Here is a 114,847-nt window from a genome sequence, read left to right as displayed (position 1 = left end):
AACATGACTACAGGGTTCTGTATGATAACAAAGGTAGACTGACTCTAACTGAAGACATGCAGAAGAATGCCGGGACAAAACTAGCCAAGGTTGAAGATAAAAAAACAATTCGTGGTGGAAAAATTCAACTTATCCTACACGACGGACAGAATATAGTCACTGAAGATCAAGGTATAAAATCAGGTGATGTACTAGTTCTCAAGATACCAGAAAAACAGATACTTCATACTCTTAAATTCCAGGTGGGAAACAAGGCGTTTCTCACCGGAGGATCCCATGTGGGAAAAGTTGTAACTGTAAAGAAGATTGAAATAAAGGAATCCTCACACGCCAACATGATCCATTTTGAGGAAGGTTTTGCGACAATTACTGACTATGTATTCATAATAGGAACACCAAAGTTCACATTTGAATTCAACGAGGTGGCACAATAATGGCAGATAAAAATCAGATGGAAGAGATATCTATAGAGAAAGTGGTCCTTAACATTGGAGCAGGATCGGCTGGGGATCGCCTGGTAAAGGCACAGAAAGTTCTGGAAATGCTAACAAACCACAAACCTGTACTCACGACATCTAAAAAGACCGTTCGAGATTTTAATATAAGAAAGGGACTCACTATAGGTACCAAGGTAACCCTTCGAGGGGAAGATGCGGAGGACTTCCTCAAAAGAGCATTCTTTGCCAGAGACTACAAGATCCAGAATTATTCCTTCGACAAGCAGGGTAATGCATACATGGGCATCCCTGATTATACGGATTTCAAGGGAATGAAGTACGATCCTGATATCGGAATATTCGGTATGGATGTGGCTATAGTTTTCAAAAGGAAGGGCGGCTACAGGCTCTCCAGAAGAAAGATTGCAACAAAGAGACTTCCGGACAAAATCAGGGTGAAAAAAGAGGAATCTATGGAGTACCTGAAAGACAAATTCGGGGTAACTATACTTTAAGGTGAAAAAATGGCTCAAATTAAATTACAACCTAAAAAGAATTTCGGCAGGAAGAATGGGTGCCTAAGATGCGGCAGAAAGAGAGGCATGATAAGAAGATATGGGCTAAGACTGTGCAGACAGTGCTTCAGGGAGACAGCTCCGGAACTTGGATTCCGGAAATACAGTTGAGGTGAAACTATGAGACATGATCCATTGAATGATATAATAAACAGCATAAAGAGTGCTTCCAGAACAGGAAACAGAACAATTGAAGCAGAACCGGCGGCAAGGCTCATAGGAAGGGTGCTTAAGGTAATGCAGGATTACAACTATCTCAAGGGCTTTGAGGTAGTAGACGAAAGCAAAGGTGGGAAATTCAAGATAGTATTGAGTGATACTATTAACAACTGCGGAGTGATAAAGCCCAGATTTCCAGTGAAGAATTCTCTTCTTGGAAAATATGAGGCAAGGTATCTTCCGGCACAGGATTTCGGAATACTCATACTTACGACCACAAAGGGTGTCATGAGTCACATAGAGGCCAGAAAACAGGGTCTCGGGGGAAGACTCCTGGCATTTGTATATTAGGTGATGAAAATGATAAAATGGGAAGAAGTCTCTTCATTTGAGGTCCCGAAGGAAGTAAAACTTTCAATCGAGGACAACGTAGTACACGTTTCAGGTAAGCTTGGACAGGTTTCAAGAATACTTAGAGACAACTATGTAAGAGTAAGGCTGGAGACGGGAAAAATAAAAGTAGAATCAAGCAAGAAAAACAGGAGATCGCATGGCATATCCGGGACATGGGAGTCAGAGTTAAAGAACATGTTTCAGGGTGTAACAAAGGGGTTTGAATACGAGATGAAAATAGATTACACACATTTTCCAACCAGGGTTTCAGTAAGGGGCAATACAGTTCTAATTGAAAACTTTCTTGGGGAGAGATCACCAAGACAGGCAAGAATCATAGGAAACACCAAGGTCTCTGTAAAGGGGGACAGAGTGTTCCTCAACGGAATAGATAAAAGAGAACTTGGAGAAACCGCCTCCAATATAGAAAGGGCCACAAAAATTAAAGGGTTCGATCTTAGGGTGTTCCAGGATGGAATTTATCTTCTCACGGGAGGGAGCCAGATATGACCGACAGAAAACCATCACTTTCAAAGGAGGAAAAGAGACTCCTGAAGATTAAAAATGAACAGGGAAGAAAGAGACCTGCATTTAGGAGACAGGAGTGGTTCAGGTACAAGAAATTTGATGAAGTATGGAGAAAACCGAGAGGTATGCATTCCAAACTAAGGGAACATCTTTCATGGAGGCCTCCAAACGTAGATGCAGGTTACAGGTCACCTAAACTGGTTAGAGGACTTCATCCATCCGGTTTCAGGGAGGTCATGGTATATAATCTTGCAGACCTTGAGAAGCTGGATGTTACAAAAGAGGCCGGAAGGATATCATCAGGAGTAGGGTCCAGGAAGAGGTCCATGATTTTGGAGAAAGCCGATGAAATTGGTTTAAAAATACTAAACAGGGGTGAAAACTAAATGAAGATGAAAACGGCTAAAAGAGTGGCCGCAGATCATTTCAAATCAGGCATATCACGTGTCTGGATTGATACAAACAGCATAGAGGATATACTTGATGCCGCTTCAAGATCTGATATCAGGACTCTTATTGACAGGAAAGTCATACAGCTCAAACAGAAGAAGGGAAATTCAAATAGCAGACTTAAGAAGAGGATCCAGCAGCTGGGAAAAGAAAGAAGGCGTGGGGAAGGATCAATTAGAGGAACCAAGTACGCCAGATTTCCAAGAAAAGACAGATGGGTGAAGACTATCAGGGCTCTCAGGGATGAATTGAGAAAGCTGAAAGTTGAAAAGAACCTGGATTCAAAAACCTACAGAAAGTTCTATAGAGAGATAAAAGGTGGCTCTATAAAGTCTAGAGCACAACTAAGGTCCCATGTAAACTCTAAAATGGAAAAGGTGGGTAACCAATGAAAAGACCAAGCGTAATGAAGAGAAAGAGACTTGGAGTGACAAACTACAAGAAGAGATTGGGTCTTCTCAAATCAGGACAGCACAGGCTTGTTATAAGGGTTTCAAGGAAAGGCATAATTGCACAGCTGGTGGATTACAACCCTTCAGGAGACAAAATAGTTCTGACTGTCACGGAAAAGACCCTTACCAAGTTGGGAATAAACTTGGAGGGAAACAACACGCAGGTTGCTTACCTTGTGGGGTACAATCTGGGTTTAAAGGCAAAAAAACACAAAATACACCAGGCAATCCTGGACACAGGAAGATTCAACATCATTAAGGGAGGAAGGATCGCCTCTGTGCTGAAAGGCGTTACAGATTCCGGGCTTAAAGTACCTCATGAAAAATCGGTATTTCCTAGCAAGGACAGGCTTGCCGGTAAGCACCTTAAAAACAAGGTTGACATTAAGGCAACAATTCCATTAATGGAGGAGAAAATATGAGCGATGAAACGTGGATCCCCAAGACTCAACTGGGAAAACTGGTTGCTTCTGGTGAGATTAAAACAATGTCAGAGGCATTGAGAACGAAACTTCCCCTGAAAGAGTACCAGATAGTCGATTACCTTCTGCCTAACATTGCAGATGAAGTTGTGGATGTTGAAAGAGCACAGAGGATGACAGACTCAGGAAGAAGGATGAACTATTCGGTTACAGCAGTTGTGGGAAACAGCGATGGTTTTATAGGACTTGGCAGAGGAAAGGCAAAAGAGGCCGCTCCGGCAATAAGAAAAGCAATCAACAACGCAAAGATAAATCTCATAGAGATAAGGAGAGGTTGTGGATCATGGGAATGTGGCTGCGGGAGAGCACATTCACTTCCATTCGAAGTCATAGGAAAATCAGGATCAGTGGAAGTAACTCTGAAACCGTCTCCACAGGGAGTAGGAAAAGCAGTAGGCGATGTGGCAAAAATTATATTGAGAATGGCTGGAATAGATGACGCGTGGGGATTTGCCAAGGGACATACAAAGACAACGGTCAACTATGCACTTGCAAGTTTTGATGCAATGAGAAACACATCAAAGATGAAGATAAACTCTGCAATTCAGTTGAGTACGCCAATTTATGTAGGGAGTGTTGGAAATGTTAGCGATAATCAGGATTAGAGGATCTACAGGGATAAGGCCCAAGGCCCAAAAAACTACAGAACTTCTGAGGCTGCACAAAATAAACCATCTTGTTCTCATGCCGGAAGACCCTGTGGTAAAGGGTATGCTTCAGAAGGCAAAGGATTACCTGACATGGGGCGAGATAGACCAGGAGACCCTTACAGTATTACTGGAAAACAGGACTCTTTTTAAAGGGAGAAAGAAAATAGATGAAAAGTCCCTCAAGGAACAGACGGGTTTCACAACATATAAAGCGCTTGCCAAATCTCTTATTGAGGGCAAGGTGAAATACAAAGATATCAAAGACGTGGTACCTGTTCTGAGGTTGAATCCGCCAAGAAAAGGATACGAAGCAATTCGAAAGCCTTATCAGATGGGGGGTTCTGCTGGATATCGGGGCAAAGAGATTAACGAGCTCATAAAAAGAATGATAAAACCGGGAGTTGACCTGAATGGTGAGAACTAGAACAAAAAAACAGAGAGGAGGACATTATGGGCGAGGAATGAAATCCGGCAGAGGAAAAGGTAAAAGAGGAGGTTCTGGAAATGCAGGACTTCACAAGCATCATTGGGTCAGGACCCTAATTAATGATCCCCTCCATTTTGGAGGAAAAGGATTTACCAGTCACCACCCTGTCAAGGTCGAGGTCCCCATCACACTGTCCGAACTGTCAAACATCCTGCCAAATCTGGAAAAACATGGATTTGCAAAAAAAGAGGGAAAAATTTACAGCATAGATCTTGTGTCTGCAGGTTATGATAAATTACTTGGTAGTGGTGAATTTAGAGAGAAATCTTTAATAAAGATAAATAAGGCAACAGAAAAGTCCATAAATAAGCTTTCCGCTCAGGGGTCAACGGTAGAAGTTAATGGTGGAAATAAAGAGGAATAAAAGAGCAGCAATTCCCATTGTTGCTGTATTTGCCCTGGTGGTACTGGGGTTCTGGTATTTCGGGCATCTGGGGATTATTAAACTTTTAATAGCTTCAGCCATAACAGCGCCCCTGTTTCTTATTGGTTACCTGATAATGAGTTATGCAGGTCCAAAGTCAAGCAAATTATATGGACTTGAGAATTTCACAGCTAAACTTCCTGCTGTCAAGAAGGCAAAAGGCCATGTCGAATTCAAGTGGAAGATAATCTGGACAGCATCAGTTGTTATCCTTTATTTCATTCTCACAAATATCTACATCTACGGCCTTAACACAACTCAGACAGTTGATGTGTTTGCTTCATTCAGGGCAATATTTGCAGGTGCATCAGGGTCTCTTATGGACCTGGGAATAGGGCCAATAGTTACTGCAAGTATAGTTATGCAGCTTTTTGCAGGAGCTAAGATATTTAATATAGATCTCACAAACTCAGAAGATAAAGCAATATACCAGGGAGTGCAAAAACTTCTCGTTATAGTTATGATATTCGTGGAGGCCATACCACAGGCATTCGGGTACCTTGTACCGGACGCTGGACTGGTGGCAAGCATAAATTCTGTGATCCCCGGTTATGGGCAGTTTCTTTCAGAAACCATAATTATTCTTCAGTTGTTCTTCGGTTCATATCTTGTTTTCCTCATGGATGAGGTTGTATCAAAATACGGCATTGGTTCCGGTATCTCCCTGTTTATAGCAGCAGGTGTATCTCAGCAGTTGGTCACCGGAACGTTCAGTTGGCTCCCATCTACGGCCGGTTCAGCTCTTTCACTTCTTAACCCCCCAGCAGGCGCGCTTCCAAAAATGTTTTTCATACTGGGGCATGCAACCTCCGGGTACCTTCTTAGCACTGGATACCTTCAGATACTTTTCCAGCAACCAAACCCAATAATAGCTCTTATAGGGACACTTTTAATATTCTTCATAGTAGCATATTTCCAGAGTAGCAAGATCGAACTACCCATATCGCATGAACGGGTGCGGGGGGCCAGGGGGCGTTATCCGCTTCAACTGTTATACGCTTCAAATATACCAGTTATACTTGCTACGGCTCTTCTGGCAAATGTATCAATGTGGACATTATTGTTTTGGAGTAGTCCTGTTCTGAGTCATGTTCCAATACTCGGGCACGATCCCTTTTTAGGGTCTTATCCTACTGCGGCCCAGATATCTACCTTAGGTATATCCAGCACCACGCCAACCGGAGGTTTGGCATTTTATCTGTTCACGCCTAGCGGTTTGTCGGACTGGCTATTCCCGCTCTTTCAGCCCAGCGTTTACCAGAATATTCTTCTGGGGCATTCTTCATTGGAGGAACTTATCCACATAATTGTTTTCGTGGGCTTCATGGCTATAGCCAGTGTTATGTTTGCTAAATTCTGGATTGAAACAACAAATATGGGCCCATCCGCTGTTGCAAAGCAGATACGGTCAAGCGGTATGCAAATTCCAGGCTTCAGGAGAGACCCCAAGGTTATGGAACGTGTACTTAAAAAATACATTCCTGCAATAACTGTGTTTAGCGGACTTGCGGTGGGGCTTCTAGCAGCTGGAGCAGATCTTATAGGTACAGTAGGGGATACCAGTGGTACAGGTCTCCTCTTAGCCGTAGGTATAGTGATCCAGTTCTATGAGGCCATGGGAAGGGAACAGCTGATGGAGATGCATCCAGTCATTAGGCAGTTCTTTGTTGGTGGATAAATGAGAGTTGTAATATCTGGTGTGGCCGGGGTTGGAAAATCCACGGTCCTTGAAATTGTAAAAAAAAGTTCCAACTATGACATTATCAATTTTGGAACATTGATGTATGAAATGGCTAGAGACATTAAACTGGTCAGCAACAGAGACGAACTGAGAAAACTGAATATTGACACGCAGATTAATCTTCAGAAAAAGGCATCTTCAGCCATAGGACGTATGGATGACGTTATCATAGATACACATATGTCAATAAAGTCACCACGGGGATACCTTCCAGGACTTCCAGAATGGGTTCTCAGGGAACTGAAGGTCTCCTCCTATTTCGTTCTGGAAGCTGATCCTGAAACCATAAAGAAAAGAAGAGAACTTGATGGGACTCGAGTTAGAGATGAGGATAAGGTTAATGAAATAAGAGAGCATCAGGAGATAAACAGATATTATGCGGCTGCATATTCTGTATATACAGGGGCAACTGTAAACTACATCTCCAATGTGGAAGGTAAACCGGAAATGGCAGCCGAGAAAATAGTAGGGAGGTTGATGTTCGTTGGTTGAAAACAGGACAGATAGTCAAAAACAGCAGGCAGACCAGATGAAGAAGATGATGGGCTACCAGATGCTTCCAATGCTTATGAGTTTTGTTCTGCTCATAATTATTGCTAACCCTTCGCTAAGAGGTGTTATAGGTGGGGCTCTGAACGACGTATTTATGCCCCTTTTCGGTTTCAATTATGCTTATCCCCTAATCAGCATAGTAATTAGTGGAGTTATTATCGGTCTTATAACATCCATTCCAAGATACTTTTTTACTGACTGGATCAGGATGGGAAAAGCCCAGTTGAGGATGAGGGCTTTCCAGAAGGTCATGAGGGAAGCATACAGGAGTGGTCAGAAAGATAAGATTCAGAAGATGAGTAAAATGCAGTCAAGCATGATGATGGAGCAGAATATGGTTCAGATGAATCAGATGAAGCCTCTCATGGTTCTCAGTATATTCACATTTCTTATTGTTATATGGCTCTTCTATTTCATAAGCGCCCTTCCATATCAGATGATATCAGTTCCATGGGCACTTAATGTTAACATTGCAACCTCACATCTCTGGGTTTTCCCCGCATGGATTGAAGTTGAATTTATTGCAAGTCTTGTGATCGGATACTTTGTCAGTATGATAATAAAGTTCTTTGATTTTTCATACAGGCTTAAGAGGTTCCAGTCTGAGAATCCCGGACAGATAGAATACAATGCGGGTAACAATTAGCGGCCCCATTGGGAGTGGAAAATCTACGGTGGGCAAGCAGCTTGCAGCTCGCCTTTCCTATAAATTTATTTCAGGCGGTGTTTTTTTCAGGTCTCTTGCTAAGGATCATGGAATGAGCATTGAAGAATTTAACGTATATGCTGAATCCAGACCGGAGATCGATGAAAAACAGGATAAAATGATTTTAGACTTTCTCAGAGATAATGATAACATAGTCCTGGAATCCAGACTTGCGGGATGGTTATGTGTTAGAAACGGTCTGGAAGCATTCAAAATTTTCCTTAACGCATCCTTCAATACCAGGGTGCAGAGGGTAAGTTATAGGGATCAGAACCAGAAGACCAGTGACATGGTGAAAGTAAGGGAAGAATCTGAATATCTAAGATACATGAAATTTTATGGAATAGATTATAGCCTAACAGGTATTTACGATCTTGTAATTGACACCGATACTCTTTCGGTGGAAGATGTGGTGAATAAAATTTATGAATCGATCAAAGGAAAAGACCTCTGCTGACTTTCTGGAAGGCTTTATAGTAATAGATAAACCCAAGGGACCCACAAGCCACCAGATTGATTACTGGGTCAGGTCAATTCTGGGAATAGAGAAGGTTGCCCATATTGGTACACTGGACCCTTCTGCCACGGGAGTTCTTGTAATGGCGCTGGGCAGAGCGGTGAAACTTGTGGAGATCGCACATGAAATGCCAAAGGAATACGTAGGTGTTATGTTTATTCACGAGGATGTAGGCGAGGAAAAAGTAAGAAAGGTTATGGAGGAATTCACAGGTGAGATATACCAGATACCTCCAGTAAGATCAGCAGTTTCAAGAAATCTTCGTACAAGATGGATATACAGCCTGGAAATCATTGAGAAAAAGGGGAGAGATATACTTTTCAGAGTTAGATCGGAGTCTGGAACATATGTTAGGACTCTCTGTACAGATATGGGATACGTACTGGGCACCGGGGGACAGTTAATGGATCTACGCAGGACTGCAAGCGGAATTTTTAGTGAGAAAGATGCTGTAACACTTCAGGATCTCAGTGATGCAATGAAGCTTGCGGAAGAGGGAGAAAACAGTGCACTGAGGAAAATAGTATTTCCAATGGATTATCTCTTCAGGGATTATGGGAAGATAGTGGTCAAAGCATCAGCAATCCAGAACATAGCTCATGGTTCGGATCTTTTCCCAGGCGGTATAAAAGCAATTATCGGAACTCCACTGAGGGGAGACAGGGTTGTTGCAATTTCTGATACAAATGAGATACTTGCCAGTGGAAAAATGCTTGTATCATACTCACAGATCACAGATACAAAGGTTGTTGACTTTGACAGGGTTATGCTTGATCCAAATCCGAAAAAAGTAAATTTCATTTCAGGTTCTGTGGAAAAACCTGCCAGGTTGACAGGGAAAGTAACCAAACCGGAACAGAGAAAGAACAGGGTTGATAGATCAGATGACAGTAAATTCAGGGAAGACAACAAGAAAGTGGTACGGAGAGATAAGGAACGGAAAAGAGATATGGGTCTACAGAGACCTCAGAACAAATTTCATAGAGATTTTCGACGCCCTGAGAAGGGGAGAGATTCCAGAAAGGGAAATGATAAGGGAGAAAAGCGAGCCTTCCCTGCACGATCTCCTTATGGAGTACGGAAAAAAAAGAATAAAAGATGAATTTACCGAAGACAGGCTTCTGATAAAATTTTATTCTCTCTATGAGGAAATCACGGAGATTATCAATCTGTATCTGGAGAAGATCGATTCCTTCGGAATTCTCACCGGAGTGGAATACAACCAGGATGATCCATGCCTTTATTTCCGATCCATGGCGGCAGTTTCAGATGCAGATCCATCCATATCAATGGTTGTAAAATCAGCTTCTATCGGCCTATCTATGTGTTCATTCAGGACAGACCTTTTTCAGTTTACAAGTGAAATGGCTGTAAGAATAATGCCAAACACAGTAGATCTCATAGGGGGATCTCTGGCCCTGGAGCTGCTCTGGAGATCAGGCGGTTTGAGAAATATGGTAAAGTTCCCGGCCAGTACCTTCCAGGTGCTGGGATCAGAGAAGGCATTTTTTAAGCATATGAGGACTGGTACGCCTTCGCCAAAGCATGGTTTTCTCTTCAAATATCCTGGGATATCATCTCTCCCCCCCTCAAAAAGAGGAAAAATAGCAAGGACTGTTGCCAATAAGCTTGCCATAGCAGTAAGGGCAGACTTCTACGGCACTAGAATAGATACTGAAACCATGAAGAATCTTATAACTAAAAGGATACATGAAGCAAAATCAAAGTGATCAGAAGCTTTCCAGCTCCTGCTGCCCGTAATACTTTCCACCCTCAACTGGAATAGGGTATTCGCCTGTCAGGCATGAAATGCAGAGTGATCTCTTTTCCATGGTTATGCTTTTAACAAGCCCATCAATGGATGTATACCCTATACTGTCCGCCCCAATCTCATCCCCTATCTCCTGTATTGTCTTACCAGTGGCAATGAACTGGTCTTTTGTCTTCATGTCAACACCGAAGTAGCATGGGGCTATTATCCTTGGGGATCCTACTCTCACATGTACTTCTCTGGCCCCTGCTTTCCTGAGGATTGCAATAATATGCTTCATGGTATTCCCCCTGACAATACTGTCGTCAACAAGAACAACTCTCTTTCCCTCTATTTCGGATTTTATGGGGTTAAGTTTAAGTTTCAGGGCAGAAAGTCTGGATTTCTGATTTGGCATGATGAATGTTCTCTCAGAGAACCTGTTCTTAATCAGACCTTCGCTGTATTTTATTCCGGATTCCAAGGAATACCCCAATGCCTGTGATCTGCCTGAATCAGGAACCGGTATTACAACATCCGCAAGGGCCGGGTACTCTTTTGCCAGGGTTCTGCCCAACCTTATTCTGGTCTGGAAGACATCCACATTATCTATAACGCTGTCAGGCCTTGCAAAGTATACATACTCAAACATGCAGTGGGTTGTATGTGCTGCCGGTATGGTAAATATGCTTTTAGGTCCATCAGGAGTAAGTTCAACCAGTTCCCCAGGTTTTACATCTCTTATCATTTCACCATTGAGTATGTCCATTACACAGCTTTCAGAAGCCACTATGTAGCCTTCGTCAGCATAGCCGATAACCAAAGGTCTAAAACCCATTGGATCACGGAGAGCAAAAAGTCTTTTACCCACCATTATGGAACAGGAATAGGCTCCTCTAAGTCTGTTTACAGAATTCCTGAAACCATTTATGATTCCATGCTTGTTAATCTCTGTGGAGATCTCCATGAGCATAACTTCGGTATCAGAACTGCTTAGAAATGGAACACCTTTGAGTTTCAGCTGTTCCCTCAACTGGTTTGCGTTGGTAATCTCACCGTTGTGGGAAATCGCAATATAACCATATGAATTTGAAACAAGGAAAGGACCGATATTTTCCAATCCTTTAGACCCGGATGTGGAATAGCGTGTATGCCCTATGCCAACCTGTCCATTAAGTATAGATCCTGTCTCCATATCTCTGTCAGTAAAAACCTCATGTACAAGTCCCATTCCTTTTTTAACGCTAATTACGTCGTCATGAAATGTTGCAATTCCTGCACTCTCCTGTCCTCTGTGCTGTAGCGTACGAAGGGATGTTACTAGATAAGGGTACGCAGTGGTCTTACCTATAAAACCGACAACAGCACAGTGATCATTTGGCTTTAGCCCATCTATAGGATCTGAGTTTTGGGGCGGGATATCCACAGTGAGAGCACCTCTTCTCCCTAACATGGTATGAATGATGGCCGCATCTTCTGCACCTTATGTGTACCTTTTTGCTTCCCATTTTTCCCATTACTGATGTTCCGTTGCTCATTGACTGTCACCTCGAGATGGAGAAATAAATATCACATTATCCCCTCTGACCAGAATTCTGTCATAATTTCCCTTGTTTTCCCCATGTATGGTCTCCCCCGCGTTTTTAATCACAAGGTTCATGTATATGTCGTAACCCTCAAGGATGCCTGAGTAGGCTCTGTTTCCCTTAACGTCTACAAGGACATTATGGTCTACGGACCCTCGCAGCACATCCATGGGTCTGGCAATATTTGACTGTTGTTTTGGCATTTAAATTCAGGCGATGCATTGTAAAAATCTATTTAACATTATCTTCCAACCAATTGCATGCCTCAAAGCTGTAATCTTTATCTGATATATCATTTTCTCCAATGTATCCCATACACTGGGTAGAATAACAATAAGGTGATATAAATAAAGATATTCCTTGAAACCGTCAAAGTTTCTCAAACTGTTTCATAATGTCATCTTCCTTTGACTTTTCCTTCATGAATGCACCTACCATCATTACTATGAAACCTATTATTCCCAGGACTATACCGATTACTTCCAATGAAGCCAGATACTCCTGGGATTGAAGTATGTATTCATAACTGACATGGGGTGCCAATTTCCCGAAGAATATCAGCGTATAGTTTCCAGATCCCACTTTGTAAGTTCTATCGGTGAAAATGGATAGTGTGGGGCTAATTGCATAGTTGGATATGTTCCCAGGTCCAGCCAGAGGCATATCGGAGGTCCTTATCAGCGAAATATTGGCAGAAGTATTTGTTACAAGAAGAAAAGTTGTGCCATTGAACTGCAAATTCTTTGTAACAAATACATCAGAATCAACATGCTGGAAGCTGTCTCCAGTGATGAGTTTTCCACTTAATAAAGCAGATCCAGATACAACCAGCACTATGCCGATTATGAGGATTACAAGGCCAGTGTAAAAAACTTTCCTTCGCACATTATGTTAATCCGAATTAGTCTTAATAGAGTTTCCCAACTTTTACAGAACATGGCGATTCAAATCATACCAATGCATTCTGCGGTTAAAACTTATATTGATCCTGGCAATATAGATTTTACTTTGCCGAAGTTATTATGCATGAAAATAATATGGATTGCACATAACCGGTCAATGTCAAGCAAAAGGTGAAAATAGTGAAAATGCCAAAGGAAATTAAAGCTTACTGTCCAAGTTGCAAGAAACACACATTGCACGAAGTGGAGAGAGTCCGAAAGAAAAAGGCAAGTGAGTTCAAGGCAGGACAGAGGAGATTCAGAAGAGCAACATCAGGATACGGAGGTTTCCCCAGACCTAAGTATGAAGGAAGAGAGAAACCTACAAAGAGAGTACCTCTAAGGCTTAGATGTCTGCAATGCAAGAAGGCAACAACACCTAAAGGAATAAGGGCAAAGAAATTCGAACTGGTGGAGGTGCAGTAAAATGGCTGAACAGAAGTTTGTAAAATTGAAAAGCATAGGGAGTAAATTCATAAAATTGAAATGCAAGGACTGCGGAAATGAGCAGATAACTTATTCCAAAATATCCAGTGTTGTGGTATGCAATATATGTGGTTCAACCATGGCCAGGCCAACTGGAGGAACCTTGGAAACAACTTCTGAGGTCACGGGAGTTCTCTAATGCGGAAGAATTTACCGGAAGTCGGCGACCTTGTAGTGGTCACCATAAAAGAAGTAAGGAACTTTGGCGCAAATGTAAAACTGGACGAGTATCCTGGAAAAGAAGGATTCATCCATATAGCTGAGGTTGCAACTGGCTGGGTCAAACACATCAAGGATTATCTCAGAGAGGGGCAGAGGACTGTATGCAAAGTTCTCAATGTTGACACAACAAGGGGATACGTGGACCTTTCCCTTAAAAGAGCAAATGAACATCAGAGGAGAGAAAAGATATCTGAGTGGAAGAACGAACAGAAATCCCAGAAGCTTTTTGAAATAGTGGCAAAGGCACTTAAGAAAACTCCGGATGAATGTTACAGTGCTTTCGGAATGGACCTTGAAAACAGATTTCTCAACCTTTACAATGCATTCGAGGACGCGGCAGCTTCAGAAGAGTGGCTTCCTGATGTTAATGAAGAATGGAAAACAGTGTTCCAGAGAGTCGCCAAGGAAAACATTGTTGTTCCATATGTAAAGATAGGGGGATTTATAGAGGCATACTCCCTTGCAGCTAACGGTGTGGAACTGATCAAGGATTCCATGGAAGCCGGAGAGAAACAGGGTGCTAAAATACAGTATGCAGGGGCACCCAGATACAGAGTAACGGTAACAGATAAAGATTATAAGGCGGCAGAAGATTCTTTGAAAAGGGCTGTTCAGGCAGTAATAGACAATTCGAAAAAGAACGGCGTGGTTGCAGAATTCATAAGGAAGCAATAAAGGATGAATTCACTAATAAGAAAATGCCGGAATTGCAATACATATACACTTGAAGAACACTGTACAATTTGCGGCATGGAGTCAGTACCGGCAATACCGCCAAAGTATTCGCCAGTGGACAGATTTCAGAAATACAGGATAAAGGATCTCAGGGGTGAGATGAATGGAAAAGATAGTAGTTAATCAATATAAAAGGCCCAGACTTAATAATCCGGTGCTTATAGGAGGGCTTCCCGGGATAGGCAATGTTGGAAAGATAGCTGCAGAGTACCTTATAGAAAAAATGAAAATGGAAAAACTTGTAGACATATTCTCGCAGTATTTTCCGCCTCAGGTTTTCATAGGAGAGGATGGCGTTGTACATCTGGTCAGAAACTCAATCTATTACAAGAAAATACCAAAGGGTAAAAACGATCTTCTGGTTCTTGTGGGGGATTTTCAGGGTTCTACACAGGAAGGTCAGTATGAACTTTCCTATAAGATTCTGGAGTTTGCTCAAAAGCTCAACGTATCGGCATTATATACTCTGGGTGGTTATAGCACAGGGAAGATAGTCGAAACCCCCAGAGTTCTCGGTGCAGTTACTGGTGTTGAATTTGTGAACCTTCTTGAATACTATGGAGTGGTATTTCCTAAGGGGGAACCTGGTGGAGGAATAGTGGGTTCAGCTGGAGTGATACTGGGAATGGCAATGGAACTTTTCAACATACGAGGTGCGTGCCTGATGGGTGAGACGTCAGGATACTTTGCGGATCCAAAAGGGGCAAAGGAACTTGTCAAAGTTTTGTCTTTACTGCTTGATGTCAATGTCGACATAAAAGAACTGGAGGAGAGAAGCAAGCAGATTGAACAGATAACAGAAAAAATGCAGGAAGATGTACAGGGAAAGAACCAACCGAAAGACGATCTTGGGTATTTTGGATAATCCATTAATTTTAGATCAGCATTTTTCAGGGCAGTTAGATTTGCTTGCATAAAATCATATTTTACTGGATATGTGAAATGAAAAGGTTTTGCCGTAATGTTCTCATTTCCTGGATCAGGGTTATGGTGTTGAGAACTACCTGTAATCCCTAACTGCAAACAATAAGACCAATGGTAAAAAATATTAGGGTCAAGCCACTGAAAGCTCCATGGTCCGAAACAGGGACACCCAGGACAGATTTAAGGAAATATCTATTTCTGAATTTTTTGAAAAGAATAAACACATTCTTGGTTTCGATTCTCCCCAGAAATCAATGTTCATGGTGGTGAAGGAAGCTCTGGATAATTCCCTTGATGCATGCGAAGAGAACAGCATACTGCCTGATATTTCTGTCTCAATCAGGAAGGACCATACTGATCAGTATACTGTTACAGTTGAGGATAACGGCCCAGGGATAAACAGGCAGGAGATACCCAAAGTCTTCGGGCAGCTCCTCTATGGGTCAAGATTTCACAGACTCAGGCAGACAAGGGGGCAGCAGGGTATCGGTATAACTGCAGCAATACTTTATGGGCAGATAACAACGGGAAAAGTCTCCAATGTAAAATCAAAAATTGCAGGGGATGAGGTAGCATTCGAGTTCCGCCTGGGAATAAATGTTAAAGATAATACTGCCAATATAGTGGAGGAGAAGCCCGTTATATGGAACAGGGTCAGCGGGACTTCAGTCTCCATACCTCTAAGAGGCAAATACCAGGTTGGAAGGCAGTCCATTTTTGAATACCTGAAGGAGACGGCAGTTTCAAACCCAAATATGCAGCTTCTTTTCACAGACCCGGATAACAGGAAATACATATTCAACAGGGCACTTGAGGTACCGTCCAAGCCTTCAGTACCAGTAAAACCATACCCACTTGGTCTTGAGATGGGAGAGGTGCAGTCTATGGCAAAGGAATCCCATGAAAAATCAATGTGGTCTTTTCTGACATCTGATTTCAACAGGATCAGCAGAAACCTTGCATCAGAAATCCTCAAACTTGCGGGAATTGAAGAAAACAAAGACCCCAGGCAGATCACTCTCCATGAGATATCAGCACTGAGGGAAGCGTTCACAAAAGTAAAAATGATGCCTCCCCCCACTGACTGCCTATCCCCACTTGGCGAGGAATTCATAATAAAGGGGCTGAAAAATGTATACGAGGATCACCACCCTTCATTCTACTGCAGGCCTGTCATAAGGAAGGCATCTGTTTATAACGGGAACCCTTTTGCGGTTGAAGCCGGTCTGGTTTATGGTGGGGACATCAGAGGTGATGATCAGGTGAGAATAGTAAGGTACGCAAACAAAGTCCCGCTTCTTTACCAGCCTGGAGCCTGTGCAATCACAAGGGCAATATCTGAAACAGACTGGAGGTCTTATGGGCTTGAACAGAGGCAGGGCACCGGAATACCATTTGGGCCGGCCATCATTTTTGTCCATGTTTATGGCGTCAGATTACCATATACATCCGAATCAAAAGAGGCAATTGCAAACGTTGAGGCAATAATGGAGGAGATAAAGCTTGCAATGAAGATCATGGGTAGATCTCTTAAATCTTTCATGAATAAGAAGGACAAAAGACAAAAAATCAATGAGAAATTCAGGCTTGTTCAGAGCCTGATTCCGGAAATAGCAAGGAAGGCTGCGTCCATTGTCAATGAGGACCAGCCTGCTGTGGGCCCAATCATTTCAAAAATTGCAAATGTTGTTTTTATAAAGGAGAATACCGTCCAGAGGGATGATTCTATGGAAATAGAAGTGGAAATAATAAATTATTCAGGGGAGGAGAGAAGCTTCACCCTTTACGCATCACCCCCAACTGGAGATGTGCCGGAAGAAGGCATTTCATGGAATATTGACAATCTTTTGCCATCTGAATCGAGGAAGGTATCGTTCACAATGAAGGGCAAATTTATAGATTATGCAGGAACTGATTACTATTTCAAGGGGATAGATCCAGTATATGTGCAGGGAGGGGAACTTCTCCCATCTGACTGGAATGTTAAATCTGTTAAGATAGAGGAGGGTGAAACGCAGGATGAACAATGATGAAGAATCTATTGAAAAACTGAGAAAGATGGTACTGGAGATGTATACTGCACTGAAAATGGGAGAGGTACCGGAGATATCACTTCCCTCCAGGAATAAGGACAACATTGTCCTTGATCCAAAATACTCCATCTGGAGATATGGAGAAAATATCACTACGAGAAGCGCCAGATCAATTGACGGGGCTGAATATATTCTTAAGGTTCTTTCTGTGGTGGAGTTCATAATGGAGATGATTGGAGAAAACAAGTCTTCAACTCTTAGAGAAATGTATTACATATCGGAGGGCTGGGGAAATGGCAAGTTCCATACACAGGATGAATCCAACCTCTTGGCTGAAGACCTTGAAATTGTAAGTAAGCTTCTGAGAGAGGATTTCCACCTCAGGCCAGAGGAAAATGGTGCCAGTATTATCGGAAACATAACAGTGGAGGAGAAAAGCAGGAAAGGCGATTTCAAAACAATTAACTGCAAGGATGACGTGGGGGATGGAGGGTACCCAATACCATATAATGTGGAAAAGGAAAAACTCAGGCTTAAATCCGCAGACGCTGACTTTATACTTGCAATAGAAACAGGTGGAATGTTTGACAGGCTTGTTGAAAACGGTTTTGATGAGAGGATGAGATCGGTACTGGTACATCTCAAGGGACAGCCCGCAAGGAGCACCAGGAGAATTCTAAAGAGAATGAATGAGGAACTTGGCCTTCCCGTGTATGTTTTCACAGACGGTGATCCATGGTCTTTCAGGATTTTTGGTTCAATTGCCTATGGTGCAATAAAGACAGCCCATATATCACACCATCTTGCAGTCCCCACAGCTGGATTCATCGGTGTGACTGCCTCAGATATACTAAATTATGATCTGCCCACTGATAAACTTACAGATAAGGATGTAGATGCACTCAAAGCAGAACTTAATGATCCAAGATTCAATTCAGAGACATGGAAGGAGGAGATCGAGACAATGCTTCAGATAAACAAAAAAGCTGAACAGCAGGCACTTGCAAAATACGGACTGAACTATGTTACTGACACCTATCTGCCTGAAAAATTATCGGAAGGAGGTGCTATTTAAATGGCACATGTAAAAGTTTCAATTGTACAGATGGGATCCACTGGTTCAAAGGAGGATAATCTGAAAAAAAGCCTGGATATACTTGAAAGCCTGAAAAATGAAAAGACAGATCTTGTTGTTTTTCCTGAATACCAGATGTACATTCCAGACTACAGTAATCCCAGGGGGATTGTGAAAGAGTCCGAGAATATCTCCGGAAATTTTGTATCAGCAATAGCTTCTTCTGCAAAAAAAAACAGAATAAGGGTTCTGATGAACATGGCAGAGAGCAATGGAAATAATGTAAAGCCATACAATACATCCGTATTTATTGATGACATGGGATTTGTGGCAGGCATTTACAGGAAGACTCACCTTTTTGATGCTTATTCGTCTAAAGAATCCAATGTTTATGATTTTGGCCTCAACGGCTATTTGGCATTTACCTCTGAAAATTTTACTCTTGGTACACTGATATGCTACGACCTCCGTTTCCCGGAACCTGCCAGAATGCTGCGCCTTCTTGGTTCAGACATTCTCTCATACCAGGCGGGATGGTTCAAGGGTGAAAGGAAGCTTGATCACTGGAAAACACTGATCAGGGCAAGGGCCATTGAAAATGGTTCCTTCGTCATAGCATCTTCAAACTGTAATGAACAGTTCATTGGGCACTCCATGGCAGTTAGCCCATGGGGAGATGTAATTGCAGAAGCAGAAGAGGAAGAGACAGTGCTTAACGTTGATCTGGATATGGGCATTGTAAAGGAATATGCAGAAAGTGTTCCACTGTTAAAAGAAAGAAGGAGAGACCTGTATACCATTGAAGGTCTTTAGATTCTCAGATCCCTTCCAGTACTTTTCTCATTTCACTATAGTCCTTCAGTCTGTACCTCGCCAGTGTTTGTCCCTCGCCAATCTTTATGAGCAGGGCATCCTGGTTGTAAAAGAATGAATCCTCATCTGTCACGTCGTCACCAGCAATTACTGCATTCCTTCCTGATCTCAATCTTCTTATGGCCTCCCCTTTGTTGCATCCTGGAATCCTTATCTCCGAGATCATCTTTCCTTCCCTGAAATCCATCCCGTTAGATTCTGCAAGATCCTTCACCATTGCAGAAACCTCCCCGATTTTTCCCTGATCCTCCAACTTCCAGAAGTTGAAACCGATTACACCTTTTTTGTTCTCGTATACTAATCCCCTGAAATCATGGAATATTAATGGAAGTTTTTCGAAAATGGAATCGCAGATTTCCACATAATGTTCATAACCTTGAATTGCAACCGGTTCCCCACCTTTTTTCCTGGTAATTGCCCCATGCAGCGCCACAAAATTCAGGTCAATGGGTATAAATTTCCTTATGGTATCGTAAGACCTCCCTGTAACAATGTAGAGATCATATCTGCTGTCAACAGATTTTAATATTCTTACAAGACTCTCATCCGCAAAACAGGCATCAGGATCACTTGTTATAGGTATTAAGGTACCGTCATAATCAAGAAAAATCATAGGTTTAGGTTTTATTCCCTTTATTTTTTCTATTATGCTATCAATTGATTTCAAGTGCGAAACTTCCATTCTTAATCTTCTCCGATGTGCCATCTATCTTGTAAATCCACCACCTTATATCCCTGACATGTACACTGTTTTTCATTGCTGTAAGGCGCTGCCTGATCTCCTCAAGAGGCATCTTTATGCAGCGGTCTATTGCATCTGCCATAGCATCCAGATCGTTGGGATTCACTATTACTGCCTGTGGGAGATTGTATATTGCACCTGCGAACAGGGACAGTATGAGCATTCCATGTTCTGTAGCAGCCACAAATTCCTTGCTCACAAGGTTTAGGCCGTCAATGAGCGGGGTTATGAGGGCTATATCTGCAATCCTGTAATAGGAAAGCAGGGTTGGACCAGATATTTTCCTGTACATATAAACTATGGGAGTCCACTCAAGGTCTCCATACTGACCGTTAACTCTTCCTATAGTCATTTCAAGATCTCTCTTCATGGCCATATATTCAGAAACTGAAGTTCTACTGGGAGTCACAACCATGACATACACAAATTTTCCATGGTAATGTGGATACCGTCTCATTAGATTCTCTATGGCAAGAACACGGTTGGTGAGTCCCTTTGTATAATCAAGTCTGTCAATGGAAAATATGATCTTCTTATCCTTAAACGACTCTTTAAGCCTTTGGTTGGTTTCGGCACTGGAGAAATACTCGTAATCTATTCCAAGTGAATAGGCAAACAACTTGTTTTCCAGATTATATTCTCCAAATAGAAGTTTCTCGCAAGAATTTCTGAAATTTCTGGAATACTGGTCATTATGAAATGTGATCATATTGGACTGTACCATGCTTTCCAGTATGTCCCTTGCTCTTGGTAGTATAGCGTAGAATTCGCTTGCAACCCATGGTATGTGCCATGAGAAAATGGTAAAGTTCTTTATGCCTTTTGTTCTTAAAATGCCCGGCACAAGAGTAAGCTGGTAATCGTGCACCCAAATTTTGATGTCTTTATTGATATATTTAGCGATCTTGTCTGCAAATTTCTCGTTTACAGCCTTATAATATTTATATCCTATGTTATTGATTTTGATCCTATCCCTAAAATAGTGAAATAAAGGCCACAAAGTTCCATTGGAAAACTCATCATAAAATCCGTTTTTCTCTCTCTGGTTAATTAGGACTCTCACTATTTTATAACCTTCATAATCCTCCTCCTGGTATTCATGATCCAGGTTACCATCTCCCCAGCAGACCCATACTCCACCCTCTTTCTTCATCATGTTTCTAAGGCCGGTTGCTACTCCGCCAACGTTCTCCTTAACCACGTGTTTCCCCCTCACGTTATCATGTGTGATGGGGCACCGGCTGGTTACAAGTAAATAAGACATAAATAGAAAATTTGTTTTGATATATAAAGTGTGGTAGAAAGAATTTTACACTATGAAGTAAGATAAGGCAAATAAATTAGAATCAGGGATTTGTCGATCATTTGCGGTCTTATCTTTATTTGCGTGTTTATTATTTTTACAGACAGGCCACATGATCACCTATGAAAACACTAGCACTAAGGTTTTCTATTAACTTTCTGATTCAACAAATCTAACAGAATTCTTCAATAAAAACTGAAAATTATAAGGATATTATCCTGTCTCTCCTTGGATCTTCTTGTCTCGGAATATCTATACTCTTCCCTCATGATCCCTTTCTTCTCTTCTAAGATGATCTTTGCATGTCTTCTTTGCATGTCTTTTCTCTTTCTTATTCATCTTCTTCTCTGGCTTGGTCTCTTTCTCTTTGATATCTGCATTTCCTACCATGTTAATCTCTGCAGGTAAAATCATGTTTATAGATACAAGAGATCTCTTCTCTCCATGTTTTCCTGGATCTGCTGTTATGATCATGCTGTCCTGTGCAGTGATCTTTACATTGATTTCCTTCATGGATCCTGTAGGCACTATTATTCTATTCTCTCTCAACTGTTAGATTTAATTCATTCCATATGGCATGATCCCTTCAAGTTTTTTGATAACCCTTCCATGAAGATCCAGATGGTTCTTGCATCTGGCAACCTGTCAGGATAATTTAGGTAATTCATGAAAGATATGCCCTCTATCATCATGGTTTCAGCCTTTTCATCCACCATGTTGTATTCACTCTGTAGATATAGTAACTTGATCATTGTCGTAATAGGGATGTTGGATGCACCTACTCTTTCTGTATGGATATAATACATGTTATTCAAAATCTTAGAGAAGAGAGATGAGTCTATTGAATCCTTAACAAAAAAAACAGAAAAATGGTTTATCTTCATGATTGATCATTTCTCCACAATTGAAACATGAAGCAAGCTGATCATACAGTTACGTGAATATCCCATGAATAAATGTTTCTATTAGAACATGTAAACAAGGCTGTAAATTAAAGATCATGTGCAAATGAGTTATTAGAAATCCTCATAAGAGGAATATGCGTTTTCTTATACGCATAAGAACTAAGCTGATTACTCTTAATGAAACATTTAACTTATTACCATTATTACCCCTTGAATGACAACAGTGAAACTTATGGCAGTAACCAGATCTTCCCAAAGGGGTTCATCTCTCAGGATAACGCTTCCTAAGGAGGTGGCTGAGTATCTGAACATTGACGAAGGAGATCATGTTGGATTTTATATGAAAAACAATGAGATAGTGGTGAGGAAGATTGAATAGGTAACGATTAGAAGAAAGAGAAAGTAAGAAACTCCATGTGTTACCTGTAGCAACTTGTAGAAACGTTTAAGAATATTTTCTAACCATCAATCTGAATCTTCGTTAATTTACCATTATTAATTCGTTTTAAATCAGCTGTTTTAAATGTTTTATTTACAAAGGGGGACTTATAGATAATGGTGGCATATACCATAATTACTTCAAAGAAGCAGATTGTTAAGAAACCTGTCAAAGGTCAAATCTATGTTTACAAGAGAACTCAATATTACAATAAGACGCTTAAGAACACCAAGCAACACTATAGATAATTGGGAAAGATGATCAACGTTGAAACTAAGAGGATAAGAAGCATTCTGCCAACAAGGATTCTGATCTATGGCCCATTTATTCCGCTGCTGAAGATATCAGGGATCTAAGATCTAATGGACATACTGGAATCATATCTGACGGAGGATGAGATCAATCGGGTTATGAACCTTGCCGTGTCAAAGATAGTTTCACCGTTGCCTCAGATCAGTATTCAGACATGGTAGGGTAATACATACTTGTCCACCATAATGCCTGTAAATATCATATCACAGAGGAACAGTGAACTCATGGACAGGATGGGATCTTCCCATCTGCATAGAGATTCACCCTTGATATGATCAAGAAAGTGAATCCTGGATCTATATTGCTGTATGGTATCGCAAGCATACCCCCATATTCTCTTGCACCAATATTCAAGTATGGACATGCCAAAGATCATTTTGATCTTTTTCAGGCCAATTTCTCACTAATCATGGAAAAGATCAGGAATGCACCTCTCTATTATGAACTGCATTCCGAAAGCATTACCCATGTTGTTACATTGAAACCAACACTAAATTATTTTTCCTTGATCGTGGAGGGGATAAAGATTGTCCTAGATGGGGGTTTCTTATTTCTCTTTAATTTTTTGCCTGATATCAATACAATAGGTCTTGAACCTTCTATAGGATTTTTGCATGAAATAGCACCTTCAAAAACACCTTTAGTCTATGATTTACAAGAACTATTCAGATATGTTATAGACTATTCTGTTATACAGATACTGGAATATGGTCTAAAGAAATCAGATTTCATAACAACTGAGAATTATCATATAAGATTAAGACCAGAGACAGCAAAGAGATTAATCGAAACAATCAAAGAGAATTTCAATCAGAGATATCTATACAAAGGTAAAAAGCATACATTGGAAAATATCATGTTTGAAAATATAACGGAATTCTCTAAATTTATATCTGATAATTCAAAGAAACTTGAATTTACAATACCAGAGATAATGATAAAAAGAAATGATGATATAGAGACAAGAGAAAGGATATTATCAATTGATCCAGAGGAAAGAAAGAAACTGAAAATCAATAAATCAACATTATGGTATCAACAAAAGAAGATTAAAGAAGGTAAACAGATTAAAGTATATGAGAAGACAAGGGTGAAGATATAAATAGAAAAGAATGAAGAAATATTTTATGATAAATTAAAAGACATTTTTATCTTGTTTTTAATATCTTTTATCCTTTTATCCTTTTAACCTTTTAAACACTGAAAATTATCATATAAGATTAAGACCAGAGACAGCAAATAGATTAATTGAAACAATCAAAGAGAATTTCAATCAGAGATATCAATACAAAGGTAAAAAGCATACATTAGAAAATATAATGTTTGAAAATATCAGGGAATTCTCTAAATTTATATCTGATAATTCAAAGAAACTTGAATTTACAATACCAGAGATAAAGATAAAAAGGAATGATTACATAGAGACAAGAGAAAAGATATTATCAAATGATCCAGATGAAAGAAGGAAACTGAAAATAAACAAATCAACATTATGGTATCAGCAAAGAAAGATTAAAGAAGGGAAAAATAATTAAGGTTTATGGGGAAAGGGAAGATAAAAAGGGGTTAGTTGGCATGATACAAAACTATAAGAACTTATACTTACATAAATGTACTACAAAAATTGCGGTATGGCAACGCTATACAAATAGCCAATTCTTTCTGGGTGATGATTACATGGTTGGTGGATTTTTTATATTTTGAATGAGAAGTAATAATATGGTTATACCAAAAAAGTTAGAAGAAATAAGAAAATATCTGATTGAGTCAAATATGGAACTGTCTAATTCTTTTGCAGATGGTAGAGTAAACTCTAGAATAAACGAAGACGAGGTCATTAGATTAATTAGGGGTAACTTCTCAATAAATGTGCCTAAATCTAGAGCTTGGTATGATTTCTCTTTTGAAGAAACAGGCATATTTTATCCAGTAAATATCAAAATTACAGAAACAACTAGTGCTGATAATTTAAATTGTAAATTAGGTATCTATTATGCACTAACTGGGAAAATACCAGATTTCCCGAACGAAATAGACTGGCTAGATTATTTTGAGAAATTGAAAACAAATCTATCCGAAAATTCTAAAGATTATTATTTTCTTGTTATAAACAGATCTAATACAACAGATATTTTTATCAATTCACTAAAATCTCTAACAACGTTACAACCGAATGGTAACAACCTACCATTCCAATGTAAATGGGGCATAAATAGAATTATTAAGGTCAGGGATTATGAAGATGCAAAAAAATTCATCCTAAAGAATTTTGGTGAATCAATAAGATTAAGAGCTGAAATATTCTTCATATTTAAGAGGTTATTTAATGAATATTTACGATAAAATAAAAAATCTAGGACAAGTTTTTACTCCTGAATCAATAGTTAGCCAGATGTTAGGACTTAAGAAGAATAATGGAAATACATTAGAGCCTTCTTGCGGTAATGGTGCTTTTTTAAAACATTTGAATAATGCAGTGGGTATAGAAATTGATCCAATTTACAAAGGTAAAAACATATTAAATATTGATTTTTTTGATTATAGTATTGAAGAAAAATTTGATACTATTATAGGTAATCCTCCTTACGTCAAATTTCAAGATATACCAGAGGAAACTAAATTAAAATTAGAAAAATATAAATCTCTGTTTGATAAAAGGTCAAACCTATATTTGTTCTTCATTTACAAAAGTATTCTACACTTGAAACCACATGGAGAATTAATATTCATAACCCCGAGAGACTTTTTGAAGGCAACATCAAGTATTAATTTGAATACTTTTATTTATAATAATGGGACAATCACAGATTTGATAGATTTAGGTGATAATAAAATCTTTGGAGACTATACTCCTAATTGCATTATCTGGCGTTTTGAAAAAGATAATTTTACAAGAAGAACAAACACATATAAAGAATTCACATTGTCTAATGGACAATTACTATTTACAGATAACCAGTATCCTGTAAAATTTAGTGACATATTTTTTGTTAAAGTTGGAGCGGTTAGTGGAGCAGATAAAATCTTTTCAAATGATGAATATGGAAATGCAGATTTTGTATGCTCATTTACCGCAAAAACAGGAAAGACCAAGAAAATGATATTTAACAAGAAAATTGATTATCTAAACAAGTTCAAAGAAACCTTAATGAAAAGAAGAATAAAGAAATTCGATGAAAATAATTGGTGGGAGTGGGGAAGATTACATTATCAAAGTCAAGAAAAAAGAATATATGTTAATTGTAAAACTCGCAACAAAGAGCCATTTTTTTTACACCCTAGCAATTATTATGATGGTTCTGTATTAGCTATCTTCCCAAAGAATCAGGAATTAGATTTGAAAACACTTTGTGATAAACTTAATAAAGTAAATTGGTTCGAATTGGGATTTGTCTGTGATGGAAGATTTATTTTTAGTCAGAGAAGTTTAGAGAATTGCATGTTACCAGAAGATTTCGCTATATATAAAGTTAAAACTAAACAAAGAAATCTAGAATACTAAGGCTTAATCATTAAGCTCTTGTAAAATCTTAATCTTTAACATTGGCTAGTGTTTCTGTTTTAATTTCTAAATTAAATCTTATAGCGCTACTAACTATCTCTATAAAATGGTTTAGAATTCACCCTATATTCTTTACCTTCTTTCTTAAGAACCTGAGAAATCACGAATTATGGTCAAAAAAAGAAATGCATTCCATATGTTTAATCAAAACAAAAGAAGATATTTCGCCTATCAGAATGGAATATTCCGGTCAAGCTAAAAATATAGGAATAAACTATTTAACATCTGATAAAGAAATCTGGTATACTATTCAGGATGTTATTGCTTCTAAAATATTAACTGGCAAAAGTCCAGAAATTATTAAAGCTATAACATTCCATCCTGATTCTATTCAAGCCGAATTAAAAGATGTTAATATATATGATATAACAATAAATAAGGATGAAAATTTTATCCGTAAAGTAATAGAAGAAAGAATTAAAATAAAAAAAGAAAAACCAGAAAATTGGGATCAACTACAACTAATCTTAAAAATAATAGCTAATGCCACATCTTATGGTATTTATATTGAAGAAAATCAAGAGACTATTGAAACAAAGATGGATATTAAAGTCTATTCAACTGAACAATTTACTTACCACACAGATAATATAGAGAGAATAGGTGAATATTTCAATCCAATAATGGCTACTTTGATTACCTCTTCTGCAAGATTAATATTAGCTATTGCAGAATATATAACCGAATCTAATGGCTATATTGCATATTGTGATACAGATTCTGTATTCGTAAAACCTGAAATAGTTAAACAACTTCAAGAATTTTTTAAAACATTGAATCCTTATTCTATTGAGACAGAAATGTTTAAAATAGAAGAAGATGATGAGAAAAAACCACTTGATAATGTATTATTCTATGGAATTTCAGCTAAAAGATATTGCTTATATGATAATTTTAATAATATAAGAAAATATTCATCTCATGGTTTAGGACATTTAAAGGATATAGACAGTAAAGAAGTATGGAAATCTATTCTCACAAACAACTATAACTATTTCAATAATAAAATTGCAGTATCCCAGATAACAGCATCAAAACCTTCTATTCTTAAAAGATTTAAGAAAATGAATGAAAATAAAGAACTAAATAAAAAAATAAAACCGTATAACTTCATACTTGCTGGAAATAAAGTTGAAAATGTTATTCCATGTTTACCTTACTCAAAGAATATTTATGGTATTCAATATAATGAATTCATAGACTATAGATCAGGTAAATCTTCAAACAATCTTGATAAACCTACAATAGCATATTGGAAATCTCTTGATAATGTATTAACTCAATATGTGAAACATAATGATAACAAATTCGATTATATTGAAGGAATAGCACAAAGAAAACATATTTATGTCAACAAAATAAGATACATTGGTAAGGAATCTAATAATTTAGATGAAACAGAAATATTCGGAATTGATGATAATTCGTATATTGAATATGTTAACGATAAAGAATTCACTAAATGGATATTAACATTAAAACCTAAGGATGTTAAGAGTATAGGAATACAACAAAGAGAATTAATTAGAATTAAAAACAAAGTAAAAAATAATGAAAGACTGAATCCTAACACTAAAGTTGTAAAACAGTTATACGAACTGTATAAAAAATACACTGATCAATAACATGAGATTATACCAGTAAAAGTTTAAAAAACATTTACCATGAATTTTAAAAATCAATAGTGAAGAGATCTAAATGAAATTCCTTCTAAATTTTCTTAATTTTAAGGTAATAACATCATCTTGTAATCTGATTATCTCATCATCTTGTAATCTCATCATCATATCACAAGAACATAAGATAATGTTATGTTTTTATCATTTCAGTGTTTTATCATTTTATCCATTTTATCCATAGACCTATTTGTCTTTTTATCCTTTTATCATTTTAAGTGATAAACGTAGTTAGGATCCATTCATGTTATTAGATAGACATAGTTTAGGATCCGTTTACGGTTTTAGATAGACAACTCATTTTTATTCACCACTCGTTTAAAAAAAGAAATTACACTCGTTAATAAGAGTTAACGTATTTTTACCCAAGAGGTAATTCTTTTATTAATTTACACCTGGTAATATGATATGAATAGGTCATCGATGGTCATGGAAAATCAGAGAGTGTTATGTTAGGGATATCTTATAATACATTACACGAGGGTTTTGTTAAAAAGATTAATGAAAATTATTTTGAAAACAAAATTATAACCAGTTAAAGTTTTTTTATATTGTTAAATCTAAATAATTATCGTAAAGGTTAGACATGGGTTGTATTATCCAATAAATTTTATATTAAAAAGTAAATTCAGACATTTTTTTGTTGTTATATATATCCCCTAATACCAAATGGGGCTGACCGGGTTTGAACCGGTGACCTCCCGGTTATCAGCCGGGTGCTCAAACCATGCTAAGCTACAGCCCCTTTTCAATAATGGATTTCCATAAATTAATGCGCTTATAATAAACGTTTCGCACTAAACGTGCTTTTTAGACAGAATTTCATTAATCATGCATAGTTCATTTCAGAAAGATCATTGCATACCGCACATATTTTATTTGATGTGGGAGACCCACAAATGAAGCACTTTCCAAGTTCCTCGTGTTTAACGGAATCAGATAAGATTGGTTTCAGTTCGTCGTGAAACTTTACAAGTGCATGTCTTGTTCCAGGAGTTTCCTCCTCCAGATCAGCAATAATCTGTCTGAACCTGTTTCTCTGTGCCCTTCCATAAAAAGGACACCATCCCGAATCAAACTTTATTCCATTTAGAACAGCATAAAGCATAACCTCATTTTCTGGGATTTTTCTCAAAGGGAGGATTCTTGGCACAAGTGTCTCCCTGACAAAATCATGGGGGGCCATTCTTGCAAGCCTTTTTATATCGCCCTTCACAACATTCATAAGAATTGACTGTGCATAGTCGTCCAGGTTTATCCCTAAAGCCACGTAATCAGAAAAATTTAATCTTGATATTTTGTTCATGAGATTTCTTCTCATGGGGCCACAGTGTGAGCAGGGTATTGTATTTCTAATATCCTCCCTGACGATCTCATCAAGCCTTTTTCCATAATTATCTGAAAAGGATATTACATGGTGTTCCAGTCCCAGATCATTGCAAAGTTCTCGTGCCCTTGCAAGTCCCGAATCCCTGTATCCTGATATCCCTTCATCTACGGTGAAAGGAAACAGTTTTATTTTTGCGTCTTTTCCAAATATCTTATTGAGGAGGTAAAGTGTCACTGAACTGTCTTTTCCTCCTGAAATTGCAACGGATATAACTATGGGTCTGCCGGTACGTTTCAATTGTTCTCTTATCTCTTTCTTTACCCGTTTTTCAACAAACTGGTTAAAGTGAATTTTGCAGAGGTTGGATCCCGTATACCTCACCTCATACACCGCCTTTTCATTGCACTTTGAACATTGCATGTATTTATTACCCTGTGTTTATTGAGTATTTTGATTACATATTAAAACAAGACTGTAATAAGCTTTAATTTAAGGGCAAGTGAAATACATGGAAATTAAATGGGAATCTGGAGACATAAAAGAAAAGGGATATGAGATATTGCTTATGGGGGTGTTCCAAAATGAAACTTCCAAAGTTAAGGCAAAAATTCTCAAATCATATAGCTTCAGCAAATACTCAGAAAAACTCAAATTTACATCAGAGATGAAACAGACAGCATTCATCAACGGGGAAAAAGAGAAACCCAACCTTTATTTAATAGGTCTGGGTGATAAGATAAAATTCAATGATGAGATGATGAGAATAAGATTCTCACATGCCATCTCGAAGATAAAGAAGATGCGGATGTCATCAATACTCATCATTCCACCGGAAAAATCAGATGCTGAACATGAGGCATACGAACTCAGCTACCTGGCACTAATGACAAATTACGAATTTAACAGGTACAGGTCCAGGAAAGACCAGAGTATAGAGAAAGTTGGAATATTCAGTTCTTCAGATGTTTCCAAAAGCATTGAACTTGGTACAATTATAGGGGAGGCCTCCAATTTAACCAAGGATCTTGGGAATCTTCCATCATCCATAGGAACTCCAACTCACTTCGAGAAGGTAGCAAGTGGGTTCAGTGGGGTGGACCTGAAAGTTTTCGGCAGGGATGATTTCATAAAACTTGGAATGGGTGGTATAGAGGCGGTATCAAGATCAGCAAGGGAACCTGCTAAAATGCTTGTAATGGAGTATAAAGGATCGGCCCAGAAACCTGTTCTCATTGTGGGAAAAGGGATAACATTCGACAGTGGAGGAATATCCATAAAATCATCTGAGGGATTGGAAGAGATGAAATTCGACAAATGTGGGGCATCTGCTGTCCTCGGGGCCATGTATGCAATATCGCGGGCCGGGTTGAAGGTTCACGTGGTTGGAATAACCCCACTTACTGAGAATCTGCCTGGAGGAAACGCTTACAAACCCGGAGATATTCTCACCCATTACAACGGAGTGACTTCGGAGATAATTTCCACAGACGCAGAAGGAAGACTGGTTCTGGCAGATGCTCTCTCCTATGGGGTGAGGAATTACGATCCTTCTGCTGTCATAGATCTTGCAACACTAACGGGAGCATGTGTTGTAGCTCTGGGAAATAACATCGGCGGGATAATGACGAATAATCTTGATCTCCAGCAAAAAATACTTGATTCTTCCAAGACAACGTGGGAAAAATTATGGCCTCTACCACTCGATGACGACTTCCAGGAACAGATAAAAAGCGATGTTGCTGATATAAAGAATACAGGAGGAAGGGCTGGCGGAGCCGAGACTGCTGGTGCATTCCTGAGCAACTTTGTTGACTCAAAGCCATGGGTTCATTTGGACATCGCGGGGACGGCATGGACACAGGCAAAGACAGTGAGGAAAGGTTACATTTCACATGGTGCCACAGGATACGGAACAAGGCTTTTGTTCGAATTCCTCAGATCAAGTGAAAAATAGCATCACTCAATCAGTGAATAAGTAAATTTCTTTCCCTCTTTTATATACTTTGTAATGGCGATTCCGAGATCACTGGACATCTTGATTCTTATAATCCCCTTTGAAGAGCTTCTTGCCTGAAGAATAAGTATATTGTCAGCATATATTCTAACATTCACATTTCTCTTCTTTACGTCCATATAAATAATTTTATTTTTGATCTCTGGAATCACCTCTATTTTTCCATCCTCTTCCTCTGAAAAAACCTCCGGTTCAACATCCAGTTTGATCCCCATCTTCTTCTCAAGTTCAGAAATATTAACGCCCTTCTTACCTATCAGTCTTGGGATATACTTTTCATCAACCCGAATCAGTGCACGGTTTTCATCTTTCAGGGAAACTTTAACATTGGATGTTCCAAGATAATCCCTGATGGTTTCTGTTATTCTGTCAAGAGCCATTGCCTCTATTGGCTTCTTTTCTTGTTTCTTTGAAACCGGCACAACAACTATCTGGTCACCAAAGGTATATATCTCGTATACTGGAACCGAGGTGTAGAAATCCTTCACAACTATTACGGGCCTTGATAGATCCTCCTGTGTCATGCCACTGGGGACTTTGACAACATACTCAGTTATAAGAACCTTTGAAATATTCCCCTTATCTATAAACACAATTGTGTCAATTATCTGGGGAATGAGGCCAAGTTCAACCCTGCCTATGAATCTCTGGAGTGCATCAATAGGTCTGGTTGCATGCACCACTCCAACCATTCCAACCCCTGCAAGCCTGAGATCAGAATATATCCTGAAGTCTGAAGTAACCCTCATCTCATCGAAAACAGTGTAATCTTCCCTGACAAGAAGCAGTATGTCTCCTGTTTTCTCCATGGACCCTTCCAGTTCTGTATACTGGGTTATGTCCTTCTTAACCTGCAGATCCCGTGGTTTTTCCATGGTCTTGACTATCTTCATCTGATCGCTGAGATGTTCAGCAAGCGCCTGAACAAACGTACTTTTCCCTGCCCCTGGAGCACCTGCAATGATTATGCCATTCGCCTGTGTTTCCAGTCTGTTTATAAGTTCAGCGCTAGGTTTATAATATTCAAGATTAAGCTTCACAATAGGCCTGACTGCAGTAATCTCTATATCATCTGAAAATGGAGGTCTTGTGATAACTATCCTAATATCCCTTAGCTGTATTACTGTTGCACCATAGGAATCCATCTCTATGAATGACTTTTCATCCAGTTTTCCTCTCTTTACAATGTCATTTGCAATGTTTTCCACCATGATATTTGACAGTTCTTCAGCATGCCTTTCAATCCTGACGTCACCTGGAACTCCTTTCTTCATGAATGGCCTCTGCCCAGCCTTAAGATGAACGGAGGTAGTGGTTTCATCAAAAAACTCTTCAATACTGCGCATTACTTTTTTTGGGTGTTCCAGGAATTCTACAGTTACACCCTTTATGATTGCAAGGTCTTTCTGTATGTTATCACCGGTTACAAGGGTGGCTCCAAGTTCTGCAGCGGTTGATCTTATAATTTCATCAATCTCTCCTGATTTAGCCTTATCTATCTGCCAGTCGCTTGGCCTTCTGCCATAAACTTCCAGATATATGGTATTGGCATCTGCCATCTCTCTGAGATTTTTCAGTTCCTGAAGAGCAGCGAAGCCAATGGACCTTCCCTGGTTTGCCTGATGCTCTATTTCCGCCAGCATGGCCTCTGCCAGTATAACCTTAGAACCCTCTTTCTTCTTTATGAAATTGTTAAATCTGCCATCCACAATGACGGAAGTATCCGGAACGTAATCCACGAAAAGTAAATACCCTTGATTATATAATCGCTTTGTATTGGAGATGAAATATGGAAAACGACAGCCAAAAAACTGTGGATGGCCATGTTCACCAGACAATGATAGATGCCATCATTGAATCTGTCAGAAACACGCTTTCCGACCTCCCTTCAAACAACAGCGCCCTTTCCTATTCCGGTGGACTGGACTCTACAATAATCATGGCGCTTTCTGATTTCAAGCTTCATCCTTACACCACAGGTTTTTCTGACTCAAAGGATATTTCAGCTTCAAGAAAAATATCCAAGACTTTGGGATTCAAGGCGAAAGAGATCATACTTGATTATATAGATATAAATTCACTTTTCAATGAAATATTGGAAATCGATCCTGCAATCCAGTCTGGAGATCTGGGATACGAGGCAGTTCTCCTATCTGTACTGAAGCACGCCACTGAGAAATACGTTGTAACCGGGCAGGGTGCAGACGAGTTCTTTTACGGTTATCAGAAATATGAACGGGAACCGGATCTGACAAACGCAGAGGATATCGAGAAACTCATTAATATTACATGCCCAAGGGAGAAAAAAATGGCTGATTCCCTTGGAAAAATAACGGTATTACCCTATATGAAGCAGGATGTGACTGATATTGCCAGTTTAATTCCCCGGCACCAGCATATTAACGGAGAAGAAAGAAAGCTTATACTCAGATCAGTGGCAAGAAGGATAGGCCTACCGGATGAAGTTGTAAACTTGAGGAAAACCGCTGCCCAGTATGGATCAGGAATGCAGAAGATTGTAAAGAAAAAGTTTCGCCGTTAATCTGTACTCATCCCCTTAATACTGATTGCACATACATTATATACTCGTTTAAAATTTACCATTGGATTTAACTAGAATATAGTGATAGAATGACTTTTATAGGGATAATAGGCGGCAGTGGCTTGTATAACTTGCTGTCCAATCAAAAATCAGTAGAAATTGAAACACCTTTTGGAAAACCATCAGGAAAGATTGAAATTGGAAAGATCAACGGTGTGGAGGTGGCCTTCATACCAAGGCATGGCAAAAACCATACAATACCACCACACAGGGTAAATTACAGAGCAAACATATGGGCCCTTAACAGCATAGGTGTCAAGAGAGTTATTGCAATTAACGCAGTGGGATCTCTTAAAGAGGAAATGAAACCTGGTGATATTGTTATCCCGGACCAGTTCATAGACTACACAAGAAGAAGGGAACTGACCTTTTACGACGGTCCGGAAGTCTACCATATTTCCATGGCAGACCCATTCTGTCCACATATGACAAAGATTTTTACCGAACAGGCCAGGAAAGAAGGCATTGCCTGCCATGGTTCCGGTACATATGCAGTTGTGGAAGGGCCCAGGTTCTCAACAAGGTCTGAATCAAAAATGTTCAGGCAGTTTTCAGATATCATAGGCATGACACTTGTTCCGGAGATTAATCTGGCGGACGAGATGTCAATGTGTTATTCCGTTATAGCTTCAGTTACGGACTACGACGTATGGGCAGATAAACCTGTAGATGCGTTTGAGGTAATGGAGACAATGAAGCATAACGAAGTCAAGGTCACCAAACTATTGACAGATTCTCTCCCAAAAATAAACGGCGAGAGAATCTGCAACTGTTCTAGACGATTAGAAAATGCAAAAGCGTGAGGAAAAATGAAAGTAAAATTTTTAGGCGGAGCAGAAGAAGTAGGCAGATTGGGAATAAAGATGGAGTTCAAGACGGAGAAAATCCTTGTGGATTACGGTGTAATACCTGAGAAGCCTCCGCAATATCCACTCCCACCAGAGAAAGTCAGCAGCATATTTGTGACACATTCACATCTGGATCATATAGGGGCTCTTCCCGTATATTACGAGAAGGACAAACCAGATCTGTATGCCACGGCAATGACGGCAAACAGCATGAAGCCACTGTTGAACGATTCAATAAAGATAATGGGACTGGAGGGATATCCGGCAAGGTTTAACAGAGATGATGTAGATTCTCTCTATGGATCATTTATTAACTCCACATACGGCGAAAGTTTCAACGTAGGAGAACTTACAGTTACTCCTTATTCAGCAGGGCACATACCCGGTTCCACAATGTGGAGATTCGAAAACGGAAAATCAGTAATGGTCACAGGAGATTTGTACACAAGGGACACTAAACTTCTCACAGGTGCAAAGCCCATGAAGACAGACATTCTCATCATGGAGAGCACCTACGCAGGTAAGTTCCATGAGGACAGGGAACAGGTCAAGGCAAGACTGAAGAATCACATAAAGGAGGTCATAGACAACCATGGGAAGGTTATCCTCCCATCCTTTGCAGTTGGAAGAACACAGGAACTGATGATGACACTTTCCGACATGGACCTGAATATATTTGTGGATGGAATGGGAAATGGTATCACGGGAATTTACCTGAATACCCCAGGTTTCCTCAAATCAATAAAGGATTTCAGGAAATCTGTGGGCAGGGTAAGGCAGGTTCGCGGCAACGGAATGAGGCAGAGAATCGTGGACGAGGCAGATGTGATCATAACAACTTCAGGAATGCTGGACGGCGGGCCGGTACTGTTTTACATACAGCAGCTCATGAACGACCCGAAGAGTGCAATATTCCTTACAGGTTACCAGGTAGAGGGCACAAACGGAAGGTCACTGATGGAAAACGGCACAATAAACATTGCAGGAGCAACTGTTAAACCTGAAATGAAACTTGAGTTCTTTGATATGTCTGCACACGCAGGACATGATGATCTCATCGAGTTTGTAAAGGCGGTTGATCCAGAGAAAATAATCTTGTGCCATGGTGACGAGAGGGAAAAACTGGCAAAAGACCTTACAGAATACGACGTAACTCTGCCATTCAACGGAAAAGAGTTTGAAGTGAACTGAGTTCATAACCTGTAAAAATTACATATATTACATATATATCTTTCCGTTAACCAAATGTGGCAGAACTCCTCACATTGAAGAATGTGCGCATGGAATATAACATGGGCAAGACAAACCTGGTGGCCATAGACGATGTCACATTCTCTGTTGAGAGGGATGAATTTGTCTCCATCATAGGTCCATCAGGCTGCGGGAAATCAACAATTCTAAAGATGATTCTGGGGCTGATTGAACCATCATCAGGTTCCATTATGGTCAATGGAGAACCTATAAGCAGCAACAGGTCAAGATTGTCAGTGGTATTCCAGAATCCTGCACTGTTCCCATGGCTTGACGTTCTCCAGAATGTTGAGACAGTTATTGAGCCAATTGAAAGGGACAAGAAAGTAAGGAAAGAAATTGCATTAAAATTCATAAAAATGGTGGGAATAGACGGGTTTGAAAAGGCTTATCCAAGGGAACTTTCCGGAGGAATGAAGCAGAGGGTGTCAATTGCCAGGGCCCTTGCAACATCTCCGGATATCATGCTTCTGGACGAACCTTTTGTGGGACTGGACGTATTTGCTGCGCAGGCAATAAGGGAGGAACTTCTGGACCTCTGGGAATCACCCGATCTTCCGCCGCATACAGTACTCATGGTAACCCACAATGTGGACGAGGCCGTTCAGATGAGCGACCGCATAATAGTTTTGAGCAGGCGTCCAAGTAAAGTTATAGAGGCTAAGAGGATAGATCTTCCCAGGCCAAGGAACACCAGAAGCGAAGAGTTCTACAAAACTGTGGATGAAGTTCTCACAATAATGTCATCATAATATGGAAATTTATCATTTAAGGCCAAGAAGCGAGAGGGCGTTGAGGAAATACTGAACAGCGAAACCTGCCACAAGCACGCCAAAGATTCTCGTTATAACCTTCATAACCTTATCCCCAAAAAGTCTGTCAATCCTGCCTGAAAAAAAGAAGAAAATATATACGATAAGAAAGAGAAGCACTATTGAAACCATGGTCATTATTTTTGTTGCAATGCTACCCTCCATGAGGATTATAACAAGGGATATTGCTCCTGGTCCGGCCAGGAGAGGGGTTGCAAGAGGCACTATGCCAACATCTGATACTGGAGACCTTCCTCCAGAAGAGGGAGGCTTGTCTCCCTGCCTCACCATTTCGATACCCATTATAAGAAGTATAAGGCCCCCGGCAATTTCAAGGGCAGGAATTGAAATACCGAAAAAAAGTAAGATAAAATTGCCAACAAGTGCAAAAAATATCAGTATTATACCTCCATAAAGAACTGCGTCTGCAGTTATGGCTTTTTTTGCCTTTGCGTCCATTCCAGATGTAAGGGACATGAAAAGAACCAGGCTGCTGAAAGGGTCAATAACTACGAATAGAGGAATAAATACCTTCAGGAAATCAACAGCTAACGACAAACATGTAGATTATAACATCCACTTATATTTAATCAACGCCAACTGAAAATTATGAAAGAATTTTAAGCGTAATTCCTTAACTCAATACATGAAGGTCATGATAATGGGAATCGATGGTTACATCGGCTGGCCTCTTGCGCTTCGTCTTTTGAGAGAAGGCCATGAAGTCACAGGCATAGATAATTTTTATACTAGGCGGCGTGTGAGGGAAGTCCATTCTGAATCAGCACTTCCCATAAGTTCAATGGAGAAAAGAATTGCCGAGGTAGGTAAAAGAGGTCTTGGAGATATAAAATTCTTCAGAGGTGATGTGAGCAATTCAGAAAAGATGCATGAAGCAATAAAATCAACTGAACCAGATGCTGTGGTGCATCTGGCTGAGCAGAGATCAGCGCCCTATTCTATGATGGGACTGAGACAGGCCAAAGAGACCATGGTAAAGAATATTGTTAGCACAATAAATCTTATCTATGAGGTAAAGGACCAGGTTCCAGACTGCCATATACTTAAACTGGGGACGATGGGAGAATACGGCACTCCAAACATAGACATACCTGAGGGATTTTTTGATATCGAATACAGAGGAAGAAAGGATCGCCTTCCTTTCCCGAAAAATGCAGGATCATGGTATCATTGGACAAAGGTTCATGATACAAACAACCTTATGTTTGCAAACCGTGTGTGGGAACTCTCAGTAACCGATGTAATGCAGGGTGTTGTTTACGGAACAAGGACAGAAGATATAATATATCCTGCGCTTTTTACAAGATTTGATACAGATGAGGTCTGGGGGACTGCACTTAATAGATTCTGTGCGCAGGCCGTGGCAGGCATTCCAATAACACCCTATGGGAAGGGGAACCAGGCAAGAGGATTTCTTTCACTGGAAGACAGCGTTTCCTGTCTTGCACTGGGTATAAGAAAACCGCCTGAAAGGGGGGAATACAGGGTTTATAATCAGTTTGATGAATATTACACCGTAAATTACCTTGCAGAAACTGTTCAGCAGGTATATCATCAGGAGACCGGAAAGAATGCAGAGATAAAACATATTGAAAACCCCCGTGTAGAATTGGAGGATCATTATTACCATCCTGAGAACCAGAAACTTAAGGATTTGGGATACAGGAGAAAGAGGGAACTCAGGCAGGAGGTATCAATTATTCTCAAAGACCTTGAAAAATACAGAGACAGGATATTGAAACACAGGGAATCAATAATTCCAAAGACATTATGGAAAGCATAAGGCTGGTTCAGAGGCGTGATCTGGCATAATCAAGGGACCTTTTCAGCACTTCAATATAACTCTCCGACACTCCTACACTTATCCATTTTGATTTGTCAATAATGTATCCATGAGTTGGAACCCCCTCCTCTATACTTTTATTTATGGCAGGCGTCAGTTCTATATTTGTACCTGTTCTTTCGATATTTTTCATTACGCTGTCGGTAAGGTAGTAAAAGGCACAAAGTGCCAGATTGGAAGGTGGGTTATGGGATTTTTCCACCACTGACACTATCTCCATGTGATCCCCTGAAACAAAGTATTCTGCCGTTCCATAGCGATCTGGATCATCCACATGCATGAGGCAAAGGTGGTTTGACTGGGGATCAGACAATACTTTTTGCACAAAAAAATTAAGGAATTCCATGTCCAGTATCAGGCCGTCTCCTGCGTTTAGAAGAAATGAATCTCCCTCAAGAATTTGAGATGATCTGGAAACTGCATCGCCAAAACCTGCCTTTTTTTCCTGATACACATATTTAATGTTTCTAAATTCAGAGGAGAGATAGTTCTGGGTCACAGAATCTCCAGGATCAAGGACAACAATAAAATCGTCTATGCCAGATTTCATGAGGTGTGTTATTATGCAGTCAATTATGGGTCTCAGTACAATCCCCCCATCTCGGAAATCGTATACTGGAAGCATCTCTTTCCTGAATTTTCCGTCAAGGCCGGATCTCTTTCCCAGACCGGCTGCAGTGATCACACATCTGGGCACACACCATGATATCCTGGTTGTTTATTATTTTCCCCTCATTTTGTGATCCTGCGAAATCAATATATGCATTCCGTCAGATTACTGGACATGGCCAAATTATCTCCTGACTTTTTTACCATGGATGATTTTGATCTGGAAGAGAAAACCGTATATCTGCGACTGGACATAAATTCCCCAATAAACCCAATAACAGGGGAGATTATCGGGATCTCAAGATTTCTGTCCCACACAGAGACAATAAGCACGTTGAGACATTCCAAGGTTGTCCTGGTAGGCCATCAGAGCAGGCCGGGAAAGGATGATTTTACAACTCTCGAGCATCATTCCAGACAGCTCCAGAGGATAATAGGAAGGAAGATAACCTTCGTAGATGAATTATACAGCTCTTCAGCAAGAGGTGCCATATCATCAATGGCGGAAGGCGAGATCATAATGCTGGAAAACTCACGTTTCTACTCTGAAGAGACCGATATTCCCGGAGATGACATAGAGAGAATGGAACAGTCAAATTTTGTGAAAAGACTTGAACCGCTGTTCGACTATTTTGTTATTGATGCATTCCCAGCAATCCACAGGTCGCAGACAAGCCTTGTCGGGTTCCACCGTCTAAAGCCGAACATTGCAGGGAAACTTGTAGAAAAGGAGGTTATTATGCTTGATCGTTTTCGCTTTGGCAAAGAAAATCCAAAGTTTGCCATTCTTGCCGGGTCCAAGATTGACGACTCAATTAAAGTTTCCAGAAGTTTCCTGGATCTTGACACAGTTACAGGTATAATTACCGGTGGGGTTGTGGGGAATATTTTCCTCTGGGCTTCAGGTAAAGACATAGGGAAGAAGAACAGGGATTTCATTATGAAAAACAACAAGAATCATGAAAGCCTCCTTGAGATATGTAGGAATATACTCAGGGATCATCCTGGGAAGATCATAATGCCCATGGACGCAGTTTTAAGTCCTTCGGGGAAAAGAGTGTCAATGGATGATAAGATCCCTGATGATGAAACAATTGCTGACATAGGTCTGGAGACCATTGCAAAGTATTCAGAAATCATAGAATCGGCAGGTGCCATTTTCATGAATGGACCAATGGGGATATATGAGATTCCAGAATATTCAGTGGGAACCAGGGAGGTCATAACTGCACTGGCATCGTCAGATGCTCTGAAAATTGCAGGAGGAGGCCATACCCTTAGTGCTCTGGAACATCTGGGTCTTATGAAGAGGATGGATCACGCCTCCACAGGAGGGGGCGCTCTCATAAGCTATTTATCCGGTGAACCCATGCCAGTATTGGAAGCTCTCAGGGAGAGTAAAAGAATTTTCAAGGGTAAAGTAAATGGAAAATGAATCAAGAGTCAACGTAACAGAGGAATTGAATTATCTCAGATCACTGATTGAATCCATAGACGGACAGGTCAACACACTTGTTAGAGGGCTGGAAGAGCTCAGGAAGGCTCATCTGGCACTTACAGACTCCAATATTGCAGCATCAAAGGAAACAAGGGTTGCAATAGGGGCAGGCATTTTCATGGAAGCCACGCTTAAACTGGGCGGTAAGCTTCTTGTCCCGATAGGATCGGATATTTTTATACACGAGGATCCGGCTGCAGTAAGGACAAGGCTTGAAGGGAATATGAAAGAAGTTGAAACATCAATCTCCGGACTGAACAGCCAGAGGGATGAAATCTCAAGGCGTTATGATACAATATTGGCTGCAGCCCAGAGCCAGATGGGAGCAAAGAAGGATGTTCGAAGGAATCAAGAATAAATTCATCAAACTTTTCAAAAGTTCAACATCCGGCACAGAAATAATCCGTAGGGACGAGGTGGAAAACACCATTAGAAATATACTTCTGGAAGCTGACGTGGACTACGACACAGCACAGATCATAACAGAGAGGCTTGACAGGAGGATTATTAAATCCGGAAGGAAGATTGAAATGGATCTTGTGAAGGAATATCTCAAAGAGACTATCACAGAGATTCTAAATGAAATCCCACCGGCCTTAGATATACTCAACGCTCCGAAAAAGCCATATGTAATCCTTTTTCTGGGAATTAACGGAACAGGGAAAACAACCACCATTTCAAAGATTGCCAGCTATCTCAGGAAGAATGGGAAAAGAGTGGTACTGGCGGCAGCTGACACCTTCAGAGCGGGTGCTATAGAACAGATATCTGCATTGGGTTCAGATATCGGCGTGAACGTAATTAAGCATACAGCAGGCAGTGATCCATCTTCAGTGGCCTTCGATGCTATTGAGCATGCAAAGGCAAGAGATATAGACTATGTGCTTGTTGACAGCGCAGGACGGATGCAGACAAACAAGAATCTTATTGATGAGATGAGAAAGATAAAGCGGGTGGCAAAACCCGATCTTACTGTCATGGTTCTGGATTCAATGATCGGGCAGGATGCCTATAACCAGGCAGAGGTATTCATGAATGAGATAAAGTTTGATGCTGTTATTCTCACCAAACTTGATACAGATGCAAGAGGGGGGGCAGTACTGACCATAGTGCACCAGCTGAAAAAACCTGTACTTTTCCTGGGCACAGGGCAGGGTTTCGACGATCTCATAAAATTTGACCCAAAGTGGTATATAGGTAAAATAATCCCATGATTATTTCTGTTCATGCTTCTCTGCATCAGGTTCCTGTGAGGTGCCAATCCGGTTCACTATTTCCATGTTCAAGGGTTTTACTTCCAGTTTGATTCCCACTCTTGTATTGAGAAGGTCAAGGTTTCTTTTTATCTGCGAGAGGAATCTATTATATTCCTCAAAAGCGGCTTTCATACTGGACTCTGAGTCTTTCTCCGATTCCATACCAGCCTGCTTTAGTGACTTAAATCTATAGAACATGTATACCCATCCTCCCACAGCGACTACGGAAATTGCAATGGCAATATAACTCAACAGCATTTGCGATCATACTGCAAAGCTTCTTTCTTAATTCATTTTTTCCTTTTTCTCCCGATCACCTTTTCGTATGGGAAGAAAACTGCTGTGAAAATTCCAGCCAATGAAAGCACCAGATAGTCATATGCAAACCTGGGAACTTCGTTGTAATCAGGCCATTCCCCAAAGATTCTCATTATGTTGAGTTTGATGAGGCCAAACCACGGTATCTGGCCGAATGCAATCCCCTCAACCTGGGAGGGCTTTATAGGGGGAAAACCAAAAAACAGCGGATCCTGATCAGCAGCCCTGTAGGCATCCAGACTTGGCACAAAAATTCCAAAATGTGCAAGATTATAATCACCCATTGTTATGAATCCGCTCTCATCCCTTATATTGCTCAGATAAACCACAAGATTGCGGGAACTGTATCCAACCCTGTCTATTAGAATGTAATTTTTGGTTATATTTATCCAGGGCTGTCCCACATAGCCATCCACCAGAGGATATCCATTTTTCCATTGAAGATAGAATATAGCTCTGTGTATTATTGTGAGTCCGTTTGGAGCATGATACAGTATCACATCTCCATATTCTCCATAGCTTTTTGGAAGATTTTCTGTCCTCCCTACAACGTAGGTTATAACATTCTTCTCAGGGTCCTGAACCTTTTTAACGAATACTATATCACCAGTATTTATTACACCTGGAGTCCAGGTAGACCCATGTTCCATGCTTTCAGATTCCACAACCGAAAAAGGTGGCCAGGTTCCAGCATAAATCGTGAGAATAAGTATTAAAAGAACAAAAGCAACTATGGCGTACAGATACCATGGCTTTCCCTTAGTTTTTAACGACACTTTCCCCCCAATGAAATCATTAAAAAAGTAATTTTCCATGAATTCATTGAAAATATGGAAAAATGAAGGTACGTAAGAAGAGGTTGAGTGAACGAGGAAATAGTTTAATTCAGATAAATTTTATAAATTGAGGTCAACACAACATATTTTTATCCATAACATATCTACACAACTGTGGAACTTCATGAAAAGATTGCCGGAGAGATAACCATATCCGAAAACCCAGGTGAAACAATAAGAAAATGGAGGGAAGAGTTTAACGTATCTCAGCTTGATCTGTCCAAATATCTGGGAATTTCCCCATCAGTGATAAGTGATTATGAATCAGGAAGGAGAAAATCTCCAGGTGTGACATCAATAAGGAAGATAGTATATGCACTAATTGAGATCGACAGGCACAGAGGAGGCCTTATCTTGAGGAGGTACAACAGCGGTGTCCCTTCCGATGCTCTTCTTGATCTGGGTGATTATAATCACGATGTTTCGCTGGAGAGGGTAATAAGGCTTATAAAGGGTACAAACTGTTCTGTGGTTGGCCTCAACAGGTACATTCGTGGATATACTATTGTGGATGGAATAAAGGGTATACTTTCCTTCTCTTATTCGGAATATAACAAACTCTATGGATGGTCAAGCCAGAGAGTTATATTTTTTACTGAAGTAAAGATGGGCAGGAGTCCCATGATAGCCATCAGGGTGCATCCACTTAAGCCTGCTGCAGTAGTATATATAAAACCTGACAGGATAGACGAACTGGCCATCAAGCTTGCTGAGATTGAAGACATACCTCTTATAAGCACTGAGATGGAAGTGAAGGATATCTCAAAGGCAATGGCAACATTGAGATGATGATGAAAATTTTCCATCTTATTATACTTTACCAGTTAAGGTAAATAATTTATAGGTTGTATTATTTATCAATAGATAATCATGGTACATTACAAATGGGTGGCGCTCTCCAATACAACAATTGGGGTTCTTATGGCAGCAATAAACGGAACCATAATCTTGATCTCTCTACCGGCAATTTTGGGTAAGGGGGGAATCGACCTGAATCCATTTGCTCCAGGTACCTTTCTTTACCTGATCTGGATGATAATGGGTTACAATATAATCACTGCAGTAATACTGCTGACAATCGGAAGGCTGTCAGATATCTACGGCAGAACAAGGCTCTTTAATCTCGGTTTTGTAATATTCACCGCAGGGTCCATACTGCTTTTTTTAACCCCGGGGAAGGGTACAACCGGTGCACTTGAACTAATAATATTCAGACTGATTCAGGGCCTTGGCGGGGCTTTTCTCTTCGCAAACAGCACTGCTATCCTCACAGATGCATTTCCTTTAAGCGAGAGGGGAAAAGCCCTGGGATTGAACCAGGTTGCGGCACTGGGTGGGTCGTTCATAGGTCTTATTCTGGGTGGAGTTCTGGCAGTTATAAACTGGAGGTTTGTTTTCCTTGTAAGCGTTCCAATCGGAATTCTGGGCACTGTATGGTCATTGACAAAGTTGAAGGACAACTCTGTGAGAGACAGAACTCAGCGTATTGACTATGTTGGAAATATAGTGTTCGGAGGGGGCATAACCATCTTTCTCCTTGCTCTTACATACGCTCTTCTCCCATATGGGAAAGATGTTATGGGATGGTCCAACCCATGGGTAATCGCTGGACTTTTTGCAGGTGCAGCTCTCCTGATAATATTTCCCTTCGTGGAAATGAGGGTAAAACAGCCTATGTTCAGGCTATCTCTCTTTAAAATAAGGGCATTTGCCTTTGGAAACCTTGCATCACTCCTTTCATCCCTTGGACGTGGCGGGGTTATGTTCATGCTGATTATTCTTCTCCAGGGGGTGTGGCTACCGCTGCACGGTTATTCCTTTGCTTCCACGCCATTCTGGGCCGGAATATACATGATCCCAATGACTCTCGGATTCCTTACCATGGGCCCATTGGGTGGTGCCCTTTCTGACAGATATGGAGCCAGGGGGATAGCAACAATTGGGATGTTTATAGTAGCAGGGGCCTTTATAATACTAACATTCTTTTCTTACACCTTCTCGTATCTTCCTTTTGGCCTTACCCTTTACATGCTTGGGTTCGGAAGTGGAATGTTTGCTGCACCCAACACCGCAGCAATTATGAACTCAGTGTCGGCCGAGAACAGAGGAGTTTCATCTGGAATGGTGGCAACAATGAGGAATGTTGCACAAACTGCAAGTATGGGAATATTTTTTACAATTGTAATACTGGCACTTTCAACCAATCTTCCCCATTATTTCAATATAGCACTGACAGCAGCAGGTGCTCCGCAGCTGAAATCAGCGCTTGATTCTCTCCCTCCCACCCAGGCTATATTTGCAGCTTTTCTTGGGTATAACCCCATGACAACAATCCTCTCATCCATCCATGCTTCAGCACCAAACCTTTATTCATCATTGAGCAGTTCATCTATAAGCATAATGACAGCAAAGACATGGTTTCCAGGGGCTCTTGGACCTGCCATCATGCATGCTCTCAGGGATTCCTTCTATATCGGAGGTACACTCTCGGCAGTAGCTGCGATTCTTTCAATACTGAGGGGGAAGAAATACGCGCACCCCGGAAATGAAATCTCGCAGGATAACAATCATGGGTCTCATTCAAAGGGTTCCAGCAATGAAAAGGTTTCAGTAGAAAGCAAAAGGGCAGGACCTATAGGATCAAAGGTGAAATGATATGGCTGAAAACAAAAATACGGATTCAATAGAGGTCTGGCGGACATTTCTTGAGACATGGAAGGTGTGGAAAAAAGGAGTTGACAGAAACCTTCAGACCATGGGGCTTGGGAGTACAGAATATTCCATCCTGCGTCATCTTTTTGAAGACGGTAAGATGCCAATGGTCCAGATGGCAAATCTCATAATGGTAACCCCCGGATGGATCACCGGACTCATAGATACAATGGAGAAAAACGGACTTGTCAAGAGGGTAAGAAATACAGAAGACAGAAGAATTATCGATCTGGTCATAACGGAAGCAGGAATCCATCTGTTCAAAAAAGCAAAGTCCCACCACACTGAATATATTGCCATGAGTCTTGAAAAAATGAACGCTGAATCCCTTTCAAGACTGAAGGTCCTTTTGGATGATCTCAAGGACAGCATAGTTGAAACATGTTCCATAAAGGCAGATGAATAGGACATAATTAATGGATCATCTCCAGTTTTTAAAGTGGTTCAATAGTAAGAATTATTAATTTTATGGGTCATGTAAATGCGGTTGCAAAGGTCCCATGCATGTTCAAATGGCAAGGACAGTCCAGAAGCTTTTCGCTTCCTTGATCTGTATGGCAGATTTATGAAATTTACACTTCCGGCTTTCCCAGTGTGCCTTATGGAAAAGTCAACCTCACAGTAGGCACTTGTAAACGTCTCATCCATGACATGACCCCCCATGGACTTTAACCAATCTGCTGAAAGAACTATAAACGAAGATGTGTTTGCAGCGCTGAATATCCATCTGTATACAGCCCTGTGCAGAATATCCATTGGCTCTGCTATGTAAATATCGCCAAATTTGCCGGAAAGTTTCTCTTCTATTCCATATGCCCATTTTTCAAGGCGGTTAATATTGATTTTCCCCGAAAGGAAATTTCTCTTACCTATTCTTATATATCTGGATCTTAAGGGGGAGGGATTGGGTATCAGTATCCGGTTTTCTTCATTGTGGGCCAGTTTAACTGCCCTCATCAGGTCACGGCTTTTGCCATATACATGAGTGTTTGGGCTGGAAATAGCAATCCATTCTGGGTCATATTTAAGGGCGCGTTTTATGCTTTCGTTAATGCACAGTGAGTAATCCGGTATTCTAATACAAGTTCCTGAGTAAATTTTCCTGAATTCGCTGAAAAGATCTTTCTTAGTATCTGTTCCCATCATCTCTGCTGGGTTATTGCCAGCAATCACTGCTATTATGTCATCCTTTCCATCTACCTCTGAAATTACCGGATCTTGTCTCTTCCTTTTTCGCATCCACTCTACCATCTCGGTTTGCGAGGAAAAACCGGAAAAAAACTCGTTGACTGCTTCAAAAGACTGCTGGTAAAAAATGGAATCTATTCTCTTAATGAAGTAAGACATCATCTTTAATTCACCATTCAAGGTCTGTTGTGTATGTTGAACATACCTGTCAAACCCATGTCGGACATTTATATCAACCTATAATAATAAAAAGTTATTATGCTATTTAAGGGCAATGAATAATTCATTCATACCATGACGAAATACGGAAATAATCCTAATATTGTTAATAGTATAAAGCGAAAGTGCTTAGATTATGGTGACGCACAATCCTTAAGTTTAATATGGCAATCCTCCCCATAAATAAAAAAAGTGACTGAATATGGCAAAAATTCTTGTTATGCTTATAACTGGCAAGGAAAATATTAACAGTGAAATGGTGTCATTTAACTTCGCTATAAATGCTGTAAAAAACGCCAGGTCAACTGTTGAATTTATGTTTCTGGGAAGAGGAGTACAAGCGGCAAATAAAAAACAGAAAAGTTCCCCGCAGTTCATGGATCAGATAGAAGGTTTAAAAAAACTATCAATTCCCGTGAAAATATGTGAGGTAAGTATGGCTGGTGAGGGCCTCACTAAAGATGACATATTTCCAGGAATAGAAATGGTTTACGGTGGAGTGGAAGCCGATGCAAGGATTCAGGATGGTTATTCAGTCATAACCTTCTAGGTATATAATGTATCCAATAACAGATGTTCAGATCATTCTTTCAGTTATTTCCGGGATATTGGTAGGGTTCTCACTTGGGCTAATAGGTGGAGGCGGCTCCATACTTGCAATACCATTGCTCATCTATTTTGTAGGATTTGATCATCCACATATTGTAATCGGAACAACTGCCCTTGCAGTTGGTATAAACGCATATCTGAATCTTATTCCTCATACATTGAAAAAACATGTTAACTATAAGGTAGGGATTGAGTTCACAATACCCGGTATAGCAGGCGTGCTTGCAGGATCTGAACTTGGTCTCCTAACTCCCGGAAACGATCTTCTCTTCTTTTTCAGTTTCCTGATGATTGGCATTGCTATTTACATGCTTAAGAGAAAATGTGTGGACATGTCACAGGTTGAGAGGAAAATTGTCAACTCCTCCAGATCACTGGCCATACTTATTCTGACAGGTCTTATTGTGGGGTTCGCCTCTGGGTATTTTGGGATAGGTGGCGGTTTCCTCATAGTTCCCGGACTTCTCTTCGGAGGCGGTCTTAACATACTTCAGGCGGTAGGCACATCTCTGATGGCAGTTGGCACATTTGGGGTTATAACGGCGGCCAGGTATGCAATAAGCGGAGATCTGGATATCATCATCTCTGCACTTTTTATAATCGGAGGGATATTTGGCGGATGGTTTGGTGCAAGATTTGCAGGTAGGGTACCAAAGAGAAGGCTTACACAGATATTTGCAATGGTAGTTATTGTTGTGGCATTTTACATAATGTACCAGAACTATACTGTTGTCCTTCATTTGTGATATTTTTATAATTTTTAACATAAGAGATGGAATGTTTCAAATCTTTAAATCAACAGTTTTCCTCATAAGAAGCATTGTCGATTAAGGCGTTTTTCCTGCGCTTCAATGCGTTCAAAATATGAATCAACTTTAATTGCCATGGATCACAGAATCCCCATATCCAAATATTAAAGTATTATTGGTGGAAGCATAACTCACTTCTGATGGGATAAAGGCATGTGAAATTTAGAATTCCAATAATATCTATATGAACCAAATTTTTACCCTAATAAGGTTCCAGTAAACATATACGCCGAGGGAGAGATTCGAACTCCCGATCCACAAGGGAACCAGATCTCAAGTCTGGCGCCGTACCGCTGGGCCACCTCGGCAAATTTAAGTAATTATCTCCTCAGTCTGCCGTTTGATCTTATGGATGGCCTGCTTTTATCACTTCCAGACCTGTTTGTACGGAGACCTCTGCCTTTGTAACCCGCAGATGTCAATCCTCTATAAACTCTCCCTTTATTCTGGGGTTCGGCTACCCATGATACTTTAGAATCTTTGTAGACTTCCGGTGCAGTCCTGTCCAGGAGAATGACCTCATAATACTTGTAAAGTCCATCCTCTCCAACATAGTACGAATTGAAAACTTCCATATTGGGGAATTTGCCAGCGGTTCTTTCCTCAGCAATCCTCTGAATGCTTTTCTTCGGGGTGATCTTGGTATACGCCATCCTTCTGGGCCTTCTTCCACCCATTATTTTGGGGCGATGGCTTCCCCCTCTCCTAACTCTTGCCCTGACGATAACGAATCCTTTTTTGCTCTTGAATCCAAGGGATCTTGCTCTGTCGATTCGCGTAGGGTGTTCAACTCTCTCAAAAGAGGGTCCGTTTCTCCACTCTATCATTCTTTCCTTGTGCAATTTGTATATCTCTGATCTTTTGAGACTTTTCCAGGAATCCCTTACAACACTGTAAGTACTTTGAACTTCACTCATTATTATCGCCTTTTGCTTGTAACAGAATAGGAGAAGTTATGAAGAATATAAATATGTTCTCATAGACTTTTCCAGACTGCCAAAAGCTATTACGGCATGAATTAAGAACATTCTGATATTCTTTGGAAACAGATGAAAAATTAGTTAAATATTCAGGCCTTTCCTATCTGTGAAAGGATCACCCTTCAGGAAAAGATATGTTTTGGTTTATAGCAATTCAATGGAGGATATTATTCAACAACTTGAGAGGGATCTTTTCGCTGTATTCCATGCAAAAAAGAAGTATATTGGGGGGCAGTATGCAATATTTCTTACTGACCAGTTCAAGAAGAAACGCTTTATAGAATATGTGAACTCCTATGGCCATGGAGCTGTAACCCTGATAACCAGCGGCACAATACTGAAGTGCAAAAAATTTATGGCTTCGCATTCAGAAGTAAGTGAAGAACAAAACCATTAGAGCCTTTTTCTTTTTAGTACTCCCAGTTCAGGTTCAGTGAGCGAAAGTTTTTCTGATATATACCTGCCGAAATCCGGTGAATGCCTGTCCATTATATTGTAGAACCACAGGTATTCCATTGCATATCGTGCACTCATATGGGTCAGCCTGCCCATCTTAAGTGAAAGGCTCTTTCTTGCATTCCTCCTCTCTCTAAGTTTTGACATCTGCATTATAAATGATGGGAATTCATACTTCACATAATGCCGGTTCTTATCCTTGATCTTGAATGATACTCCGGCAGCTATCTCTTCAGCATAGCCCTTGAATGCATAATGCTGTTTTTTCATAACTCTACCAATGAATATATCGGCGCATGAGATAAGATCAAAAGATTCCATAAGGTCAGTTTCGTTGACACATTCGGCAGGGAGGTTTTTGTCCATCCACATCAAGTAGTCTTCGGTCTGAAAATCCTTGCCGTAGAGATGGCCAAGCACCTTCAGGTAATCTCCTGACCTGAAGGTGTCCTGCATAACGTTGTATATGGAAATCTGGCTGTCTCTAAGGGATAGGCCGGAGGAACTGGAACCATTGCGAAGTGATTCCAAATCATTCAGGATAGATCTTATGTCCGTGCCGTTCTTCTCAATAATTTCATTTACTGATCTCTGGTCAACATTCACATTCTCTGCCTGCAGGATCTCATATATCTTCCTGTTCAGCCTCACTTTAAATGACTTGTAGTCTGTGTCATTTCTTCTTTTATACGGAATAAATTCTATTGCCAGAGAACTGTCCAGGATACCTTTTCCGGCCCCTTTTCGTCTGAACTCGTAGTAGTTATTCATTGTGATAATTATGGGGTTGCTGGTTCTCTGAATGACCTTAAGGAGCTCTGAGATCCCTCCGGTATCCCCACCAGTTTCACTGCTTCTGCCCTCGAATATGCTGTCTGCTTCATCTATGAGAATTATTTTCTTCTGTCCGGGGATTCCAAAATCTGATGAAATATCCTGGTAAAGGGCCGCCATAAGTGCAATAGATTTCATGCTCTCCCTGTTCCTCTGGTCCGATGCATTCATCTCTACAAAAGGATATCCAAGATCATGTGCAATTGCAAGCGCAGCACTTGTTTTTCCAACTCCAGGTGGGCCATAGAGCACAAGTGCTTTTTTCACAGGAACTCCTTCTTTCCACTGGTCAAGCCACTGCGAGATCTTCTCCAGTGATGATGTGGATATTATCAGTTCGCTTAAGCTTCTTGGTCTGTATCTATCAGCCCAGCTCATGAATCAAGACACCTTTAGTCCGGAGGATACCACGCGATCAGTGGTCAGGAGGCTCAATGTGTCCTGATCATCCACCGCCAGAAGCATTCCCTGGCTCTCAAGTCCCATGAATTTGGCTTTTTTAAGGTTTGCTAAAACTATGAGGATTTTTCCCACCATCTCATCAGGCTTGTATGAGGGGTAGATGCTGGATATTATCTGCCTTTTCTCGTCTCCCAGATCAACAACTATCCTCAGAAGAGATCTGGATTTCTCCACCTTTTCGCACTCCAACACCTTGCCAGTTTTAATACTGATCTTTCTGAAATCTTCAATATCTATGAGTTCTTCATTTTCTTCCATTGACCTTCCCCATACAGTTAGAGACTTATTTGATAAATTCTTTCCCCAATGTTTCCCTTGCAATAATGACTTTCATGATTTCTCTTGACCCTTCGGCCAGTTGGAATGACCTGATTCCTCTCAAAGCCCACTCCTCAGGGCAATCTTTGGAGTAACCAAATGCCCCCTGCCATTGCAATGCGTCATTTATGGTATCGAAAGCCCATGTGGTTGAGATGAGTTTTGCTATTGCCACCTCCTTGCTTACCTGGAATCTTGATATTCTGTGAAATCTCTGTTCCTGATCGTATGTCCAGAGGGCCTTGTAACCCATCATTCTTGCAGCTTCCATTCTTGCCACATTATCTGCAAGCTGGAACTGGAGTCCCTGAAACTTGGCAAGTTCTGATCCAAACGCTTTTCTCGTCTTAAGGTAATTAGACCCATTTTCCAATGCCTTCATAGCGCTTCCTGCACTTATTACCGCAATAAGGGCCCTTGCAAATTCAAAGCCTTCATGGATGATTTTGAATCCTCCATTTTCCTTGCCAATTATATACTTTTCTCCAAGATTTACGTCGTGGAATTTGAATGCACCCCAGGAAGAACCCTCCCTACCCATTTCATGGAGGTCTGTCAGGTCAAATTTATCCTCCTCATAAGGTAGATAAAAAAGGGTTACGCCTTTTGTCCCTTTCTGCATGTCGGTTTTAACAACTGTAACGTATCCTCCCGTTCTCTCCTTTATGTCTCTAACAAGGCTTATGTACGACTTCTCGCCATTTAGGGTGTAAGCATCACCATTTCTGACGGCCCTGGAGGTCATTGAACCTATGTCAGATCCAAAGTTTGGCTCCGTTGAGGCAATCCCCACTATTGCTTCTCCCTTTACAACCTTGGGAAGAAGATCTTTTTTCAGATCTTCAGAACCATATTTTGAAATCAGGTAAGACCACGCATTGTCCACAAGAAATAGTACGGGTATGGAAGCAGTGGGATCGGCCCGTGCGATCTCTTCGGCCACAATTCCAGTGGTAACCGCATCGGCATTCATTCCCCCGTACTCTTCAGAAATGTTCATTCCCAGGAAATTCATCTTGGCCAGTCCCTGGAATACCTCTGCGGGGATTCTTCTTTCACTCATCATTTTTGGGATATTCTTTGCGATTACCATCTTTGCAAACTCTCTTGCCGTCTCCCTGAGTATCTCCTGATCTTCTGAGAAATTGAAATCAAGCATTTATATCCGCTAAGTATCTGAAAGAAATATATCTTATTATGCCGGAAAATTTTTATTCTTGAAAATCAGGCTAAAATTGAGGCTTTTATGGTGCTGAAGTCTATCTTAGCCTTTGATGGGTCCTTGCTGAGAAGGGTTACCCTGCTGTCTCTTCTCTCCGAGGTGAAATCATATCCCAGATTTTTGGCCAATTCTCTAGAAAATTCCACTATGTAGTCGTGTGATGGCATATTGTCGGTGGTAAGTCTAGTTATGGACTGGCCTACATGGACATAACCTTTGGATTCAATGAAATCCGGATCAGCAGTCCTGTCCATTATTGTGTATTCCTCAACAAATGGCATATTAACATCTTTCACAAGTGTATGTCTTATGACTTTCCTGGTGTCAAGCGAAGGAAGAAGTTCAAGGGTTTTGTTAAAATTCTCCCAGGCATTCCCTATGACTGGATTTAAAAGATCATTGAAAATTTCTTTTGTTGGGCCGGCTGTGGTAACATAAAGCTGGGTAGGAAGAGGATCAAGCCGTTCAAGCACCATTGGAAGCGTCCCGTTGGTAACAACAAATGTTGATATTCCTTTTCTGTGGCACAGATCGATGAATTCGCCAAGTCTTGAATATATGGTTGGTTCCCCAGTAAGTGAAATGGCAATGTGCCTGGGATTGTCCGCCTCCTCCCATTTCTCCTTTGTTACATTTGGATTTCCCTTAAAACCTGAAATTAATTTCTTATGGGCTTTAATGCTCTCCTCAAGAATAAACTCCGGATCGTCCTCATCAGAGATATGCATACTGTCGAAACCCTGGAATCTCCAGCAAAATGAACAACCTTCTGTGCATGAATTTAACGCGGGTGTCATCTGGATGCACTGGTGTGAATTTATGCCATAAAATGTGCCTTTATAACAACCTTCATGCCCTGTCAATTCGCTCTTTGTATAGTGGCAAACTTTTACTGCTGAATGTTTTCCCACAAGACCATAGTGTTGTTTTTTGTAAATTTCGGCGTACTTGTTATTCACAACTCACCATATTCACTCATTATATAACAATTATGAGTGTTTTCTCTCTCAAATCTTTTGTTGCAGTTAATCCGGAATCACTTATTATCTGGATTGTCAATCCATAATCATTCACTTATGCCATTGTCGAGACTCATTTTTTCAAGTGTATATCTTTACGTGTCCAAGCTGTTAGAAAATCTCTTGGGACTCTTCCTTACCAGGGATTTGCTGCAATTTCTATGTTAAATAATGTTATGAAATCCCCTAACCATGTTAAAAAATCCCTTTAAAAGAGTTCATTTTACTATGGGGATTTTTAAATATTCTCTATATTGGCATGAAATCAATGTATGCCATTCATTCAACGGATCTCAGCCGAAACATGAATATTAAATGACATTTCTTTCCTAATATGGGATAGTGTTATGCTATAAATTAGGATGCAAAGATTTCATTGAACATGACCATTAAAAAAATTTGATATTTGGAAATCATTAAAGCAATCTGAGATGGTTTGGGGGATTAATCTTCCCCGCTGTCTCCGCCTGGTGATGGAGGAGCCCCACCTGATCCCTTTCCACCTTTTGTGGCAATAACGTCGTCGATTCTCAGGATCATTACCGCAGCTTCTGTTGCAGCTTCAATGGCCTGTTTTCCAACCCTGATTGGCTCTATGACACCTATCTTCTCCATGTCATCGACATCGCCCGTATACACATTGACTCCGTATGTCTTGTGTCCTTTTGCGTGTTCACTTCTTATTTTTATGAGTATGTCAATTGCATCAAGACCTGCGTTTTCTGAAAGGGCGCGTGGTATCTCCTCCAGGGCATTTGCAAATTTTTCTATGGCAAGTTGCTGTCTTCCGCCTATCTTGGAGGCGTATTCCCTGATCTTCATTGATATCTCTGCTGCAGAAGAACCTCCACCTGTAACATATCCGCCATCTTCAACGGCTGCCGCTACGACATGCAGTGAGTCTGTTATGGACCTGTCAATCTCATCAACAACGTGATCTGTTCCACCTCTTACAAGGATACTCACAGCCTTTGGATTCTTGCATCCAGTTACGAAGGTCATGTAATCATCACCGATTTTAACCTGTTCAACCTGTGCTGCTTTCCCAAGATCCTGTGCAGTTATTTCATCGATGGAAGAAGCGATTACCGCTCCAGTTGCTTTTGATAGTTTTTCAATGTCGCTCTTTTTAACTCTTCTGACTGCATATATGCCTTCCTTAGCCAGATAGTGCTGTGCCAGATCGTCTATTCCTTTCTGTGTTATGAGTACATTTGCACCTGTCTCTTTTATCTTCTTGACCATACCCCTGAGCACACTCTCTTCCTGTGAAAGGAATCTCTCTATCATTGCAGGGTCGTCAATTCTTATGTTCGTGTCGAATTCTGGTTTCTTGATCTCAAGTGCTGCATTGAGAAGAGCTATTTTAGCATCTTTTACAAAGTCGCTCATGCCGGGGTGAACTTTCTCCTTGTCCACTATGATTCCAGATATTAACTGGGTCTCATCAATATCTCCACCCTGTTTCTTCACTATCTGAATGTCGTCAAAGTCAACATGGTATTTTCCTTCAACTTCTTCAGCAACTGCCTTAATGGCTTCATAGGAGATATTGGCAAGTTTCTCTTTGCTTGATGAGGCGCTCTTGCTGCTGAGGGATGTCTCTGCCATTTTCATCAGCAGTTCCTTATCGGTATGCTTTACTGGTTTTGATATGTCATCAAGAATCTTCTTAGCCTGTTTCGCAGCCATTCTGTATCCTTCGGATATAACTGTGGGGTGAACATTCTGACTCAGAAGGCTTTCGGCTTCCTGAAGCAATCCGCCGGCTATGATTACTGCTGTGGTTGTTCCGTCTCCCACAAATGAGTCCTGTGTCTTTGAAACTTCCACCATCATCTTTGCTGCGGGATGTTCAACATCCATCTCCTTGAGAATAGTCACTCCATCATTTGTAATGACAATATCTCCAAGTGAATCCACCAGCATCTTGTCCATTCCCCTGGGGCCTAGACTTGATCTGACCGCCTGGGCAATACCTTTGGCCGCGTCTATGTTGTTTTTCATTGCGTCTTTTCCAGTTTCTCTTCTGGTACCTTCTTTTAATATGAAAATTGGTTGTCCGCCTATCATTTTACCACAGGCATGTAAAAATAAACTTCTATATAACCATTTCTAATTCATTAATCGGTTTAACAAATCCCATTGATAACTGCCATAGATTGGATGGTTTCATAAGGACTCTGCCGGTTTACCATCATTTCATTGCTTCTACTTCCTTCTTTCCCCTGGTTTATATGTCTGTTTAACACTGCATAATCCATTGAAATTTTTAAGAATTCTAAAAAATAAAGTATTTCCGCTAAAAACTGACCATGGCTTACTGGCAATTAATTGTGAGCATTTATAGAAAAGAAGGCTGTGTTGATGAACTTTTTAATCGTATATGTTATTACTGATGCATGTTGGAGATAGATACATATCAGCAAGATGGGAAAGTTTTCCAGTTTGTAAAGGTTCCAATGCAGAAAGCTCCATTGCTACTTCTGAAAGGAGATAGGGGGTACGTCATGTGTGGTTACTTAAATCTTGAAGCCGCGGAAAAACTTGGAGACATTGCAGTAAGAGTCACAGGGGTAAACACGCTGGAAGACCTTTTGGGGAAAGAGATCGCCGGAGTTACAACCAGAGCCAGGGAAGCGGGGATAAATACCGGTGACAGAGTAAAAGATATACTGGAAAAACTGGCATAATAGGTGGAAAATACGCGTGAGGATATTTTGCATAGAAGTGAAGCTGCAGTGGGCATAGTTTACTGTAAAGGCGAAATCTTACTCATTAAAAGAATGGAAAGGGAAGACGATCCATGGACAGGCCAAATAGCACTTCCAGGGGGGTTCTCTAGGCCAGGTGAAATGCCACAGGAAACGGTAATCAGGGAAGTTATGGAAGAAGTTAACATGGGATTCAGTAAGGAATCAATTTTTGCACAACTGGAACCAAAATCACCAAACAGGGCAAGTTGGGTAAAAGTATATCCTTTTATTTTAAAGGCGGAATCCCTGACAGGCTACTCACCTGGTCCAGAGGTATCGGAGGTGAGAAAGGTGAGGCTTGATGTCAGAGTTCCTTCACATACAGAATCTGGGTATGAATCTTTCATTTTTCAGGACTGGATTGTATGGGGTCTGACATATCGCATACTTGTTGATTTTATTGCTTTCGAAAATAAGCCAGTCTGATTTTTCACTTCAATCGAATAATTGGCCAAATGGAAGGATCAAAATATCCTTATCCCTTCATAATCGTAATTTACCCTGATAACCAGATCAGAAAAAGACATCATCTCTTTCTGAAGGTTTTCTATCTCTCCCTTTTTCGCAATCATGAGTATAAAGCCCTGTGATCCTCCCCCCATGAGTTTGGCCCCTTGTGCTCCAGACGATAACCCCTTCTCTATAATCCCGTCAATTGTTTTATTGGAAACATTTTCTCCAAAATTTTTCTTTATCTCCCACCCATAATTAATAAGTTCAATGAATCTGTCTGAATTTCCCATGGAGGCACACAACTTCATTTCATCTGCTATTTTCCTCATTTCTTTTAAATTGATCAGCGTTCTCTCATCACCCTGAGAAGATCTGGCAACCTGTTCCTTTAGTACATTTGAACTTTCTCTGGTCTTGCCGGTATACAGAAGAAGTGTCCTTTTCTCAATATCTTCTATGAACTCTGAATACTGATTCAGTGAAGTCACATCTATTATGTCCCTATTAAAGGACATATGCTTGAATCCACCTAGGGATATTGCGTATGGGTCCTGCTTCCCAAGAATTACGCCAAAGTAGTCTCTTTCAAGTCTGAAGGCTTCATCAGCTAATTCTCTCCATGTTCTCTTTTCATGTTTTATGTAATGGATAAGATTGAGTAGGGATGTAATCAGCGCGCTGGAAGATCCCAGCCCGGAACCGGGTGGTACGTCTCCATTAAGCACCACCCTTCCCTTGATTATTCCATTCATTTCAAAGAGACCGAGTATCTTATTTAAAAGGTCTTTGCTTCCCGGGCTCTCGTTTAGCACAAAGCTTCTTAGAAAATCTCTGGAAGAGATCTCCAGTCCATACTGATCCGGTACATATTTAGCCATGACCCCACGATCGATTGTTGTATTTACAACTGATCCTCCATATTTCTCAGGAAATGGGCTTATATCTGTGCCACCACCACCAAAGCTTATACGGAGAGGACTGTAAGAAACTGCTTTCTCCACCATGTTCAACCTATTTTATATACTATAATTTTGAGGCTAATATAACTTATGCCGTTGTCTCCTGCCCCGCATAATTTACGATTAACATTTTAAACCCTTTTATTTTTTAATAAAGACGGACATAAACAGAAATAATAATAGATAAATAGAAACTTACAATGACCCATAATGGTTAATTTAAAAAATGAAAGTTACTGGCATACAGTAAGTCTGGGAAATAATCCGCCAGAAGAACTCAACGTTATAGTGGAGACCCCAAGGGGAAGCAGAAACAAGTATGAGATCTCAAAAGAGTTCTGCGGGGTTGTACTGGATCGTGTTCTGCATTCATCAGTTGTCTATCCTGTGGATTATGGGGCAGTCCCCAGAACACTGTACGATGATGGTGATCCTCTGGATGCGTTGGTCCTGGTTACACAACCAACCTTACCTGGCATAGTTCTCAGCGCAAGACCCATTGGACTCATGAAGATGGTTGACGGGGGAGAAACTGACAATAAAATTCTTATGGTTGCTACAAAAGATCCATACTACCGTGATATAAAGACATACAAGGATCTTCCTGCCCACCTTCTGGACGAAATACTAAACTTCTTCCAGACATACAAGATACTTGAAAAGAAGAAGACAGAAGTCACTGGTTGGGAAGGTAAGGAAGCTGCCATTAAGGATATTGAAAGATCCGTTAAGGCGTACGATGAAAAATTCAAGTAAATGAGAATATGGATGACATATCTATTCCTGTGGGCAAGGGAAAAATAACTGTCACTAGGAGTGTTGTAAAATTACTGGTTACAGGGAAGTATCTCACAATAAGGACTGTGGTATCACAATCCCCCTGCACGGATGGAATGTGCCAGAGGATTATAGAAACGGAAATAGGCATAGAAAGTCCCGGAGATTATCCTGATATGAGAATTTTTGCTGGAGACGGAATTTTTATGGCAATAGACCAGAACGTGTTCTCCTCCGTGGATAAGGGAAGGGAAGAGGTTGTAATTAGAAGGTCCATTTCTGGAAAGCTTATTGCCCAGGGCCTGGAATTTACATCCTGATCTAATATTTTTAATAACTTAGTAAATTTACCCTACACGGAAAAACAGAAGATTGGAGAACGTTTTCTATTTTCAAACCATGTGATATGGGGGGTGAGCATTGCATCCTCAATCAGATCCATAGGGTTCGGCGCAACATGGCCTTTTATGGCTATTTTCTTTAATGTTGATCTTGGAATTCCCATATACGAAGTGGGGATAATTTTCACCTTGCTGTCCGTTGTCTCAATTGTTGTGAGCCTTATTGGAGGTGGTCTTGCGGACAGGATAGGCAGAAAAAACACCTTGTTGATTGGCAGTCTGCTTGGCTTCACGCTATATCTTTCTTTGTCATTGATGCTCATCCTGAAGGTTCCAATAATATTCGTAATAGTTGTGTTCATAGTTTCCGCAACCTCCGGTGCACTTATATTTCCTGCAGCTTCAGCCCTTGTTGCAGATTACACTGATGTTAATCAGAGGATGAAAGGCTATGTAATATACCGTATACTTTCAAATCTAGGTTGGGCCATAGGTCCCCTTATAGGATCTTTTCTATTCAACAGTGGTCTGGATATAATATTCCTGTATGTATCATTATCCAGCCTTGTTCAGTTCATTGTGGTTATATTAACAGTAAAAGATCAGAAAAACAAAAACATCACAAAAAAATCGGGAGAACGGTTCAGCCTTCTTGTACTGGACAAATATCTCATAGTGTTCGGACTTGCTACATTCCTGGTTACAATGGTTGCTTCCCAGTTCAGTGTGACCTTTCCAATTTATGCAAACATAAAGGCAGGAATACCCACTGCGGACCTTGGCTACATATATGCCGTGAATGGAACAGTCGTCGTGGTTGGGCAGTATCCCATGATTATGGTTCTGAAAAGGTTTCCCGACATATTCATAATGATACTTGGTGCTATTTTTTACTCAGTGGGATATTTTATCGTAAGTTTTTCACACAATCTGGTGGGGCTGATGTTTGATATGCTCATTATAACCATGGGTGAAAACCTGACCTCTCCAATGATCAACACAGTGGTGTCAAAGATAGCCGCAGAGGGAAAAATGGCCAGATATATGGGGTTCATAGGCATGATAAATTCCACGGGGAGAGCACTTGGCCCATCTATTGGATCAACATTTCTTTACATCTTTGCATATAACGGACTGAAAGTCTGGTCTGCAGTTGACCTTTTCGGTCTTGGTTCAATTGTTATTTTCATGGTATTCAGCGGCATGATCTTCAGAAACTCCAATCTGAAGGAGAGGGGCATTATAAACAAAAAAATTTAGGAAAGTAACCAGATCTTCCCATTTTTATTTACCCTGCACAAATAAGCTGAAAAAGAAAAAATTATGCTTCATAAAAAATCTCATGAAGTCTTCACTGGCTTTCTACACTATGAGATTCTTCAGGAATCTTTTCAATAAGTTCAGATATGCGGTTCTTCAGATCCACAAATGTAGATCTCTGTCCTGTAAGTTCGTGGGCGATATCGCTGAAATAGTTCATGTAACTGTTAATTTGCGACAGAATGTCTTCTGGGTCATCCGGCATCCATCTTCTCCTGAAGCCAACCATGGTTTTTCTGTGGAATTCCATCTCCTTTTTTCCACTTTCAGAAATAAAGTAAGGTCCATCAGTGTTTTTACGAATCAGCCCCTGTTTTTCCATGCTTGCGAGCATTGGATACATAGACCCGGGGATGGGTTTCCATCTCCCTCAGTTGTCTTTGCCATTGCCGCCATTATCTCTGATTTTTTTTAGGGCTGTCACTTATGAGGTCCAGAACAATAGGTCTCAATCCACAAAACCTCATGGATCTTCCACCCATGTGGTCTTCTCCATATCTGTTATGGTGTTCATACCGCGAAGAAAGAAAAAATGAGCCCAACAAGGTACAGTATTCCTATAAAGGAATTGGCTCCAAGAAATGATGCTCTTATTGTGGATGGATTATCCGGGTCGATTATGTAATGCTGGTATACTATGAGGAAAAAAATGGGTACAAGAATTATGTCATAAATTATATTTTTTATATAGAATGCGGCCACTAGAAAACAGATGAATGTAAACGCATGTGTTATGGACGAAATGATCAGTCCCCGTGACGTTCCATATCTGGTCATTACTGTCTTCAGGCCGTTCTTAAGATCGTACATCCTGTCAGGTATCACATAAATCATGTCAAAACCTGCGATCCAGCTGGAGGAACCAAGAAATATAAGGTACAGTAATGGAGAGGATGGAAAAGATGGTGTAATTGCCAGATAGCCGGCAAGCACCCCAACACCTATTGTTCCCCCCATGTAGAAATGCCTCAATGATGTGAGTTTCTTAAGAAATGGGTCTGTTATAAATAGGAATATGACTATGGGCGAAAGTGCAAAAACAAAAAGGTTCAGCAGGTAAGAAGAGAATTCGAATATGAAACCGAAAACAATGGTCAGAGCAATGGCCATACTTACATTCTTTTCATCCTTTACCAGAAGCCAGTCCTTCTTTCTGGGGTTGGAAATATCGTATTTCCTTCCCACAATCCTGTTGATGGACATCCCGGTTGCTCTTGCAGATGTTGTGGCCAGCAATATAAGTATTAGCTTAACAGGATAGAGGTGTCCCATGGATGCAATAACTGCACCTGTGAACACGAAGGGGAGATCGAATACTGTGTGCTCCAGTTTTATGTAATCAACAAACTCCCTCAGATTCATCTGATGTTTTCCCTCTTTCTGGAGACTTCCCTGATAATTTCATCTTTCATTTCAAGTACGTCCGGCCATGGTCTCATAAATCCCTCATGTTTATCTTTCCTGGTGGCGTCTATTCCCATTTTTGAACCATAATTCATTATGGAAGATGGATGATCAAGGCTGTCAGTTACGGTCCCCGGAACAATAACAACGTCCCTTGATGGATCAATACGGGTGCTCATTGCCCAGATTACCTGTTTTCTGTCATGGACATTTACATCTGGATCAACAACAAGGACTATCTTTGAAAACATGAGCTGCCCCATTCCCCAGATTGCGAACATCACCTTCTTTGCATGTCCTGGATAGCGTTTCTTGATGGACACAACAACCATGTTATGGAAAACGGCCTCCTCCATTGTGTTCATGTCCACAATCTCAGGAATCTGTATTTTTATAAGGGGAAGAAACATCCTTTCAACAGCCTTTCCCATTATTACATCTTCATGCCATAACTTTCCCACAATGGTGGTGGGATAAACCGGATTACGTTTCTCAATTATTCTCTTTATGTGGAAAACCGGGAATTCCGATTCAAGTGAATAATATCCAGTGTGGTCACCGAAGGGGCCTTCCACCCGGGTCTCGGAGGGATCAACATACCCTTCAAGTACTATTTCCGCATTTTTTGGGTAAACAAGGTCAACAGTCTCCCCCCTTACCAGTTCCATCCTTTTTTTTGATATTATCCCCCTGAAAGAAAACTCATCAATCCCGTTGGGCAACGGGGCAACAGCGGAGAACATGGTGAGAGGATCGCTTCCCAGTACAACTGCTACATCCATCATTTTCGACTTTTCGGCATAATTCTGTTCATACTCGGAACCTCCCTTATGAATATGCCAGTGCATCCCGGTGGTTTCACTGTCAAACACCTGCATTCTGTACATCCCCATGTTTCTCTGGCCTGTGACAGGGTCTTTGGTGATCACTAGAGGAAGTGTTATGAAATTTCCACCATCCTGAGGCCATGTTTTGCATATGGGATAGCGTCCCAGATCGACTCTATCCAAGGTTCTGTGGGATGAACCCATCGAGGAAGAGATCTTGGGCTTCACCCCCCCAAGTTCCTTCATCATCTCAAGACCTCGAGAGATCATGGAATCTGTGTCGTCCGGAACACGTATGAGATTCTGAAGGCTGTTTCCTATCTCTTCCGGTTTCCCTCCAAGAATAAGTTCCATTCTTTCCGCAGTGGAAAAAAGATTTCCAACTGCAGGTATTTCTGAATTTTTAACGGAATTGAAAAGTATAGCATCTGATTTCCCCACTCTTTCCTCTTCACTGAGAATATATGTGAGTTCAAGGTCCGGGTCTACAACCTGGTCCATTTCCTTCAGTTCTCCAATTTTCCTCAAATAGTCAATGTATTCTCTGAGATCTTCAAATATCATGTCCCTGTATCTTAGGTTTAAATATCAGTTTTTCCAATAGGAAGGTTTAAAGGATCAATCTTCCACTTATGGGGGAAATTGGTGGAATAGTTGCCACATGATTTGCCATCATGCGGCATATATTTACCGGTCATTTTCCAGCTTTATGGCGGATCTTGCAGCGGAAAGCCTCGCTATTGGTATTCTCAGAGGTGACGCTGATACGTAATCAAGCCCTATCCTATTGCAGAATTCCACAGTCTGGGGATCTCCACCCTGTTCGCCACATATTCCCACTTCCAGTGTTTTCTTTGTAGCTTTTCCCTTCTTAACCGCCATTTTCATCAGTTCTCCCACTCCCTCCTCGTCCACAGTGGTAAATGGATCATATGGGAGTATGCCTTCGCCTATATATGCTGCCATGAATTTTCCCTCAGCATCATCCCTGCTGTAACCGAAGGTCATCTGTGTCAGGTCATTTGTTCCAAAGGAAAAGAAATCAGCCTCTTTTGCTATTTTGTCAGCGGTAAGGCATGCCCTGGGGATCTCAATCATGGTTCCAAATTTATACGGAACTTTTTCTTTGCCTGACACCTCTTTTGCAACCTTTTCCAGCCTCTCCCTTATAATTCTCAGTTCATTGTCAACTCCAACCAGTGGAATCATGATTTCAGGATATATTGTCTTCCCCTCCTCTGTCACCCTTTTTGCCGCCGTTATTATTGCTCTGACCTGCATTTCATATATCTCCGGATAGATCAGTCCAAGCCTGCAACCTCTGAATCCAAGCATGGGGTTGAACTCCTCAAGATTCTTTATTGTCTGGAAAATCCGGTTCAGATCCGTGAGTCTGGCTATTGAAGAATCAATCTCGAAATTGTCACTGCTTTTTGTCAGTTTCAGCTTAAGGCTAAACATCTCATTCATTATCTCTTCCTTGTTTGGCAGGAATTCATGAAGCGGTGGATCAAGCAACCTGATTATGACCGGGTATCCCTCCATGGTCCTGAAAAATTCCACAAAGTCATGAATTTGCATTGGAAGCAGCAGATCAAGATACTTGAGTCGCTCAGGCAGTGAGTTGCTCATGATCATTGACCGCATAATTGTAATTCGGTCACCTCCCAGGAACATTCTCTCGGTTCGTGCAAGCCCTATGCCTTCAGCGCCGTTTTCTCTTGCGATTATTGCCTCCTCTGGCGTGTTGGCGTTTGCTCTTACCCCCAGTTTCCTGATTTTGTCTGCCCATTCAAGGAGTGTCAAAGCCTCCTCCGTGATCTTTGAGACCTCCAGATCAACGGATCCCATGTAGAACTCACCTGAAGTCCCATCTACTGTTACTATATCTCCTTCCCGAAGGGTAATATTCCCAACTGTGAGAGATTCCTCCTTAAGGTTTACATTAAGGGTTTCAGCACCAACTACTGCCGGCTTTCCCATTGCTCTTGCAACTACTGCAGCGTGTGAGGTCATACCTCCCTTCTGCGTAAGGAAGCCTTCAGAAACAGACATTCCACGCACATCGTCAGCTGTGGTCTCTGGTCTCACGAGAATGCATTTTTTCTTCTCCTTTGCAAATTCAACCGCCTTCTCAGATGTAAAAACTATCATTCCAACTGCAGCACCAGGTGAAGCAGCAAGTCCCTTTCCAAGCTTGACCTCCTTTCCATTTCTCTTGATCTGGGGATGGAGAAGTGTGTCAAGTATTCTTGGAGTTATCCTCATCAGGGCCTCTTCCCTTGTAATTAATCCTTCAATAGCCATATCAGTGGCAATTTTTATGGAAGCCTTCGCGGATCTTTTTCCGGTACGTGTCTGAAGAAAGTAAAAAATACCCTTCTCCACAGTAAATTCTATGTCCTGCATATCCTTGTAATGTTTTTCAAGTGTGGATGCAGATCTGATCAGTTCATCGTAAGCGGAAGGGATTTCATTTCTAAGGTCCTCAATTTCCTTTGGAGTCCTTATACCTGCAACCACATCCTCTCCCTGAGCATTTGTAAGGTACTCTGCGAAAATCCCTTTCTTTCCAGTGTTGGGGTCTCTAGTGAAAGCAACTCCAGTAGCTGAGTCATTCCCCATGTTTCCAAAAACCATTGATACAATACTGACAGCAGTGCCAAGATTATCCTGTATCCCATTGAGTTCTCTGTAAACCTTTGCCCTTTCAGAATTCCAGGACCTGAAAACAGCCTCCACTGATATTCTCAGCTGATCCAATGGTTCCAAGGGAAAAACTTTTCCATTTTTTATATACAATTCCTTGAATTTCTCAATTATCACTCTCAGGTCTGAAGCGTCCAGATCAACATCATCTTTCTTATTTCTCTCTACCTTGACACTTCTAATTATGTCTTCAAAATAACTCTTATCAATGCCAAAAACAACATCACCGAACATCTGAATGAGCCTTCTGTATGAATCCAGTGCGAATCTTTCGTTCCCGGTTGCCTTTATAAGGGAGACCAATGTGCTGTCGTTCAGTCCCACATTCAGTATTGTGTCCATCATTCCAGGCATACTGATGGGTGCACCTGATCTTACTGACACAAGGAGAGGATTTTCGCCTCCATATTTCTTTCCCGTCCTCTTCTCAATTTCATGAAGTTTTTCCAGGGTTTGATCCCACATTCCTTCAGGAAAATCGCCACTATTTAGAAAATCTATGCATGCCTCGGTGGTTATTGTAAAACCTGGGGGGACATTCAGCCCTATATTGCTCATCTCGGCAAGTCCGGAACCCTTGCCTCCAAGCAAACCGGTCATTTCAGCATTTCCTTCGTTAAAAAGATACACATATTTTTTTTGCCTATTCACAATCTCTTATCTTTTTTAATAAATAGTTTTTTGTGAATTTTTTTCCTTACCTATCCAATGAATCTAACCCATGGAACTTTTTCCCCATTGAAAGGGAAAAGAATTAAGTTTTAGCAGGAAATACACACAAAGTATTAATATGCGAAGATTATATGCCGAAACCAGTTTTGGGAATATTTCATATTTATACCGGGAAGGCAGTTATCCCCTGGTATTTCTTCATGGGCTTGGAGGATCAGGAAACAATTTCATGAAGCTTGAACCTCTTTTAAATCCTCATTTTGAACTGTTCATGGTGGATATGCTTGGTCATGGGAAATCCGAGAAGAACATGCCGGATTATACCGTCAAAACCCAGTGTATGATGCTGTCAGAATTTCTTTCCAAGACAGGAATAGGAGAGAGAAAATTCGGTTTGATTGGAAATTCATATGGGGGTTGGGTATCACTAAGATACTCAATTTCATACGGGAATCCCGAATTTCTTATATTGATAGACTCAGCCGGAATCAATCCAACAGTGGGTGAATCAGGAAAAGAGAACATGGAGAATTTTATTGAAAAACTGATGGCGGTGAATCATAAAAACGACAGGAATGTGATGACCAAGATAACAGATCAGAATTCCACCGGAAAAGAGAAAATCAGGATTGAGGAACTTGCTTCAATAAGATCGCACACTGCGGTCATATGGGGGGAACATGATGTTATAATACCTAAAAAATATGGAATTATGATCAATGATCAAATACCGGGAAGCAAATTCTTTACCATAAAAGATGGGGGACACACCCCACACTCCTCAAATCCGGCTGAGGTTTCTTACATAATCGATGAATTCATATTCATTAACTACTGATTTTTTTCTCTTTTACTCTGACTTGAACATATTCTCCATTTCTCTCAAAACAAGTAATGTCATATCCTGCTTTGTCAGATTGCCAGGTGAGATCACCTTATCTCTCTCTATGAATGTATAGTTGTTTTTGCCTGTACCAAAATTCTCACGATTCTTCATCAGTTTATTATGCACTATCATGTCAGGATCTGCCTGCAGGTACTTCTTCTTAATCTCATGGGGGTCAGTCTTAGCCGAAAGGCTGAAGGATAGCATTTTTCCCTTATAGGCTTTCCTTATGCTGGAAATGATCTTTTCATCAGGAAGTAACTCTATTACATGTTTAACTCCGCTTTGTAACTTCTCACGGTTTTCACTGCTTAGGATAGAGAAATCAGATAATGCCGCCGGCACTATGACCAGATCATACTCACACTTTCTGAGAGCTTTTAGGGTCTCATCAAGATACTCCTGATTTGTTTCAGCCGGATGAAAATCCACATAAGGTGGAATCAAGTTAGCTGAATTCCCAACATAGGTTATAACCTGTGCCCCCAGCCGAAAAGCATTCCTGCAGAACCAGTAACCGGAAAAGCCGGTACTTCCATTTACAATATCTCTCACGGAATCCAGGCGGACTCGGGAATAACCCGACATAATGAGAATTTTCTTTCCACGTAATTCATTACCAAAAAAGGATCTGGCAACATAATCTATTATCTGGTCGTTAACGGAGAGCTTGGCTTTGTCACTATCCATTTCAGGTGGGACTATTAAAGTACCGCTCCTTTCAAGTGTTTCAATATTCTTTCTATTCATTGGTGTTTCCATCATTGCCTTATGCATTGCTGGTGCTATAACTACCGGGTTTCCATTGCCTAGCGCAAAAGAGAATGAAAGTGATACCGGGTCATCGGAGATACCATTTGCCATTTTACCTATGAGATCATAGGAAGCAGGTGAAACAAGGAATGAAATGTTCTCAGGTTCAAGCTGAAACAGTGAAATATGTTCTATTTCTCCGGAAATCTCAGTCACAACAGGATTCTCGGAAGCCCACTGCATTACTTTGGGGTCAATCATATTTACGGAGTTCGGTGTCATTATCACTTTGACATCTGCACCCTCCCTCCTGAGATCTCTTATAAGATCAGGGATGCGATAAATAGAAATGCTGGCACCCGTACCAACCACCACTGTTTTTCCATTCAACATATTTTCGAATCGCCACGGATCGGGGATTTCAATCATTGCTGCCCCTCCCTGTATAAATTCCAGGAACCCGTAGCCTGGGCACAGATCATTCCATTCCCATCCAGTACATCGATATTGGAGAAACCGATGTGTCTGCCTATTTTTAATGCTATGGATCTGAAAAGTACAGGACCTTTCGAAATTGGCCTAAGGAAATTAGTGGACATGTTGATTGTAACTTCATTAACAACATCCTGGCCTGAAAACATTACAAGCCCTCCCGCTGCATCACAGATAGCCATAACTGCCCCTCCATTCATGATGCCTCCAGATCTCATAATATGGGGAGTTAACTCCACAAGTAGTTCCAGTTTCCCTTCTTCCACTGATTTTACCTTTATGCTGAAACCTTTGAGGAAACCATCCATGCTTATGACTCTATCAAGGGTAATTTTATCTATCTCCATGGGTTGAAAGTGTTTTTCAAGATTAAAGCATTCCCATTGGCTGCGACTTCCTGCAGATGTATTTACCTGTGTAAATTAATTTTTTTTACTACATATCTGATTAATATATTTCGTTAATATTGAAATATTGCCCGCTTTCAAACCTTTTAAATTCCATTGAGAAGAAAAATACAATAAGAAAAATGATTTAAGCAATTACGGCATTATTAGCTATGGAAGCTAATTCGGACCAATTGAACAGGATCCATGAAATGCTGAAGGTACTTGGTCTTTCCTCCTATGAGGCACAGGGTTTTGCAGCATTGGTATACCATGGGGTGGCGAATGCAGATACTGTTGCTGATACGGCTAAAATTCCAAGAACATCTGCCTACAAAGTAATGGAATCACTGGTCGAAAAAGGCTTTGCAAAAGAAACCGAGGGGAGGCCAAGGATGTTCAAACCGGAAAGCATGGGCAAGATCAAGGCAGAATATGAACAGAAGCTTGACGATCTGTTCAAGAGCCTTAGAGAACTGCAGGATATGCTACCATCCAAGGGTGAACCGCAGCTTGTTTACACTATTTACGGTACTCAGAAGGTCATAGGAAAACTCTCGGAAATGTTCAATCTCACTGAAAACGAAATCTTCATATGCACTCCAAAGGTGAGGGAAATAAGAACAGAACTCAGGAAGAATATCGAGAATGCCACAAAAAGAGGGGTGAAGGTAGTTTTTGTTACCCCCCCCAATAAACGGGTTCCTTCCAACACAACAGTATACAGGAAGGAAGGGCTCATTGCAACGGATGTTGTAAGTGACCAGACAAGGGCTCTACTCGCTGGACCTGAACTAGATGCTTGTGGATACACGGACAATCCTGCACTCGCTCTTCACGTGTATCAGTTCATAAACATGATGATAAACGGTGGAATCTAAGGGGTCCTGATAATGGTAAAAAGAGTTACAGATCAAATACTTCTTGGAGGGCATGTCTCCACCTCTGGTGGTATATATAAGTCTCCCGAACGAGCAAAGGTTTTCTCATTCAGGACATACCAGATATTTTCAAAGAACCAGATGCAGTGGAAGGCGAAAGATCTCGATGATGGGGATGTTGACAAATTCAGAGAATCCAACATTCAAAACAGTATGGGGAAAATCATGGTACATGCGTCCTATCTCCTGAATATGTGCACATCAAAGCCAGACCTCAAGGATAAAGTTATCCAGGCATTTTCCATTGAAATTTCCAGAACTGACAAACTTGGCATTGACTATCTAACTTTCCATCCAGGATCTGCATCGGGCATCACAGAAAAAGAAGCCATTGCAAATCTCATAGACAATTTGAATCAAGTTATCGGACCAGATCAGAAATGCACAATTCTCATGGAGGTATCAGCAGGGCAGGGAAGCACCATAGGAAGTAAATTTGAGGATTTGGCTAAGGTAATGGATGATATTACAGCCAAAAATAAGGTTGCAATATGCATGGATACATGCCATACCTGGGCCGCTGGATACGACATTAAAACACCCGAAGGTTATGCTGAGACTATGGATATTTTCAAATCGACACTGGGACTTGAAAAACTTAAAGGATTTCATCTCAACGACTCAAAAAAAGGTAGAGGTAGCAGAGTGGACAGGCATGAGCAGATAGGTCTGGGAACTCTTGGACTGGATGGGATATCCAATTTTGTAAACGACAGGCGATTTCGGGAAGTCCCAATGATCCTTGAAACTCCAAAGGGCGAAGAAGGTTACGGGCAGGATATAGAAAATATTTCAAAAATTATCCGGATTGATGAATAAGTGGACATTAGGAGTTTTAGGCCCATAATATACAGCAACCACATAGAGGAGGCTGTAGCGCCCCCTTTCGATACAATCTCAAAGGATCAGAAGGAGAGTCTGCTGCGGTCATCTTACAACATTACCCATGTGACAACACTCAGTAGAGGCAACTTCGGTGATGCATCAAAAATAATGCGTAAGTGGATGGATGATGGAATACTGAAAAAACTGGATAAGGACTGCATAATTATACTTGAGCAGGAGTTTTATTCCATGAGGGAGAAAATGGTAAGAATAGGGGTGATCTCTCTTGTATCAATTGAGGAAGGGTGGGAACAGATAAGGCCGCATGAAAATACTTTTAGATGGGCGGTTGAGGAGAGAAAGGAACTAATGAAGGAATGCGGGTGCCAGCTTGAACCCATCTTTCTTGCAGTTGCAAGCAACAGTTTTAATAATCTCCTCAGACGTATGATTCAGGATAGTAAGCCTGACCTTGAATTTGAAGAACCATCGGGTGTAATAAATAGATCATTTTTCATATACGATATAGATAAAATTAAAAAGATTCAGTCAGTTATAAAAAACGATGACGCTGTCGTTGCAGATGGCCATCACAGATTTCAGGCTGTTAAGGAGCTGTTGCAGGAAGATAAGCCAGAAGGTAAGGAGAAATGGTCTTCGTTATTTGCCTACACCACTTCAATATATGACCGGGGATTAATGATCTCAGGAATTCACAGGATTGTTTCCACTAAATTCAATTTTAATGATGTTATGGAAAAAATCGGCAGATACTTCACTGTTACAGTTAAAAAAAGCTATGCTGACGAAAATCATATGGCGATTTATAAGGATAAATTTTACATACTGGATCCAAAGGATTCAGTCAACACACATCTTGGAATTGCCTTTGATGATGTCAACGAATCTAATCCCAGAATTATAAATGATCTCATATTCAGGGAAATGCTTGGCATGAGCAATAAGACAATTGAGGAAAATGTATCATTCACTCAGGATGAATTCTTCGCCATCAACGCCGTGGACAACCATCATGCGGAATTTGCAATCATAATGCCAGCATGGAGCAAGGATACGTTTATAAACCTTACAAGACGCGGTCATATGCTCCCTCAGAAATCAACTTATTTCTACCCAAAAATTCCATCGGGAATTGCCATTTACTGCAAATAGGAAAATATATAAAATTAAAAAAATGGACTACTGCTAGGAATTAGTCAACTAACATCTTTACAAACAATTGACTAATAAAGTATTATCTGCGAGGGCTGTAAACTGTAATTGAATATTGTTAACTCTCGGCAAAGTAAGATTGAACCATGCAGTCTTTTATTGGAGGTGAAGCGGAGATTTAAAAAACGGAAATTCTTTACATATTTAGCAAGATGAAAGAGGAGGGGAATGAATATAAGGGCTATTCAAAGGAAGCATGGAGTGATTAGGGAAGCCGTTGTAAAATAGACCTATACCCGGAAACCATGAGAGCAGAGGGGAAGACGGAAAAGATATGGGGAAGACCTTTTCTTAAAAGGACGCGGGATCTAATTATACTATGGACGCTTTGCTCTCTTCAATTTCAAAAGGGGAGTTCCTGAGAAATTTTTTTAAACCATTGTTTGAGGTAGTCCTTTTGGTCATGGAAACTCAATCTCAAGACTCAGAGGGGCATGGTCTGATCCCTTTATGTCTTTAAGTATTGTGGAGGTCTTGGTGTTTTTTCTCAGGATCTCGGAAACTATGAAATAATCAATCCTCCAGCCTATGTTTTTCTCCCTTGCATTGAATCTGTAAGTCCACCATGAATAGTTGCCAGGTTCTCGGTTGAACATCCTGAAAGTATCTATAAAACCGGAATCAAGAAAACGAGTCATCCAGTTTCTCTCCTGGTTGGTGAAACCAGCATTATTTCTATTTTCGTCAGGTCTGGCTATATCTATATCCTCGTGGGCAACATTGAAATCGCCAGCGATGATCAGAGGCTTTGTCTTCTGGAGTTCCAGACAATAACTGCCGAATTCCCTGTCAAACTCCAATTTATAATCCAAACGTACAAGATCTCTCTGTGAGTTTGGAAAATATACATTAATGAGCCAGAATTTTTCAGTTTCAACGGAAAGTACCCTTCCCTCTTCATCAAACTGCATGCTTCCAATGCCAGTTTTTACTGAAAGAGGTTTCTCTTTTGTCAGGATCATGGTTCCGCTATATCCCCTCTTTTTAGCGGGATTTACAAATGCGCTGTATCCAAGCGAGGTTATTTCCAAAGGTACAGTCTTTTCATCAGATTTTATCTCTTGTAGACAAATAAAATCCGGATCCAGTTCTTCTATATCTCTCAATGCTCCATTTTTTACCGCCGATCGGATTCCATTCACATTCCAGGAAAGCAATTTAATCCTCATTTAAACTCAATACAGCAGTTCATCAATTGTACAATAAAACATTTTGCAATGGTAAGATCATTCTCGTCGACCTGTTAATTTCAATAAGATTCACTCATTCAATAGCCTTTAAACTTCTCTATCTTAATATTTAGATTATCTTTTCTGTCAAGAGAGTTTATGAGTCCACCAACCGAATCAACGAATAAAGGAAGCCCTGCAATCATTATGGTGTTGCCTGGAACAGTATTTGTCTTTGCATCTATGAATTCCTTAATCTAGTATATTGCATCAGTAATTCCAGGGCACTCTGGGTAAATTATCAACTTTAGCATTCTTGATTTTCAGCAAATCGAAAGGCATCTTTTTGAAATCATCACTGAACAGCCTAAAGTCTTTTCATCTGCAATAATGAATAAGCATGATTCTGGTATCTCTCCTTTCGAATAATGATTTCAAAAGTATACTTCGGAAGGGGGAGATTCCCATATCCCCAGCCAGAAGAAGACAATCTTTTTCTCCTTCAAGAAAAAACTTCCATTGGGACCGAATATCCAGAATTCCTGACCATCTGCCGGTGCATCCATGTTTTCCTTGAATCTGGAGTTTCTCCCTTTAATTGTTGTTGTAATGGTCAAATCTTCTTCATTTGGTGAAGATGACAGAGAGAACTGTCTCAGGGAGGACATTGGATCCAGTTTTTCATCCATTAACCTTAAAACAACAAACTGGTCTTATCTATATTTGAAATTTGCCCGCTTCTTAAAATAGAATGATTTAACAGACTCATTTTCTATTTCGAGTTTTGCGAATTCTATCACATAATTATCTGGCATTGCAGTGAGTTAATATAGATTTTTGCAATGAAACTTAACTTCAGGCGGAACATTGGGTTTAAAGTTTTAAATAAGCCCAACCGTCTTTTTGCAATTTTATTATTTCTCCAACTCCGGCATCAACTATCTTAATTCCATCTATCAGGTCAGTGCTTTTTAGATCTCTCGCTTTCATTGAATTGTAACATACTGCAAATCCTATATCTCTTGTCATCAGATCAAGAACCAGGTTACTGTATTCTCCATTGGACAGTGCAATATCTATAGCTTCCTGGTGCAATACTACTTCAATCTCCTCTAAGGGCAAATCCTCACGAAGGTTTTTTATTGATTTTAGGGCCGACTTTGCATTTTCCATTTCTGAAACTTGTACAACGGCAGGCATAAAAACACATGATCCACCTGTTTATATAATTTTAACTTTAGAGCGAGAAGTCCCCTGCGTTATCTGGGGGAGGATGTCACTATACATGGAAGTGCATATATAGTTCTATAAAGCTTTTTTTCCATCCCTACAAACTCATTTTTACAAATCGGCTTACTAGGGGAGAGGAGAAATTTAAATTGTATGCAAAAGTGCGAGGGGAGGGATTTGAACCCACGAACTCCTGCGAGACAGGATCTTAAGTCCTGCACTGTTGGCCAAGCTTAGTTACCCTCGCATTGTGGTGGTTTATAACTCGGGCATATATTAAAAGTGCTTAATTTCAGAAATTGAAGAGTGTTTCAGAAGGTTAATTATTATCTTCACATAACTTTTGTTAAATGAGATTGGGATGTTCCTGGATAATAAAGATTAAATGTCATATATAAAAATATTATTACAAAGTTTAATACAATGACAGTATTTAGTGAATAATGGTAATGCCAAATAACTATCCGGATCAGGGGGAACTTGTTGAATTTGAAATTGAGGAAGAACCAAAGTGGATAACCGTAAAACTAAAGGATGGTTCAGTAATTCAAATTAAGATGGAAATCGTTGCTATAATGAGAAACGGTAACGATATGAACTCAGGACTTCCAATTTATATGGTCCAGGCTACCAATATCATCAGGCTCACAAAAGTACCAAAAGATCTTATGTCCAAAAAGAAAATAGAGGACCAGAAAGGCCAGACTATGTACAGATAAGGATACATTTTTTATTTTCTTCAGATTAGAAATCAATTTTAACAACTTTACGTTAACATCATGTGGATCAACGAGACTGGGATATCATCAAAATTCTGAAACATAATTCAAGGCTATCCAATTCTGAAATCGGGAGACTGCTCAATATATCAGAAGGCACTGTTCGCAAAAGGATTTCTAAGCTTGTCAAGGATAAGGTTATCAAGGAATTCACAATAGATCTTGGTATAAGCGACGTTGAGGGTATTGTTCTTGTAAGGATAGATCCAAGAAAGACCTCTATTATTCAGACATCCCTCAAAAAGAACTTTCAGGATATATACGAATTTTCAGGAAGGGCTGATCTGGCAGTTAGAATTTCCTGTAATTCCCTTGATGTTCTAAACTCACAGGTGGACTCAATCAGGGAGATTGATGGCGTTAAGGGGACCGATACACTGATAAGACTCAAATAATGCTTTAAAGGAATATGGGATAAAATAATGTTCCGGCAAACATAAGAAAATCTGCCGATATAATTATATATGATCTAAAAATGCGATGATAAGTGATCAACATGGCAGAAGAAAACATAATCTTTGTCGGCAAAAAACCAACTATGAACTACGTTCTTGCTGTAGTTACCCAGTTTAACAACAATATAGAAAAGATTGTAATAAAAGCGAGGGGAAAATCAATCAGCAAAGCTGTGGACATAGCCGAGATTACAAAGCACAAATTTATCAAAGACGCAAAATACAAGGACATCAAGCTGGAAACAGAAATTCTCCATGGAGAAAACGGGGATTCTAATGTATCCTCAATTGAAATAACAATGACCAGATAAATTATTTTTCCATTTTTCCATCAGATGTATTTAGTAGCATTGGGAATGGAACAATGATTCTTCCATCTCATTAAATGGGCTTCCATATCAACGTTTTTAAAATTTTTAGATTTAATTTTCACATTCTTCAGAAACAGAATGAGTTACTATCCTTTTTACTGATTATTAATAAGATTAATCACAGGAATATTATCATAGCAAGGTATTTGGATCATGGCACTAAGAGTTAAATTGGTTCAAAAGATATACGAAGAATACTGATCCGCATGAAATCATTCTTAGAATGGGAAATGAGCCTTTCTGAAAAAATTGAAGACGTAAATAGACGACTGCAGGTATCCATCTATACAGAAGAAGAGGCGCTTTTCAGTATGGCCAAATATACGTTGGAAGCGGGGGGAAAAAGGTTCCGTCCCCTTCTTATAATAATTGCATATAGCATTGCCTCCGGAAAGGATTATAAAGATATTCTGGACCTTGCAGCTGGCTATGAACTGATTCATACAGCAAGCCTTATTCATGATGATATTATTGACAAGTCAGAACTGAGACGGGGTAGAGAAACACTTCATGTAAAGGAAGGGGTGGACAACGCCATAGTTGTTGGTGATTACCTTTTTGCCAAAGCATATGAGCTCGGTTCAAGATACGGTGCCGCGGTATCTAAAATTATGGCTGATGCTTCAAGCCGGCTTGCGGAGGGGCAGATTCTCGAAGCGAAGAACCTTGGAAATCTGGAACTTACAGAAGAGACCTACCTGAAAATAATTAGCAAAAAAACTGCTTTCTTCTTTGCCGCTTGTGCGGAAGGAGCAGCCGTTGCAGCCAACTGTAATGCACTTCTGAGAAAAAGTCTTACGGATTTTGCATTTAATCTTGGTATGGCATTCCAGGTTACAGATGATATTCTGGATATTGTAGGAAGCGAGGAAAAGATGGGTAAGCCGGTTCTGGTGGATATAAAACACAGCGCGATTACTCTTCCAATCATATATGCGCTTAGAAATTCAGATGAAAAGAATAGAATAGCCCTGGAAGAGAGCCTTCAAGGCAAGGACCACGGAGACGATTTCGATCTTAAAAGCTATTTTCTTAAGACAGGTTCAATTGATTACTCATTTAAAATGGCAAGGAGCTACATAGAGAGGGCTATGGAGGCTCTGAAGAAGACGGGGACCTCACCAGACATTAATCTTCTTATGGAGTTAGCCCTCATAGTCATTGAGAGGATAGAGGAACTGGCTTGAAACTAAAAAATTTTGAAAAGGTAAGATGATAAAAATATGGCAAGAATAATACTTTACACAGGAAAAGGTGGGGTAGGGAAGACAAGCATAGCTGCAGCCACTGCAGTCGGGCTTGCAAATTCTGGGATACCAACGCTCATAATATCCACAGATCCTGCTCACAGCCTCGGCGATGCTCTGAATGTGGAAATTGGCCCTAGGGTCAAAACAATATTCAAAAATCTTGATGCACAGGAGGTAAGTGTGGTGGAGGCAATAAGTTCCCACTGGGGAGAGTTAAAGGTCTACCTGGCTGCTCTTTTCCAGTCTCAAGGGCTTGATCCGGTCTCAGCTGAAGAAATCGCAACACTTCCAGGGTTTGATGAGGCATCCCATCTTCTATATCTCAATGATCATCTCAAGTCCAACAAGTACGATGTTATAATAATGGATAGTGCCCCAACAGGTGAAGCGTTGAAACTTCTATCATTCCCGGAGGCTATGTCATGGTATATGGAGAAGGTATTTCCCATTGGAAGAACAACAGCAAAAATAGTGAGACCATTCGTGAAGCCCATTATAGGTATGCCTATCCCGGATGATACAGTATTTGCAAGTATGGACAGCCTTTATAAAAACCTTAGAAAAGTAAGGGAGGTAATGACAGACGACAGCATTACATCCATCAGGCTTGTATGCAACCCGGACAGGATGTCCTTCAACGAGACGAAAAGGGCCTATACATACCTCCTTCTATACGGCTATCCGGTTGACGCCCTCATAGTGAACAAGATATTTACGGAGGATGTTGGCAATTTCTTTTTTAAATGGAAAGAAAACCAGAAAGAAATAATAAAGGAAATTGACCAATCATTTCCGGAAATTAAGGTTATGAAAGTCTATCTTTCTAATGAGGAGCCCATTGGAAAAGAATATCTTGGAAGCTTATCTGAAAAAATATACGGAGGTTCTAATCCAATGGATGTATTCTTCAGGGGAAAACCAATAGATTATTACAGAAAGGCAGATCGTTACTATGTTAAAGTTAAGCTTCCATTCGCTAAAAAAGAGTTCATAAATCTTTACAACAGGGGCGGTGAACTGGTCATAGAAGTTGAAAACTGGAGAAGAGTGTTTTATCTTCCGCAATCGCTGTCAGATAAGACACCCGGCAACGCAGAGTTTATTAATGGGTATCTAAATATTGAACTGGTGTAAATGGATCAGGAGAAGAAATCTAAAAACAATGAAAAAAATGACGATAACAAGGCCACTTTCGAACTTAAGATAAGTATACCAATGGCAGGATTCAGTCAATTCATGGATTCTCTATCTCATCTGCAAACCGCAGGCAATGAGATAATTTCAGCTGGGAAGTCACTGATAGGCAAAAAGGAAAAATCTGAGGAAAAGACAGTTCGAAAAATAGAGATCAAATAGATACAGAACATTTTAAAGAAAAGATCACACTTTTTAATATTACTAAAGACAATCTGCACATATTTTATATTATTCTGCCATCTCTAACAGATAAATTATGGATATTCAAAAGGAGATTAAAACTGTTTTCAAAGAACTTGGACTGGAGGAAACGAATCACGGATCATTTTCAGGAAAGTGGCATTCTGAAGGGAAGCGAGATATTTACACATCATACAGTCCAATCGATGGAACCCAACTGGGAAAAGTGGAACTTTCAACAAAGGACGATTATGAAGAAATAATAGCCCATCTGCAAAATGCATACTCCATTTGGTCCGAGGTACCTGGACCTAAAAGAGGTTTTGTTATAAAAGAGATCGGAGACGAACTTCTAAGAAAGAAAGCACTTCTTGGAAAAATTGTTAGCCTTGAAACCGGGAAAACTCAGGTTGAGGGGGAGGGGGAAATCCAGGAAATGATAGACGTTGCCTATTTTGCAACAGGGGTCTCCAGGCAACTTTACGGTCTGACAATGACAAGCGAAAGGCCGGAACACAGATTATCCGAGCAGTGGATTCCCATGGGTATTGTGGGTGTGATTTCCGCTTTCAATTTCCCATCTGCAGTATGGTCATGGAATTCTTTTATAGCTGCTGTCTGTGGGGATGTTGTCATATGGAAGCCATCTACAAAAGCCTCCCTGGTTGCGATCGGTGTCATTCATGTTATAGAAAAGGTGTTGGAAAGGCTTGAAATGCCCCAGATTTTCTCTCTGATTGTGAGCAGAGGTTCACAGGGTGGAGAGTGGATTGCAACAGACCACAGAATTCCTCTTGTCTCATTCACAGGATCAATTCCTGTTGGAAGGAAGATAAATACCACCGTGTCCGCTAGGTTGGGAAAGACAATTCTAGAGCTGGGGGGAAATAATGCAGCTATAATTTCATCCAGGGCAAATATGGATATTGCTCTAAAAGGCCTGGTATTCGGTTCATTGGCAACAGCAGGGCAGAGATGTACCTCCACAAGAAGGGCAATAATTCATGAAGATATTTACGATGAATTCATAAAGAAACTTAAAGCTGCATATTCCACTATAAAGATTGGCAATCCACTTGAGAAAGGCGTTCTCGTTGGTCCACTTATAGATAGAGAAGCAGTTCAAACCTATCTTTCTGCCATAGAAACTGCTAAAAAAGAGGGAGGGAGGCTCTTATTTGGCGGTGAGAAAATTACAATTCCCGGACTGGAGAACGGTTTTTATGTTAAACCAGCCATTGTCGAGGCGAAGATGTCTATGCCAATAGTACAGGAAGAAACATTCGGACCTCTCCTCTACGTATTCAAGTATAAAACAATTGAAGAGGCTATCAAAATACATAATTCAGTTCCTCAGGGTTTGTCGTCAGCCATATTCACCACTGATCTGTCAGAGGAGCATCTCTTTCTCTCTGCAAGAGGATCAGACTGCGGAATTGTAAATGTAAACACTAGCACCGCAGGAGCTGAAATAGGAGGTGCATTCGGTGGGGAAAAAGAGACAGGGTCAGGAAGAGAGAGTGGAAGTGATTCCTGGAAAGCGTATATGAGAAGGCAAACAGTCACGGTGAACTGGGGCAAAGAAATTCCACTGTCGCAGGGGGTCAGGTTTGACTTCTGATCTCCTGACATATTCCTGTGGGTAATATAGGAGTCACTAATCCTCTTTAATAGAGAGAATATTTGCCTTATGTGGCAAAGAAAGATATTGGTAACCTTAAAATCATCAGGTCGGTGGAACTTGTTCCATCCAGGACATCATCTCTATCTGACATAATAGATGCAGGAAATCTCCTTGCTGACCTTTCAGATATGTTCACTGCACCGGAAAATCCCAGAGGACTGCCAGGCATTGATCCGGTAATAGCGCTTTATGAAGCCACAAGGAATAACAATATTATTCCCATGCCACATATTACTCCAAGAGACAAGAATGCTCTTTTTATCCGATCTCAGGCCATAACCGCCATGAAATTCGGAATAAATCATTTCTTTGTAATAGGTGGCGATCCAATAAGCCCGGATGCCAATTCAAAAGAGGTCAGAGAGATTGATGTGATGGAAACAATAACTGAGATTAACCAGTCGCGTAAGTTGATTAAGTCCAGGGATGGTGACCAGTCGGAAATTGTAATAGGAAGTGCAATAAATCCTTACCGTTCCAACGAGGAAGAAATAGCATTGAAAAAGATGGAACACGGATCAAGGCTCTTTATCAGCCAGATAATATTTGATCCACAACTTCTTGAAAAAGAATGGATAAAGAAGAGAAATTTTAAGATAATGGCAGGGTTCATGGCAATAAGGAAAAAATCCCAGGTGGATTTCGCTGAAAAGCTGCATATAAACATGTCCGCAGAGGTTCGGGAAAAATTCCAGTACTCAGATGATATAGAATCAACTTCACGAAGAGTAATACTGGAAACATTCGATTCTTTGAAGGGATATGTTGATGGGATTCACATTATGCCATTGGGGCATAATAATCTAGCAAAGGATATACTGGAGTGCATTTGAAATGACAGAGATTAAAGGTTTGATATACGGAATATACCCGAAGAGTGATGAATTAAGGATTAAGATAGGAAGATGGGAAAGAGGAGTAATTAAGGGGGCTGAGATTGAGAATGAAATAAGCAACGAAAAGAGACTGAAAACAGAACTCTTCAAAAATACTGGATCTGTTTATACAGATCCTCTATTCAACTGGTACGATGTATTCAGGCCATTCACATGTGCAACAGAGGGAATTAGTCCTGGCCCTCTGACAAGATACAGGGAGACCAACACATTCTACAGACTGCCTGAAGTGGATCATGTAGGCAGGTTGAAGGTAAATGCCTCCGAATTAAATGAGATTGAAGCAAATCCACCACTTCCCATTTTTCAGAAAAATTCTGATCCAGACTATTTTGTCTTCTTTCCCTCTCCTTTTTCATTCTTCAAAATGTCAAAGGTAAATGAGGAAATTACACTTGAGAAATTTACTGATGGAATGATCTCCATCTATTCAGATATTATGAAATTATATGGTTTTAAAAATGTGCTTCTTTTCGAATCTCTTCCATATCAGGGTGAGGACATGTCGCTTCTTTTGCCTCTTATTAAAAAATTCAAGACAATTCTCGTTACAGAAGGCAATCTAAAATTTGCGGATTTTGATCCTTTGGCAAAAAACCTTCAGACCATTGCTGCAACTCCTGAAGACGAGAATATGGAGATTGCTGCGAAGCATTCTATTGTACCAGGAATAAAGACAATAGATTCTCACAATACGAAAATAGAGGATCCAAAAACTGTGAGAGAAACCGCACTGAAAGCGGCAGAAAAAGCAGGTGTTGATTCAATATACGTCACATTCAACGACTACCTTGATTTTCTTCCATCATCCATTGCCTCAAAAAAACTGGAAATGTTCAGAGAGGTGATTAACTGATGCAGGAGAGAAAATTTATTACTCAGGAAATTGGGAGTTTCAGGAAACCAGATTATCTCAGCAAAAGATTCCACCAGATTCAAGGGACGGCAGAGTTCACTAAATTAGCAGAGAAAGCCACTCTGGAGACACTTGGACTTTTTGATCAGGCCGGCCTTATGAACGTAGGGGTTGGAGGTGAAATGTTCAGGTGGGAGATGTATGAGCATCTGGCAAACAGTCTGGATGGGATTGAATTCTTTGGCATGGTGAGGTCATTCGACAACAAATACTACAGGAAAGGTAGCGTTGTATCAGAAATTAGCCGGAAATCTTCATTTCACGGTGATGAACTGAAATTTATTATTGGCAATACTGAAAAGAGGATAAAGGTCCCCATAACTGGACCATATACAATGATGGACTGGTCCTTCAATGAGGCATACAGAAACAGGGAGGACCTGGCAATGGCCTACGCTGATATAATTAACCAGGAAATCAGGGACCTTAAAAAGATATGGGAAAACAGGTCGGGAGGAGAGATGCTGGAGATACAGATTGACGAGCCGGCGGCTACAACTCACCCTTCAGAAATGGACATGGTTGTGGATTCGGTAAACAGGTCAATTGAGGGAATAAAGGACACAGAATTCAGCATACATGTGTGTTACAGCAGAGATTATCGTCTCCTTTACGACAGAATGCCAGATTTGAAGCTTCATGGACTGAATCTTGAATACGCCAACAGAGACACCATGATGACTGGGGTAAGCGATGAGGCAAGGATAGGGTATGATGATATCGCATATTTTTCAGAGGTAAACGAAGAGCAATATCCCAGAAAGTTCCTGGGTCTTGGCGTAACAGATGTCCATATCAACGAGATCGAATCGGTTCAATTAATCCGGGACAGGATAGAGTATGCAATGGCCTTCATTGAAAACCCAACGAATGTAAGGATAAATCCAGATTGCGGACTCAGAACCAGATCAAGGGAAGTCGGGTATCAGAAATTAAAAAATATGGTGGAGGCAAGAAAACAGGTCTATGGAGAATATTAGTTGGATTTTTTCCTGTTTATTCTTCTTCTTATAAACCCTGCTGCAATATAGGTATAGATGATCACCCCAGTCAGTATAACAAGATTCGCTGCCAAGTCGATGAGGTTTGCATAACTGATTGTTATGGTGTTTCCGGTGACGATCTGTCCATTTCTCAGATACATGTTTATTGTTACATAGTAAGTCTTTCCGGGAAATATACCGGCAAGAACACTGGATTGTGTTCCGGGATTTGAAATGTTCAAATATGCTGGGTTATCCATATGCGAATTGTCAGCGTAGATGATCTGATATGACCCGAAGAGTTGGGGAGATACCGGAGTCCCACTCCATGATATATACGCCAGGCTGAAAAGGAAAGGAAAATACCTTCCCAGGTTCACTGAAAACAGAGACGAAGCATTTATATCCATGGGGACGAGAGGGACATTAATTGTTTCATTGGCAGTGGAGTCTACCTCGACAGTTGCTGAATTGTAACCCGGTCTGGAGAATGTAAGATTTTTTGTCTCATAGCTGTTATAAAACACATAGTAACCGGTTGCATTGGTGAAAAAATAATTGCTGCTGTTGGATGAGACATTTACACCATAAAGTCCATATTTGAATATTCTGTCAATGACCCTCCCTGTTATTTTCTGAATTGCATGCAGTGGTGTAAGATAAAGGGATGTTGAGTATGTGATCCCTGGCTTCAATGAAACTTTATTGGAGGCGGGTTTATAGGCTTCAGCTGATGCGTTTAAAAAAACCTCCCTGGGGAATGTGGAAAGTGTGTAAACTCCATTGGTCTCCTTGAAAGGTATCTGATTTGCAGTTACATTTGCATATCCTGGATTAACAAACACCTTCATGTAAACTGGAAGTGCCGAGATTGTAAAGTTGTAATCTTCCCCACCAGTTACGTTTTTGTTTATTTCCATAAAACCAAATAATCTGGCTGAAATTGAGTTTGATCCCGAGAGTACTGGAATGGCTGTCTCCCCATCAAGAGTAAAGCTGTAAAGGCCGTTGAGTGTTAAGGAAACTTTAGGTGTCATGTCATAGCTTATGTTTGAAGTAATATTGATATGCGAACGCAAAACAACAGGAATGAATACCTCCCTGCTTGCAAGGTATTTTCCAATTCCACCGGAAGATAGAATTGAAGAATTTTCATTTTGATAGGCAGAGACATTGTAATATCCATGTGAAGGGAAAGAATAAGTTGAACCTGTTATGGGCGTCCCATTAACCTCCCACTTTACATTTTCACTTTTTCCATGCAACTTGAAAGTTCCATTCACAGGGCTGGAGAATGAGAGGTTGTAGCTGATTGAAAGCGCGCTGGAAGGACTGGCTGATCCGTTAATGTATGCGCTGTTATTTGAGTAACCATTCTCAACCTGGTACAAACCATCTGCACTGAATATGGACAAGTTTGAATAATTTAACTGGTCGGTAACTCCGGAAAAGTGTGTTTCAAACATAGAAGTTACAGGCATGGTAGAGGTGTTGGCATATACAGACAGATTAGAAAAGCTTCCCCCTGCAACAGGGGTAAGGTTATCTTTACTGTTTAACTGTTCAACACCGTAAGAGGCCTCCATTGACCCCTGAAACTGTGGGAAGATGTTTCTTTTACCCACATTGGTACCATTGACTGAAAGGGAAACAGTATCATTTCTAAATATGATGGATACGTTATACCCTGGGTTTCCGGAAGTTAGAATCTTATTTGATGACCCCCCCGGCAGATCATACGTTTCATTTATCCATACGCCACCCTGATCAAACTGAAACATGGGAAATATAGCAGTGGAGTTGCGGTCAAGGCCAAATCTAATGAAATTAGAATTATTGGAAAAAAGTGAAACATAGTAAAGGGTACTTCCGTTTCCAAACTGATTTGCCGAATTGGGACCTGAAAGGTTTACCACTGCTGAAACACCGTTGTATGAAAAGTTTCCTGAATTAATGATCACGTTAGACCCGTATGGAAGAAGCATATCTGCAGATACATTCAGAAGTTCAGATACATTGGGCGTCCCCAGGCCTGTCACAGGATTCCAGCCACTGTGTGCAGAATAATATCCATTCCCTCCTGATGTAATCTGGGTGAAAGCCTTCCCGTAATAATCTGTTCTGGATATCTGGTAAAACATTGGATTCAGAAGTCCCATTTTCCTACCATTATACTGATCGATAAGACTCCCAATTGCTGCCCACATAGGGGTTGCAATACTTGTTCCTCCAACCTTATAGGCTTTTCCCTCTGAAATTATGACGACACCGGTGTTGTTGTCAGCGTCAAGTGAAACATCAGGGACTCCTCTCTGCGTAATGCTATCATTTAGCGAGGGGGCCATCTGCCAGTATGGCTTGGAAAAGTAGCTGCTGTACCCACCTCCACTTCCATAAGATTTACCACTGAGATTTCCTCCCCAGGCTAACTGTGAAAAAACACCATTGTTATAATAAAGCGATGTACCCCCAACTGAGGTTACATATGGACTAGATGCAGGAAAATTCACAGTAAGTTTATTTGTGTTGTCATATGCACCATTGTCACCGGAAGCAGCGAATATGGAAATGCCTTCGTCAGTTGCCGCCTGAAGCACAAGGTTGAATGAAGAAAGCGTTGAGTTTGCAACTCCAGATTCAGGAGATCCCCAGCTGAAAGACAATGTGTCAGATATTTTGTTGTTTACAGCATATTCAACGGCTCTCTGCATAGCACTGAAACTTGAAGAATCTGCAAGAAGAAGGACAATCTTCGCATAGGGGGCCATTGCATGCGCCCATTCTACATCAGTTGCGGTCTCAATTGCCCATGAATTATTGAAACTGGACTGTGATGATTTGCCGCTTACATATATGACTTTGAGATCTGCAGACGGAAGGCCTGTCGAATTGTCAAATGCCCCGAGATCATATTCTATGTTGGGGTCTCCATATGCATCAACAATGCCTATGGTGGTGCCGTTTCCCTTTATATTATGATGGTAGGCCCAGTTAAAGTCATAAGCGGACGCTATCTGCTGTGGAACATAATAGGAATTGGACATTCCTAACTGGTTGGGCACTGAGGAATATAATATGTTGGGGTATACATTCACGCTTCCAGATGTTTCTGCATACTCTATACCAAACACACTCTTTATCCCATTAAGAAAATTATCCACATTTTTCTTCATTGAAGAATTCAGATTGAAGTTCAGAAAAACCCCATAATTTTGTGCGGGCACTCCAATAGACGAAAGGTAATGCATAATGACACTGTCAGTGAAATTCGTCTGTGATGGATCGTATACTGTGTAGTACAGTTTCCATCCGCTTGCATTCAATGCCCATGTCCCTGTATTGTAAGTTGAAAAATCTGCATTATTTGCATTGTACGATGTGTTGTTATCTGTTATCGCTGGGACAGCAAGAACCATTATCATAATCCATATTATTGCGACAGCCTGAATCCTGGTTAGTGTCATTTTTAACAATACGGCAAATGTAATTATTATATTATATCATTTAGTTGGTACTTATGGAAACAAATCCATCGGACAATCTGCTTAAAAAATATTTCAGGGAATATTATAAGTGTTGGAAGAGCCCCGTTCCTGATCTTATATCATCAAGAGAAATAGGCTTCATTCCATTCTATGGTTCTATGATCAGGCATATACGGTTAATTAACCCCAACGAAGTGGACTCTTTCGTCAACAGGAACGTACCTCGCCATTTTTACTATTCAACGGCATATTACAGGTATCCTGATGAAAAGAAGATGGATGAGAAGGGATGGCTTGGATCAGAGCTTATTTTTGATCTTGACGCAGACCATATCGAAGGTGCGGAAAAGATGAGGTACGATGAAATTCTTGATAAAGTCAAGGAACACACCATCAGGCTGATTGAAAATTTCCTTTTGGGAACTTTCGGGTTTGATGAAAATGATCTGAAAGTATTTTTCTCAGGGGGAAGGGGGTATCATGTTCATGTGCTCAGTGAGAGCATATATAGCCTTAATTCTGACGGAAGAAGAGAGATAGCTGATTATATCAGAGGCGAAGGACTGGCCTCAGATGAGTTAGGAAAGATAAATGTGGTGGATGTGAAAGAAGCCAAGGGGTGGATCAGCAGTATAGATCAGAGATTCACAGAAATCTACAGAAAATTCAGCGAAAACGACGAAAGCGTTTATGAAGACAGATTTCTCCTTAAGGCCTTTGGAAACAGGGAGAATATCCAGAAGTATTTCGGAAGAATGAAAACTTTAAAAATCAGGCAAAAAGTAGTAAAAAAACTGGACCTGATGCGGGAACCGGGAAGGGAGAAATACGGGTATATGACAAGGGATGATCAGGAAATTCTCCAGAACATAATAACGGCAATGCAAAAAGAAGAGACTTCAGAGATTGATGAACCTGTGACAACTGATATTCACCGGCTTATCAGGTACCCCTATAGCCTGCACGGAAAGACCGGACTTATAGTATGTCCTGTGGCAATCAACCACATTAGAGACTTTGATCCGCTGGAAGAAGCACTGAATCCTCTTCTGAAGGGAAAAACTTCCAAAATAAACATTAAAAGGAATGTAAATATCAAATTCAATTCTGAATTGCATACTCTTGTGCCGGGTGAAACAGAACTTCCACTAGATATATCTGTATTTCTGGCCGCTTCCAGAATGGGTAGTTTTATCTGAATATCAAATGATAACAACTTTAAAAATAACATTCATATACTTTGTAGAAATAGCAAAGAGGTGATAAAATGGAACTAAAGAACACAAAGACTCTGGAAAACCTCAAGGTAGGTTTTGCGGGAGAAAGCCAGGCTAACAGAAGATATCTATACTTCGCCCAGAAGGCGGATGAGGAAGGATATCAGGAAATAGCGTCAATTTTCAGATCCACTGCAGATGGTGAGACCGCCCATGCATTCGGGCATATGAAATACCTTCAGACAGTTGGTGACCCAGTAACCGGCGAACCAATAGGGAGCACAGAATTGAATCTTAAGTCTGCAATAGCTGGTGAAACCTATGAATACAGTCAGATGTATCCAGGATTTGCTAAGACAGCAAGAGAGGAGAAATTTGAGGAAATAGCACACTGGTTCGAAGTCCTCACCAAAGCCGAAAAGTCACACGCAAAAAAATATGAAGACACTCTTGCAAAACTTAAGCAGTGAGAGGGTGTTCATATGCAGGAAATTTCCAGGGAGGAGATACTCCCACCAAAAATTTATGAAAAAAGCAGGGAATCAATTACAAGAACTATTATAAACCATAAAAAAGGAAGAAGGGTCACAACCCGGACATTCAGTTTTCTTTTTGAATCAAGAGATATAGTGGTAAACCAGATCAATGAAATGGTATTTATTGAAAATGTGCAAGATGAGGATGAAATAAAGAGACTTATTAATGTTTACAGCGAACAGCTCCCAGGGGAAAATGAACTGAGCGTCTCAATGTTCATTGAGTTTGAGGATCAGGATGTAATGGTCAGGACACTTCCAAAAATGGCTGGAATTGAAAACTCGGTCTATCTGACATTTGATGGAGAAGAGTTAAAGGGAATACCGGAAGAGGGGAGATCGACAGACGTTCTGGAATCAACTCTTCAATATCTGAAATTCAAATTCGACCAGAAGGAGAAAGACAGGTTCATGAAAGCGAAGAATGTATATATAGAAACAAGGAAAAAGGGGTTTGAGGAGAGTGCAAGGATATTTCCTGAACTTCTCGACGCTTTGAAAAATGAACTTCTTTCAAACCAGAATTAGCCTTACACTTAAACCTATTTTTTTAAATTTCATTAGGGCTGAAAGCCAATTTGCATCTATATCCATAAATCAGAAAATACCACTTCATTATAAAATCAGTCTAAAAAACATATTAACTGAGTATAAGATCTACCCATGGTAATTATGAGTCTCATAAAACTTACTGAAGAGGAAGAACAGATACTGGAATATATAAAACAATTTTCAGAAAAAGAGGTAAAACCACTTGCAAAGGAGATTGATGAGAAGAAAACTGTTCCGGAGAAAATTATAAAGAAGATGAAGGAACTTGGTCTGTTCTCAACATACATACCCAAAGAGTATGGAGGGGCAGGTTTAAGTTTCAGCTTTCTGGTAAGAGCTATTGAGGAAATATCAAAGGCATGCCCTAGCACTGCTCTGGTTCTTGATGGGGCTCTTACTCTGTTTGCAGATCCTTTAATAATGTTCGGTAGTGAGAAACTCAAGAAAAAATATCTCCCAAGGGTTGCTCAGGGTGCAATAGGGGGGCTGGCCCTCACAGAGGCAGAGGCTGGAAGTGACGCAGCTTCAATAAGAACAAGAGCTGAAAAAAAAGGTGATAAATTTGTTATAAACGGCACAAAGATTTTCATATCAAACGGACGATTAGCTGAATTTTTCGTAGTTGATGCAGTAACAGATCCGGAAAAAGGACACAGGGGGATCAGTACATTCGTAGTTGATTCAAACATAAAAGGTTTCAAGATCAGCAGAGATATACAGAAAATGGGAATAAGGGGTTCCAGCACAGTAGAACTTGAGTTTGACAATGTGGAGGTTCCGGAAGAGAATCTTGTGGGTGAATTGAACAGGGGGTTTAAGGTGGTTATGGATACGCTGGATTCCGGAAGAATAGGCATTGCTGCACAGGCTCTGGGAATAGCGCAGTCTGCCCTTGATGAAGCCATAGAATACATTAAGGGAAGGAAACAGTTCGGGAAGGCAATTTCAGAATTTCAGGGGATACAGTTCCTCATAGCCGATCTTTCAACCGAACTTGAAGCTGCAAGGCTCATTACATACAAAGCTGCAGAGATGTTTGATAATAAAGAGAATACCATCAAGATATCATCAATGGCAAAGCTCTTTGCATCTGATGTTGCAATGAAGGTTACCACTGAATCGCTCCAGCTGTTCGGTGGGTATGGATACACCACAGAACTTTCAGCTGAAAGGCATATGCGGGATGCAAAAATAACACAGATCTATGAAGGCACAAACCAGATACAGAGGTTGATCATAGCCAGGGAACTTCTCAAATAAGGGTGTGAAATTGATAAGAATCGGATGTTCCGGATGGTCGTATCCGGAATGGTCTGGTGTATTCTATCCAAAGGGAACAAGAAATCTTTTCACCGCATATTCTTCATTTTTCAACACAGTTGAAATAAATTCAACATTCTACAATTTTCCCAGTGAGGAGACTGTAGGAAAATGGATCAGGCAGGTGGAAGGGAGAGACTTTCTCTATTCTGTTAAGATCCCCTCTGCTGTAACCCATGATCTCCTTTTAAGGGACATGATACAGTGCAAAAAGTTAATGCTGGACTTTGAGAAGAGAGTTCTTATGAGGTTGAAAGATGCAGGCAAATTATGTTTTGCCCTGATTCAGATCTCTCCTTTCACAAGTGAGAGAAACCTGTCAAGTGTCTTTGATCTACTGGAAGCACTTTCAACATCATCTCTGATGTATGCAGTGGAACCAAGACACAGGTCCATCTATTCAGACAGCAGCTTTAATGAAGAGATCATCAAACTGGGAGCGATTCCGGCATCTCTGGACAGCCCTGAAAATCCTTTAAAAGAAATACACTTTTCAAGGAGGATGGCATATTTAAGGCTCCATGGAAGAAACTCAGCAGACTGGAATTCACACACCGAAATTCCCATGGCGAGATACAATTACCGTTACAGCTTGGAAGAAATTTCCAATCTTGCAAAAATGATCAATAGCAAGAAAGGCATGGGGGATATATATGTATATTTCAACAACCATCCAAATGGGAATGCCCCCTTGAATGCTATGGAACTTCTCGGCAAACTGGAAAATTCAGGAAAACCAAAACAGAGATCATTGTTCTGATCTCACAATTCAAACATTTTACACAAAGTCGAATATTAATTAAGAGGGTAAACATAAACCCGGCATGAAGCTTGAAGATCAGCTTGATCAGGGAGATTTACTGGAGATAAAGTACGGTAATTCTCTATTGAAGGGCATGTACATAAGTAAAGAAAAGGATCTTCTTATAATAAAACTTGAAAACGGTTATAATCTTTCCCTCCCTTCATCTTCAATTGAAATCCTGAGCCATGTTTCTCAAAAGAGGCCTGTCGGGCTTTCAGGGAATGGCAGTTCAAAAATTGGAAAAGGGAAGACCCATATTACAATAATAACAACCGGTGGAACAATTGCCAGCAGGGTTGATTACTCAACTGGAGCTGTAAAACCTGTCAAAGATCTTGAATTCCTGACCTCATCAATTCCAGGAATAACTGAAAGATTCAACCTAAAACTTTCAGAGTATGGTGAAATACTCAGTGAAAACATGACACCTGAAAACTGGATTTCACTTGGGAGATCAGCAAGGGACTTCATGAAGAAATCTGACGGCATTATCATAACGCATGGAACGGATACAATGTCCTACACATCGTCTGCCCTGGCCTTTATGTTCGAAAGGCAGACCACTCCTGTGGTGTTTGTTGGTTCTCAGAGGAGTTCGGACAGGCCCAGCAGCGATGCGTTTCTTAATTTTAGGGGTGCAATTGAATTTTCATCAACTGATTTTGGAGAGGTTGGAATAGCTATGCATGAGACAATTTCCGACACTGGGATCGCCCTTCACAGATCTGTAAGATCTAGAAAGATGCATACAAGCAGAAGGGACGCATTCAGGACAATAGGTTCCATGCCTGTAGGATATTCTGATCCTAAAGGTACGGTTTTCAGGGAGGGATACAGGAAAATTGCAGACGAAATTAGTTTTTCCGACAGGTTGGACAGCAAAGTGGCGTTGATCTATTTCTCACCCACGCTTTCCAGTGAAGACCTTGAGAATGTGATTGCCGGACGGCATGCCGCAATAATTATGGGAACAGGTCTAGGGCATGTAAATACAGACCTTGCTGAAACAATAAGGAAATCATCCAGAGATGGCATCAAAATAATGATGACATCCCAATGCATAAACGGTTCAGTAAATATGAATGTCTATTCCACTGGCAGGATTTTGAAGGATGCCGGGGTTATACCTATGGGTAGTATACTCCCTGAAGTAGCATACGTGAAGGCCATGTACGTACTTGCAAATTATCCCAGTGAGGAATTTGAAAAACGTATGCAGGAAAATCTCAGAGGGGAAATACTGGAAAGAGAAATCTCCTCCCAATTCAATGAAGGAGGATTTTGATTATGCCAATAGAAAAGATCAAGATCGGTCTGGAGGTTCATATGCAGCTTAACACTGGCAAGCTTTTCTGCAGATGCGGCCAGAATACCGGCGAGAATAGGAATTATTTCCAATTTACCAGGTTGCTTCGCCCAACACTTTCAGAACTTGGAAAGGTGGATATTGCTGCAGAGTATGAAACTGAAAGAGACCGAATATTTACCTACGATGCTACAGACAACACATGTCTTGTAGAGTATGACGAAGAGCCTCCACACGAGATGGATGATGATGCAGTTAAAGCATCTGTCATAATTTCTCTGGCACTTCACTGCGACACAGTGGAGAATATATCAACCATGCGAAAGGTTGTGGTGGACGGTTCAAACACAAGCGGGTTCCAGAGAACCTCCATAGTGGGATTTAACGGATATCTGGATACAAGAAGAGGGAGAGTGCGCATATCCACAGTATGCCTGGAAGAGGATTCAGCAAGGAAGGTTGAGGGAAATTCTTCAGATGTAACATATTCTCTTGACAGGCTTGGAATACCTCTTATAGAGGTATCAACCCAACCAGACATAGTGGACGAGGATCATGCAGTCGAGGTGGCCGAGAAAATAGGGTCCATAGGCATGCTGTCAGGTTACGCCAGAAGAGAGGTGGATGCCATAAGGCAGGACGTGAACATGTCAATGGGCATGGGACGGGTGGAGATAAAAGGGGTTCAGAAACTCTCCCTGATACGTGATTTGATAAAATATGAGAAAAAAAGGCAGGAATCAATTCTCAGGGGAATTGAAGTAGTCGGGAAGAGGTCCAGCGGAAAAAAAACTGATGTCGAATTTACTGATATGAGCAGCATTTTCGAAGATTCATCGTCAATTATTATAAGATCAGGGTTCAAGGCTGGAAATCGCGTATACTGCTCTTTGCTTCCATATTTTGCCGGAACTTTAAAAAATGGTGATCTGCGGATTGGAAAAGAAATATCTGACGTGGTCAAGGCTTTTGGACTTGGCGGGATTTTTCATTCTGATGAGCTTCCTGCATATGGTATAGAGGAAGGAAAAATTAACACTGTATACAGCAAACTTGGAAAGGGGCAGGATGACGCAGTCCTTATTCTTTCATCCCCTTCTTCAAAGATAAAAGTTATAACATCAGCAATAAATAACAGGATAAATAAGCTTATGTCTCTTGATCTGGCTGAAACAAGGGGTCCAAGAGATGATGGAGTGACATTCTTCCTGAGGCCACTACCAGGAAAAGACAGGATGTATCCTGAGACAGACATCCCAATAAAGCACATCTCCGCTGAAACAATGGATTTCTGCAGGAAAAATATACCAAAGGAGGAGGTGGATTTACAGAAGGAACTTACGGAAATATACGGCATATCAGAGCAGGATGCCACTGTCCTCATAAAGTCTGGAAACATGATGAAATTCAGAAGAGTAGCCGATTCTTATAAGGATGCCAGATCAGTGGCAAGACTTTTACTTTTGAAAATTCCAGAAATAAGGGAAAAATTGGGAAAAGAACCCGATGAATCCCAGATCATGGATGTCCTGAAGATTTCAAGCAGAGAAAACTGGTCGAGGTTTGTTATGGAGAAAGCCGTGGAAATCTCAACAGTTTCAGGCCTGAAGGGTGATGATCTGAAAGCTGAGATAGAAAAGCAGATAATGTCAGAAGAGGAGATAGCCGCATTTATTTCATCCGGCCTGAAAGATGGTACCCTGACTGAAAAAAATATAATCCCGTCCATCAGCAGGTCAAGTGAAAAGATTGTTGATCCAACAATGGCCTTATCTATCTTCAAACAAATGACGAAACAAAAACATGACATGTAGATTATTCAAAAATAAGCTTATTTTATGGTTTTATAATGGTATCAAAACAATACTTAAATATCGTCTTACGATACCAAATACATGTTAGATGGGTATATCCCTCTGCTCATAGTCCTCATATTGCTCATACTGGGAATGGTTGGATTGTTCATGTTCCTCCCTACTCTGGGCGAAGGCAGGTTTGAGAAGAAAAAGAGACTTTCGTTCAATCCTTTTGATATCCTGACAAACCTGGTGAAAAGTGAAAATCCACCGGTGAAGTCAACCAGATATCTGGAACCATATGAATCAGGGGAAGTTTCCAGAGGGGAAATAGGAAAGTTTGTTCATGTTCAGTATTATGTCATAATACTCCTTTTTGTTCTTTTCGACGTTGATCTTGCTCTTTTATTCCCATGGGCATTCGACTTCAAGAGTCTTGGCATTCTTCCTTTCATAAATACTCTGATATTCCTTGCAATGCCCTTATTCGTCGTATATTACGCGTTTAAGGAAGGACACATGAGGTGGATGAAATGAAAACTGGTGATGTTGGTCTGCTTACAACTACCCTGGACCAGGCCCTTGAATGGGGCAGAAGTAATTCGCTCTGGCCGCTTACATTCGGTCTCGCATGCTGTGCAATAGAGATGATGGCGATTCAGGCTTCAAACCTGGATATTTCCAGATTTGGAAGCGAAATATTTAGGAATTCTCCAAGGCAGTCAGATCTTATGATTGTTTCTGGAACAGTAACAAAGAAAATGGCACCGAGACTGAGAAGAATATACGATGAGATGCCCTACCCCAAATATGTTATTGCCATGGGCGTTTGCGTTATTCAGGGTGGACCATATAACCAGGGATATTCCGTCGTTCTCGGTGTGGATAGAGTTGTACCTGTTGATGTATATGTTCCTGGATGTCCACCAACCCCTGAAGCACTAACTCATGGAATAATTACATTGCAGAAAAAGATCAGGAATGAAACGGACAGGTGATTATGTTGGTTGAAATCATTGAAGAGACTAAAGGAAAGGACGGGAGAAGGATTCTGAAGGTTGCAAAAGAGAACCTGATAGAACTGATGACCGAACTTAAAAAACAGGGTTTCAATCATCTTTCCCTTATAACCGGTGTTGACAGGAAAGATAAGCTTGAAGTCGTATACCACCTTCATAATTTTGAATCCAAAAAATATATTGTTGTAAAGACTGAAACACTGGACGAGAGGGTTCCAAGTGTTACGGGACTCTGGAGCAGTGCAAACTGGGACGAAAGAGAACAGTACGACATGATGGGAATAGTGTTTGAAGGCCATCCCAATCTGAAAAGAATGTTTTTGCCTGAGAACTGGGTAGGTCACCCACTTAGAAAAAATTACGATCTTAAGAAGGTTCAGTACATAAATATGGATGAAGAGGGCAACGACTATGCCACGTTTGATCCCGGAGATGGTTGGTAATGATGCAGGATCAAAAACCCAGGATCAATCAGGACGGATGGGTGGAACTGAACATGGGTCCGCAGCATCCCTCCACACATGGGGTTCTGAGGCTTAAATTGAAACTTGATGGGGAAATAGTCAAGGATGTAGAACCGGTGATCGGTTATCTGCACAGGAACGCTGAAAAAATATGTGAACTTGACTATTACTGCGACGCCATGATGTACTTTGACAGAATGGACTACGTAGCAGCCATGAATATGGAAGTTGGATATCTCGAAGCAGCTGAGAAACTTCTGGGGATACCGCCTCCTGAAAGAGCACAGTGGATCAGGGTTGTAATGGCTGAGCTGAGCCGTATAGCCGCTCATCTGGTGTGGGCTGGTGCGTTTGGTCTGGACCTGGGCATGCTTACACCCTTCTTTTACTGTTTCATAGAGAGGGAAAAAATTCTTGATATTTTCGTAGAGGTATCTGGTTCAAGGCAACAGGTAAATTACATGAGTATCGGCGGGGTTTATCAGGATTTTAACGATAAGATAATAGCTAAAATAGAGGCTTTCCTGGACCAGTTCTTAGGCAAACTTGAAGATATCTACAAAGCTTTCATAAATAATGATATTTTTATTACCAGAACTAGGGGAATTGGAATACTGGAGCCGGAAGTTGCAATAGACTACGGTGTTACTGGACCAATGCTCAGGGCATCCGGTATTCCTTACGACATAAGGAAGGAAGAACCATATCTTGTATATGACAAATTAAATTTCGACATACCTATTTCACACAAGAAGGATAATCTTGCAAGATTCATTGTACGGTTTGAAGAGATGCGTCAGTCTGTGAAAATAGTGAGGCAGGCTATTAAACAGATTCCCGAAGGACCATATTTTAATCCTAAGGCTAAAAAATCACTGATGATCAGACTGCGTGGCGAGGGAGAATATTATGCAAGAACGGAATCGCCAAAGGGGGAGTTCGGAGTTTATCTTGTAGGTGATGGTGGGGTTAAACCATATAGAGTCCATGTAAGAAGCCCTTCATTCAAGAATCTTTCAGTGCTTCCAGTCCTAGCAAAGGATACCATGGTGGCCGATTTGGTTGCAATTTCTGGAACAATAGATTTGGTTTTCGGGGAGGTAGACAGATGAACGTATTGACTCATCTTGCACAGTTCTTCTCTCCGCTGGGACATTACATATCATATATCTTGGCATACCTTTTTGAGACCATATTTTTCATAATTTTTGTAATGGTAGTCCTGGTCATGATGATCTACCTGTTCAGAAAATACATGGCAAGGCTCCAGTTGAGAATAGGACCAAACAGAGTGGGAAAATTTGGGTTATTACAGCTGATAGCCGACAGTCTGAAACTTGTTGGAAAAGAGACAATACTTCCCAAAAAAAGGGATGATCTGCCGTATAAAGTAGCACCGGTAGTAGTATTTATGGGCCTGGTTCTTGCATTTGCTCTGCTTCCATACGGAGATTTTTTCTATATTGGATCCCTAACAATAACACACTCAGGAGTAAGCGTGATTCTTCTGTTTGCGGCTATCGCAATAATGCCTGTGGGAGAACTTCTTGCGGGTGTGAGTTCAAGCAACAAGTACGCTGTTATGGGGGCACTAAGGGGAGTGGCCAAAGATGTTTCATTCGAGATACCAATGATGATTTCAGTTCTGGCACTTGTTATGATGGCTTCAGGGAGGACTTCCAGTCCTCTTAACCTTGAATCTCTGGTTTCCACACAGTTTATCCCATACGGTATTCCAGAGGTTATAGGCCTGTTTGTATTTTTCATAGCAATGGTGGCAAGGGCATCATACTCCCCATTTGATATGGCAGAAAGTGACAGCGAACTTATTTCCGGGCATTCTACAGAGTACACTGGAATGAGATTCGGTCTGTTCTACATGGGAATGTTTGGTAGCATATTCCTTGGTTCAATGATGGTATCTCTACTGTTTCTTGGAGGCTACAACGGACCATTCTCATCCGATGCAGGGTTTGTATATCTACTCATTAAAACAATGGTTCTGGTATTGATATCATTTACAATATGGCTCTCTCTACCAAGAATCAGGATCGACAAGTTTGTAAATATGGGATGGAAATATCTCCTGCCCATATCAATAATAAATCTGATAATCGCAGGATTTCTCACACTGGGGGTAGGCGTGTTATGATAGGTGTAAAAGAAGTGGAGGAACCAAAAAAGCAGGTTCCGCTGGTGGGAACATTGAAAGCAATGATAACGGTTGGAAAGCACCTTTTCCAGAAACCAGTTACAGTGCAGTATCCAGAGGAAAGACCAAGGATCCCTGACAGGTTCAGGTTTAGAATTTCATTGAGTCTTGATGACTGCGTAGGTTGCACCCTATGCGAACAGGTCTGCCCCAATCTCAGCATTCATATGAACAAAGTCGAGAGAGAGAACCAGAGAAACAAGAGAAAGATATACCCGGACGTGAATTTCGGAACCTGTACGGTATGCAGGAACTGTGAGGAGATATGCCCTACGGATGCCATATACCTGACACACGAATTTGAAACTGCCAGGACAAGAAACAGTTTCACATATTCCCCAGAGGAACTATCAATGCCTGAGGAGGAAGTTATAAAATGATATTTTCAATTATTTTCCTGATCTTTGCCGCAATAATTGTGATACTTGCTCTTATTACCATATCCGCCAAGAATCTGGTTCATTCATCAGTATGGCTGATGATATTCCTGTTTGTGCTCTCAGCACTTTTTATATTCCTTGGAGGTTCAATTGTTGGCGCAGTGGAACTTCTTGTATTTGTAGGGGCTGTAGTTACACTTCTGGTATTTACACTGATGCTTACGGGAGGTAAGGAAATTGAGTAAAAATCTGGCCTATAAGGCATCAGCAATACTGTTCTTTATTGTGTTTGCAATCAGTGTGGTTCAGATTAAGGGCAGCTTTATACCTGTTTCGCAGGATATCGCCTCTATTGGTGTAAATCTGTTCGGCATCTACGTCACACCCTTCGAACTTCTGTCACTTATACTTGTCGGAGGGATAGTAGGCATGTTCTATATAACTGGAAAGGAGGAGCAATAGATGTTAATTCTGCTTGTAGCAATGCTGTCACTTATACTGTTTACCATAGGTCTATATGGGGTCATGACTTCGAATATAGGAATAAAAATGATGATCTCAATAGAAATACTGATCAATTCCGGCATACTTAACATGGTTGCGGTAGGGTCATACTATTACAGCTCTCAACCAATGCTTATGGCCCTCTTTTCCATAGCTATAGGTGTTGTGGAATCGGTCATTGGGATGAGTCTACTCAGTGCAATATATAGAAAATTCGGGAAGATTTCCATCTCCCTCCTGAAAGAAATAAAGTGGTGAATCAATGTTCATATACGCGTGGTTAATCTTCATATCTCCCCTCGTGGGGTTCGTTTTATCCTATCTAGTAGGGATAAAGTACAGAAACTGGTCTGGAATAATAGCATCCACATCAATAGGCCTGTCTCTTCTTTTTTCCTATCTTACATATCTGCAGGTCAATGCTTCAGGCCCAATACATGAAAGCGTCCACTGGTTCTACAGTATAAATTACGGAATCTATGTTGACCATCTTTCAATAGTTATGGTTCTCATGGTCTCATTTGTTGGGTTGATGATACATCTCTACGCAATGCATTACATGGGTAAGGACCCAAACAGGCATATCTATTTTGCAGAGACCGCACTTTTTACTGCCGGTATGCTGGGCCTGGTTATATCATCAAATCTTGTCTTCTTCTTCCTTTTCTGGGAACTGGTTGGACTGTGTTCATATCTTCTCATTGGCTTCTGGTTTTTTAAGCCAAATGCCGCTTCTGCCGCAAAGAAGGCATTCATTGTAACAAGGGTTGGGGATTTACTTTTTCTTGCAGGAATGGCCCTCCTTTACACACATCTTATAGGATTCACCGGGTTGAACGGATCCAGTCCTCTCAGCATACCATACCTCATCAATAATGCAGGGGCTGTTGCTGCACACGTTGGGAAGGTGACCCTCGGTATCGTTTCAGTTCTGTTTCTCGCAGGGGCTGCAGGAAAGTCATCCCAATTCCCCCTGCATGTATGGATACCTGATGCAATGGAAGGTCCTACAACAGTCTCAGCTCTAATACATGCAGCAACAATGGTCACAGCTGGAGTGTATCTGGTAGCAAGACTGTTCCAGATATTCCAGGCTTCAGCACCTTTTGCTCTTGAGTCAGTTGCAATACTTGGGGCATTCACTGCAATCTTTGCCGGCATTCTTGGGCTGGTTGTAAACGATCTCAAGAGGATCCTGGCATATTCCACTATCAGCCAGCTGGGGTACATGTTAGCCGCTATTGGTCTTGGCGGATATCTTGCAATAGGTATTTCAGGAGTCGCTTACGGCATGTATCACCTGGTAGTTCATGCAATGTTCAAGGCTCTACTGTTCATGACAGCTGGTTCTCTGCTGCTGGCAATGATGGAACTCAGGGACGTGAGGCGCATGGGTGGTCTTTGGAAACGTATGCCGGTAACTGTAACCCTCATGTTTATAGGTTCAATAACTCTGGCAGCTATTCCCCCAACTGCAGCATATTTCTCCAAGGACGCAATAATAGATGCGGCATGGACATACTTTACAGGTTCCGGATATGGATTTATTTCATTTCTTCCGTGGCTGTTTATGGTGGTGGGTGCTCTGCTTACTGTGCTTTATACTTTCAGGATGTTCTTCCTTGTGGCATTTGGAAAGCCCAGATCAAAACTCGCTGAAGAGGCAAAGGACCCTCCCCTGCACGTCCAGATACCTCTGTTCTTCCTGGCCGCATTCTCGCTTGGATTCGGTATATGGCAGTCGCATTTCTACGATTACATTCATCCTTCCACGCCAATTCCGTCAGCTCCAATTTATATCGAGGCAATTCCATGGGCCTTCATAGTTATAGGAATTGTAGTAACCTACTATCTCTATGGTACGGAGAGATGGAAGCATTTCCACTTCTCGGACAATCCACTTTATAAAGTTGTTAAAAACAAGTTCTACATAGATTACCTGTTTACCAATATAATAGCTGAGAGAGTTATATTGCCAATTTCGGCAGCGTTCAGCACATTTGAGGAACATTACAACACATCTGTTGATGTTGTTGGGCACGGGACAATGAAACTTGGAACATTTATGCGCAGAATACAGGACGGAATCATCAGAAATTATTTTGTAGTGCTCATCAGTGGTATTTCTATCATATTCATAATAATGGAAATTCTGAGGTTGATCTAAATGTTTCTACTTTCAATATTTATACTGAGCATACTTGTGTCACTAGGTTCTTTTGCATTCAAAGGCAGGAGGAAAGAATACACCATAATATCATCAGCATTAGTTATGGTCCTCACCGTTATTTACAGCCTTATTCATTTTGCATTTTCATATTCTGGAGGCTATGTCTCAGTAACAACCATAGCACTGTCCCCAAGTACAGGAATATATTTTTCCAGCGCTGTGACAGGGTTCACAGACTGGCTTTTGATACTGGGCACGATTATAATATTCATTGCCGCACTCATAACAAATGACAGCAGGGAATCCAGAACAATTTACAGCTACATACTTATAGCAGGATCAGGTCTGTATGGCATTCTAATATCAAGGAATTTCCTCTTTTTCTATATATTCTGGGAAGTCGTTCTAATACCGGTTTATTTCATGATAGGGCAGTTCGGTGGAAGGAGGAAGGATTCCGCATCAATGAAATTCTTTGTTTATACACAGTTCGGGTCGCTTTTTCTCCTTTTGGCCATACTCACACTGTATAATTTTTACTCGCTTTCCCACGCAGGAGTTTTAACTTTCCAGATGTCTGCACTTCTAAACACATCTTTCATAAACACAATTCCAGCACTCTGGAAGGGTTTTCTTATATTCGGGTTTCTTTTCGGTTTCCTGGTCAAGCTGCCATCCTTTCCAGTTCATTCATGGCTCCCTGATGCGTATGAAAGTGCACCTTACCCCGGAACCGTTATTCTTGCCGGTGGACTTTCAGTCATGGGAGGATACGGGCTTTTCGGCATACTCCTGCCGGTATCCGGGATATTCAGCAGCACTGTACTCTATATACTCATACTCCTTGGCATAATAAGCCTCATATACTTTGCACTGACTGCAATGTTCCAACAGATCCTGAAAAGAATGATGGCCTTTGCCAGCGCTGCCGCAATGGGCTTCGTTACAATTGCATTCGGTGCAGGAATACTGGAGGCTGGGACTATAAGTGCTTCAGCTTATGCATCAGCGAATATTTACAATTACACTACATTTTATTCAGGGATACTTGAACTCTCGGGGGGAATGTTCCAGATTGTTGCTCACGGGCTAATAATGGCAATGATTTTTGCAGCTCTCTATTTCATAACTGAGAAAACTGGAAAACAGACCATGATGAATCTGGGAGGCATCTTCAGGGAAGCACCAATTCTTTCATCTCTATTCCTGGCAGGACTCCTTGCCTCTCTTGGCCTTCCAGGGCTGGCAGGGTTCATCGGTGAATTTTCTATATTCATTGGTTCTTTCCAGGCAATAAGCTGGATAATATTCTTCCTGATATTTGGTATGATTGTAACAGCATCTTATCATATTTGGGCCGCTCAGAAATCACTTTTTGGACCTTACAACGAAAACCTGGGTAAAATTAGTGATATAAATTCAAAGGAGATCAGCATACTCATGGGATTACTTATAATGATTTTCATAATAGGAATTGTGCCTAACCTTGTATATGTTCCACTGGTCAGCTACATCGCTCATCTGGGAGGTATTGGTGCCCTATGAATCCATATGTATTCGTAACAGGATCAATTACCTCTGGTCTTTCAGGGGTTCTCGTCCACTATTCCAGCGTTTTCTTTCTGGGAATAGTCGGGTTCATAATACTTGCTCTTGGAATTTTCAGAATTGACAAGAGAATAACTGCAGGTATAACTTTTGCCACCATGGCAATATCGCTCCCACTTCTTTATTTCACAACTTCCGGACCTGCGGTGAGTATGTTTGGTGGCACAATCATCTTTAACGACTTTGGAACTTTTTTTGCAATAGTAATGGTCATATCGTCCATGTTCATTGTCTTCCCGGCACTTCAGAAGATAAATCTTAAATCAGAGGTGTTCTATGCTCTTCTTCTATTCATAACAGTTGGTATGATTATTGCAGCTTTCTCATACAACATAATCACCATTTTCATTGCCTTTGAATCAGTGAGTATAGGGACCTACGTTCTTGCAAGTTTCGGGAAAGACAAAAGAACACTTGAGGCGTCCATAAAGTATTTCTTTACCGGGACCGTAGGAACGGCGTTCATAATATTCGGAGCCTCTTTCTACTTCATGGCCACATCAACATTCGATCTCTTGGGCATAACTACAGTGAATTCTTCAGAAGCATTCCTAATATCACTGGCATTCCTTATTATTGGCTTTGGTTTTAAAATGGCGCTGTTTCCACTTCATCAGTGGGCGCTTGATACATACGATGGTACTGAGAACTCAGTATCAGCATATCTCTCATCAGGAACAAAGGTTCTGGCTTTTCTCATAATACTGAGAATATTCCTTGTAGGTTTCTCATCAGATCAGGAGTCCGTGTACTATTTCTTTGTTATAATAGCTATTCTAACAATGACATACGGCAATATTGCAGCTCTTTCGCAAACCAATCTAAAGAGGATTCTTGGTTATTCAAGTATTGCCCAGGCAGGCTATCTAATACTCGTGGTGGTCATAGTGGCTTACTCTACAACCAACAAGCTTGGGGGTTCAGTAATTGATTTTGCAATAGCTGCAGGGATGTTTTATTCTCTGGTCTACATATTCATGAAGGGAGGGGCATTCATTACAATGAATGTTATTTCGAAAGAGAAGATCGATCTATCTGATATTTCAGGACTGGCAAAGAGATCCCCAGCAACTGCCGTTAGCTTTGCAATAATACTTCTGGCACTGGCAGGAATTCCCTTAACTGGGGGATTCATGGCAAAATACTACCTTTTCATTGCACTGATTTCCGGTCAGCTGTGGTGGCTGGCGGTAATAGCAATCCTCAACAGTGCAATCTCAGTCTTCTATTATCTGAGAGTTATACAGCAGATGTTCTGGAAAGACCCACTTAAGGAGAACACTTTCAATCTCACAAAATGGACAAAGAGTCCAGTAATAGTATCAGCTATTATAGTGGTGGCACTGGGTCTGGCATATGCCATGTTTCCAGTGCTTCTTTCTGCAGCTGGAGGTTTATTCGGGTGATTTTTGATGAATTTGAATCTTGATATGGAAATTATAAAGAGTGCACTACTGTTCGGTGACGTGGATGATGCAATGGAAAGACTGGACAAAAGTATAAGTAATATAGAATACCGGAACAGGATAAACCAGGACAAAAGAAACATGAAAGAATTGATGTTTCTGAATGATTTGAGATTGCTTCTTGAGGGCAAGATTACACTGAAAGATTTCAAATCCAAGGTAGATGCATTAGGCATAGATTTTGATAACTCAAAGTTATATGGGGAGGACACTTTTCAGTCTCTCTATTATATGCTTGAGCTTGTAATAGACAGATATAACATAAAATACCCATCTTTTGATGGAAAAAGATGTGATGACAAATAAGAAGAGGAGTTGAAACTTTATGAGCAGAAATTTTGAAGAATGCTTTTCCCAACTGAAAGAAACTGAGGAATCCGCAGCAGAATGCATACACTGTCTGAAAAAAAACGGGGAACAGATATTTTTTGATCCAGATTTGAAGAGGATGAGGATGGGTAGGGAATTATATGATCCAAAGTATGGTCATGTCATGCAGACCATATCTGATTTATTAAAAATAAAATCACTGGAAGATTATCAGGAAAAGGACAGGGAGTTTAATCTGACAATGTACTGAAGGATCATTAAATGGACGTTTCAGGAAGAGGCAAGGTAGACTTAACAATAGACGAAGATAAGATAGGATGGATAACCATCTCAAATTCAGATGGAAATACCATTGATATAGAGGTTCTGCAGGATTTTCTTTCAGCTCTGACTGATGTTATGGGAGACGAGACCGTCAGACTGGTTGCTCTGGCAGGAAAAGGCAGGAGAGCTTTCTCGGTGGGATATAATGGATCATGTGTAAGGATAAATGATCGGGGTTTTCTCAAAAATATATATTCACTTGGTTTCTCAACATCAAAGGCGCTGCAGACCCTGAACCTGCCAGTGATAAGTGTAGTTGACGGCCTTGCTCTTGGCATGGGACTGGAATTTGCCCTGTCTACTGATATGGTCATCGCATCCCATCATTCAAGGTTCGGCATGCCGGATCTGAAGTTCGGGCTTCCTTCATTCACTGGGATTATACCTGAAATAATGGATCGCTTACCATCTCAGGCCTACAGCAGATTAATTTCTGGGGAGATAATGAATGCTGTTGAAGCGAAATCGCTTGGTATTGTAAGTTCTGTTCTCCCGGATGACAGCTTTTTAAAGGATTCCAGAAAATTTCTTAAGGATATCAATCCTGAACTTTTCACTTTTTACAAATCAATGAGAAGCACATCAAACAAATCTTCCACTGTAGATCGCCTGTTTTTTGATCTATACGACACATCAAAAATTAAATTGAAGGAACTTTACTCATTCCGCAACTCATTATAAATAAGGATCATGGAATTCAGATCTTTCTTCCTAAACAGGTATAATCGGTTATTCAAATAGTTTAGTTGGAAAACGCATCCTTATTGTCCTGCACAGCCTGTTCCATTCTGTGCTTTTCAATTCTTCTGGCAAAATAATACCCGCCAAAGTACAGTATCATCATTGGTACCGACATCACAATCATGGTAAATCCTGTTACTCCAGGCGAAAAAATCATGCCGAACACAAGTGAAGCAACAACAGCATATCTCCAGTTTTTCCTCCAGTAATCAGAATTTACAATACCCAGTCTTGTTATCGCCACCATTATCACCGGGAGTTCAAAGGCAAGTCCAAAAGTGAGAACATATATGAAAAGGAAGGAGACAAAGTTCATCAATCCCATTGAGGTGACGGCCCCAAGGCCAAGGTCAAACCTGTTGAAAATTATAAAAAGTTCAGGGGCTATAAGCCAAAGGCCTACAAATGATCCTGCCGCAAAAAGGGCTGAGGCTGGTATGACAAGTGATTTAACCATATCTTTCTCAGACTTCTTAAGCGCCGGGTTTAAAAATCTTGAGATCTGTAAAACTGTATAGGGCATTGAAATTACAAGAGCCATAAACATTGTAAGGTATAGATCAGCTGCAACTCCATCTGTGGGACGAAAAACAAGAATTTCTGTCCCTTTTGGCAGCACATGACTCTCCACAAGTGCCAGAAACTGACTCCCTGTATTTCTGTAAACATCCGGGTAAATGAAGGGAAACTTAAAACCGAAAAGGTCCAGTGTCTGAACCCTGAAGATCATAAGGAATATAAAAACAATCCCAAACACATAAAAAATCCTTATAACCCGATAACGTAGTTCATCGAGGTTCTTAATGAGCAGTGGTAAAAGCTCCTCGTCGCTCATTGGTTGTTGCTTAGTTTTTCCTTGATTTCTGTCTTAAGCTGTTCTTCGCTTTTTCCTGAGGTTTCAATTCCCAGGTTTTTTGCAGCCTCACTGTAGTTTATATTAGATGGTTTTACAGAGGAAGCATCCGGTGACATTGATTTTCTGAGTTCGTTTTCCAGCTCAACCTGTCCTCTTTTAAATTCACCTGTTGCCCTACCCAGATTCCTGGCAAATTCTGGTATTTTCTTTGTGCTTCCAAAGAGCACCAAAATTACCACTATTACAATTGCCCATTCAATGGGTGCGTCAATCATACTTACACCAATCAAAAATCTCTATTTAAACTTTATAATCTGGTCTTTTAACCTATATACGAAAAAAATAAATTATCTATTTTCCCTGAGGTACTAACCTATATCGACTTCGACTTGGAAATTCTTGTCCCTGTACTTTGAGCAAATTTCAAGAACATTCTCTCTGATGCCATCAGGAATTTTGCTGAAAGATAATGCTACAGCCTTCTTGTTTTTGTTTACCACAACAAATCCAAGCGTCTTGTCATCTGGCATAACTTTGTCTGTTCTTGCATAAGTTTCTATGAATTCGGCCATGCTTTCGGCCGGGTAGTCAGAGATCAGCACCTCAAGGAGATCTCTTAAAGAATCCGGAAGCCTAGATATCTCGACGCAAATTGTGGACGGATGAATATCACCCAGAACCACATTGTACATGGCACAATCTACCAATTGAATCAACTTATACTTTTACTCTTTTGAGGTACCACCTTTCGGCTCCAGCCTCCTTCTCCCTTGCGATTGCGTCTTTGAGGGTTCCGGGTGCTGATGCGATTCCTGAATCTCCTGGCTCCCAGTTTGCTCCTGTTGCAAGCTTGTTTGTCCAGTTGAATTGCAGTGCTTTTATCACTCTCATAATTTCTTTTATATTTCTTCCAGTCTCTGCTGGATAGTAGATCATCCACCTTACAACCTGATTTGGGTCTATTATGAAAACGCCCCTCACAGTCGTTCCAACTTTGGGATCAAGCAGGTTGAATTCAGTTGCAACTTCCTTGTCCAGATCTGCCAGAACAGGGAATGGAACCTCAACTCCGAATTTTTCCTTGATGTCCTTAAGCCAAGCAATATGAGAATAAATACTGTCAACACTCAGCCCTATAAGTTCCACTCCAAGTTTCTTGAAATCTTCGTAGGATTCACTGAATGCCATAAACTCAGTTGTGCATACTGGAGTGAAATCAGCGGGGTGTGAGAATAAGAGAACCCACTTACCCTTGTAGTTGGATAGCGTTATTGGTCCCTGCGTTGAATTCACTGTAAAATCAGGTGCTTTTTGTCCTAGTGTTACTGCCATATTTTAACCACCACTACTAAATCCCGCATTATTTAATAAGCATTTTGTTAATTTATGTGATTTATTCTAGGTGAAAAGGATACATGAAAAATCTATGATTCTATGTATAAAGTTATTTCCTGCCAATTTTCCTTGGCACAATCTTCTGAAACATCATCTGCAGAAATAAAATATAAGATAAGTACTGATGGGGGCAGTTACTGCTCCACGTTCTCCATAAACCATTCTGCAAAGTAAGTTATGATCATATCTGCACCCGCCCTGAACACTGAAGTCAAGCTTTCAAGTATGATATTTTCATTCATGTAGCCTTCAAGTATGGCTTTCTTGATCATGCTGTACTCGCCGCTAACACTGTAAGCCGCCAGTGGTAGGTCATATCTTCTCCTGGCCTGGGCGATTATATCCAGATAAAATATGGCAGGTTTCACCATTATCATATCTGCTCCCTCTTTGATATCAAGTTCTATCTCCCTCATTGCTTCCCTTGAATTGCGCCAGTCCATCTGGTAAGTTTTTCTGTCACCAAATCCCGGTGAAGACTTAACCGCTTCTCTGAAGGGTCCAAAAAGGTTTGAGGAGTATTTTGCGCTGTAAGCAAGAATTGAGGTATGGTCAAATCCAGCTTGGTCAAGGGCCCTTCTGATGGATCCAACCTGTCCATCCATCATTCCACTTGGTGCAATAACGTCTGATCCACTTTCAGCGTAACTTATTGCTATTTTGTCATAAACTTCAAGGGTTAGATCATTATTGATAATGGATTTCTCCACTATGCCACAGTGCCCATGATCAGTGTACTCGCAGAGGCAAAGGTCCGTCATAACTGTCAGGGATGTATTCTCCTTGGCAAGTTTGATAGTTTTCTGTACAGCACCGTTGGGGTCGTAGGAGGAGGTTCCCATTGGATCTTTGTGAGCTGGCACTCCAAAGAGAAGAATGTTACTTATTCCCTTGGATTCCAGGTTCTCCAGATATTTCCCAACCGATTCCAGCGGATAAGTGTAAATCCCGGGCATTGAGTTTATAGGTGCCACATTTTTCAGATTTTCGTCAACAAAAACTGGCATTATCAGCTTTGAGGGGTCAATTTTTGTTTCTGCCACAAGGTCACGCATTCGCGGTGTTGTTCTTATTCTTCTCATTCTGGTTGCGGGAAACATAAATACTTAATCGTTTAGTGAATTAAAGCTTATTGGGATTTGAGTTGAAGTATCAGGTGAGTTCGAGGGGCGAAATGCTTGTGGAAAGTGAAGTATCTGAATTCCTCAGACTGGAAGCACATAAAGACATTAACATCTTTGACAGGGCAAGAGAGTTTTCAGAAAAAGCAGTTTTTCATTTCCATGAGATTTATGGGATAAACGATGTTAGAGTCATTTACGAGAATTTGAATTTTGAGATAGACAGCAACAGAATTATTGCCTCTGGCAAGGTACAATCAAGTGATATGGACAAGGCACAGTCAGGATCGGTGTATCTTGTTTCATCTTCTCTTATAGCCATATGGGAATTAACTTCATTAATCGGATTGAAGACACAGGGTTACAGGTCAATAAAAAATGTTAGCATCGTCACCATAGAGGAAATTGATTAGCTTCGGCATCACACTATTTCTGAAAGTTTCATGGTGGGCCATCCCTCATCATCATACTCTGTTGTTGCAGCATAAAGTTTCCTGTTTGAAGAGTTTACCAGAACATATCCGTTTGCCTCTCTGAAATGTATTGTGAGGCTGGCGTAATGGCTTATTCTCTTATAATAATCATCATCTGTAATTATTAAGATTGCACCTGTGGGTCTCAGGCCATTGATCAGATTTAGAAGATCTCCAAAAAATTCATTTCCATAGGTGAATATGAGGAAATCAGTAGAAAAGAAATACAGGTTGGGTCTGGATGAATTTGAAAGGAAGAAATCAACGACTTCATTTGGAAAATCTTCCGCTATGCTCTTACCCTCGAGGTTTATGATAAAAGAGTTTATCTTTTTGGATTTCTCCGCAGTTATGTAATTCTTAAGGTATTTGTTCTCCATGCTGGCTGTGAGCACCCTGGACGATTCATAACTTCCAGAGGTAACATCCATTACACCTCTGTTCTGGGAAATAGCATTTCTCACCATATTGTTTTTCATCAGGTTAACAATGTCATTAACTCCGGTAGATTCATCCTCACGATGTAGTATTATCAAGGACCCAAGAGGGACACCTTCCTCCCCGGTTGGATTGATCTTTGTCAGCTCAGAACTTCCAAGTGGCACCTGAAGCAGATCAGAATATTCCGTTTTCGGCATCTTTACCTTTGAGTTGGGGTAGATCACTGGCCCCCTGTCAAGCGGCATAAACCTCCCCTCATAAAGGGAATATAAGAAAATTGGAGAGGATGAGATGGATATTCCTCTGAGCTTTTCGATTGTTGCAGTCCTGACCAGAAAATCATTTTTAAGATAATAATCCATGGATATTACGCCATCCGCGAAATATTCCAGTTTTGGCTTCTCCTTGGCCTCAATGATCACAATTATATTTGCGCCGGATTTTTCAACTAGATCTGTGTTCAACAATGAAAAAAGCACATTCTCATTTATCTCATATTTTTCAGCTATGGCATCAATTGAATCTACAACTATAATAGGGTTTCCATTGAAATTCTTATCAACAAAATTATAAATTAACTTGATCTCGGGGAGAAGATCCTGTATGTTAAGAACAAGATTTCCTTCTATGGAGGTGCCCATCTTCCCTTCTTCAATCATTCTCTCCAGTTTCGAAAGGGACTCTGTATTAACATTAACAAGTTCGTCTGCGGTGGTGTCTTTATCCTTTATTGAAACGCTTTCAAGCCATTTGAATGTCTCGTAGAGGGAAGCATCAGAAGACCTGGATGATAGGTATGCGACAGGGGAATTCTTTCTGACACTTTCCAAAAATTCCAGTGCAAATGTTGTTTTTCCTGCTCCTGGTTTTCCTTTTACAACAAGAGATCTTCCTCTGCTCTGAGAAAAAAACTCATTAATCCTGCCAAAAAGGCTCTCATCTCCCATGTCAATCTAACCTCTAAATTCAAGATCTTCAATGGTTTGAGGCTGCCATTCCTGGCAGAATCTTGTGATCTGCCCGAACTGGATACTGTCCATGGCATTCTCTGAAAAAACAAGGATCAGGTAGGAATTTTTTTCAATGGCAGCACTTTTTATCTGCTCAAAGGCTCTTGCCACCTCAAAGAAATCATGATACACTATAAGAAGATCAAAGATATCCACAAAGACCACATTACTTTTCCCTTCAAGCATCCTCTTCAATATTGTGTCTGAAATAAAGGATAGGTTAACAGGACGGTTTCTCTGTGCACCTATTGAATCAGTAACCCACACAAAATTCTCATCATTGAATACTTCTGGCATCTCCAGTGCGAAATTAAACCTGGACGCAATTAGAATATTTTTCTTGCTTATGTTAACCGATAAAAGCAGTGACATAAACGCTTGTGTATTTTCAGGTTTGGTATAAAAGACTGTCCCTGGGTAAATTCCATTTTTCGCTAGATAAATTGTAAAATTGTTAATGGTTTTCAGTTTTCGGACAGTATGAGAGCTAAGAGCTTTCCTCAGCCTTTTCCTGGATTCATTCAGGTCCAGAATATCCAGGAAGACAATTTCGCTGCTGTACCTTATTCTCTCATTTATCTCTATATCTCTTTCCATCAGAAGAATCAGCAGGTATTCTCTCATTTCCCTTAAAAGAAGATTCTCAACAGGTTTTTTAATATCCTGGTCAACATAGATCATGACAGAAGTAGGTTTCTCTTTTTCAAGTATTGATTCTGTGAAGTTACTCACCACTTTATACTCTACACCTGTTGGAATCATGAGGGTATTACAGATTTCTGCATGTTTTCCTGCCTCATCATATACCAGGATCATCTCAACCACAATAAAACGCTGATTAATTATTTTAACTTTGCCAGTTAATAACCAGCATGAACACATGAGAAATACTAGGTTAGATTTAATTGTTTGTGCACCTAATTTGATTACCCATTATTTCAAACCTTAGCCATTGAGTATCCATAGATCGGGGAAAACCTTTCTGCATGTTTCATTAAGGATTGATAACAAGCCGGAAGCAGATTTAAGTTTAGGTATGCAATCAAGTAATATGAGAAGAAACAAAATATCTGTAATAGGTGCGGGCAACGTTGGAGCCACATTAGCCCAGTTTCTCGCAGCAAAGGAACTTGGGGATATTTACCTGTTCGATGTGGTGGACGGGGTACCTGAAGGTAAGGCCTTGGATATAGCCGAAGGAACGCCACACTTCAGAACCTCAGTGGAAGTGAAAGGGTTCACAACAACAAATCCCGAAGCTTACAAAAATATGGCAGATTCCGACGTTATAGTAGTTACTGCAGGACTTGCCAGAAAGCCAGGAATGAGCAGGGACGATCTGCTGAACAAAAACTTAGAGATTATATCAGACGTTGGAAAAAATATAAAAAAATACAGCCCGAATTCGGTTCTAGTAGTGGTATCAAATCCAGCTGACATAATGGCATATGCTCTTCAAAAAGCCACAGGAATAAACCCTAAAATGATAATGGGCCTTGGTGGATCCCTTGACAGCTCAAGATTCAGGTACTTCATAGCACAGGAACTGGGAGTCGCAGTGGAAGACGTGAACGCTTTCGTAATAGGTGGCCATGGAGATGATATGGTTCCATTCGTAAGATACTCAAGTGTATCCGGAATACCAATATCCAACCTTTTGAGCAAGGAAAAGATCGATGAGATAATCAAAAGAACAAGATTCGGCGGTGGGGAGATTGTCAATTATCTCAAGACAGGCAGTGCCTACTACGCTCCTGGTATTTCAATTACAGCCATGGTTGAATCAATAATCAGGGACAGGAAGAGAGTTATTCCATGCGCAGCATATCTGGATGGTTCCAAAGGCAAGCATTACAACGCATCTGGTATATTCATAGGTGTACCCATAAAGATTGGAAAAGACGGGGTTGAAGAAATCTATGAGATGGATTTCAACAAAGATGAACTTGCCCTTTGGGAAAAGACTGTGTTATCAGTTAAAAACAGTTGCAAACTTGTGGATCAGTTCTTTTCAAAGAACTGATTTACCAATATATTTTTTATAAAAATCAGGATATTTTTTATATTTTACGGGGTCTCTGAAACCGGAATCCATAAAACCCTTCAGTCTTAATAGGCAGGAATCGCATTCACCACATGCTTCTTCTTCCCCATTATAACAGGAGTGAGTAAGATCGTAAGGAACTTTGAGTCTCATCCCCAGTGAAATTATCTCTCCCTTTGTGAGATATTGGAGAGGAACTGCAATTCTCAAACGGGAATGCTGTCCTCGTTTTGTTCCCAGGTTTATTGTATCCTCCATTGAGTTAAAGAACTTCGGTCTGCAATCCGGGTATCCGGAATAATCCACAGCATTTGCACCAATGAAGATTGTGTCTGCATCCAGCACCTCAGCAAAAGCGGATGCAACTGAGAGAAATATTGTATTTCTGGCTGGAACATAGCTTGTCGGGATAGATTCCGATATTTCATCAATTGACCTGGTTTCTACCTTCATGTTGGACGTCAGGCTGCTGCCTCCTATCTGCTTCATGTCCAAATTTACCACCTTTCTCTCAATTCCGTAATGTTGGCATATTCTTTCCCCGCTTTCAAGTTCAATGCTGTGTCTCTGCCCATAATCAAAACTTACAGCAGTGGTTTCATACCCTCCTGAAAGCGCATATGCCAGTACAGTGGCAGAATCCAGTCCTCCGGATATCAGGACAACTGACCTTTTATTGGTCAATGCCACCCTCGCTTTTTGCCCCCTGGCCGGGTCCCTCATAAACAACAACTGTTAAAAATTTAATGTTTCTGTGTTTTCTAATTCTTTCAGAAAGCATGGTGAAAAAATACTGGGAAAGATTTTCGCTGGATGACATGTCAGAGTCCAGGAAGAACACATCCCTCTCAGGAAATTGGTATTCTTTTTGCCTGAAATTTACAGTGCAAACGCCGTTTTCCACTTTGTGCACAGAGTAACGATCCCTCGCAGGAACTATTACTTTATGATCTATTGGGTCTATTATATCTCTGATCTCTTTCTTAATAATTCCGTAATCAATGAGAACCCCTTCAACCATTTCTCCATTAAGAGTCAGATCCACAGAATAATCATGACCATGCAGCCTTGAGCATTTCTCAATATTTGGAATGAAATGTGCGGCAGAGAACCTTATGTTGTTCGCCCCTCCATTAATATGTATCTCCATGAACTTGAATTGTTAGATTAGATTAATATCTATTCTTTTCGTAGTTTGGAAGTTTCATAATCGGACCAGTAGCCAGACCAAAAATAAAATATGAGTTTATTATGCAGAATGGCTTTGCATTAAGTTGTAATGCAATGGGATAATGGGCGCGTGGCCCAGTCTGGATATGGCAATAGCCTCCTAAGCTATAGATCGGGGGTCCAAATCCCCCCGCGCCCGCTTTAATATTATTAAAATGCCTGAGTGTCTCAATAGCATACTGTTGGAAAGAGTACTGTAAAATCGCAGCATTTAGGATATTGGGTAGTGCAAATTTAAATGATCTTGTTCAATAGATGAAAAATAGGCTAAAAATAAATCTTAACCGATTATAATTTAAAATAGTTTACAAGAAAAATTATTGCTCCATCCTTGGAGCAAGCAAGAAGCTTCCCTTCATGGATTCCTCAGGTTTATTCCGGTTCTGTCCAAACTGAAATTCAATTGTAAGCGGGTAATCGTCTTTGAAACCAAGCTTCAGTACTTCTGATGTGGAAAGAGATTTCACGAATTTCAAAAGATATTCAAGGGGATATGAACTTTTAATAGTGCCTGTGCACCTTATCTCTTTCAGCATGTCCTTATGTAATATCATCTCAGACTCTTCAGAATCTGACGATGATTTAGCACGAAAATCGTCTGTGCTCATTGTCAGCCTTATGGCATCTGATACGTCCTCTGCAGCCTTAAGTCCCTTTTCAAGCTCATTCTTTTCTACCAGGACGTAGGATTCAGAATTTATCTGTGGAACTCTGGGGGTATTGACTGAATTGTTATCCAGAAGAGATATGCTCTTTACGATAGTTCCAATCTCGAATCTGAGTTTCTCCTTCTCTTTGGTGACCGTAACGTTATCGTTTGACCCTGCAAGTCTTATGATTGATTTGAGCCTCTCAACATCAATAGCTATCTCCTCTTCATCAGGGGCATCATATTCCGCAAAGGAACTCTTTGGAACATCGATACTTATCATTGCAACATGTGCCGGGTCCACTGCCTTAACCGAAAGGCCATTCTGGTCCAACTTGAATTTTGCCTCAGATACCACCGTATTAA

The 114,847-nt window shown here is 40.6% G+C and carries 131 protein-coding genes and 4 tRNA genes (2 of these 135 running past the window's edge); 90 read left to right on the top strand and 45 right to left on the bottom strand.

Features of this window, described 5'->3' with window-relative positions:
- The 17 genes in view from OXIME_RS06395 to OXIME_RS06315 are tightly spaced (at most 9 nt apart) and all read left to right on the top strand, a layout consistent with a single transcriptional unit that may run on beyond the window.
- Positions 1-434: the 3' portion of a 30S ribosomal protein S4e gene (locus OXIME_RS06395; protein WP_393971019.1), read on the top strand. It extends 274 nt beyond the left edge of the window; the window shows 434 of its 708 coding nt (coding positions 275-708); the start codon falls outside the window, past its left edge; it ends in the stop codon at positions 432-434.
- Complete coding sequence (locus OXIME_RS06390; RefSeq protein WP_393971018.1) at positions 434-952, top strand: 50S ribosomal protein L5; 519 nt, start codon at positions 434-436, stop codon at positions 950-952. Before OXIME_RS06395 ends, OXIME_RS06390 begins: the two co-directional genes overlap by 1 nt.
- A gap of 9 nt (positions 953-961) precedes the next feature.
- Positions 962-1,123, top strand: a complete 162-nt coding sequence (locus OXIME_RS06385) for a 30S ribosomal protein S14 (RefSeq protein WP_393971017.1) — start codon at positions 962-964, stop codon at positions 1,121-1,123.
- Positions 1,124-1,132: 9 nt separating this feature from the next.
- Positions 1,133-1,522: a 30S ribosomal protein S8 gene (locus tag OXIME_RS06380; RefSeq protein WP_393971016.1), complete on the top strand. Its 390-nt coding sequence runs from the start codon at positions 1,133-1,135 to the stop codon at positions 1,520-1,522.
- 9 nt (positions 1,523-1,531) lie between these two features.
- A complete protein-coding gene (locus OXIME_RS06375) occupies positions 1,532-2,074 on the top strand; it encodes a 50S ribosomal protein L6 (protein ID WP_393971015.1) in 543 nt (180 codons plus the stop codon).
- Positions 2,071-2,478 carry a 50S ribosomal protein L32e gene (locus OXIME_RS06370; RefSeq protein ID WP_393971014.1) on the top strand — a complete coding sequence of 136 codons (408 nt, stop codon included), beginning with the start codon at positions 2,071-2,073 and terminating at the stop codon, positions 2,476-2,478. Before OXIME_RS06375 ends, OXIME_RS06370 begins: the two co-directional genes overlap by 4 nt.
- A complete protein-coding gene (locus OXIME_RS06365) occupies positions 2,479-2,934 on the top strand; it encodes a 50S ribosomal protein L19e (RefSeq protein ID WP_393971013.1) in 456 nt (151 codons plus the stop codon).
- A complete protein-coding gene (locus OXIME_RS06360) occupies positions 2,931-3,416 on the top strand; it encodes a 50S ribosomal protein L18 (RefSeq protein WP_393971012.1) in 486 nt (161 codons plus the stop codon). Before OXIME_RS06365 ends, OXIME_RS06360 begins: the two co-directional genes overlap by 4 nt.
- Positions 3,413-4,081 carry a 30S ribosomal protein S5 gene (locus OXIME_RS06355; RefSeq protein ID WP_393971011.1) on the top strand — a complete coding sequence of 223 codons (669 nt, stop codon included), beginning with the start codon at positions 3,413-3,415 and terminating at the stop codon, positions 4,079-4,081. The genes OXIME_RS06360 and OXIME_RS06355 overlap by 4 nt, the downstream gene beginning before the upstream one ends.
- Positions 4,059-4,550: a 50S ribosomal protein L30 gene (locus OXIME_RS06350; protein ID WP_393971010.1), complete on the top strand. Its 492-nt coding sequence runs from the start codon at positions 4,059-4,061 to the stop codon at positions 4,548-4,550. The genes OXIME_RS06355 and OXIME_RS06350 overlap by 23 nt, the downstream gene beginning before the upstream one ends.
- Positions 4,537-4,977 (top strand): uL15 family ribosomal protein, encoded by a 441-nt coding sequence (locus OXIME_RS06345; protein WP_393971009.1) that lies wholly within the window; start codon positions 4,537-4,539, stop codon positions 4,975-4,977. The genes OXIME_RS06350 and OXIME_RS06345 overlap by 14 nt, the downstream gene beginning before the upstream one ends.
- Complete coding sequence (secY, locus tag OXIME_RS06340; RefSeq protein ID WP_393971008.1) at positions 4,955-6,715, top strand: preprotein translocase subunit SecY; 1,761 nt, start codon at positions 4,955-4,957, stop codon at positions 6,713-6,715. Before OXIME_RS06345 ends, secY begins: the two co-directional genes overlap by 23 nt.
- On the top strand, positions 6,716-7,270 hold the full coding sequence (locus tag OXIME_RS06335; protein WP_393971007.1) for an adenylate kinase: 555 nt from the start codon (positions 6,716-6,718) through the stop codon (positions 7,268-7,270). It begins immediately after the preceding gene.
- Entirely contained in the window at positions 7,263-7,976 is a 714-nt protein-coding gene (locus OXIME_RS06330; protein WP_393971006.1) for a DUF106 domain-containing protein, read from the top strand. The genes OXIME_RS06335 and OXIME_RS06330 overlap by 8 nt, the downstream gene beginning before the upstream one ends.
- Complete coding sequence (gene cmk, locus OXIME_RS06325) at positions 7,960-8,493, top strand: (d)CMP kinase (RefSeq protein ID WP_393971005.1); 534 nt, start codon at positions 7,960-7,962, stop codon at positions 8,491-8,493. Before OXIME_RS06330 ends, cmk begins: the two co-directional genes overlap by 17 nt.
- Complete coding sequence (locus tag OXIME_RS06320) at positions 8,462-9,655, top strand: RNA-guided pseudouridylation complex pseudouridine synthase subunit Cbf5 (RefSeq protein ID WP_393971004.1); 1,194 nt, start codon at positions 8,462-8,464, stop codon at positions 9,653-9,655. The genes cmk and OXIME_RS06320 overlap by 32 nt, the downstream gene beginning before the upstream one ends.
- Complete coding sequence (locus OXIME_RS06315) at positions 9,582-10,283, top strand: ribosomal biogenesis protein (protein ID WP_393971003.1); 702 nt, start codon at positions 9,582-9,584, stop codon at positions 10,281-10,283. The genes OXIME_RS06320 and OXIME_RS06315 overlap by 74 nt, the downstream gene beginning before the upstream one ends.
- On the opposite strand, the gene purF is transcribed toward OXIME_RS06315, so the two are convergent.
- The 4 genes from purF to OXIME_RS06295 form a co-directional block, all read right to left on the bottom strand.
- The gene (gene purF / locus OXIME_RS06310) at positions 10,284-11,729 is read right to left on the bottom strand and encodes an amidophosphoribosyltransferase (protein WP_393971002.1); all 1,446 of its coding nucleotides are present in this window, start codon (positions 11,727-11,729) and stop codon (positions 10,284-10,286) included.
- Positions 11,677-11,841 carry a 50S ribosomal protein L37e gene (locus OXIME_RS06305; RefSeq protein WP_393971001.1) on the bottom strand — a complete coding sequence of 55 codons (165 nt, stop codon included), beginning with the start codon at positions 11,839-11,841 and terminating at the stop codon, positions 11,677-11,679. Before OXIME_RS06305 ends, purF begins: the two co-directional genes overlap by 53 nt.
- Positions 11,838-12,092 (bottom strand): LSM domain-containing protein, encoded by a 255-nt coding sequence (locus OXIME_RS06300; protein WP_393971000.1) that lies wholly within the window; start codon positions 12,090-12,092, stop codon positions 11,838-11,840. Before OXIME_RS06300 ends, OXIME_RS06305 begins: the two co-directional genes overlap by 4 nt.
- 166 nt (positions 12,093-12,258) lie before the next feature.
- Positions 12,259-12,774 (bottom strand): hypothetical protein, encoded by a 516-nt coding sequence (locus OXIME_RS06295; protein ID WP_393970999.1) that lies wholly within the window; start codon positions 12,772-12,774, stop codon positions 12,259-12,261.
- Positions 12,775-12,971: 197 nt separating this feature from the next.
- Here OXIME_RS06295 and OXIME_RS06290 point away from each other — a divergent pair, with 197 nt between their 5' ends.
- The 8 genes from OXIME_RS06290 to OXIME_RS06255 all read left to right on the top strand — a co-directional run bounded on the left by OXIME_RS06290 (position 12,972) and on the right by OXIME_RS06255 (position 19,118).
- The gene (locus tag OXIME_RS06290) at positions 12,972-13,256 is read left to right on the top strand and encodes a 50S ribosomal protein L44e (RefSeq protein ID WP_393970998.1); all 285 of its coding nucleotides are present in this window, start codon (positions 12,972-12,974) and stop codon (positions 13,254-13,256) included.
- Between the two features lies 1 nt (position 13,257).
- The gene (locus tag OXIME_RS06285; protein ID WP_393970997.1) at positions 13,258-13,455 is read left to right on the top strand and encodes a 30S ribosomal protein S27e; all 198 of its coding nucleotides are present in this window, start codon (positions 13,258-13,260) and stop codon (positions 13,453-13,455) included.
- A complete protein-coding gene (locus tag OXIME_RS06280; RefSeq protein WP_393970996.1) occupies positions 13,455-14,213 on the top strand; it encodes a translation initiation factor IF-2 subunit alpha in 759 nt (252 codons plus the stop codon). The genes OXIME_RS06285 and OXIME_RS06280 overlap by 1 nt, the downstream gene beginning before the upstream one ends.
- Positions 14,214-14,216: 3 nt before the next feature.
- Positions 14,217-14,396: an RNA-protein complex protein Nop10 gene (locus OXIME_RS06275; RefSeq protein ID WP_393970995.1), complete on the top strand. Its 180-nt coding sequence runs from the start codon at positions 14,217-14,219 to the stop codon at positions 14,394-14,396.
- Entirely contained in the window at positions 14,377-15,138 is a 762-nt protein-coding gene (locus tag OXIME_RS06270; RefSeq protein WP_393970994.1) for a proteasome assembly chaperone family protein, read from the top strand. Before OXIME_RS06275 ends, OXIME_RS06270 begins: the two co-directional genes overlap by 20 nt.
- Before the next feature lie 208 nt (positions 15,139-15,346).
- The gene (locus tag OXIME_RS06265) at positions 15,347-17,227 is read left to right on the top strand and encodes a DNA topoisomerase VI subunit B (protein WP_393970993.1); all 1,881 of its coding nucleotides are present in this window, start codon (positions 15,347-15,349) and stop codon (positions 17,225-17,227) included.
- Complete coding sequence (locus OXIME_RS06260; protein ID WP_393970992.1) at positions 17,217-18,305, top strand: DNA topoisomerase IV subunit A; 1,089 nt, start codon at positions 17,217-17,219, stop codon at positions 18,303-18,305. Before OXIME_RS06265 ends, OXIME_RS06260 begins: the two co-directional genes overlap by 11 nt.
- On the top strand, positions 18,306-19,118 hold the full coding sequence (locus OXIME_RS06255) for a carbon-nitrogen hydrolase family protein (protein WP_393970991.1): 813 nt from the start codon (positions 18,306-18,308) through the stop codon (positions 19,116-19,118).
- A 4-nt stretch (positions 19,119-19,122) separates the two neighbouring features.
- Here OXIME_RS06255 and otsB read toward each other — a convergent pair whose 3' ends face one another.
- The 4 genes from otsB to OXIME_RS06235 form a co-directional block, all read right to left on the bottom strand.
- On the bottom strand, positions 19,123-19,845 hold the full coding sequence (gene otsB / locus OXIME_RS06250; protein ID WP_393970990.1) for a trehalose-phosphatase: 723 nt from the start codon (positions 19,843-19,845) through the stop codon (positions 19,123-19,125).
- Complete coding sequence (locus OXIME_RS06245; protein ID WP_393970989.1) at positions 19,832-21,184, bottom strand: trehalose-6-phosphate synthase; 1,353 nt, start codon at positions 21,182-21,184, stop codon at positions 19,832-19,834. The genes otsB and OXIME_RS06245 overlap by 14 nt, the downstream gene beginning before the upstream one ends.
- Positions 21,185-21,475: 291 nt before the next feature.
- A complete protein-coding gene (locus OXIME_RS06240; protein WP_393970988.1) occupies positions 21,476-21,772 on the bottom strand; it encodes a hypothetical protein in 297 nt (98 codons plus the stop codon).
- Between the two features lie 14 nt (positions 21,773-21,786).
- Positions 21,787-22,107, bottom strand: a complete 321-nt coding sequence (locus OXIME_RS06235; protein ID WP_393970987.1) for a transposase — start codon at positions 22,105-22,107, stop codon at positions 21,787-21,789.
- A 235-nt stretch (positions 22,108-22,342) separates the two neighbouring features.
- Between OXIME_RS06235 and OXIME_RS06230 the strand changes: the two genes are divergently transcribed.
- The 6 genes from OXIME_RS06230 (at position 22,343) to OXIME_RS06205 (ending at position 28,066) form a co-directional block, all read left to right on the top strand.
- The gene (locus OXIME_RS06230; protein WP_393970986.1) at positions 22,343-22,507 is read left to right on the top strand and encodes an AbrB/MazE/SpoVT family DNA-binding domain-containing protein; all 165 of its coding nucleotides are present in this window, start codon (positions 22,343-22,345) and stop codon (positions 22,505-22,507) included.
- A gap of 883 nt (positions 22,508-23,390) precedes the next feature.
- A complete protein-coding gene (locus OXIME_RS06225) occupies positions 23,391-23,981 on the top strand; it encodes a CRISPR-associated endonuclease Cas1 (RefSeq protein ID WP_393970985.1) in 591 nt (196 codons plus the stop codon).
- Between the two features lie 217 nt (positions 23,982-24,198).
- On the top strand, positions 24,199-24,414 hold the full coding sequence (locus OXIME_RS06220) for a hypothetical protein (RefSeq protein ID WP_393970984.1): 216 nt from the start codon (positions 24,199-24,201) through the stop codon (positions 24,412-24,414).
- Between the two features lie 184 nt (positions 24,415-24,598).
- Complete coding sequence (locus OXIME_RS06215) at positions 24,599-25,222, top strand: restriction endonuclease (protein ID WP_393970983.1); 624 nt, start codon at positions 24,599-24,601, stop codon at positions 25,220-25,222.
- The gene (locus OXIME_RS06210) at positions 25,206-26,381 is read left to right on the top strand and encodes an Eco57I restriction-modification methylase domain-containing protein (protein ID WP_393970982.1); all 1,176 of its coding nucleotides are present in this window, start codon (positions 25,206-25,208) and stop codon (positions 26,379-26,381) included. Before OXIME_RS06215 ends, OXIME_RS06210 begins: the two co-directional genes overlap by 17 nt.
- Positions 26,382-26,422: 41 nt before the next feature.
- Positions 26,423-28,066: a hypothetical protein gene (locus tag OXIME_RS06205; RefSeq protein ID WP_393970981.1), complete on the top strand. Its 1,644-nt coding sequence runs from the start codon at positions 26,423-26,425 to the stop codon at positions 28,064-28,066.
- Positions 28,067-28,787: 721 nt separating this feature from the next.
- Here OXIME_RS06205 and OXIME_RS06200 read toward each other — a convergent pair.
- Both OXIME_RS06200 and OXIME_RS06195 read right to left on the bottom strand, forming a co-directional pair.
- Positions 28,788-28,862, bottom strand: a tRNA-Ile gene (locus OXIME_RS06200).
- Positions 28,863-28,946: 84 nt separating this feature from the next.
- The gene (locus OXIME_RS06195; RefSeq protein ID WP_393970980.1) at positions 28,947-29,867 is read right to left on the bottom strand and encodes a TIGR00269 family protein; all 921 of its coding nucleotides are present in this window, start codon (positions 29,865-29,867) and stop codon (positions 28,947-28,949) included.
- Between the two features lie 88 nt (positions 29,868-29,955).
- Between OXIME_RS06195 and OXIME_RS06190 the strand changes: the two genes are divergently transcribed.
- On the top strand, positions 29,956-31,401 hold the full coding sequence (locus OXIME_RS06190; protein ID WP_393970979.1) for a leucyl aminopeptidase: 1,446 nt from the start codon (positions 29,956-29,958) through the stop codon (positions 31,399-31,401).
- Positions 31,402-31,403: 2 nt separating this feature from the next.
- On the opposite strand, the gene OXIME_RS06185 is transcribed toward OXIME_RS06190, so the two are convergent.
- The gene (locus OXIME_RS06185; RefSeq protein WP_393970978.1) at positions 31,404-33,200 is read right to left on the bottom strand and encodes a PINc/VapC family ATPase; all 1,797 of its coding nucleotides are present in this window, start codon (positions 33,198-33,200) and stop codon (positions 31,404-31,406) included.
- Positions 33,201-33,250: 50 nt separating this feature from the next.
- Here OXIME_RS06185 and OXIME_RS06180 point away from each other — a divergent pair, with 50 nt between their 5' ends.
- The 4 genes from OXIME_RS06180 to OXIME_RS06165 all read left to right on the top strand — a co-directional run bounded on the left by OXIME_RS06180 (position 33,251) and on the right by OXIME_RS06165 (position 36,914).
- Positions 33,251-34,003, top strand: coding sequence for an asparagine synthase C-terminal domain-containing protein (locus OXIME_RS06180; RefSeq protein ID WP_393970977.1), 753 nt, complete (start codon positions 33,251-33,253; stop codon positions 34,001-34,003).
- 89 nt (positions 34,004-34,092) lie between these two features.
- Complete coding sequence (locus OXIME_RS06175) at positions 34,093-34,866, top strand: S-methyl-5'-thioadenosine phosphorylase (protein WP_393970976.1); 774 nt, start codon at positions 34,093-34,095, stop codon at positions 34,864-34,866.
- A gap of 6 nt (positions 34,867-34,872) precedes the next feature.
- Positions 34,873-36,102, top strand: coding sequence for an MBL fold metallo-hydrolase (locus OXIME_RS06170; protein ID WP_393970975.1), 1,230 nt, complete (start codon positions 34,873-34,875; stop codon positions 36,100-36,102).
- Between the two features lie 56 nt (positions 36,103-36,158).
- Complete coding sequence (locus OXIME_RS06165; RefSeq protein ID WP_393970974.1) at positions 36,159-36,914, top strand: ABC transporter ATP-binding protein; 756 nt, start codon at positions 36,159-36,161, stop codon at positions 36,912-36,914.
- A 12-nt stretch (positions 36,915-36,926) separates the two neighbouring features.
- Here OXIME_RS06165 and OXIME_RS06160 read toward each other — a convergent pair whose 3' ends face one another.
- Positions 36,927-37,532: a MarC family protein gene (locus OXIME_RS06160; protein ID WP_393970973.1), complete on the bottom strand. Its 606-nt coding sequence runs from the start codon at positions 37,530-37,532 to the stop codon at positions 36,927-36,929.
- 88 nt (positions 37,533-37,620) lie between these two features.
- Here OXIME_RS06160 and agl3 point away from each other — a divergent pair, with 88 nt between their 5' ends.
- Positions 37,621-38,778 carry a UDP-sulfoquinovose synthase gene (agl3, locus tag OXIME_RS06155; protein WP_393970972.1) on the top strand — a complete coding sequence of 386 codons (1,158 nt, stop codon included), beginning with the start codon at positions 37,621-37,623 and terminating at the stop codon, positions 38,776-38,778.
- 7 nt (positions 38,779-38,785) lie between these two features.
- Here agl3 and OXIME_RS06150 read toward each other — a convergent pair whose 3' ends face one another.
- Positions 38,786-39,535 carry a sugar phosphate nucleotidyltransferase gene (locus OXIME_RS06150; protein ID WP_393970971.1) on the bottom strand — a complete coding sequence of 250 codons (750 nt, stop codon included), beginning with the start codon at positions 39,533-39,535 and terminating at the stop codon, positions 38,786-38,788.
- 87 nt (positions 39,536-39,622) lie between these two features.
- Between OXIME_RS06150 and OXIME_RS06145 the strand changes: the two genes are divergently transcribed.
- From OXIME_RS06145 to ftsY, 3 genes are read left to right on the top strand one after another with little or no spacing between them, the layout of a single operon-like run.
- Positions 39,623-40,882 carry a phosphoglycerate kinase gene (locus OXIME_RS06145; protein WP_393970970.1) on the top strand — a complete coding sequence of 420 codons (1,260 nt, stop codon included), beginning with the start codon at positions 39,623-39,625 and terminating at the stop codon, positions 40,880-40,882.
- Positions 40,872-41,303, top strand: coding sequence for a prefoldin subunit alpha (gene pfdA, locus OXIME_RS06140; RefSeq protein ID WP_393970969.1), 432 nt, complete (start codon positions 40,872-40,874; stop codon positions 41,301-41,303). Before OXIME_RS06145 ends, pfdA begins: the two co-directional genes overlap by 11 nt.
- Positions 41,281-42,159: a signal recognition particle-docking protein FtsY gene (gene ftsY / locus OXIME_RS06135; protein WP_393970968.1), complete on the top strand. Its 879-nt coding sequence runs from the start codon at positions 41,281-41,283 to the stop codon at positions 42,157-42,159. Before pfdA ends, ftsY begins: the two co-directional genes overlap by 23 nt.
- Here ftsY and OXIME_RS06130 read toward each other — a convergent pair whose 3' ends face one another.
- Together OXIME_RS06130 and OXIME_RS06125 are read right to left on the bottom strand one after the other, a co-directional pair.
- Positions 42,160-42,459, bottom strand: a complete 300-nt coding sequence (locus OXIME_RS06130) for a hypothetical protein (RefSeq protein WP_393970967.1) — start codon at positions 42,457-42,459, stop codon at positions 42,160-42,162. It abuts the gene before it with no gap.
- Between the two features lie 32 nt (positions 42,460-42,491).
- Positions 42,492-43,334, bottom strand: a complete 843-nt coding sequence (locus OXIME_RS06125; protein WP_393970966.1) for a S26 family signal peptidase — start codon at positions 43,332-43,334, stop codon at positions 42,492-42,494.
- 135 nt (positions 43,335-43,469) lie between these two features.
- Here OXIME_RS06125 and OXIME_RS06120 point away from each other — a divergent pair, with 135 nt between their 5' ends.
- From OXIME_RS06120 to OXIME_RS06110, 3 genes are all read left to right on the top strand, one after another.
- Positions 43,470-44,144, top strand: coding sequence for a helix-turn-helix domain-containing protein (locus OXIME_RS06120; RefSeq protein ID WP_393970965.1), 675 nt, complete (start codon positions 43,470-43,472; stop codon positions 44,142-44,144).
- 81 nt (positions 44,145-44,225) lie between these two features.
- A complete protein-coding gene (locus OXIME_RS06115; protein WP_393970964.1) occupies positions 44,226-46,010 on the top strand; it encodes an MFS transporter in 1,785 nt (594 codons plus the stop codon).
- A gap of 1 nt (position 46,011) precedes the next feature.
- Positions 46,012-46,473, top strand: a complete 462-nt coding sequence (locus tag OXIME_RS06110; protein WP_393970963.1) for a MarR family winged helix-turn-helix transcriptional regulator — start codon at positions 46,012-46,014, stop codon at positions 46,471-46,473.
- Between the two features lie 38 nt (positions 46,474-46,511).
- On the opposite strand, the gene OXIME_RS06105 is transcribed toward OXIME_RS06110, so the two are convergent.
- Entirely contained in the window at positions 46,512-47,417 is a 906-nt protein-coding gene (locus OXIME_RS06105; protein ID WP_393970962.1) for a hypothetical protein, read from the bottom strand.
- 259 nt (positions 47,418-47,676) lie between these two features.
- Here OXIME_RS06105 and OXIME_RS06100 point away from each other — a divergent pair, with 259 nt between their 5' ends.
- Both OXIME_RS06100 and OXIME_RS06095 read left to right on the top strand, forming a co-directional pair.
- Positions 47,677-48,024 carry a DsrE family protein gene (locus OXIME_RS06100; protein WP_393970961.1) on the top strand — a complete coding sequence of 116 codons (348 nt, stop codon included), beginning with the start codon at positions 47,677-47,679 and terminating at the stop codon, positions 48,022-48,024.
- Between the two features lie 7 nt (positions 48,025-48,031).
- Complete coding sequence (locus tag OXIME_RS06095; RefSeq protein WP_393970960.1) at positions 48,032-48,829, top strand: sulfite exporter TauE/SafE family protein; 798 nt, start codon at positions 48,032-48,034, stop codon at positions 48,827-48,829.
- Positions 48,830-49,119: 290 nt separating this feature from the next.
- Here the strand turns inward: OXIME_RS06095 and OXIME_RS06090 are convergent.
- Positions 49,120-49,200, bottom strand: a tRNA-Ser gene (locus tag OXIME_RS06090).
- Positions 49,201-49,212: 12 nt separating this feature from the next.
- Positions 49,213-49,809: a 50S ribosomal protein L15e gene (locus OXIME_RS06085; protein ID WP_393970959.1), complete on the bottom strand. Its 597-nt coding sequence runs from the start codon at positions 49,807-49,809 to the stop codon at positions 49,213-49,215.
- A 169-nt stretch (positions 49,810-49,978) separates the two neighbouring features.
- Here OXIME_RS06085 and OXIME_RS06080 point away from each other — a divergent pair, with 169 nt between their 5' ends.
- Positions 49,979-50,269, top strand: coding sequence for a hypothetical protein (locus OXIME_RS06080; protein ID WP_393970958.1), 291 nt, complete (start codon positions 49,979-49,981; stop codon positions 50,267-50,269).
- Here the strand turns inward: OXIME_RS06080 and OXIME_RS06075 are convergent.
- The 5 genes from OXIME_RS06075 to thsB form a co-directional block, all read right to left on the bottom strand.
- Positions 50,266-51,540, bottom strand: coding sequence for a replication factor C large subunit (locus OXIME_RS06075; protein WP_393970957.1), 1,275 nt, complete (start codon positions 51,538-51,540; stop codon positions 50,266-50,268). The two genes, OXIME_RS06080 and OXIME_RS06075, sit on opposite strands and share 4 nt — an antisense overlap.
- A 3-nt stretch (positions 51,541-51,543) precedes the next feature.
- The gene (gene metG, locus OXIME_RS06070) at positions 51,544-51,882 is read right to left on the bottom strand and encodes a methionine--tRNA ligase subunit beta (RefSeq protein WP_393970956.1); all 339 of its coding nucleotides are present in this window, start codon (positions 51,880-51,882) and stop codon (positions 51,544-51,546) included.
- Between the two features lie 25 nt (positions 51,883-51,907).
- Complete coding sequence (locus OXIME_RS06065; RefSeq protein ID WP_393970955.1) at positions 51,908-53,101, bottom strand: acyl-CoA dehydrogenase family protein; 1,194 nt, start codon at positions 53,099-53,101, stop codon at positions 51,908-51,910.
- 65 nt (positions 53,102-53,166) lie between these two features.
- Positions 53,167-54,123: a 4-demethylwyosine synthase TYW1 gene (gene twy1, locus OXIME_RS06060; RefSeq protein ID WP_393970954.1), complete on the bottom strand. Its 957-nt coding sequence runs from the start codon at positions 54,121-54,123 to the stop codon at positions 53,167-53,169.
- A 504-nt stretch (positions 54,124-54,627) separates the two neighbouring features.
- A complete protein-coding gene (gene thsB / locus OXIME_RS06055; protein ID WP_393970953.1) occupies positions 54,628-56,256 on the bottom strand; it encodes a thermosome subunit beta in 1,629 nt (542 codons plus the stop codon).
- 329 nt (positions 56,257-56,585) lie between these two features.
- On the opposite strand from thsB, the gene OXIME_RS06050 reads away from it, so the two are divergent.
- On the top strand, positions 56,586-56,876 hold the full coding sequence (locus OXIME_RS06050; protein ID WP_393970952.1) for a YunC family protein: 291 nt from the start codon (positions 56,586-56,588) through the stop codon (positions 56,874-56,876).
- A gap of 3 nt (positions 56,877-56,879) precedes the next feature.
- The gene (locus tag OXIME_RS06045) at positions 56,880-57,365 is read left to right on the top strand and encodes an NUDIX domain-containing protein (RefSeq protein ID WP_393970951.1); all 486 of its coding nucleotides are present in this window, start codon (positions 56,880-56,882) and stop codon (positions 57,363-57,365) included.
- Positions 57,366-57,403: 38 nt separating this feature from the next.
- On the opposite strand, the gene OXIME_RS06040 is transcribed toward OXIME_RS06045, so the two are convergent.
- Positions 57,404-58,396, bottom strand: coding sequence for a kinase (locus tag OXIME_RS06040; protein WP_393970950.1), 993 nt, complete (start codon positions 58,394-58,396; stop codon positions 57,404-57,406).
- A 165-nt stretch (positions 58,397-58,561) separates the two neighbouring features.
- On the opposite strand from OXIME_RS06040, the gene OXIME_RS06035 reads away from it, so the two are divergent.
- The 3 genes from OXIME_RS06035 (at position 58,562) to OXIME_RS06025 (ending at position 60,729) form a co-directional block, all read left to right on the top strand.
- Positions 58,562-59,107, top strand: coding sequence for an inorganic diphosphatase (locus OXIME_RS06035; RefSeq protein ID WP_393970949.1), 546 nt, complete (start codon positions 58,562-58,564; stop codon positions 59,105-59,107).
- Positions 59,108-59,115: 8 nt separating this feature from the next.
- Complete coding sequence (locus OXIME_RS06030) at positions 59,116-59,448, top strand: hypothetical protein (RefSeq protein WP_393970948.1); 333 nt, start codon at positions 59,116-59,118, stop codon at positions 59,446-59,448.
- Positions 59,449-59,541: 93 nt separating this feature from the next.
- Positions 59,542-60,729, top strand: a complete 1,188-nt coding sequence (locus OXIME_RS06025; protein WP_393970947.1) for an MDR family MFS transporter — start codon at positions 59,542-59,544, stop codon at positions 60,727-60,729.
- Positions 60,730-60,820: 91 nt separating this feature from the next.
- Here the strand turns inward: OXIME_RS06025 and OXIME_RS06020 are convergent, their stop codons facing one another.
- The 4 genes from OXIME_RS06020 to ppdK all read right to left on the bottom strand — a co-directional run bounded on the left by OXIME_RS06020 (position 60,821) and on the right by ppdK (position 66,380).
- Positions 60,821-61,132: a hypothetical protein gene (locus OXIME_RS06020; protein ID WP_393970946.1), complete on the bottom strand. Its 312-nt coding sequence runs from the start codon at positions 61,130-61,132 to the stop codon at positions 60,821-60,823.
- Positions 61,133-61,299: 167 nt separating this feature from the next.
- Complete coding sequence (locus OXIME_RS06015; protein ID WP_393970945.1) at positions 61,300-62,151, bottom strand: UbiA-like polyprenyltransferase; 852 nt, start codon at positions 62,149-62,151, stop codon at positions 61,300-61,302.
- Positions 62,148-63,584, bottom strand: coding sequence for a menaquinone biosynthesis decarboxylase (locus tag OXIME_RS06010; protein ID WP_393970944.1), 1,437 nt, complete (start codon positions 63,582-63,584; stop codon positions 62,148-62,150). The genes OXIME_RS06015 and OXIME_RS06010 overlap by 4 nt, the downstream gene beginning before the upstream one ends.
- Before the next feature lie 123 nt (positions 63,585-63,707).
- On the bottom strand, positions 63,708-66,380 hold the full coding sequence (gene ppdK / locus OXIME_RS06005) for a pyruvate, phosphate dikinase (protein ID WP_393970943.1): 2,673 nt from the start codon (positions 66,378-66,380) through the stop codon (positions 63,708-63,710).
- Positions 66,381-66,519: 139 nt separating this feature from the next.
- Between ppdK and OXIME_RS06000 the strand changes: the two genes are divergently transcribed.
- A complete protein-coding gene (locus tag OXIME_RS06000; protein ID WP_393970942.1) occupies positions 66,520-67,239 on the top strand; it encodes an alpha/beta fold hydrolase in 720 nt (239 codons plus the stop codon).
- A gap of 12 nt (positions 67,240-67,251) precedes the next feature.
- Here OXIME_RS06000 and coaBC read toward each other — a convergent pair whose 3' ends face one another.
- Positions 67,252-68,469 (bottom strand): bifunctional phosphopantothenoylcysteine decarboxylase/phosphopantothenate--cysteine ligase CoaBC, encoded by a 1,218-nt coding sequence (coaBC, locus tag OXIME_RS05995; protein ID WP_393970941.1) that lies wholly within the window; start codon positions 68,467-68,469, stop codon positions 67,252-67,254.
- Positions 68,466-68,879, bottom strand: coding sequence for a PaaI family thioesterase (locus OXIME_RS05990; protein ID WP_393970940.1), 414 nt, complete (start codon positions 68,877-68,879; stop codon positions 68,466-68,468). Before OXIME_RS05990 ends, coaBC begins: the two co-directional genes overlap by 4 nt.
- A 212-nt stretch (positions 68,880-69,091) precedes the next feature.
- Between OXIME_RS05990 and OXIME_RS05985 the strand changes: the two genes are divergently transcribed.
- Genes OXIME_RS05985 through OXIME_RS05975 form a run of 3 tightly spaced genes read left to right on the top strand, consistent with a single transcriptional unit; the run spans position 69,092 to position 71,857 of the window.
- Positions 69,092-69,799 carry a TrmB family transcriptional regulator gene (locus OXIME_RS05985; RefSeq protein ID WP_393970939.1) on the top strand — a complete coding sequence of 236 codons (708 nt, stop codon included), beginning with the start codon at positions 69,092-69,094 and terminating at the stop codon, positions 69,797-69,799.
- 12 nt (positions 69,800-69,811) lie between these two features.
- On the top strand, positions 69,812-70,678 hold the full coding sequence (locus OXIME_RS05980; protein WP_393970938.1) for a deoxyribonuclease IV: 867 nt from the start codon (positions 69,812-69,814) through the stop codon (positions 70,676-70,678).
- Positions 70,679-71,857, top strand: a complete 1,179-nt coding sequence (locus OXIME_RS05975; RefSeq protein WP_393970937.1) for a DUF1015 family protein — start codon at positions 70,679-70,681, stop codon at positions 71,855-71,857. It begins immediately after the preceding gene.
- 461 nt (positions 71,858-72,318) lie between these two features.
- Here OXIME_RS05975 and OXIME_RS05970 read toward each other — a convergent pair whose 3' ends face one another.
- The 4 genes from OXIME_RS05970 to OXIME_RS05955 form a co-directional block, all read right to left on the bottom strand.
- A complete protein-coding gene (locus OXIME_RS05970) occupies positions 72,319-73,086 on the bottom strand; it encodes an exodeoxyribonuclease III (RefSeq protein ID WP_393970936.1) in 768 nt (255 codons plus the stop codon).
- Between the two features lie 434 nt (positions 73,087-73,520).
- Complete coding sequence (locus OXIME_RS05965) at positions 73,521-73,775, bottom strand: hypothetical protein (RefSeq protein WP_393970935.1); 255 nt, start codon at positions 73,773-73,775, stop codon at positions 73,521-73,523.
- Positions 73,776-73,959: 184 nt separating this feature from the next.
- Positions 73,960-74,259 (bottom strand): DsrE family protein, encoded by a 300-nt coding sequence (locus tag OXIME_RS05960; protein WP_393970934.1) that lies wholly within the window; start codon positions 74,257-74,259, stop codon positions 73,960-73,962.
- Positions 74,260-74,478: 219 nt separating this feature from the next.
- Positions 74,479-74,563 (bottom strand) — tRNA-Leu (locus OXIME_RS05955).
- A gap of 196 nt (positions 74,564-74,759) precedes the next feature.
- Between OXIME_RS05955 and OXIME_RS05950 the strand changes: the two genes are divergently transcribed.
- From OXIME_RS05950 to OXIME_RS05905, 10 genes are all read left to right on the top strand, one after another.
- Positions 74,760-75,035, top strand: a complete 276-nt coding sequence (locus OXIME_RS05950; protein ID WP_393970933.1) for a hypothetical protein — start codon at positions 74,760-74,762, stop codon at positions 75,033-75,035.
- A gap of 62 nt (positions 75,036-75,097) precedes the next feature.
- Positions 75,098-75,490: an Lrp/AsnC family transcriptional regulator gene (locus OXIME_RS05945; RefSeq protein ID WP_393970932.1), complete on the top strand. Its 393-nt coding sequence runs from the start codon at positions 75,098-75,100 to the stop codon at positions 75,488-75,490.
- Between the two features lie 101 nt (positions 75,491-75,591).
- Positions 75,592-75,861 carry a DNA-binding protein Alba gene (gene albA, locus OXIME_RS05940; RefSeq protein WP_393970931.1) on the top strand — a complete coding sequence of 90 codons (270 nt, stop codon included), beginning with the start codon at positions 75,592-75,594 and terminating at the stop codon, positions 75,859-75,861.
- Between the two features lie 266 nt (positions 75,862-76,127).
- Entirely contained in the window at positions 76,128-77,108 is a 981-nt protein-coding gene (locus OXIME_RS05935) for a polyprenyl synthetase family protein (protein WP_393970930.1), read from the top strand.
- Between the two features lie 36 nt (positions 77,109-77,144).
- Positions 77,145-78,305 carry an ArsA family ATPase gene (locus OXIME_RS05930; protein ID WP_393970929.1) on the top strand — a complete coding sequence of 387 codons (1,161 nt, stop codon included), beginning with the start codon at positions 77,145-77,147 and terminating at the stop codon, positions 78,303-78,305.
- Entirely contained in the window at positions 78,306-78,527 is a 222-nt protein-coding gene (locus OXIME_RS05925) for a hypothetical protein (protein WP_393970928.1), read from the top strand.
- Positions 78,528-78,624: 97 nt separating this feature from the next.
- Positions 78,625-80,169 (top strand): aldehyde dehydrogenase family protein, encoded by a 1,545-nt coding sequence (locus OXIME_RS05920; protein WP_393970927.1) that lies wholly within the window; start codon positions 78,625-78,627, stop codon positions 80,167-80,169.
- Positions 80,170-80,240: 71 nt separating this feature from the next.
- Entirely contained in the window at positions 80,241-81,065 is an 825-nt protein-coding gene (locus OXIME_RS05915; RefSeq protein ID WP_393970926.1) for a methylenetetrahydrofolate reductase, read from the top strand.
- A 1-nt stretch (position 81,066) separates the two neighbouring features.
- Complete coding sequence (locus OXIME_RS05910; RefSeq protein WP_393970925.1) at positions 81,067-81,984, top strand: hypothetical protein; 918 nt, start codon at positions 81,067-81,069, stop codon at positions 81,982-81,984.
- A complete protein-coding gene (locus tag OXIME_RS05905; RefSeq protein ID WP_393970924.1) occupies positions 81,984-83,024 on the top strand; it encodes a methionine synthase in 1,041 nt (346 codons plus the stop codon). Before OXIME_RS05910 ends, OXIME_RS05905 begins: the two co-directional genes overlap by 1 nt.
- Here OXIME_RS05905 and OXIME_RS05900 read toward each other — a convergent pair.
- Positions 83,021-86,491 (bottom strand): hypothetical protein, encoded by a 3,471-nt coding sequence (locus OXIME_RS05900; RefSeq protein ID WP_393970923.1) that lies wholly within the window; start codon positions 86,489-86,491, stop codon positions 83,021-83,023. The two genes, OXIME_RS05905 and OXIME_RS05900, sit on opposite strands and share 4 nt — an antisense overlap.
- Before the next feature lie 53 nt (positions 86,492-86,544).
- Between OXIME_RS05900 and priS the strand changes: the two genes are divergently transcribed.
- The 22 genes from priS (at position 86,545) to OXIME_RS05790 (ending at position 105,202) form a co-directional block, all read left to right on the top strand.
- Positions 86,545-87,711 (top strand): DNA primase catalytic subunit PriS, encoded by a 1,167-nt coding sequence (priS, locus tag OXIME_RS05895; protein ID WP_393970922.1) that lies wholly within the window; start codon positions 86,545-86,547, stop codon positions 87,709-87,711.
- Between the two features lie 68 nt (positions 87,712-87,779).
- Positions 87,780-88,199 (top strand): rubrerythrin family protein, encoded by a 420-nt coding sequence (locus tag OXIME_RS05890; protein ID WP_393970921.1) that lies wholly within the window; start codon positions 87,780-87,782, stop codon positions 88,197-88,199.
- 12 nt (positions 88,200-88,211) lie between these two features.
- Positions 88,212-88,793 carry a DUF3501 family protein gene (locus OXIME_RS05885; RefSeq protein WP_393970920.1) on the top strand — a complete coding sequence of 194 codons (582 nt, stop codon included), beginning with the start codon at positions 88,212-88,214 and terminating at the stop codon, positions 88,791-88,793.
- A gap of 135 nt (positions 88,794-88,928) precedes the next feature.
- Positions 88,929-90,077: an acyl-CoA dehydrogenase gene (locus OXIME_RS05880; protein ID WP_393970919.1), complete on the top strand. Its 1,149-nt coding sequence runs from the start codon at positions 88,929-88,931 to the stop codon at positions 90,075-90,077.
- Between the two features lie 10 nt (positions 90,078-90,087).
- Positions 90,088-90,897 (top strand): DUF72 domain-containing protein, encoded by an 810-nt coding sequence (locus OXIME_RS05875; RefSeq protein WP_393970918.1) that lies wholly within the window; start codon positions 90,088-90,090, stop codon positions 90,895-90,897.
- A 64-nt stretch (positions 90,898-90,961) separates the two neighbouring features.
- On the top strand, positions 90,962-92,227 hold the full coding sequence (gene gatD, locus OXIME_RS05870) for a Glu-tRNA(Gln) amidotransferase subunit GatD (protein ID WP_393970917.1): 1,266 nt from the start codon (positions 90,962-90,964) through the stop codon (positions 92,225-92,227).
- A 2-nt stretch (positions 92,228-92,229) separates the two neighbouring features.
- Positions 92,230-94,062 (top strand): Glu-tRNA(Gln) amidotransferase subunit GatE, encoded by a 1,833-nt coding sequence (gatE, locus tag OXIME_RS05865; RefSeq protein ID WP_393970916.1) that lies wholly within the window; start codon positions 92,230-92,232, stop codon positions 94,060-94,062.
- 81 nt (positions 94,063-94,143) lie between these two features.
- Positions 94,144-94,581 carry an NADH-quinone oxidoreductase subunit A gene (ndhC, locus tag OXIME_RS05860; RefSeq protein WP_393970915.1) on the top strand — a complete coding sequence of 146 codons (438 nt, stop codon included), beginning with the start codon at positions 94,144-94,146 and terminating at the stop codon, positions 94,579-94,581.
- Positions 94,578-95,042 carry an NADH-quinone oxidoreductase subunit B gene (locus OXIME_RS05855; RefSeq protein ID WP_393970914.1) on the top strand — a complete coding sequence of 155 codons (465 nt, stop codon included), beginning with the start codon at positions 94,578-94,580 and terminating at the stop codon, positions 95,040-95,042. The genes ndhC and OXIME_RS05855 overlap by 4 nt, the downstream gene beginning before the upstream one ends.
- A gap of 5 nt (positions 95,043-95,047) precedes the next feature.
- A complete protein-coding gene (locus OXIME_RS05850) occupies positions 95,048-95,506 on the top strand; it encodes an NADH-quinone oxidoreductase subunit C (protein ID WP_393970913.1) in 459 nt (152 codons plus the stop codon).
- A complete protein-coding gene (locus OXIME_RS05845) occupies positions 95,506-96,639 on the top strand; it encodes an NADH-quinone oxidoreductase subunit D (RefSeq protein ID WP_393970912.1) in 1,134 nt (377 codons plus the stop codon). Before OXIME_RS05850 ends, OXIME_RS05845 begins: the two co-directional genes overlap by 1 nt.
- A complete protein-coding gene (gene nuoH / locus OXIME_RS05840) occupies positions 96,636-97,679 on the top strand; it encodes an NADH-quinone oxidoreductase subunit NuoH (RefSeq protein ID WP_393970911.1) in 1,044 nt (347 codons plus the stop codon). Before OXIME_RS05845 ends, nuoH begins: the two co-directional genes overlap by 4 nt.
- Positions 97,676-98,119, top strand: coding sequence for an NADH-quinone oxidoreductase subunit NuoI (nuoI, locus tag OXIME_RS05835; protein ID WP_393970910.1), 444 nt, complete (start codon positions 97,676-97,678; stop codon positions 98,117-98,119). Before nuoH ends, nuoI begins: the two co-directional genes overlap by 4 nt.
- Complete coding sequence (locus OXIME_RS05830) at positions 98,116-98,364, top strand: NADH-quinone oxidoreductase subunit J (protein ID WP_393970909.1); 249 nt, start codon at positions 98,116-98,118, stop codon at positions 98,362-98,364. Before nuoI ends, OXIME_RS05830 begins: the two co-directional genes overlap by 4 nt.
- Positions 98,357-98,581, top strand: coding sequence for a hypothetical protein (locus OXIME_RS05825; protein WP_393970908.1), 225 nt, complete (start codon positions 98,357-98,359; stop codon positions 98,579-98,581). The genes OXIME_RS05830 and OXIME_RS05825 overlap by 8 nt, the downstream gene beginning before the upstream one ends.
- Positions 98,582-98,881 (top strand): NADH-quinone oxidoreductase subunit NuoK, encoded by a 300-nt coding sequence (nuoK, locus tag OXIME_RS05820; protein WP_393970907.1) that lies wholly within the window; start codon positions 98,582-98,584, stop codon positions 98,879-98,881.
- A 4-nt stretch (positions 98,882-98,885) separates the two neighbouring features.
- A complete protein-coding gene (locus OXIME_RS05815; protein ID WP_393970906.1) occupies positions 98,886-100,790 on the top strand; it encodes an NADH-quinone oxidoreductase subunit L in 1,905 nt (634 codons plus the stop codon).
- The gene (locus tag OXIME_RS05810; protein ID WP_393970905.1) at positions 100,791-102,338 is read left to right on the top strand and encodes an NADH-quinone oxidoreductase subunit M; all 1,548 of its coding nucleotides are present in this window, start codon (positions 100,791-100,793) and stop codon (positions 102,336-102,338) included.
- Positions 102,335-103,807, top strand: a complete 1,473-nt coding sequence (gene nuoN, locus OXIME_RS05805) for an NADH-quinone oxidoreductase subunit NuoN (RefSeq protein WP_393970904.1) — start codon at positions 102,335-102,337, stop codon at positions 103,805-103,807. Before OXIME_RS05810 ends, nuoN begins: the two co-directional genes overlap by 4 nt.
- Positions 103,808-103,813: 6 nt before the next feature.
- Positions 103,814-104,173: a hypothetical protein gene (locus OXIME_RS05800; protein ID WP_393970903.1), complete on the top strand. Its 360-nt coding sequence runs from the start codon at positions 103,814-103,816 to the stop codon at positions 104,171-104,173.
- A 19-nt stretch (positions 104,174-104,192) separates the two neighbouring features.
- Positions 104,193-104,447, top strand: a complete 255-nt coding sequence (locus OXIME_RS05795) for a hypothetical protein (RefSeq protein WP_393970902.1) — start codon at positions 104,193-104,195, stop codon at positions 104,445-104,447.
- 11 nt (positions 104,448-104,458) lie between these two features.
- On the top strand, positions 104,459-105,202 hold the full coding sequence (locus OXIME_RS05790; RefSeq protein ID WP_393970901.1) for an enoyl-CoA hydratase/isomerase family protein: 744 nt from the start codon (positions 104,459-104,461) through the stop codon (positions 105,200-105,202).
- A gap of 61 nt (positions 105,203-105,263) precedes the next feature.
- Here OXIME_RS05790 and OXIME_RS05785 read toward each other — a convergent pair whose 3' ends face one another.
- From OXIME_RS05785 to hemB, 5 genes are all read right to left on the bottom strand, one after another.
- Positions 105,264-106,097: a twin-arginine translocase subunit TatC gene (locus OXIME_RS05785; protein WP_393970900.1), complete on the bottom strand. Its 834-nt coding sequence runs from the start codon at positions 106,095-106,097 to the stop codon at positions 105,264-105,266.
- Positions 106,094-106,393, bottom strand: coding sequence for a twin-arginine translocase TatA/TatE family subunit (locus tag OXIME_RS05780; RefSeq protein ID WP_393970899.1), 300 nt, complete (start codon positions 106,391-106,393; stop codon positions 106,094-106,096). The genes OXIME_RS05785 and OXIME_RS05780 overlap by 4 nt, the downstream gene beginning before the upstream one ends.
- Positions 106,394-106,486: 93 nt before the next feature.
- Positions 106,487-106,810: a TA0956 family protein gene (locus OXIME_RS05775; RefSeq protein WP_393970898.1), complete on the bottom strand. Its 324-nt coding sequence runs from the start codon at positions 106,808-106,810 to the stop codon at positions 106,487-106,489.
- A 25-nt stretch (positions 106,811-106,835) separates the two neighbouring features.
- The gene (locus OXIME_RS05770; RefSeq protein ID WP_393970897.1) at positions 106,836-107,450 is read right to left on the bottom strand and encodes a peroxiredoxin; all 615 of its coding nucleotides are present in this window, start codon (positions 107,448-107,450) and stop codon (positions 106,836-106,838) included.
- Between the two features lie 197 nt (positions 107,451-107,647).
- Positions 107,648-108,613, bottom strand: a complete 966-nt coding sequence (hemB, locus tag OXIME_RS05765) for a porphobilinogen synthase (RefSeq protein ID WP_393970896.1) — start codon at positions 108,611-108,613, stop codon at positions 107,648-107,650.
- Between the two features lie 56 nt (positions 108,614-108,669).
- On the opposite strand from hemB, the gene OXIME_RS05760 reads away from it, so the two are divergent.
- Entirely contained in the window at positions 108,670-109,047 is a 378-nt protein-coding gene (locus OXIME_RS05760) for a hypothetical protein (protein ID WP_393970895.1), read from the top strand.
- A gap of 8 nt (positions 109,048-109,055) precedes the next feature.
- On the opposite strand, the gene gvpD is transcribed toward OXIME_RS05760, so the two are convergent.
- Positions 109,056-110,495 (bottom strand): gas vesicle protein GvpD P-loop domain-containing protein, encoded by a 1,440-nt coding sequence (gvpD, locus tag OXIME_RS05755; RefSeq protein WP_393970894.1) that lies wholly within the window; start codon positions 110,493-110,495, stop codon positions 109,056-109,058.
- A gap of 6 nt (positions 110,496-110,501) precedes the next feature.
- On the bottom strand, positions 110,502-111,374 hold the full coding sequence (locus OXIME_RS05750; RefSeq protein WP_393970893.1) for a DUF835 domain-containing protein: 873 nt from the start codon (positions 111,372-111,374) through the stop codon (positions 110,502-110,504).
- A 235-nt stretch (positions 111,375-111,609) separates the two neighbouring features.
- Between OXIME_RS05750 and mdh the strand changes: the two genes are divergently transcribed.
- Positions 111,610-112,581 carry a malate dehydrogenase gene (mdh, locus tag OXIME_RS05745; protein ID WP_393970892.1) on the top strand — a complete coding sequence of 324 codons (972 nt, stop codon included), beginning with the start codon at positions 111,610-111,612 and terminating at the stop codon, positions 112,579-112,581.
- On the opposite strand, the gene queC is transcribed toward mdh, so the two are convergent.
- Positions 112,570-113,286, bottom strand: a complete 717-nt coding sequence (gene queC / locus OXIME_RS05740) for a 7-cyano-7-deazaguanine synthase QueC (RefSeq protein WP_393972257.1) — start codon at positions 113,284-113,286, stop codon at positions 112,570-112,572. The genes mdh and queC overlap by 12 nt on opposite strands.
- Complete coding sequence (locus tag OXIME_RS05735; protein WP_393970891.1) at positions 113,276-113,752, bottom strand: 6-pyruvoyl tetrahydropterin synthase family protein; 477 nt, start codon at positions 113,750-113,752, stop codon at positions 113,276-113,278. Before OXIME_RS05735 ends, queC begins: the two co-directional genes overlap by 11 nt.
- A 144-nt stretch (positions 113,753-113,896) precedes the next feature.
- On the opposite strand from OXIME_RS05735, the gene OXIME_RS05730 reads away from it, so the two are divergent.
- Positions 113,897-113,971, top strand: a tRNA-Arg gene (locus OXIME_RS05730).
- A gap of 178 nt (positions 113,972-114,149) precedes the next feature.
- Here OXIME_RS05730 and OXIME_RS05725 read toward each other — a convergent pair.
- Positions 114,150-114,847, bottom strand: partial view of a DNA polymerase sliding clamp gene (locus tag OXIME_RS05725; protein WP_393970890.1) — the 3' portion only. The gene runs 52 nt beyond the window's last position; only the last 698 of its 750 coding nucleotides appear in the window; the start codon falls outside the window, past its right edge; its stop codon occupies positions 114,150-114,152.

Source organism: Oxyplasma meridianum, assembly GCF_038024865.1.
Taxonomy (GTDB): Archaea; Thermoplasmatota; Thermoplasmata; order Thermoplasmatales; family Thermoplasmataceae; genus Oxyplasma; species Oxyplasma meridianum.
This window is presented reverse-complemented; position numbering and strand designations above follow the sequence as displayed.

Excerpts from the sequence above, each read along its gene's own strand:
- OXIME_RS06390 (WP_393971018.1), top strand. The coding sequence starts at position 434 with ATGGCAGATAAAAATCAGATGGAAGAGATATCTATAGAGAAAGTGGTC.
- OXIME_RS06385 (WP_393971017.1), top strand. The coding sequence starts at position 962 with ATGGCTCAAATTAAATTACAACCTAAAAAGAATTTCGGCAGGAAGAAT.
- OXIME_RS06380 (WP_393971016.1), top strand. The coding sequence starts at position 1,133 with ATGAGACATGATCCATTGAATGATATAATAAACAGCATAAAGAGTGCT.
- OXIME_RS06375 (WP_393971015.1), top strand. The coding sequence starts at position 1,532 with ATGATAAAATGGGAAGAAGTCTCTTCATTTGAGGTCCCGAAGGAAGTA.
- OXIME_RS06370 (WP_393971014.1), top strand. The coding sequence starts at position 2,071 with ATGACCGACAGAAAACCATCACTTTCAAAGGAGGAAAAGAGACTCCTG.
- OXIME_RS06365 (WP_393971013.1), top strand. The coding sequence starts at position 2,479 with ATGAAGATGAAAACGGCTAAAAGAGTGGCCGCAGATCATTTCAAATCA.
- OXIME_RS06360 (WP_393971012.1), top strand. The coding sequence starts at position 2,931 with ATGAAAAGACCAAGCGTAATGAAGAGAAAGAGACTTGGAGTGACAAAC.
- OXIME_RS06355 (WP_393971011.1), top strand. The coding sequence starts at position 3,413 with ATGAGCGATGAAACGTGGATCCCCAAGACTCAACTGGGAAAACTGGTT.
- OXIME_RS06350 (WP_393971010.1), top strand. The coding sequence starts at position 4,059 with ATGTTAGCGATAATCAGGATTAGAGGATCTACAGGGATAAGGCCCAAG.
- OXIME_RS06345 (WP_393971009.1), top strand. The coding sequence starts at position 4,537 with ATGGTGAGAACTAGAACAAAAAAACAGAGAGGAGGACATTATGGGCGA.
- secY (WP_393971008.1), top strand. The coding sequence starts at position 4,955 with ATGGTGGAAATAAAGAGGAATAAAAGAGCAGCAATTCCCATTGTTGCT.
- OXIME_RS06335 (WP_393971007.1), top strand. The coding sequence starts at position 6,716 with ATGAGAGTTGTAATATCTGGTGTGGCCGGGGTTGGAAAATCCACGGTC.
- cmk (WP_393971005.1), top strand. The coding sequence starts at position 7,960 with ATGCGGGTAACAATTAGCGGCCCCATTGGGAGTGGAAAATCTACGGTG.
- OXIME_RS06320 (WP_393971004.1), top strand. The coding sequence starts at position 8,462 with ATGAATCGATCAAAGGAAAAGACCTCTGCTGACTTTCTGGAAGGCTTT.
- OXIME_RS06315 (WP_393971003.1), top strand. The coding sequence starts at position 9,582 with ATGATAAGGGAGAAAAGCGAGCCTTCCCTGCACGATCTCCTTATGGAG.
- OXIME_RS06305 (WP_393971001.1), bottom strand. The coding sequence starts at position 11,841 with ATGAGCAACGGAACATCAGTAATGGGAAAAATGGGAAGCAAAAAGGTA.
- OXIME_RS06300 (WP_393971000.1), bottom strand. The coding sequence starts at position 12,092 with ATGCCAAAACAACAGTCAAATATTGCCAGACCCATGGATGTGCTGCGA.
- OXIME_RS06285 (WP_393970997.1), top strand. The coding sequence starts at position 13,258 with ATGGCTGAACAGAAGTTTGTAAAATTGAAAAGCATAGGGAGTAAATTC.
- OXIME_RS06280 (WP_393970996.1), top strand. The coding sequence starts at position 13,455 with ATGCGGAAGAATTTACCGGAAGTCGGCGACCTTGTAGTGGTCACCATA.
- OXIME_RS06275 (WP_393970995.1), top strand. The coding sequence starts at position 14,217 with ATGAATTCACTAATAAGAAAATGCCGGAATTGCAATACATATACACTT.
- OXIME_RS06270 (WP_393970994.1), top strand. The coding sequence starts at position 14,377 with ATGGAAAAGATAGTAGTTAATCAATATAAAAGGCCCAGACTTAATAAT.
- OXIME_RS06265 (WP_393970993.1), top strand. The coding sequence starts at position 15,347 with ATGGTCCGAAACAGGGACACCCAGGACAGATTTAAGGAAATATCTATT.
- OXIME_RS06260 (WP_393970992.1), top strand. The coding sequence starts at position 17,217 with ATGAACAATGATGAAGAATCTATTGAAAAACTGAGAAAGATGGTACTG.
- OXIME_RS06255 (WP_393970991.1), top strand. The coding sequence starts at position 18,306 with ATGGCACATGTAAAAGTTTCAATTGTACAGATGGGATCCACTGGTTCA.
- OXIME_RS06245 (WP_393970989.1), bottom strand. The coding sequence starts at position 21,184 with ATGTCTTATTTACTTGTAACCAGCCGGTGCCCCATCACACATGATAAC.
- OXIME_RS06235 (WP_393970987.1), bottom strand. The coding sequence starts at position 22,107 with ATGAAGATAAACCATTTTTCTGTTTTTTTTGTTAAGGATTCAATAGAC.
- OXIME_RS06230 (WP_393970986.1), top strand. The coding sequence starts at position 22,343 with ATGACAACAGTGAAACTTATGGCAGTAACCAGATCTTCCCAAAGGGGT.
- OXIME_RS06220 (WP_393970984.1), top strand. The coding sequence starts at position 24,199 with ATGTTTGAAAATATCAGGGAATTCTCTAAATTTATATCTGATAATTCA.
- OXIME_RS06215 (WP_393970983.1), top strand. The coding sequence starts at position 24,599 with ATGGTTATACCAAAAAAGTTAGAAGAAATAAGAAAATATCTGATTGAG.
- OXIME_RS06210 (WP_393970982.1), top strand. The coding sequence starts at position 25,206 with ATGAATATTTACGATAAAATAAAAAATCTAGGACAAGTTTTTACTCCT.
- OXIME_RS06195 (WP_393970980.1), bottom strand. The coding sequence starts at position 29,867 with ATGCAATGTTCAAAGTGCAATGAAAAGGCGGTGTATGAGGTGAGGTAT.
- OXIME_RS06190 (WP_393970979.1), top strand. The coding sequence starts at position 29,956 with ATGGAAATTAAATGGGAATCTGGAGACATAAAAGAAAAGGGATATGAG.
- OXIME_RS06180 (WP_393970977.1), top strand. The coding sequence starts at position 33,251 with ATGGAAAACGACAGCCAAAAAACTGTGGATGGCCATGTTCACCAGACA.
- OXIME_RS06175 (WP_393970976.1), top strand. The coding sequence starts at position 34,093 with ATGACTTTTATAGGGATAATAGGCGGCAGTGGCTTGTATAACTTGCTG.
- OXIME_RS06170 (WP_393970975.1), top strand. The coding sequence starts at position 34,873 with ATGAAAGTAAAATTTTTAGGCGGAGCAGAAGAAGTAGGCAGATTGGGA.
- agl3 (WP_393970972.1), top strand. The coding sequence starts at position 37,621 with ATGAAGGTCATGATAATGGGAATCGATGGTTACATCGGCTGGCCTCTT.
- OXIME_RS06145 (WP_393970970.1), top strand. The coding sequence starts at position 39,623 with ATGGCCAAATTATCTCCTGACTTTTTTACCATGGATGATTTTGATCTG.
- pfdA (WP_393970969.1), top strand. The coding sequence starts at position 40,872 with ATGGAAAATGAATCAAGAGTCAACGTAACAGAGGAATTGAATTATCTC.
- ftsY (WP_393970968.1), top strand. The coding sequence starts at position 41,281 with ATGTTCGAAGGAATCAAGAATAAATTCATCAAACTTTTCAAAAGTTCA.
- OXIME_RS06130 (WP_393970967.1), bottom strand. The coding sequence starts at position 42,459 with ATGCTGTTGAGTTATATTGCCATTGCAATTTCCGTAGTCGCTGTGGGA.
- OXIME_RS06125 (WP_393970966.1), bottom strand. The coding sequence starts at position 43,334 with ATGGAAAATTACTTTTTTAATGATTTCATTGGGGGGAAAGTGTCGTTA.
- OXIME_RS06115 (WP_393970964.1), top strand. The coding sequence starts at position 44,226 with ATGGTACATTACAAATGGGTGGCGCTCTCCAATACAACAATTGGGGTT.
- OXIME_RS06110 (WP_393970963.1), top strand. The coding sequence starts at position 46,012 with ATGGCTGAAAACAAAAATACGGATTCAATAGAGGTCTGGCGGACATTT.
- OXIME_RS06105 (WP_393970962.1), bottom strand. The coding sequence starts at position 47,417 with ATGATGTCTTACTTCATTAAGAGAATAGATTCCATTTTTTACCAGCAG.
- OXIME_RS06100 (WP_393970961.1), top strand. The coding sequence starts at position 47,677 with ATGGCAAAAATTCTTGTTATGCTTATAACTGGCAAGGAAAATATTAAC.
- OXIME_RS06095 (WP_393970960.1), top strand. The coding sequence starts at position 48,032 with ATGTATCCAATAACAGATGTTCAGATCATTCTTTCAGTTATTTCCGGG.
- OXIME_RS06085 (WP_393970959.1), bottom strand. The coding sequence starts at position 49,809 with ATGAGTGAAGTTCAAAGTACTTACAGTGTTGTAAGGGATTCCTGGAAA.
- OXIME_RS06075 (WP_393970957.1), bottom strand. The coding sequence starts at position 51,540 with ATGAGCTGGGCTGATAGATACAGACCAAGAAGCTTAAGCGAACTGATA.
- metG (WP_393970956.1), bottom strand. The coding sequence starts at position 51,882 with ATGGAAGAAAATGAAGAACTCATAGATATTGAAGATTTCAGAAAGATC.
- OXIME_RS06065 (WP_393970955.1), bottom strand. The coding sequence starts at position 53,101 with ATGCTTGATTTCAATTTCTCAGAAGATCAGGAGATACTCAGGGAGACG.
- thsB (WP_393970953.1), bottom strand. The coding sequence starts at position 56,256 with ATGATAGGCGGACAACCAATTTTCATATTAAAAGAAGGTACCAGAAGA.
- OXIME_RS06050 (WP_393970952.1), top strand. The coding sequence starts at position 56,586 with ATGTTGGAGATAGATACATATCAGCAAGATGGGAAAGTTTTCCAGTTT.
- OXIME_RS06040 (WP_393970950.1), bottom strand. The coding sequence starts at position 58,396 with ATGGTGGAGAAAGCAGTTTCTTACAGTCCTCTCCGTATAAGCTTTGGT.
- OXIME_RS06035 (WP_393970949.1), top strand. The coding sequence starts at position 58,562 with ATGGTTAATTTAAAAAATGAAAGTTACTGGCATACAGTAAGTCTGGGA.
- OXIME_RS06030 (WP_393970948.1), top strand. The coding sequence starts at position 59,116 with ATGGATGACATATCTATTCCTGTGGGCAAGGGAAAAATAACTGTCACT.
- OXIME_RS06020 (WP_393970946.1), bottom strand. The coding sequence starts at position 61,132 with ATGTATCCAATGCTCGCAAGCATGGAAAAACAGGGGCTGATTCGTAAA.
- OXIME_RS06015 (WP_393970945.1), bottom strand. The coding sequence starts at position 62,151 with ATGAATCTGAGGGAGTTTGTTGATTACATAAAACTGGAGCACACAGTA.
- OXIME_RS06010 (WP_393970944.1), bottom strand. The coding sequence starts at position 63,584 with ATGATATTTGAAGATCTCAGAGAATACATTGACTATTTGAGGAAAATT.
- OXIME_RS06000 (WP_393970942.1), top strand. The coding sequence starts at position 66,520 with ATGCGAAGATTATATGCCGAAACCAGTTTTGGGAATATTTCATATTTA.
- coaBC (WP_393970941.1), bottom strand. The coding sequence starts at position 68,469 with ATGATTGAAATCCCCGATCCGTGGCGATTCGAAAATATGTTGAATGGA.
- OXIME_RS05990 (WP_393970940.1), bottom strand. The coding sequence starts at position 68,879 with ATGGAGATAGATAAAATTACCCTTGATAGAGTCATAAGCATGGATGGT.
- OXIME_RS05985 (WP_393970939.1), top strand. The coding sequence starts at position 69,092 with ATGGAAGCTAATTCGGACCAATTGAACAGGATCCATGAAATGCTGAAG.
- OXIME_RS05980 (WP_393970938.1), top strand. The coding sequence starts at position 69,812 with ATGGTAAAAAGAGTTACAGATCAAATACTTCTTGGAGGGCATGTCTCC.
- OXIME_RS05970 (WP_393970936.1), bottom strand. The coding sequence starts at position 73,086 with ATGAGGATTAAATTGCTTTCCTGGAATGTGAATGGAATCCGATCGGCG.
- OXIME_RS05965 (WP_393970935.1), bottom strand. The coding sequence starts at position 73,775 with ATGGATGAAAAACTGGATCCAATGTCCTCCCTGAGACAGTTCTCTCTG.
- OXIME_RS05960 (WP_393970934.1), bottom strand. The coding sequence starts at position 74,259 with ATGGAAAATGCAAAGTCGGCCCTAAAATCAATAAAAAACCTTCGTGAG.
- OXIME_RS05950 (WP_393970933.1), top strand. The coding sequence starts at position 74,760 with ATGGTAATGCCAAATAACTATCCGGATCAGGGGGAACTTGTTGAATTT.
- albA (WP_393970931.1), top strand. The coding sequence starts at position 75,592 with ATGGCAGAAGAAAACATAATCTTTGTCGGCAAAAAACCAACTATGAAC.
- OXIME_RS05935 (WP_393970930.1), top strand. The coding sequence starts at position 76,128 with ATGAAATCATTCTTAGAATGGGAAATGAGCCTTTCTGAAAAAATTGAA.
- OXIME_RS05930 (WP_393970929.1), top strand. The coding sequence starts at position 77,145 with ATGGCAAGAATAATACTTTACACAGGAAAAGGTGGGGTAGGGAAGACA.
- OXIME_RS05925 (WP_393970928.1), top strand. The coding sequence starts at position 78,306 with ATGGATCAGGAGAAGAAATCTAAAAACAATGAAAAAAATGACGATAAC.
- OXIME_RS05920 (WP_393970927.1), top strand. The coding sequence starts at position 78,625 with ATGGATATTCAAAAGGAGATTAAAACTGTTTTCAAAGAACTTGGACTG.
- OXIME_RS05910 (WP_393970925.1), top strand. The coding sequence starts at position 81,067 with ATGACAGAGATTAAAGGTTTGATATACGGAATATACCCGAAGAGTGAT.
- OXIME_RS05905 (WP_393970924.1), top strand. The coding sequence starts at position 81,984 with ATGCAGGAGAGAAAATTTATTACTCAGGAAATTGGGAGTTTCAGGAAA.
- OXIME_RS05900 (WP_393970923.1), bottom strand. The coding sequence starts at position 86,491 with ATGACACTAACCAGGATTCAGGCTGTCGCAATAATATGGATTATGATA.
- priS (WP_393970922.1), top strand. The coding sequence starts at position 86,545 with ATGGAAACAAATCCATCGGACAATCTGCTTAAAAAATATTTCAGGGAA.
- OXIME_RS05890 (WP_393970921.1), top strand. The coding sequence starts at position 87,780 with ATGGAACTAAAGAACACAAAGACTCTGGAAAACCTCAAGGTAGGTTTT.
- OXIME_RS05885 (WP_393970920.1), top strand. The coding sequence starts at position 88,212 with ATGCAGGAAATTTCCAGGGAGGAGATACTCCCACCAAAAATTTATGAA.
- OXIME_RS05880 (WP_393970919.1), top strand. The coding sequence starts at position 88,929 with ATGGTAATTATGAGTCTCATAAAACTTACTGAAGAGGAAGAACAGATA.
- gatD (WP_393970917.1), top strand. The coding sequence starts at position 90,962 with ATGAAGCTTGAAGATCAGCTTGATCAGGGAGATTTACTGGAGATAAAG.
- gatE (WP_393970916.1), top strand. The coding sequence starts at position 92,230 with ATGCCAATAGAAAAGATCAAGATCGGTCTGGAGGTTCATATGCAGCTT.
- ndhC (WP_393970915.1), top strand. The coding sequence starts at position 94,144 with ATGTTAGATGGGTATATCCCTCTGCTCATAGTCCTCATATTGCTCATA.
- OXIME_RS05855 (WP_393970914.1), top strand. The coding sequence starts at position 94,578 with ATGAAAACTGGTGATGTTGGTCTGCTTACAACTACCCTGGACCAGGCC.
- OXIME_RS05845 (WP_393970912.1), top strand. The coding sequence starts at position 95,506 with ATGATGCAGGATCAAAAACCCAGGATCAATCAGGACGGATGGGTGGAA.
- nuoH (WP_393970911.1), top strand. The coding sequence starts at position 96,636 with ATGAACGTATTGACTCATCTTGCACAGTTCTTCTCTCCGCTGGGACAT.
- nuoI (WP_393970910.1), top strand. The coding sequence starts at position 97,676 with ATGATAGGTGTAAAAGAAGTGGAGGAACCAAAAAAGCAGGTTCCGCTG.
- OXIME_RS05830 (WP_393970909.1), top strand. The coding sequence starts at position 98,116 with ATGATATTTTCAATTATTTTCCTGATCTTTGCCGCAATAATTGTGATA.
- nuoK (WP_393970907.1), top strand. The coding sequence starts at position 98,582 with ATGTTAATTCTGCTTGTAGCAATGCTGTCACTTATACTGTTTACCATA.
- OXIME_RS05815 (WP_393970906.1), top strand. The coding sequence starts at position 98,886 with ATGTTCATATACGCGTGGTTAATCTTCATATCTCCCCTCGTGGGGTTC.
- OXIME_RS05810 (WP_393970905.1), top strand. The coding sequence starts at position 100,791 with ATGTTTCTACTTTCAATATTTATACTGAGCATACTTGTGTCACTAGGT.
- nuoN (WP_393970904.1), top strand. The coding sequence starts at position 102,335 with ATGAATCCATATGTATTCGTAACAGGATCAATTACCTCTGGTCTTTCA.
- OXIME_RS05800 (WP_393970903.1), top strand. The coding sequence starts at position 103,814 with ATGAATTTGAATCTTGATATGGAAATTATAAAGAGTGCACTACTGTTC.
- OXIME_RS05795 (WP_393970902.1), top strand. The coding sequence starts at position 104,193 with ATGAGCAGAAATTTTGAAGAATGCTTTTCCCAACTGAAAGAAACTGAG.
- OXIME_RS05790 (WP_393970901.1), top strand. The coding sequence starts at position 104,459 with ATGGACGTTTCAGGAAGAGGCAAGGTAGACTTAACAATAGACGAAGAT.
- OXIME_RS05785 (WP_393970900.1), bottom strand. The coding sequence starts at position 106,097 with ATGAGCGACGAGGAGCTTTTACCACTGCTCATTAAGAACCTCGATGAA.
- OXIME_RS05780 (WP_393970899.1), bottom strand. The coding sequence starts at position 106,393 with ATGATTGACGCACCCATTGAATGGGCAATTGTAATAGTGGTAATTTTG.
- OXIME_RS05775 (WP_393970898.1), bottom strand. The coding sequence starts at position 106,810 with ATGTACAATGTGGTTCTGGGTGATATTCATCCGTCCACAATTTGCGTC.
- OXIME_RS05770 (WP_393970897.1), bottom strand. The coding sequence starts at position 107,450 with ATGGCAGTAACACTAGGACAAAAAGCACCTGATTTTACAGTGAATTCA.
- hemB (WP_393970896.1), bottom strand. The coding sequence starts at position 108,613 with ATGTTTCCCGCAACCAGAATGAGAAGAATAAGAACAACACCGCGAATG.
- gvpD (WP_393970894.1), bottom strand. The coding sequence starts at position 110,495 with ATGGGAGATGAGAGCCTTTTTGGCAGGATTAATGAGTTTTTTTCTCAG.
- OXIME_RS05750 (WP_393970893.1), bottom strand. The coding sequence starts at position 111,374 with ATGATCCTGGTATATGATGAGGCAGGAAAACATGCAGAAATCTGTAAT.
- mdh (WP_393970892.1), top strand. The coding sequence starts at position 111,610 with ATGAGAAGAAACAAAATATCTGTAATAGGTGCGGGCAACGTTGGAGCC.
- OXIME_RS05735 (WP_393970891.1), bottom strand. The coding sequence starts at position 113,752 with ATGGAGATACATATTAATGGAGGGGCGAACAACATAAGGTTCTCTGCC.